Origin of the sequence: Algoriphagus jejuensis, from assembly GCF_039523455.1 — a bacterium.
In the GTDB taxonomy this organism is placed as follows: Bacteria; Bacteroidota; Bacteroidia; order Cytophagales; family Cyclobacteriaceae; genus Algoriphagus; species Algoriphagus jejuensis.
Genome location: NZ_BAAAFI010000047.1, coordinates 115,343 through 209,163, shown reverse-complemented (window position 1 = coordinate 209,163; position 93,821 = coordinate 115,343). Strand labels below are relative to the sequence as shown.

At 42.8% G+C, this 93,821-nt stretch carries 82 protein-coding genes (1 of these 82 cut by a window edge); 62 read left to right on the top strand and 20 right to left on the bottom strand.

All coding sequences use genetic code 11. The annotated features are described in order from the left end of the window. Window positions 1-119 precede the first annotated feature (119 nt). On the top strand, window positions 120-407 hold the full coding sequence (locus ABD031_RS20005; RefSeq protein ID WP_343854561.1) for a hypothetical protein: 288 nt from the start codon (window positions 120-122) through the stop codon (window positions 405-407). Between the two features lie 37 nt (window positions 408-444). Then, window positions 445-855, top strand: coding sequence for a hypothetical protein (locus ABD031_RS20000; protein ID WP_343854559.1), 411 nt, complete (start codon window positions 445-447; stop codon window positions 853-855). A 152-nt stretch (window positions 856-1,007) separates the two neighbouring features. Here the strand turns inward: ABD031_RS20000 and ABD031_RS19995 are convergent, their stop codons facing one another. The 11 genes from ABD031_RS19995 to ABD031_RS19950 all read right to left on the bottom strand — a co-directional run bounded on the left by ABD031_RS19995 (window position 1,008) and on the right by ABD031_RS19950 (window position 10,051). Further along, window positions 1,008-1,268 carry an acyl-CoA-binding protein gene (locus ABD031_RS19995; protein WP_343854558.1) on the bottom strand — a complete coding sequence of 87 codons (261 nt, stop codon included), beginning with the start codon at window positions 1,266-1,268 and terminating at the stop codon, window positions 1,008-1,010. Window positions 1,269-1,387: 119 nt separating this feature from the next. Next, complete coding sequence (locus ABD031_RS19990; protein ID WP_343854556.1) at window positions 1,388-2,674, bottom strand: citrate synthase; 1,287 nt, start codon at window positions 2,672-2,674, stop codon at window positions 1,388-1,390. Window positions 2,675-2,922: 248 nt separating this feature from the next. Next, on the bottom strand, window positions 2,923-3,345 hold the full coding sequence (locus tag ABD031_RS19985; RefSeq protein ID WP_343854554.1) for a BrxA/BrxB family bacilliredoxin: 423 nt from the start codon (window positions 3,343-3,345) through the stop codon (window positions 2,923-2,925). 27 nt (window positions 3,346-3,372) lie between these two features. Then, window positions 3,373-3,711: an iron-sulfur cluster assembly protein gene (locus ABD031_RS19980; protein ID WP_343854553.1), complete on the bottom strand. Its 339-nt coding sequence runs from the start codon at window positions 3,709-3,711 to the stop codon at window positions 3,373-3,375. Between the two features lie 2 nt (window positions 3,712-3,713). After that, on the bottom strand, window positions 3,714-4,145 hold the full coding sequence (locus ABD031_RS19975) for a SufE family protein (RefSeq protein ID WP_343854551.1): 432 nt from the start codon (window positions 4,143-4,145) through the stop codon (window positions 3,714-3,716). Beyond that, the gene (locus ABD031_RS19970) at window positions 4,142-5,365 is read right to left on the bottom strand and encodes a SufS family cysteine desulfurase (RefSeq protein WP_343854548.1); all 1,224 of its coding nucleotides are present in this window, start codon (window positions 5,363-5,365) and stop codon (window positions 4,142-4,144) included. Before ABD031_RS19970 ends, ABD031_RS19975 begins: the two co-directional genes overlap by 4 nt. 7 nt (window positions 5,366-5,372) lie before the next feature. Next, on the bottom strand, window positions 5,373-6,641 hold the full coding sequence (gene sufD, locus ABD031_RS19965; RefSeq protein WP_343854547.1) for a Fe-S cluster assembly protein SufD: 1,269 nt from the start codon (window positions 6,639-6,641) through the stop codon (window positions 5,373-5,375). Between the two features lie 16 nt (window positions 6,642-6,657). Further along, window positions 6,658-7,422 carry a Fe-S cluster assembly ATPase SufC gene (gene sufC, locus ABD031_RS19960; RefSeq protein ID WP_343854546.1) on the bottom strand — a complete coding sequence of 255 codons (765 nt, stop codon included), beginning with the start codon at window positions 7,420-7,422 and terminating at the stop codon, window positions 6,658-6,660. A 48-nt stretch (window positions 7,423-7,470) separates the two neighbouring features. Beyond that, window positions 7,471-7,776: a four helix bundle protein gene (locus tag ABD031_RS22420; RefSeq protein WP_425542807.1), complete on the bottom strand. Its 306-nt coding sequence runs from the start codon at window positions 7,774-7,776 to the stop codon at window positions 7,471-7,473. Between the two features lie 114 nt (window positions 7,777-7,890). After that, entirely contained in the window at window positions 7,891-9,336 is a 1,446-nt protein-coding gene (gene sufB / locus ABD031_RS19955) for a Fe-S cluster assembly protein SufB (protein WP_343854544.1), read from the bottom strand. 241 nt (window positions 9,337-9,577) lie between these two features. Next, window positions 9,578-10,051 carry an Lrp/AsnC ligand binding domain-containing protein gene (locus tag ABD031_RS19950; protein ID WP_343854543.1) on the bottom strand — a complete coding sequence of 158 codons (474 nt, stop codon included), beginning with the start codon at window positions 10,049-10,051 and terminating at the stop codon, window positions 9,578-9,580. A 375-nt stretch (window positions 10,052-10,426) separates the two neighbouring features. Between ABD031_RS19950 and ABD031_RS19945 the strand changes: the two genes are divergently transcribed. Both ABD031_RS19945 and ABD031_RS19940 read left to right on the top strand, forming a co-directional pair. Beyond that, window positions 10,427-12,346, top strand: a complete 1,920-nt coding sequence (locus ABD031_RS19945; protein WP_343854541.1) for a M14 family metallopeptidase — start codon at window positions 10,427-10,429, stop codon at window positions 12,344-12,346. Window positions 12,347-12,355: 9 nt separating this feature from the next. Continuing rightward, entirely contained in the window at window positions 12,356-15,166 is a 2,811-nt protein-coding gene (locus ABD031_RS19940) for an alpha/beta hydrolase family protein (protein ID WP_343854539.1), read from the top strand. A 58-nt stretch (window positions 15,167-15,224) separates the two neighbouring features. On the opposite strand, the gene ABD031_RS19935 is transcribed toward ABD031_RS19940, so the two are convergent. From ABD031_RS19935 to ABD031_RS19925, 3 genes are all read right to left on the bottom strand, one after another. Continuing rightward, entirely contained in the window at window positions 15,225-15,950 is a 726-nt protein-coding gene (locus ABD031_RS19935) for a PKD domain-containing protein (protein ID WP_343854538.1), read from the bottom strand. A 97-nt stretch (window positions 15,951-16,047) separates the two neighbouring features. Beyond that, entirely contained in the window at window positions 16,048-16,842 is a 795-nt protein-coding gene (locus ABD031_RS19930; RefSeq protein ID WP_343854536.1) for a thymidylate synthase, read from the bottom strand. A gap of 102 nt (window positions 16,843-16,944) precedes the next feature. Continuing rightward, on the bottom strand, window positions 16,945-17,988 hold the full coding sequence (locus tag ABD031_RS19925) for an endonuclease/exonuclease/phosphatase family protein (RefSeq protein WP_343854534.1): 1,044 nt from the start codon (window positions 17,986-17,988) through the stop codon (window positions 16,945-16,947). Window positions 17,989-18,230: 242 nt separating this feature from the next. Here ABD031_RS19925 and ABD031_RS19920 point away from each other — a divergent pair, with 242 nt between their 5' ends. The 32 genes from ABD031_RS19920 to ABD031_RS19765 all read left to right on the top strand — a co-directional run bounded on the left by ABD031_RS19920 (window position 18,231) and on the right by ABD031_RS19765 (window position 57,230). After that, window positions 18,231-18,806 (top strand): DUF2911 domain-containing protein, encoded by a 576-nt coding sequence (locus tag ABD031_RS19920; protein WP_343854532.1) that lies wholly within the window; start codon window positions 18,231-18,233, stop codon window positions 18,804-18,806. A 131-nt stretch (window positions 18,807-18,937) separates the two neighbouring features. After that, window positions 18,938-21,352: a penicillin acylase family protein gene (locus ABD031_RS19915; protein ID WP_343854530.1), complete on the top strand. Its 2,415-nt coding sequence runs from the start codon at window positions 18,938-18,940 to the stop codon at window positions 21,350-21,352. A gap of 7 nt (window positions 21,353-21,359) precedes the next feature. Next, entirely contained in the window at window positions 21,360-21,731 is a 372-nt protein-coding gene (locus ABD031_RS19910) for a hypothetical protein (protein WP_343854528.1), read from the top strand. 106 nt (window positions 21,732-21,837) lie between these two features. Next, window positions 21,838-22,356: a DeoR family transcriptional regulator gene (locus ABD031_RS19905; protein ID WP_343854526.1), complete on the top strand. Its 519-nt coding sequence runs from the start codon at window positions 21,838-21,840 to the stop codon at window positions 22,354-22,356. A gap of 198 nt (window positions 22,357-22,554) precedes the next feature. Beyond that, window positions 22,555-25,137, top strand: a complete 2,583-nt coding sequence (locus ABD031_RS19900; protein WP_425542806.1) for an SLBB domain-containing protein — start codon at window positions 22,555-22,557, stop codon at window positions 25,135-25,137. Between the two features lie 6 nt (window positions 25,138-25,143). After that, a complete protein-coding gene (locus tag ABD031_RS19895) occupies window positions 25,144-26,463 on the top strand; it encodes a UDP-glucose dehydrogenase family protein (RefSeq protein ID WP_343854523.1) in 1,320 nt (439 codons plus the stop codon). A 607-nt stretch (window positions 26,464-27,070) separates the two neighbouring features. Beyond that, window positions 27,071-28,201: a DegT/DnrJ/EryC1/StrS family aminotransferase gene (locus tag ABD031_RS19890; protein ID WP_343854521.1), complete on the top strand. Its 1,131-nt coding sequence runs from the start codon at window positions 27,071-27,073 to the stop codon at window positions 28,199-28,201. Then, window positions 28,198-28,776 carry an acyltransferase gene (locus tag ABD031_RS19885; RefSeq protein ID WP_343854519.1) on the top strand — a complete coding sequence of 193 codons (579 nt, stop codon included), beginning with the start codon at window positions 28,198-28,200 and terminating at the stop codon, window positions 28,774-28,776. The genes ABD031_RS19890 and ABD031_RS19885 overlap by 4 nt, the downstream gene beginning before the upstream one ends. A 39-nt stretch (window positions 28,777-28,815) precedes the next feature. Beyond that, window positions 28,816-29,781, top strand: coding sequence for a Gfo/Idh/MocA family oxidoreductase (locus ABD031_RS19880; protein WP_343854517.1), 966 nt, complete (start codon window positions 28,816-28,818; stop codon window positions 29,779-29,781). 241 nt (window positions 29,782-30,022) lie between these two features. Then, on the top strand, window positions 30,023-31,150 hold the full coding sequence (locus tag ABD031_RS19875) for a GumC domain-containing protein (RefSeq protein WP_343854516.1): 1,128 nt from the start codon (window positions 30,023-30,025) through the stop codon (window positions 31,148-31,150). 239 nt (window positions 31,151-31,389) lie between these two features. After that, on the top strand, window positions 31,390-32,358 hold the full coding sequence (locus tag ABD031_RS19870) for a Gfo/Idh/MocA family protein (protein WP_343854514.1): 969 nt from the start codon (window positions 31,390-31,392) through the stop codon (window positions 32,356-32,358). Next, window positions 32,355-33,488: a DegT/DnrJ/EryC1/StrS family aminotransferase gene (locus tag ABD031_RS19865; protein ID WP_343854512.1), complete on the top strand. Its 1,134-nt coding sequence runs from the start codon at window positions 32,355-32,357 to the stop codon at window positions 33,486-33,488. Before ABD031_RS19870 ends, ABD031_RS19865 begins: the two co-directional genes overlap by 4 nt. Then, window positions 33,475-34,437 carry an NAD-dependent epimerase/dehydratase family protein gene (locus ABD031_RS19860; RefSeq protein WP_343854511.1) on the top strand — a complete coding sequence of 321 codons (963 nt, stop codon included), beginning with the start codon at window positions 33,475-33,477 and terminating at the stop codon, window positions 34,435-34,437. Before ABD031_RS19865 ends, ABD031_RS19860 begins: the two co-directional genes overlap by 14 nt. Beyond that, window positions 34,434-35,015 carry an acyltransferase gene (locus ABD031_RS19855; RefSeq protein ID WP_343854509.1) on the top strand — a complete coding sequence of 194 codons (582 nt, stop codon included), beginning with the start codon at window positions 34,434-34,436 and terminating at the stop codon, window positions 35,013-35,015. The genes ABD031_RS19860 and ABD031_RS19855 overlap by 4 nt, the downstream gene beginning before the upstream one ends. A gap of 3 nt (window positions 35,016-35,018) precedes the next feature. Beyond that, window positions 35,019-36,170 (top strand): N-acetyl sugar amidotransferase, encoded by a 1,152-nt coding sequence (locus tag ABD031_RS19850; protein WP_343854507.1) that lies wholly within the window; start codon window positions 35,019-35,021, stop codon window positions 36,168-36,170. Beyond that, window positions 36,154-36,765 carry an imidazole glycerol phosphate synthase subunit HisH gene (gene hisH, locus ABD031_RS19845; protein WP_343854505.1) on the top strand — a complete coding sequence of 204 codons (612 nt, stop codon included), beginning with the start codon at window positions 36,154-36,156 and terminating at the stop codon, window positions 36,763-36,765. The genes ABD031_RS19850 and hisH overlap by 17 nt, the downstream gene beginning before the upstream one ends. A gap of 3 nt (window positions 36,766-36,768) precedes the next feature. Then, window positions 36,769-37,530 carry an AglZ/HisF2 family acetamidino modification protein gene (locus ABD031_RS19840; RefSeq protein WP_343854503.1) on the top strand — a complete coding sequence of 254 codons (762 nt, stop codon included), beginning with the start codon at window positions 36,769-36,771 and terminating at the stop codon, window positions 37,528-37,530. After that, window positions 37,530-38,867 (top strand): glycosyltransferase family protein, encoded by a 1,338-nt coding sequence (locus ABD031_RS19835; protein ID WP_343854502.1) that lies wholly within the window; start codon window positions 37,530-37,532, stop codon window positions 38,865-38,867. The genes ABD031_RS19840 and ABD031_RS19835 overlap by 1 nt, the downstream gene beginning before the upstream one ends. Beyond that, the gene (locus ABD031_RS19830; RefSeq protein WP_343854500.1) at window positions 38,860-40,299 is read left to right on the top strand and encodes an oligosaccharide flippase family protein; all 1,440 of its coding nucleotides are present in this window, start codon (window positions 38,860-38,862) and stop codon (window positions 40,297-40,299) included. Before ABD031_RS19835 ends, ABD031_RS19830 begins: the two co-directional genes overlap by 8 nt. Further along, a complete protein-coding gene (locus ABD031_RS19825; protein WP_343854499.1) occupies window positions 40,289-41,479 on the top strand; it encodes a glycosyltransferase in 1,191 nt (396 codons plus the stop codon). Before ABD031_RS19830 ends, ABD031_RS19825 begins: the two co-directional genes overlap by 11 nt. Next, complete coding sequence (locus ABD031_RS19820) at window positions 41,476-42,171, top strand: acyltransferase (RefSeq protein ID WP_343854497.1); 696 nt, start codon at window positions 41,476-41,478, stop codon at window positions 42,169-42,171. Before ABD031_RS19825 ends, ABD031_RS19820 begins: the two co-directional genes overlap by 4 nt. Next, the gene (locus ABD031_RS19815) at window positions 42,168-43,388 is read left to right on the top strand and encodes a hypothetical protein (RefSeq protein ID WP_343854495.1); all 1,221 of its coding nucleotides are present in this window, start codon (window positions 42,168-42,170) and stop codon (window positions 43,386-43,388) included. The genes ABD031_RS19820 and ABD031_RS19815 overlap by 4 nt, the downstream gene beginning before the upstream one ends. Next, complete coding sequence (locus ABD031_RS19810) at window positions 43,354-44,445, top strand: glycosyltransferase family 4 protein (RefSeq protein ID WP_343854494.1); 1,092 nt, start codon at window positions 43,354-43,356, stop codon at window positions 44,443-44,445. The genes ABD031_RS19815 and ABD031_RS19810 overlap by 35 nt, the downstream gene beginning before the upstream one ends. A gap of 12 nt (window positions 44,446-44,457) precedes the next feature. After that, on the top strand, window positions 44,458-45,543 hold the full coding sequence (locus tag ABD031_RS19805; protein ID WP_343854493.1) for a DUF1972 domain-containing protein: 1,086 nt from the start codon (window positions 44,458-44,460) through the stop codon (window positions 45,541-45,543). Next, on the top strand, window positions 45,543-47,258 hold the full coding sequence (locus ABD031_RS19800; protein WP_343854490.1) for a capsule assembly Wzi family protein: 1,716 nt from the start codon (window positions 45,543-45,545) through the stop codon (window positions 47,256-47,258). Before ABD031_RS19805 ends, ABD031_RS19800 begins: the two co-directional genes overlap by 1 nt. An 814-nt stretch (window positions 47,259-48,072) precedes the next feature. After that, window positions 48,073-48,543, top strand: coding sequence for a nucleoid-structuring protein H-NS (locus ABD031_RS19795; protein ID WP_343854487.1), 471 nt, complete (start codon window positions 48,073-48,075; stop codon window positions 48,541-48,543). A gap of 25 nt (window positions 48,544-48,568) precedes the next feature. Then, window positions 48,569-49,144, top strand: coding sequence for a hypothetical protein (locus ABD031_RS19790; protein ID WP_343854486.1), 576 nt, complete (start codon window positions 48,569-48,571; stop codon window positions 49,142-49,144). After that, window positions 49,141-49,980, top strand: coding sequence for a hypothetical protein (locus ABD031_RS19785; protein WP_343854485.1), 840 nt, complete (start codon window positions 49,141-49,143; stop codon window positions 49,978-49,980). Before ABD031_RS19790 ends, ABD031_RS19785 begins: the two co-directional genes overlap by 4 nt. Continuing rightward, complete coding sequence (locus ABD031_RS19780; RefSeq protein ID WP_343854483.1) at window positions 49,967-52,417, top strand: leucine-rich repeat domain-containing protein; 2,451 nt, start codon at window positions 49,967-49,969, stop codon at window positions 52,415-52,417. Before ABD031_RS19785 ends, ABD031_RS19780 begins: the two co-directional genes overlap by 14 nt. A gap of 645 nt (window positions 52,418-53,062) precedes the next feature. Then, window positions 53,063-54,568 (top strand): hypothetical protein, encoded by a 1,506-nt coding sequence (locus ABD031_RS19775; RefSeq protein WP_343854481.1) that lies wholly within the window; start codon window positions 53,063-53,065, stop codon window positions 54,566-54,568. After that, a complete protein-coding gene (locus tag ABD031_RS19770) occupies window positions 54,559-56,058 on the top strand; it encodes a hypothetical protein (protein WP_343854479.1) in 1,500 nt (499 codons plus the stop codon). The genes ABD031_RS19775 and ABD031_RS19770 overlap by 10 nt, the downstream gene beginning before the upstream one ends. Continuing rightward, window positions 56,058-57,230 carry a hypothetical protein gene (locus ABD031_RS19765; RefSeq protein ID WP_343854478.1) on the top strand — a complete coding sequence of 391 codons (1,173 nt, stop codon included), beginning with the start codon at window positions 56,058-56,060 and terminating at the stop codon, window positions 57,228-57,230. The genes ABD031_RS19770 and ABD031_RS19765 overlap by 1 nt, the downstream gene beginning before the upstream one ends. Here the strand turns inward: ABD031_RS19765 and ABD031_RS19760 are convergent. After that, window positions 57,191-58,564, bottom strand: a complete 1,374-nt coding sequence (locus ABD031_RS19760; RefSeq protein WP_343854477.1) for a hypothetical protein — start codon at window positions 58,562-58,564, stop codon at window positions 57,191-57,193. The genes ABD031_RS19765 and ABD031_RS19760 overlap by 40 nt on opposite strands. 364 nt (window positions 58,565-58,928) lie before the next feature. Here ABD031_RS19760 and ABD031_RS19755 point away from each other — a divergent pair, with 364 nt between their 5' ends. From ABD031_RS19755 to ABD031_RS19650, 22 genes are all read left to right on the top strand, one after another. Then, window positions 58,929-59,282, top strand: a complete 354-nt coding sequence (locus tag ABD031_RS19755; RefSeq protein ID WP_343854476.1) for a four helix bundle protein — start codon at window positions 58,929-58,931, stop codon at window positions 59,280-59,282. A gap of 88 nt (window positions 59,283-59,370) precedes the next feature. Beyond that, the gene (locus ABD031_RS19750; RefSeq protein WP_343854475.1) at window positions 59,371-59,877 is read left to right on the top strand and encodes a winged helix-turn-helix domain-containing protein; all 507 of its coding nucleotides are present in this window, start codon (window positions 59,371-59,373) and stop codon (window positions 59,875-59,877) included. Window positions 59,878-60,328: 451 nt separating this feature from the next. After that, window positions 60,329-61,162: an ABC transporter permease gene (locus ABD031_RS19745; protein WP_343854473.1), complete on the top strand. Its 834-nt coding sequence runs from the start codon at window positions 60,329-60,331 to the stop codon at window positions 61,160-61,162. 212 nt (window positions 61,163-61,374) lie between these two features. Next, on the top strand, window positions 61,375-62,304 hold the full coding sequence (locus ABD031_RS19740; protein WP_343854472.1) for a glycosyltransferase family 2 protein: 930 nt from the start codon (window positions 61,375-61,377) through the stop codon (window positions 62,302-62,304). Window positions 62,305-62,435: 131 nt separating this feature from the next. After that, window positions 62,436-63,131, top strand: coding sequence for a GNAT family N-acetyltransferase (locus ABD031_RS19735; protein WP_343854471.1), 696 nt, complete (start codon window positions 62,436-62,438; stop codon window positions 63,129-63,131). A 364-nt stretch (window positions 63,132-63,495) separates the two neighbouring features. Then, complete coding sequence (rffA, locus tag ABD031_RS19730) at window positions 63,496-64,662, top strand: dTDP-4-amino-4,6-dideoxygalactose transaminase (protein WP_343854469.1); 1,167 nt, start codon at window positions 63,496-63,498, stop codon at window positions 64,660-64,662. A gap of 421 nt (window positions 64,663-65,083) precedes the next feature. Further along, window positions 65,084-65,704, top strand: a complete 621-nt coding sequence (locus ABD031_RS19725; RefSeq protein WP_343854468.1) for an acetyltransferase — start codon at window positions 65,084-65,086, stop codon at window positions 65,702-65,704. A gap of 389 nt (window positions 65,705-66,093) precedes the next feature. Then, entirely contained in the window at window positions 66,094-67,041 is a 948-nt protein-coding gene (locus ABD031_RS19720; RefSeq protein WP_343854467.1) for a UDP-glucuronic acid decarboxylase family protein, read from the top strand. 24 nt (window positions 67,042-67,065) lie between these two features. Beyond that, window positions 67,066-68,655, top strand: coding sequence for an MBOAT family O-acyltransferase (locus tag ABD031_RS19715; RefSeq protein ID WP_343854465.1), 1,590 nt, complete (start codon window positions 67,066-67,068; stop codon window positions 68,653-68,655). Next, window positions 68,655-69,602 (top strand): hypothetical protein, encoded by a 948-nt coding sequence (locus tag ABD031_RS19710; RefSeq protein ID WP_343854464.1) that lies wholly within the window; start codon window positions 68,655-68,657, stop codon window positions 69,600-69,602. The genes ABD031_RS19715 and ABD031_RS19710 overlap by 1 nt, the downstream gene beginning before the upstream one ends. Before the next feature lie 90 nt (window positions 69,603-69,692). Further along, on the top strand, window positions 69,693-70,490 hold the full coding sequence (locus ABD031_RS19705; protein WP_343854463.1) for a polysaccharide pyruvyl transferase family protein: 798 nt from the start codon (window positions 69,693-69,695) through the stop codon (window positions 70,488-70,490). Continuing rightward, window positions 70,487-71,713 (top strand): ABC transporter ATP-binding protein, encoded by a 1,227-nt coding sequence (locus ABD031_RS19700; RefSeq protein WP_343854461.1) that lies wholly within the window; start codon window positions 70,487-70,489, stop codon window positions 71,711-71,713. The genes ABD031_RS19705 and ABD031_RS19700 overlap by 4 nt, the downstream gene beginning before the upstream one ends. Continuing rightward, window positions 71,710-72,393, top strand: a complete 684-nt coding sequence (locus ABD031_RS19695; RefSeq protein ID WP_343854460.1) for an FkbM family methyltransferase — start codon at window positions 71,710-71,712, stop codon at window positions 72,391-72,393. Before ABD031_RS19700 ends, ABD031_RS19695 begins: the two co-directional genes overlap by 4 nt. Further along, window positions 72,365-73,129: a glycosyltransferase family 2 protein gene (locus ABD031_RS19690; protein ID WP_343854459.1), complete on the top strand. Its 765-nt coding sequence runs from the start codon at window positions 72,365-72,367 to the stop codon at window positions 73,127-73,129. The genes ABD031_RS19695 and ABD031_RS19690 overlap by 29 nt, the downstream gene beginning before the upstream one ends. 3 nt (window positions 73,130-73,132) lie before the next feature. Next, a complete protein-coding gene (locus tag ABD031_RS19685; protein ID WP_343854457.1) occupies window positions 73,133-74,098 on the top strand; it encodes a glycosyl transferase in 966 nt (321 codons plus the stop codon). Next, window positions 74,099-75,082, top strand: coding sequence for a glycosyltransferase family 2 protein (locus tag ABD031_RS19680; RefSeq protein ID WP_343854456.1), 984 nt, complete (start codon window positions 74,099-74,101; stop codon window positions 75,080-75,082). Next, window positions 75,075-75,932 (top strand): glycosyltransferase family 2 protein, encoded by an 858-nt coding sequence (locus ABD031_RS19675; RefSeq protein WP_343854455.1) that lies wholly within the window; start codon window positions 75,075-75,077, stop codon window positions 75,930-75,932. The genes ABD031_RS19680 and ABD031_RS19675 overlap by 8 nt, the downstream gene beginning before the upstream one ends. Before the next feature lie 14 nt (window positions 75,933-75,946). Further along, window positions 75,947-76,828, top strand: a complete 882-nt coding sequence (locus ABD031_RS19670; RefSeq protein WP_343854453.1) for a glycosyltransferase — start codon at window positions 75,947-75,949, stop codon at window positions 76,826-76,828. Continuing rightward, a complete protein-coding gene (locus ABD031_RS19665; RefSeq protein ID WP_343854452.1) occupies window positions 76,818-77,708 on the top strand; it encodes a glycosyltransferase family protein in 891 nt (296 codons plus the stop codon). Before ABD031_RS19670 ends, ABD031_RS19665 begins: the two co-directional genes overlap by 11 nt. Further along, window positions 77,705-78,418 (top strand): FkbM family methyltransferase, encoded by a 714-nt coding sequence (locus tag ABD031_RS19660; RefSeq protein ID WP_343854451.1) that lies wholly within the window; start codon window positions 77,705-77,707, stop codon window positions 78,416-78,418. The genes ABD031_RS19665 and ABD031_RS19660 overlap by 4 nt, the downstream gene beginning before the upstream one ends. Window positions 78,419-78,421: 3 nt before the next feature. Then, window positions 78,422-79,522, top strand: a complete 1,101-nt coding sequence (locus tag ABD031_RS19655; protein WP_343854449.1) for a glycosyltransferase — start codon at window positions 78,422-78,424, stop codon at window positions 79,520-79,522. After that, window positions 79,519-80,625 carry a glycosyltransferase family 4 protein gene (locus tag ABD031_RS19650; protein ID WP_343854448.1) on the top strand — a complete coding sequence of 369 codons (1,107 nt, stop codon included), beginning with the start codon at window positions 79,519-79,521 and terminating at the stop codon, window positions 80,623-80,625. Before ABD031_RS19655 ends, ABD031_RS19650 begins: the two co-directional genes overlap by 4 nt. A 273-nt stretch (window positions 80,626-80,898) precedes the next feature. Here the strand turns inward: ABD031_RS19650 and ABD031_RS19645 are convergent, their stop codons facing one another. The 4 genes from ABD031_RS19645 to ABD031_RS19630 all read right to left on the bottom strand — a co-directional run bounded on the left by ABD031_RS19645 (window position 80,899) and on the right by ABD031_RS19630 (window position 86,322). Further along, window positions 80,899-82,059, bottom strand: coding sequence for a hypothetical protein (locus ABD031_RS19645; RefSeq protein ID WP_343854447.1), 1,161 nt, complete (start codon window positions 82,057-82,059; stop codon window positions 80,899-80,901). A gap of 251 nt (window positions 82,060-82,310) precedes the next feature. Then, window positions 82,311-83,651: a glycosyltransferase gene (locus ABD031_RS19640; RefSeq protein ID WP_343854445.1), complete on the bottom strand. Its 1,341-nt coding sequence runs from the start codon at window positions 83,649-83,651 to the stop codon at window positions 82,311-82,313. A gap of 561 nt (window positions 83,652-84,212) precedes the next feature. Beyond that, window positions 84,213-85,226 (bottom strand): polysaccharide deacetylase family protein, encoded by a 1,014-nt coding sequence (locus ABD031_RS19635; RefSeq protein WP_343854444.1) that lies wholly within the window; start codon window positions 85,224-85,226, stop codon window positions 84,213-84,215. 160 nt (window positions 85,227-85,386) lie between these two features. Then, entirely contained in the window at window positions 85,387-86,322 is a 936-nt protein-coding gene (locus tag ABD031_RS19630) for a GNAT family N-acetyltransferase (RefSeq protein ID WP_343854443.1), read from the bottom strand. Between the two features lie 197 nt (window positions 86,323-86,519). Here ABD031_RS19630 and ABD031_RS19625 point away from each other — a divergent pair, with 197 nt between their 5' ends. Together ABD031_RS19625 and ABD031_RS19620 are read left to right on the top strand one after the other, a co-directional pair. Then, a complete protein-coding gene (locus ABD031_RS19625) occupies window positions 86,520-87,344 on the top strand; it encodes a polysaccharide biosynthesis/export family protein (protein ID WP_343854441.1) in 825 nt (274 codons plus the stop codon). Between the two features lie 3 nt (window positions 87,345-87,347). Then, a complete protein-coding gene (locus tag ABD031_RS19620; protein ID WP_343854440.1) occupies window positions 87,348-89,813 on the top strand; it encodes an exopolysaccharide transport family protein in 2,466 nt (821 codons plus the stop codon). 50 nt (window positions 89,814-89,863) lie between these two features. Here the strand turns inward: ABD031_RS19620 and ABD031_RS19615 are convergent, their stop codons facing one another. After that, window positions 89,864-90,739 carry an aldose 1-epimerase family protein gene (locus ABD031_RS19615; protein ID WP_343854439.1) on the bottom strand — a complete coding sequence of 292 codons (876 nt, stop codon included), beginning with the start codon at window positions 90,737-90,739 and terminating at the stop codon, window positions 89,864-89,866. Between the two features lie 434 nt (window positions 90,740-91,173). Between ABD031_RS19615 and ABD031_RS19610 the strand changes: the two genes are divergently transcribed. Then, a complete protein-coding gene (locus ABD031_RS19610; protein ID WP_343854437.1) occupies window positions 91,174-92,916 on the top strand; it encodes a 3-keto-disaccharide hydrolase in 1,743 nt (580 codons plus the stop codon). Between the two features lie 168 nt (window positions 92,917-93,084). Further along, window positions 93,085-93,821, top strand: the 5' end (the start) of a protein-coding gene (locus ABD031_RS19605; protein ID WP_343854436.1) for a c-type cytochrome. 1,135 nt of this gene lie beyond the right edge of the window; only the first 737 of its 1,872 coding nucleotides appear in the window; the start codon lies at window positions 93,085-93,087; the stop codon falls past the right edge of the window.

Genomic DNA, 93,821 nt, shown 5'->3' with positions numbered 1-93,821 from the left:
GGTGTGGAAATATGGAAAACTCACGCCCTTCCTGTATACTTGGCCTTAAACCAATCCTGTCCTAACTTTTGGGGGATGCTCATGTGGCGCTGGTACTTTTTAGCGTAAGTAATAAGCTGATGGCCCAAGTTAAAAATGATATAGTCGTTCTTTCAAATGGTGAAATGAAAGAAGGAAAAGTAACCGGGGTTACAGACAGCAAGATTAAGTTTAGATATGCTGGAGAGGAGTTGGAATATGAATTTTCGAAATCGCAAATCTCCAAGATTGAATTTGGGAGTGGACGTGTGGAGACTTTTGGAGGAGATTCTGGCAGTGCACCGACACCAACAATAGTTCCCGTGCAACGATCTGCTGATCCTGCGCGCGCTCGACACACACAACAAAACGGCAGTACTTCCTTTTGATTTCGTGTCCAATGATGGCGGTATCGACCCGGAAGCGATGAGTAAATTGGTGCAGAGTAGTACGGCTAATTTCGTCAGAAATGAGTATCGAGCGATTACACTTCAAGATCCAATCACCACCAACGCTATTCTTGGCAAGAATAATATCGGCCATAGCAATATCTCGAATTTTGCTCCTGAGGAATTGGCAAAAATCTTGGGTGTTGAATTTGTGATCTATGGGATGCTGAGTATTACCAATAAAGGGGCGTCTACTTACGGAGGTGCTAGAACTTCCTATAAGGCGAAGGATTCCGGAAATAGCACCAAAGGAAACATTTTTACCTCATCAAGTTCCACAACGACCATCGACTACGACACTACGGTGGATTTTCGAATGTTTAATGATCGAGGCGTCAATCTATATGCACAATCCCGACATGTCTTTGGTACCAACATGGATGCATAGAAGGCGGGGGTAGAATATATGGCTAGAAGAACTCCATTTGGTTCGAAATATGGAAAAAAATAGTTTGGGGTGGAAAAGCGCTCCATGTCTCCCCCCAATGAAAAGGCCGGGAAAGATTTCTTTCTCGGCCTTTTCATTGGGGGATTTTCCTATCAGAGGTATTTTGAAGAAAGTTGGGCCACTAGATCGATGTAGCTATCGGCGGCTTCGGACTTGCTTTTGCCTTTGAATGCCATCCAGCTCGAGTATTTGGCAGCGGCTTTGAAATCAAATCCTCCGGGCCTTTCAGTTTCGTTGTCTCCCTCGGTCGCCTGCTTGTAAAGTCCGTATAGTTTTAACAGTTCCTCATTGCTCGGTCGAGTGGTGAATTTTTTAGTCAGTGCGACAGCGTCTTCCAGGGTCGTAGGCTTCATGGTTTATGAGTTTAGTTGTTTTTAGATTCCAAATATGCCACCAAATTCTGATTTCAAAAACATCATAAAATGAAAAAGCCATTCCGGATTGGAATGGCTTTGGTACAGTATAAGAATTGTTACCTCTTGTTTATGAAAACGTAATCACGCTCGGTAGCACCAACGTAAACCTGACGTGGTCTGCCGATTGGCTCTTTGTTTTCGCGCATCTCTTTCCATTGGGCTATCCAGCCCGGGAGACGACCCAAAGCGAACATGACGGTAAACATATCGGTTGGTATACCCAGCGCACGATAGATGATGCCGGAGTAGAAATCAACGTTTGGATAGAGTTTTCTGTCAATGAAATATTGGTCATTCAATGCGGCGTGCTCGAGTTCCTTAGCAATCTCCAACACAGGATCAGCCACTCCCAATCTGCCCAATACTTCATCAGCTGCTTGCTTGATGATCTTGGCTCTAGGATCGAAATTCTTGTACACTCGGTGTCCAAAACCCATCAGACGGAACGGATCATTTTTGTCTTTCGCTTTGTCGAGGTATTTTTTGGCATCACCGCCATCTGCTTTGATTGCTTCCAGCATCTCGATTACAGATTGGTTTGCGCCACCGTGTAGTGGTCCCCAAAGCGCATTGATACCTGCGGAAATCGCCGCGTAAATGGATGCTTGCGATGAACCGACCATTCGTACAGTAGACGTGGAGCAGTTTTGTTCGTGATCGGCGTGAAGAATCAACAGTTTGTCCAAAGCAGTAGCTACGATTGGGTCTGATTCGTATTGTTCGGCAGGTAGCGCAAACATCATCTTCAAGAAGTTGGCACAATAATCCAGATTGTTGTCAGGATAATTCACCGGATGCCCGATCTTATTTTTGAAAGCCCAAGCCGCGAAGGTGGGCATTTTGGCCAGCAATCGAACTATACTCAGATTTATCTCCTCCTCAGTCTGATTCGGATTTAATGAGTCTGGATAAAAAGCGGAAAGCGAGCAAATCAGAGAAGAAAGGACACCCATCGGGTGGGCATTGGATGGGAATCCAGCCAAAATTTTCTTGATGTCTTCGTGTACCAGCGTGTGCTGGGTGATTTCTTTGGCAAAAGCATCGTATTCTGCCTGTGTGGGCAGTTCGCCGTAGATCAACAAATAGCTGACCTCAAGGAAAGTTGATTTTTTTGAAAGCTCGTCAATTCGGTATCCGCGATACCTCAATATCCCTTCCTCGCCGTCAAGAAATGTGATTGCACTTTTGGTAGCTCCGGTATTTTTGTAGCCTGGATCTAGGGTGATCAAACCTGAGACATCTCGTAGTTTACCAATTTCAATTGCACTTTCATTTTCAGTACCTGTGATTACAGGAAATTCATATTCTTGTCCGTTGTAGGACAACTTGGCGGAATCAGACATAGATCGTTTTTGGATTACTTATTTAGAGGAAAACATCAAAACACGCCCTTAAGTTAATAAAATCGAAGGTTTTTAAGGGGATTATTATAGAGGATGATTGTATATTATTTCGAAAGCGATTTCGTAGCTGCTATTGGTTGGTTGAATTTTGCGGTATCTGCCTCATTTTGCGTTGGAATTCAAAAAGGCAGCAATGGGTTACAATTTTTTGCGGGAATAAAAAAAGCCCAAAAGGGCTTTTGAAATTCTTAGTCGCAGAAATGCGCAAATACTTCCACCAAGTGGTCGCCGATCATCTTGGCATTTCTCCCTTCGATGTGGTGACGCTCGATGAAATGGACAAGTTCGCCATCCTTGAACAAAGCCATCGCAGGAGAGGACGGAGGATAAGGCAATACTAGTTCTCTAAGTTTCTCAACAGCCTCGCGGTCGTTTCCTGCAAATACAGTAGCCAGGGTAGTTGGTTTCTTTTCGGAATTCTCTATGGCATAGCGGATCCCCGGTCTGGCAGCACCAGCGGCACAACCACAGACCGAATTGACTACCACTAGCGTGGTGCCCTTGTGATCTGGACCCAAATGCTCAGCAACTTGCTCGGAAGTTCTGAATTCCTGGAATCCAACATTTGAAAGTTCAGCTCGCATTGGAGCTATCAGTTCTTCAGGATACATATTGTTATGTTTTTAATTGTTCGTTTTTTATAGAAATCCCAATTCTAGTTTGGCCGCCTCAGACATCATGTCCTGCGAATACGGCGGGTCAAAGGTCACTTCCACTTCCACGTTGTTAATGCCTTGGATTTGCTGGATTTTATCCTTGACTTCGGATGGGATATATTCCGCAGAAGGGCAATTGGGCGAGGTCAGCGTCATCAACACATAGACGTTGTTGACAGGATACACCGTGATCTCATAGATCAGGCCCAGATCATAGACATCCACAGGGATCTCCGGATCATAGACCTGCTTGATGGCCATCACCACTTTGTCTCTCAGGTTGCTTACCTGTCCATTTTCTAACTTGCTTTCCGCTTCCATTTTCAGGCGTTTTGTTTGGCTTGAAATGCCACCGCGTACAGTTTCATTTGCTTGATCATCGAGGCCAGACCATTTGAACGCTGGCTGCCGATGATGTTTCCCATTCCGATCATTTCGATGAAATTCAGGTCTGCTTTCAAAATTTCCTCGGGGCTTCGATCGTTTAAAACCCGGATCAATAGAGAAATCAATCCTTTGGTGATATCAGTATTAGAGTCGGCTTGGTAGTGGACTTTTCCCTCGATTTCATCGGCAACCAGCCAAACTTTGGACTGGCATCCTTTGATGAGGTTTTCGTCTTTTCTTTCTGTTTCAGGAAAAGCTTCCAAGGTGCCTCCAAGTTCCATGATATAGAAAATCGTCGACTCCCGGTCCTCTCCAAGTATTTCAAACTCGGAAACTATCTCTTCCTGTATGTCTTTAATACTGCTCATTTATTCTTAAATCTAGCGATTTGGGCGATACCCTCCGCCAGTTTTTCGATTTCTGATTTGGTATTGTAAACCGAAAACGATGCTCTCACAGTTCCTTCAATCCCAAATCTTTTCATCAGTGGTTGCGTGCAATGGTGACCGGTGCGGACTGCAATCCCTTTCGCGTCCAACATTTGTCCTACGTCAAAAGGATGCATTCCGTTGATGTTGAAAGATAAAACCGAAACCTTCTCTGCGGCTGTTCCTATTGGGATAAAGCCTTTGATGTCATTCAGCAGTTCGTTGGCATGCGCCAAAAGTCCGTCTTCGTGGGCTTTGATCGCTGGCTTTCCCAGGGATTTGATGAAATCCAAGGCTGCTTTGAAAGCGATCACGTCGGCAATATTCGGTGTGCCTGCTTCGAATTTGAAAGGAATGTCGTTGTAGGTGGTCTTTTCGAAAGTCACTTCCTTGATCATTTCCCCACCTCCGAGAAATGGCGGCATCGCCTCCAGCACCTCTCTTTTTCCGTACAATACGCCCAAGCCAGTCGGGCCGTAAAGTTTATGTGCCGAGAAAGCCAGAAAGTCGCAATCCAGTTCCTGGACGTCGATTTCGAGATGAGAAGTAGATTGCGCTCCGTCCAACAGGACTTTGGCTCCAACAGCATGCGCGGCTTCGATCACCTTTTTCACCGGATTGATCGTCCCCAACGCATTGGAAGCATGGACGATACTGACCAGTTTGGTTTTGGGAGAAAGCAATTTCTCGAATTCCTCGAAAATAATTTCTCCGGCATCATTGATCGGAATGATCTTCAGGATTGCCCCGGTTTCCTCGCAGAGCATCTGCCAAGGCACGATATTGGAATGATGTTCCAGCGTGGAGATGATGATTTCTTCGCCGCTTCCGATGAACTTCCTTCCGAAAGTCTTCGCTACGAGGTTGATGCTCTCGGTGGTTCCTTTGGTGAAGATGATCTCCGCAGATTCTTTAGCTCCGATAAATTGCTGAACCGCTTCTCTGGTTTCTTCATAATATCGGGTAGCTCTGTCAGCCAAAGCATGCGCTCCACGGTGGATATTGGAGTTGTCGAGGCGATAATAGTTTGCCAACGCATCCAAGACCCCCAGAGGCTTCTGAGTGGTGGCGGCATTGTCAAAATAAATCAAGGGCTTGCCGTGTACTTCCTGATGAAGTACAGGAAACAAGCCCCTGATTTGGTTGATGTCTAAACTCATGGTGGGATTAGAATTTACTTCCCAATCGCTCCTGAACAAGCGAATCGCAATACTCGCGGAAGCTTTCCACTGCTATTTTTTCCAACACTTCTCCTGCGAAAGCGTGCAACAACAAGCCCTTAGCTTGGAGTTTGTCGATTCCTCTTGTTTGAAGATAGAACAGCGCTTCCTCATCCAGCTGACCTACGGTACATCCGTGGGAGCATTTCACGTCATCCGCCCAGATCTCCAACTGAGGTTTGGTGTTGACGGTTGCGTCTTCGGAGAGGAGGATGTTGTTGTTTTGCTGAAAGGCGTTGGTCTTCTGTGCGTCCTGACGGACAAAGATCTTTCCGTTGAAAACTCCTCTGGAATGGTCAGCCAGAATGCCTTTGTACAATTCGTTGGACTCCGCATGTGGAATGGTGTGGTCCACATTGGTATGATTGTCAACATGAGTCTTTCCATTCAGGAGGTAGATCCCGTACATATTTCCTTCGGAATTGCTCCCGATTAGATTCAAGTTCAGGTTGTTTCTGACCATGTCTCCGGAAAGGGAAATATTCACGGAATTGAATGTCGAATCTTTTTGAATGTCGGCTTCTATTGTACTTACCTCAGTGACGTTTTTACCTTCGTTTTGCAGTCTGTAATAGTGAATATGGGTGTTGATTCCACCTTTCACTTCCACCACCTCATTGACAAAGTAGCTGGAGTCTCCGAGGCTTACACTTTGGTCGATGAAAGTCACTTCTGCGAAATCTCCCACTTCGATCCAAACTCTTGGCTGGATGACTTGGCCAGTATTGGCTTGATCGAAGGAAAGCAGGAGAATTGGCTTTTCAACCTGGGTTTTCTTTGGAACCGAAATAAAAATCCCATCTTGGAAAGAAGCTTGATTCAGTGCTGCGAAGGCGTCTTTTTCAGGTTTGGCGATAGAGCCAAGTACTAGATCAGTCTTTTCAGAAATCAGGGAAATCTCGATTCCCTCGATGTTGGAAGAGAGTTCAGGGAGGAACTGTCCATTGGAAAAGACCAATAGGTCTCCCTCAAAACCTTCGTAAATCGCAGCCTTTACTTGCTCAGCGGTCACTGCTAGCGGCATGGCAGGAGAGAAGTCGGTGATTTTCTGCTCCAGCTTTTTGCTGATGTTGGTAAACTTATATTCTTCAGCTTTCACCGCCGGAATTCCCTGTGACAGGTAAGAGCCTTTGGCAAGTGTCCGGATTGACTCAAAGTTTTTGGGGGCGGATTCTAAAAGGCCGCTGAATGTATCTTGTTTAGTCAAGGTACTCATGATTGTGGTTTTAGATTCAGACAGTGGCTTGGGAATCAATTTCTTCTTTAATCCAGTCGTAGCCTTTTTCTTCCAGTTCCATAGCAAGCTCTTTGGTGCCAGACTTTACGATGCGGCCTTTGTAAAGCACGTGCACGTAGTCGGGAACGATGTAATCGAGCAAACGCTGATAGTGGGTCACCACGATCGTCGCGTTTTTGTCTGATTTTAATTGGTTGACTCCGTTGGAGACGATTCTCAAGGCATCGATGTCCAGTCCTGAATCGGTTTCGTCCAAGATAGACAAGGTCGGCTCCAGCATCGCCATTTGGAAGATCTCATTTCGTTTCTTTTCTCCTCCGGAAAAACCTTCGTTCAGCGATCTGCTCAGTAACTTTTGGTCGATCTCGACGAGCTTCATTTTCTCCTTCATCAAAGTCAAAAATTTCACAGCATCCAAAGGCTCCAAACCTCTGTATTCGCGAACTTGATTGACCGCTGTTCGGAGGAAATTGGTAGACGAAACACCAGGAATCTCTACGGGATATTGGAAAGCCAGAAAAACACCCTCTCTGGCACGATCTTCAGGAGCAAGATCAAGGAGGTTTTTCTCTTTGAAAGTAACTTCGCCTTCGGTTACTTCATATTCTTCACGGCCTGCCAACACTGAAGCCAAGGTGGACTTGCCGGAGCCGTTTGGTCCCATGATGGCATGCACTTCGCCGGCCTTTACTTCAAGATTGATTCCTCTCAGGATTTCATTTCCCTCGATCGATGCGTGTAGATTTTTTATACTTAACATAATTCGAAATTTGACTTTTGAAATTTGAGATCAAGAAGCGTTCAAATGCTATTTGAACTTATTTCCTCGATACTCGCTGTCTTTAAAATATTTCATAAAACCTGAAATTGACTTAGGAATTTCAAGGCTCGCTGAGACCATTTCTTGAAGTTTTTCTTCAGAAATATAAATTTTGCCAAAGGCTCTAAAGCACTGTGGCCTGGCTTTTCCCGCGGATCCATTGGAAATGCCCAGGGAAGGGATGAATACTATATTTCCTTCTCTTTCAAAGCCTTCGGCAATATTGTCTGAAATAGAACCAGTGAGACGTTGATTTGATTTCGGAGGAAATCTTTTTCGAAACCATCCTGCAATGTCAGTTCGGAGATTTCTTTGGACAATGCTCTGACTTGTTGCCAGATAACCAAATCTTCAAAGCGACTGATGGTTCCGATAATTTCAAACACCGAACCTTAAATTTCTAATCTTTTAACCTACCGACCCCTCAAGAGTCAGCGCCAGCAGCTTCTGTGCTTCGACAGCAAATTCCATTGGAAGTTGATTGAGGACTTCTTTTGCGTAGCCATTGACGATCAGCGCGACTGCATCTTCAGTGGCGATTCCACGTTGGTTGCAATAGAAGATCTGATCCTCGCCGATCTTGGAAGTGGTCGCTTCGTGCTCGACCTTGGCACTGGGATTATTGATGTCGATATATGGGAAGGTGTGCGCACCGCAACGATCTCCCATCAAGAGGGAGTCGCATTGGGAGAAGTTTCGGGCGTTGTCTGCACGCTTCATCACCTGCACCTGACCTCTGTAAGAGTTTTGGGATTTTCCTGCGGAAATACCTTTGGACACGATTCGTGATTTGGTGTTTTTTCCGATGTGAATCATCTTGGTACCCGTGTCTGCCTGCTGATAGTTATTGGTCACAGCGACGGAGTAGAACTCACCGATGGAATGATCACCTTTCAAGATGCAAGATGGGTACTTCCAAGTGACTGCGGACCCTGTTTCTACCTGGGTCCAAGAGATCTTGGAATGATCTCCTGCGCAGATTCCTCTTTTGGTTACGAAATTGTAGATGCCGCCTTTGCCATTCTTGTCACCTGGAAACCAGTTTTGGACGGTGGAGTATTTCACCTGCGCATGTGCGCCGGCGTAGATTTCCACGACAGCGGCATGTAGTTGGTTTTCGTCACGAGAAGGAGCCGTGCAGCCTTCCAGGTAGCTGACGTATGATTCGTCATCTGCAACGATCAGCGTCCTCTCGAACTGCCCTGTGTTGGCGGCGTTGATTCGGAAGTAAGTAGAGAGTTCCATCGGACAACGAACGCCTTTGGGGATATAGCAGAAGGATCCGTCAGAGAATACTGCGGAGTTTAGGGCTGCATAGTAGTTGTCAGTCATCGGTACGACTGATCCCAGATATTTTTGGACCAGTTCGGGATGCTCCTTTACAGCTTCGCTGAAAGAACAGAATACGATCCCGAGTTTGGAAAGTGTGCCTCTGAACGTGGTAGCAACCGAAACGGAGTCCAATACGGCGTCAACGGCGATGCCCTGCAATCTCTTTTGCTCATTCAAAGAAATGCCCAATCGCTCATAGATAGCGATCAGTTCGGGATCAACTTCATCCAGGTTTTTGGATGTTTTGATCTGTTTTGGGGCAGAATAGTAACGAAGCGCTTGGAGGTCAATTTTCGGATAGTGAACATTGGCCCATTCCGGTTCGGTCATAGTCAACCAAGTCCGGAATGCCTTCAATCGCCACTCCAATAGCCATTGAGGTTCTTCTTTTTTAGCAGAGATCCAGCGAATGATGTCTTCATTCAGGCCAATCGGAGCCTCATCGGCTTCGTAATTGACTGACCAGCCATGCTCATATTCTTTGGATGTTAGTTCTTCTAAAATTGAGTTGTCTTTGCTCATGTGCTGAGTTATTTAGACTAATTATATTTTGAATGCGAAGGTACAACATATAATTAAAATATAATGTTCGCGGCCATTCGAATTATCTATGAGCGATGTCAAAAACGAAAGAAAAAGTCTTTAAATCACGCTGATTTTCAATAAACCTGTAGAAAAAATAAAAATCCGGACTAAGCCGGAATTAAAAGTAACGGGAGAAATTTCGTCGAAAATTCTTTATTTGTTTTTAATCTAAATAGAGCTATTTCTCTTTGTCAAAAAACTGAATTGGTCGGTTGATACTTTCCTCCAGTACGATCAAAGTCTCTGTTCTATCGATTCCCTCTACTTTTTGGATCTTGTCAAGGACGAGTCTGAGATGGTTGGTATCGCGGCAGATGATTTTCGCAAATATGGAATAGTTGCCAGTAGTGTAATACGCACTGACGACCTCGGCGATTTCCTTCAAGCTCTCGATGACCGTGTCATATAATGAGCTTTTCTCGAGGTAAATTCCCAAAAAGGCCGAGATATCGTAGCCCAGTTTCGAAAAGTCAATATTGAGCGTCGCGCTTTTCACGATCCCCATATCCTCCAATTTTTTCATCCTCACGTGCACAGTTCCAGAGGATACAAAGACCTTTTTGGCAATTTCAGTGTAAGGTGTTTTTGCGTCTTCGTTGAGCAAAGAGATAATTTTTAGGTCTATGTTGTCGATATCTAAAATTTTGTCCATTTTCCTGTGTAGGATTTAGATGATTGTTAATGAAGGATGCTGTAAATTACAAATTGTTCAAAATATTGCAAAATATTTTTTTCAATTTGTAATTAATCGTAAAATCCATTTACTTTGGGGCTATCAAACAATGGCGATTGAAAATTTGGTTTTTTAGCTAATAAATTGACAGATAGCTCTGATCCAATTTAAAAAACGAAACAATCACTAATCGATTCGAAACTTTTAATCTCTAAAGTTATATTTGGGTTTATATTCTGAAAAGGGTCTCGCTAGTGGCGAGACTTTTTTGTTTTTCGACCCTCTCTTTTTTTTGAGCGGTGGGACACGCTTTGGTTTGCTTCCTTACTTTTAAGCAACCAACCTTACTTTCCCATGAAGAAAATTACGCTTATGGCAGCCGCCTGCTTTGCGTCAGGCGTCGCTGCTGCTCAGGTTAGATCCTTTGAACCTGAAAAACTTTTTCCTGAGAAAAACGAGAAATCGAAATTTTATACCGTATCGGGCGAAAGACATGGCCCTTCATTCTTTAAGAAGTTCGAATTCCCGGAAGTTGAATATCAGCCTGGCGAAAAGCTGACTTTCGACAAATATCACACAGTGGATGTGATGTATGCCTGGTATGAAAAATGGGCCGCAAGCTACCCTGAGATCGTGGATCTATATGTCATCGGGCATTCATTCGAAGGTCGGCCGATCTATCAGATGACCTTGACCAATAAGAAAACAGGGAAAGACACAGACAAACCGGCGGCCTATTTTGAAGGTGGGCGTCACTCTGGAGAGATAACATCAAGTGAGTCTATTCTTTGGCTCACCAAGCACCTGATAGAGAGTTATGGAAAAGATTCGGAGATCACCGCTTTGATCGATTCTAAAGCGATCTACCTCCGACCTCAAAACAATCCTGATGGCTCAAATCTATACCTCCGCACCGAGCAGAGAAACAGAAGTACTGTCCGGCCAAATGACAATGACCGAGATGGCCTGCTGGACGAAGATCCCGAGGAGGACATGGATGGTGATGGCATCATCTACCAGCTAAGAAAGAAAGCCGTGACTCCGGAGGAAAAGGAAAAAGCCAATTTCGTCATCGACCCCAAAGATCCCAAAGGTCGACTGATGGATCGGACTTTTCCGGGAAAAGGAGAGTATCTGATGTACACAGAAGGGTATGACAATGACGGAGATGGAAGCTACAATGAAGACGGCATCGGCGGACTGGATCTGCACCGCAATTACCCGGAAAACTGGAGGCCGAATTCCGGTGGGGACCTGACTGGCCGAGGCTACACCCAGGGAGGAGCAGGAGAGTACCCTTTAAGTGAAATAGAAACTCGCACTACGGCGTTGTGGATGCTTAGCCATCCGAATATCTCGGTAGTCAATTCCATGGATACCCGGGTGCCAATGCACCTGAGACCACCGTCCACTTCCAAAGGAACCGACCGAATGTATCCTGAGGATTTGGCGATCTATGAGGAAATGGATCAACTCGGACTGTCCTTCACAGGATACCCTTGGGCTGGCGACGTGTACGAGACCTATTCTACCAGATACAAAGTCAACTCGATGACCGGAGATCCGCTGAAGCCGGAGCCGCTTTTCGGTCACGGACCTGACTTTGGCTACTTCTACTATGGCAGTATCTGGTATGGTGATGAGCTATGGAATGGCGGCGCGATGAAGGACTACGATGGCAACGGGATCTACGATGAATACGATGGGCTGATGTGGGACGACGAAGCCAACGAAAGCAAAGGCTTCAAAGTATGGACACCAATGACTCATCCGACATTGGGTGAGGTGGAAATAGGTGGTTTTCATCCGAAGTTTTTTGCTCAAAACGGACCGCCTTGGCAGTTGGAAGACTGGGCCAAAAAGCAGGCCCTGTTCAACCTGGCCATGGCCAAAAAGCTTCCTCAGCTCACGATAGCTGATATGAAAGTGAACAAGCTTTCCGACGGGGAATTTGAAATTACCCTCGAATGGAGCAACACAGGACAATTGCCTGTCGCTTTGGAACAGGCCAAACTCGTGAAGATCGTCCAGGAAGATCGAGTCTCCTTGGACTTTGATAAGGAGCTGACCAAAGGCTACGAAGATGCCAAGGTGAAAATCACCGCTCCAACGCTGCATGACAAAACCATTTACTCAGGATATACCGGGGTAGGGGAAAAGAAGTCGGCCACCTTCAGAGTGAAGGTCGAGGGAAATGAGGCAGTCAAAGGAAAGATCAAGCTTTCTTCAACCCGCGGAGGCTATTTTGAACGGGAATTTACGCTTAACCAATAATCAATTACCATGAATAAGAGGTATCCTTTTTGGCTAGGTTTGGCATTCATGTTTGCGACGCAATTGAGTTTTGCGCAGCAAAAACGATCGCTGACACATGCCGACTATGACGGTTGGGAGAGTCTATCTTCTGACAAAATCACAAAAAACGGTCAGTACGTTGGCTATCAGATCAGTCCACAAGATGGCGATTCTAGGTTGGAAATTTTTTCTTTTTCCAGACCTACCCAAAAAACAGTGATCTCACGGGGGGTCGGATTTTCGTTTACTGCTGACGATGCGTTCGCAGTGGGGAAGATTGCTCCACAAAAAGATTCTGTGCGTGTACTGAAATTGAAAAAGAAGAAGGCGGACGATTTGCCAAAAGATAGCCTGTTCATTCTCCAGCTTTCCACAGGAAAGCTGGAAAAGCTTGCCCGGGTCAAATCGTTTGCGACACCATCGGAAAAAGGGAGCTGGATTGCGGTTCATTTCGAGAAAGACACGCCGGCAAAGAAAGACCCTGCTGACTCTATCAAGACCCAAGAAAAGCCGAAAAAGACTGATGGAACCAAGCTCTTGGTACGCTCGCTGAACGGAGAGAAGTCCTGGGAATTTGAGCGGGTGAAGAGCTACGCTTTTGCGCAAAATGGCGACTATCTCCAGTACGTGCTGGCAGAGGAAGATACCTTGGACAACAGCGCGCTTCACGTGCTCAATCTTTCAACGGGCGAGAGCAAAATGGTTTTGGAGAAAATGACGACCTATTCCGATCTCACTTTTTCTCCCCAATCCTCCAAGTTTGCCTTCGTGGCGACAGACGATACACTCAAAGCCAAAAAGCCGATCCACACCTTATATATATATGATGTGGAGAAAAGCGAAATGCAGCAGACATTGGAGAAATCCGATGTGGAGTTGGCCAACGGACGAATCAGTGGCGATGGAGCTATTCGTTTTTCGGAGGACGAGAGCCGGATGTTCTTTGGCGTAGCTCAGGACTACCAAGACTTTGACTACGAAAATGACACCACGATCCTCGACGACGAGCGGGTGAGTTTGGATATCTGGGGCTGGCAAGATGCTGAAATACAGCCGATGCAGTTGAAAAATAAGTCTCGGGAAGAAAAGAAAACCTATTGGTCAGTCTTGGATCTAGCGGCAGGAAATGTCGTCCAGCTCGCTACGGAGGAAGTGGAAAATCTGAGCTTCGAAAACAAGATTACGCATGACAAAGCCTTGGCTTATTCGGACGATGCATATCGGAGAAATTACAGCTGGGATATTCAGATAGGCCGAGACCTTTATTGGGTGGATTTTAAAACCGGGGAGAAAACGCTGATCGAAACCGATGTGCCGGGATTTGCAAGGCTTTCACCGGAAGCAAAATATGCCTATTGGTATGATAGTCGGGATAGCTCTTGGATGGCATTTGATCTGGCTGAAAAGAAAAAAATCAACCTGACCAAGACTCTTCCGGTTCCATTTTTCGAAGAACTGCACGACTCACCCTCGCTGCCAGGAAGCTATGGTTCTGTGGGTTGGCTAGAAGGTGACGCGGCGATTGTGGTCAACGACCGTTTTGATATCTGGAAGATTGACCCCAAAGATCCATCCGCAGCGATTCAGTTGACTCAAGGTGAGGGAAGAAAAAAGAACATTGTTTTCAGACGGGAAAGATTGGACTTCGAGGAAACTTCGATTGATCCAAAATCTCCGTTGATCCTTTCGGCTTTCAATGAAAGAAGCAAGGATGCAGGATTCTACAGCGGGAGTTGGGATGGGAAGTCCTCGCCAAAAGCTTTGCTGATGACTGCCAATAACTATAATGGATTGACGAAAGCCAAGGACTCGGATCAAGTTCTGATCAGAAGAAGTACTTATCGGGAAAATCCGGATTTGTACCTCACGGATTTGACGTTGAAAACGCTGACCAAAGCTTCTAATCTGAATCCACAGCAGGCAAATATCAAATGGGGAAATGTGGAGCTGATTTCGTATTTGACGTTAGAAGGAGATCAGTTGCAGGGATTGTTGTTCAAGCCAGAAGGATTTGATCCGGCAAAGAAGTACCCGATGATGGTCTACTTTTACGAAAGAAACAGCGACACTTTTCATAGCTATCGGACTCCCGCGCCCAGCCGCTCGACGATCAATATTCCCTATTTCGTGAGCAATGACTATATGGTTTTCGTGCCGGACATCAAGTATGAGTTGGGGCTGCCGGGGCAAAGTGCGCTGAATTGTATCGTGCCGGGTGTGCAGGCGGTGATCGCCAAAGGCGGTGTCGATACCGACAACATGGCTATCCAGGGCCAAAGCTGGGGCGGGTATCAGGTCGCTTACCTGATCACCCAGACCAACATGTTCAAGGCGGCTGGAGCCGGTGCGCCAGTGGTGAACATGACCTCAGCTTATGGAGGGATCCGTTGGGGCACTGGCATGAGCCGCATGTTCCAGTACGAGCAGACGCAATCCAGAATCGGTGGGACGCTTTGGGAAAAGCCGATGTATTACCTTGAAAATTCCCCACTCTTTATGATGGATCGAGTGCAGACGCCTGTGCTGATCATGCACAACGATGCCGATGGTTCCGTGCCTTGGTATCAGGGGATTGAGATGTTTATGGCTCTGAAGCGACTGAACAAACCAGCTTGGCTGCTGCAGTACAACGGTGAGGATCATAACCTTACTCAACGAAAAAACTCCAAAGATCTATCGGTTCGATTGAGCCAGTTCTTTGACCATTACCTGAAAGGAGCTCCTGCGCCGCTGTGGATGACCGAAGGTCTTCCGGCAGTCGAAAAAGGAAAAACCCTCAAATACGAATTGAGTAATTAAAGAAAAAGCCCCGAATTCTTCACGATTCGGGGCTTTTTCCGCTAGCGATTCTCACGCATTATTCCTTTCCGTGGTCGTAGTAAAATTCGATTTCAAATCCGGAAGGATTGCGAATGTTACTTTTAATGATTGATGTACCTGAATTCTCTTCTGAATTAAATTGGAAATTCCCATAGTTTACATACTCGGTGTCCACCAGAATAGCCCCGGTGGACTCTTCGACTAATCGAAAAATCGGGTATTGTTGATAGCTATTTGGCCATCCTCCAAAACCAACATTGGTGACAGGGATAGTGATTGGTTGATTCAGGTCCTCTCCCAGTTCAAATGCCACTGTTTCAAAGACGGGCTCGTACTCCGTGTTTTTCCTCTGTAGTATAATCAACCTTACTTTTCCATTCCCTTGAACCACTTCCTTGAGGGCTGCCTCCGGTTTGATCGTCAAGTTTTTGATAAAAAAGGCACCGATCTGAACTTCTTTGGTTACCGTGTTTTTGATCGCACCAAGGGAGGTCGTGGTCAGGGAAACAGAATATGTTTTCGCCTCTTCAAATACGACAACTTGGGGGAATTTTTCATCGGAAGTTTTCCCATTGCCAAAATCCCAGTGGTAACTCATGGCTCCATCTGGTAGATTGTCGAACTCAATGTGATTGAAAATTCTGGGGAATTCTGTTGCAACTTCGAAATCAGCCTCAATTACTGGGTATTCAGGTTCTTCCTGACATCCAGCCAAAAGGACGACAAGCATCAGAAGAGACAACTTTTTTATTTTTAAATACATTGTTTAATAATAGTTTGATGATTGGAAATTAGTTTTTGAAAACTAAGGCGTTTTTTTTCAAAAAGTAGACGAGAGTTTTATTTTTTGACTCCAAATTTCAAACAGCCACCGCAGCCTTGATATGCGGGTGTGGATCATATCCAACGAGTTCAAAATCCTCAAACTTAAACTCGAAAATATCCTTCACCTCAGGGTTGATCTTCATCATTGGCAATGGTCTCGGTTCTCTGCTGAGTTGCAATTCAGCCTGTTCTAGGTGGTTGGAATACAAGTGGGCGTCGCCAAAAGTATGGACGAAGTCGCCTGGCTCGAGGTCGCAAACCTGCGCAATCATCATCGTAAAGAGTGCATAGGACGCGATGTTGAATGGTACGCCCAAAAAGACATCGGCACTGCGCTGATAGAGTTGACAGGAGAGTTTGCCATCGGCCACATAGAACTGAAAGATCGTGTGGCAAGGAGGCAAGGCCATGTTGTCTACGTCCGCCACATTCCATGCGCTGACAATATGCCTTCGGCTGTCCGGCTTGGTTTTGATCTGGTGAATTAGATTTTTGATCTGGTCGATTTCTCCACCTTTGCCATCAGGCCAATGTCTCCATTGGTAGCCATAGACTGGGCCGAGATCTCCATTTTCATCTGCCCATTCGTTCCAAATGGATACGCCGTTTTCTTTGAGCCACGAGATGTTGCTTTCTCCTCTGAGAAACCACAGCAACTCGACGATGATGGAGCGGAGATGTAGTTTTTTGGTAGTCACGACAGGGAATCCTTCCGCCAAATTGAATCGCATCTGATGGCCGAATACGCTCCTTGTGCCGGTTCCGGTGCGATCGGTTTTGGTTGCTCCTTCGCTGAGGATTCTTCTCATCAAATCGTGATACTGTTTCATAGTTTTTTGGGGGATTTCTGGTCGGCAAGTTAAGCTTTTGAGGTAAAACTTATAAACTATTTTAGCGTCGGCGGGCTAGCTGCCGCGTTGGTTTTTCTGAATTTACTGCTCCATTCCGTCCCAGGTAAACGTCGCCGTCACCGGGTAATGATCCGAATAGTCTACCTCTCGGTGGGTATTGAAATAGACCGGAGTCAGTGTGGGATCAGCGAAGATGTGATCGATTCGAAGGAAGAAAAGAATTTTGTTGTACGTGAATTCAAATCCGCGGCCGGCCTTTTCAAAGGCATTATCCAGACTTTCGCTCAGCTTGAAATAGGCATAGGAATATGGGATTTCGTTCAGGTCTCCCATCAGAATCACCCGATGTGGACTATTGCTCAAGTGCTCAAAAAGTATCGAAAGCTGCTGAGCCCGCGCCAAACTCCCGCGATGAAGTTTGCCCAAAGTCTGTCGGTAAACTTCCTGAGCCCTTTCGTAGTCATTGAGTACTCCTGGCGTGATTGCCATTGATTGAAGATGCGTGTTGTAGATACGCAGCGTGTCATTTCCTACTTGGATGTCGGCGAAGATGGCTCCATTTGACTCTTTGTTGTCAAACACGATCCCGTGATTGACAATTGGATATCGGGAAAATATCGCCATGCCGTAGGAGCGCTTTTTGGGGTTCCCTTCGATCACATGATGGACATAGTCGTATTCCCCATTCTTGCTGATCAGCTGGAGGGCATTTCTGGTGGCGGAGGTGAAATCTTGGCGAAATTCCTGAAAGACCTTGATATCTGCCGGATGTTCAGCGAGCCAGGTGAAAACGTTTTGATCAAGGTCCGCTGTTGTCTCTGTTTTATAAAAGAAGTTGGCGGCATTATATGTCAAAACCTTTAGGCCCGGGTTCGCCTCGTCTTTGGGATGAATCTGAAAAGTAATGAGAATAAATTTATACCCGATGATCAAAGCGAGCAATGGAAAAAATGCCAGTCTCCTCCAAGACAATATTAAAATTGCCAAAATAAATCCATTGACAATCAGCGTGATTGGAATAAAAAATGGCAATAATCCGATGTAGCTGAATATTTCCGGAGAGATAAAAACGGTCGCATAAAGGATCAGAGATACAATAAAGACCGGTATGGCAATGAATTTCATTTAGGCTGGGTGGAGAGCAAAAGAAATAAACCCGAGTTCAAAAGTGGCAATTTTAATGTCATTTTTCTCATTAATTGATTCCTTTTGGATAAATCATCTTACCCTAAGATCAGATAAAAGGTTGCGGAAACTTGGGTTAGGGGCACGTTCAAATGTGAGAATCTATTTTCGCCGCATCTTTGGAATCAAGTGATTTAGGTTAATTTTACGTAATTACCCAACAAATTAATCATCTACCTCTCATGAAAAAGTTTTCAAAAAGCTGGTTGGCCGCCCTCGCTATTGCAACCGTTTTTGGGTGCCAGCCTAAGGCCACAGAGACTGCCGAAGGAACTTCTGCCGATGAATCCGCTGCTGCAGAAGTGACTGAAAGCGAACAAAGACCAAGTCCATTAATAGTGGAAGAGGGGCAAATTGGCGACAAAGCAATCAAAGTCCACTATGGCTCCCCGTCTGTGAAAGGGAGGGTGATCTGGGGCGATCTGGTACCCTATAACATCGTATGGCGAACCGGCGCAAACGAAGCCAGCTATGTCGAAATCCCTCAGGACATCAGCGTAGAGGGCAACGCTCTGGCGGCTGGCAAATACTCTCTCTTTACCATTCCCAAAGAGACGGGGGCTTGGACGGTGATTTTCAACTCAGATTGGAATCTGGAGCACGGTCATTTTCAATACGATGATAAAAAAGACGTGCTCAGAGTTGAGGCGATGCCGATTTGGGAACAAACCTCTACAGAGCAGCTTACCATGAAAATCGAGTCTCCGGGCTTAGTGATCCGCTGGGACAAGTTGAAGCTGCCGATTTCGATCCAATAAGCTAGGCGCTCAATGCTATCCCTGGTCCAACGGCTGGGGATTTTTTTGTTTTTGGAGGGGACTTACTTTCTTGATTGTGGTTTTGAAGACCAACTTTAGCAAAACGTTATCTAACAAAATGACCTGGTATAATGAAATACTTTTCGTTCTTTTTTGTTCTCGCTATCACTGTTGGTTTGGCGATATTGGTTTCTGTGCCGATTGAGCAGATTCCGCCGATTGCTTCCCTAATAGATCCAAATCACGGATTTTGGCAAAACACCATCAGTGAGGATCAACTTGCGACGGAGGAGATTGATCTCAAAAATCTCACGGCTCCGGTGGAGGTGGTCTACGACCAAAACCTGATCCCTCACCTCTTCGCAGAAACTGAAGCCGATCTCTATCGCGCTCAGGGCTATGTGACTGCGCAGCATCGGCTCTGGCAGATGGAGTTTCAGACTATGGCTGCGGCTGGGCGAGTCTCTGAGATCGTTGGGCCAATCGCCCTTGAGCTCGATCGGATGACCCGTCGCAAAGGTCTTGCGTATGGCGCCGAGTTGGGGATGAAATATCTACAGGAAAATGATACCGAGACGCTTGCGCTGGTGGAAGCCTATGCAGACGGCGTCAATCAATACATCGCCCAGCTGACTGACGCGAGATTACCTGTGGAATACAAAATCCTCAACTATCGTCCCGAGCCTTGGTCTGCTTTCAAATCTCTACTTCTGCTGAAATATATGTCGGATATGTTGGTAGGTGATAGAGATCTTGAGTTTTCCAATCTTCGGAAGATCCTGGGACAGTCCAAGTTAGATAAGCTTTTTCCGGAATTTTCATCGGATGGCGATCCTGTGATCGAAGCGGAGCGGTTTTGGGATTTTGAGCCGATACCGGTTATCAAGCCGGACTCGATTCCCTATCCCGAGGATATGTTTAAAGTTTCCCCGCTTCCACAGCCTGTGGAGGGCACTGGATCTAACAACTGGGCTGTGGCTGGGGAAAAGACGAAAAAAGGAAATCCGATTTTAGCCAACGATCCGCATTTGAGTCTAAATTTACCTTCGCTGTGGTATGCCATGCAGCTGAGCACGCCTACAAACTCGGTGAAAGGCGCAACGCTTCCGGGGGCCCTGGGAGTTATTTCCGGGTTCAATACCGATATCGCTTGGGGTGTTACCAATGCAACCCGAGATACGCGGGATTGGTACCGAATTACTTTTCAGGATGATAGTCGATCGTCCTACAAATACGGGGATGAGTGGAGGCAGGCAAGTACGCGAGTCGAGGAGATTAAGGTCAAAGGGCAGCAATCTTTTTTGGATACAGTGGTGTATACGCATTATGGCCCAGTGGTCTATGACCGCACTTTCCGTAGTGAGCGGCAGGATTTGAATTTTGCGTTAAAATGGACTGTTCACCAAGGTTCTAATGAGCAAAAGACATTCTTGCTCTTGAATAAAGCAAGAAATTACTCGGACTACAATGAGGCTTTAGATCATTATTCCGCTCCAGCCCAAAATTTCGTTTTTGCATCGAATACCGGTGACATCGCTATGAGGGTTCAGGGTAAATTTCCCTTGAAATGGCCCGGCCAGGGAAAATTTCTGATGGACGGAGCCGATCCGCGAACGGAATGGCAGGGCTATATTCCCAATGAGCAAAATGCCAACACGCTGAATCCGGAGCGGGGATTTGTGTCCTCGGCAAACCAATATCCCACCGACTCGACCTATCCTTACTATGTGTTTGACAATAGCTACGAGCACTATCGAAATCGCCGCCTCAACGGCAGACTGAGAGAAATGGAACAGATCACGGTGGAAGATATGATGGGGCTCCAATTTGACGATTACAACTTGCAGGCAGCAGAGGCACTTCCTGTATTGGTTCGGCTTCTGGGAACCTACAGAGCTGAGTCACCAGAGGCGGAAAAATACCTGCAGGAGCTTAAGGATTGGGATTTCTATGCAGATCCTGATCAAAAAGGACAAACGTTGTATACTGTTTGGGCTGAGGAAACCTTCGAAAGCGTATGGCGAGAGCTATTGAAAAGCGATGCACCGGTAGTTCGTCCATCTGCGTATCGAACCATAGAATTAATGGCCAAATCTGCCAATGATTCTATTTTTGATACACCGTCGCTTCAGGGAATGCAGTCTGCGGAATACCATGTCAAAGCAGGATTCGACTCCATGCTGGTAGCTATGGCACGACGGGAAGCCGAGGAGAGCGACTATGACTGGGCGAGCTACAAAAAGACTACGATTCAGCATCTGGTTCCGAACTTCAAATCCTTTTCAGTGGGAAATGTTTACACAGGTGGAGGATCAGGACTTTTGAATGCGACCGGTAGTCGGCATGGCGCGAGTTGGAGGATGATAGTGGAGTTGGGTTCAGAGGTGGAGGCATTCGGGATTTACCCGGGCGGGCAATCAGGCAATCCTGGCAGCAGATACTATGGGAATTTCATTCCTATTTGGGCTAGGGGAGAATACCTGGATTTTGGGCTGCGGTCTGTCGGAGCGAGTGAAAATGTGCTTTTTAAAACAACTTTAAAATAAGCTGCTGATGAGATTCATCTTTCTGACTATTGTTATTGCGATTCTTGTGGTGTTTTTGAATGCTGTCGCACCCTTTTGGATCGTCATGATCGGAGTGGCGACGCTTAGTGCCTTGATCTTTCCTAACGGTATCGGGGGATTTATGGCAGGAGGACTTGGCATGGGACTGACTTGGCTCGGGCAATGCATCTATTTGGGGATTATGACCGACAGCCATCTGCCAGACATGATGGGAGAATTGATGGGGATCGGCTCGGGAGTGACACTGGTTGCGGTGACCGGAGCGATAGGGTTCTTCCTCGGTGGGTTTAGCGCCTATACCGGTGTTCTATTTCGGAATATGCTGCAAAAAACACCTCAGAATGTGTACAGGGGGTGAATTAACCCTGTTTTTGGGAGCAGGCTTTTTTTCGTCAAAAAAGTGTTTTTATTTTTTCAGTTAATCGGAATGAGTACCTTTGTTACTCATTAGTCGCGGATTTTTTATGCTGGAATCAATTATCACTTCAAAGACCCGATTGCGGCTATTGATAAAGTTTTTTGTCAATTCCCAAAATCACAGTCATTTGCGGGGGCTGGCGGAGGAGTTTGGTGAATCGACCAATGCGATACGCAAAGAATTGAACAACCTCACCGATGCCGGGATTCTGATTAAGCACGCTGACAAAAATAAGATCGAATACCAAGCCAATACCCATCATCCGTTTTACATAAACATTCGTGACATTATCCGAAAGTACCTCGGACTGGACATGCTCTTGGAGCAAATACTGGAAAGAATGGGCGAGGTGGAGCAAGTAATTTTGATCGGAGATATCGCAAGAGGTAGCGATACGGGAACGATTGACGTTCTGGTAACCGGAGACAGCCTCAACGAGGACTATTTTCATCACCTCACCAAACGATTGGAGCAATTAATTGATAGGAAAGTGATCTTTAATCTATCCGATGGAAGGTTTTCCTCGGATGGCTTGATTCTTTTTGACCGGCTGACCGGAATATAGATTTAATAGAATAAAGTAAGACATGCTAGGCTCAAGAATTGTGACTGAAAGGGCGAAGCTGTGTAGAATGCAGTCGATTTCAAGAAAAGATGCCAATTTAGCAGGCCGAAAAACCGAACCTTTAAATTCGAAGGAAACCCAGTGAACTATTTCCTAACCCTTATTTTACCCAAGCGGACAGCATTGCTTATTTTCTTCATGCTGTTTATTAGCACAGTATGGGCACAAAGTCTCAGCGATCTCAAAAATCTGAAGGTAGATAACCTCTCTGACGCACAGATTGAGCAGTTGATCAAGCGTGCAGAGTCGAACGGACTGACGTCCTCCCAGATTGAAGCGATGGCCAGAGAGCAGGGGCTTTCGCCGATAGAGGCCAATAAGCTCCGAGAAAGAATTCTGGGATTGGAAAGAGACGCAGGCTTCTCCGGAGCACCAAATTCTACGGCTACTACCGGACGGAGCTGGACTGGTGGACAGGCAGTTGACCCTTTTGATTCACTCAGAACGGCTGATCCTTACTATGATTTAACCCCGTTCCAAAAGAAGATTTTCGGTTATAAATTGTTTCACAGCCGCGGTCTTGACTTTAACCCAAGTCTGAATATTCCAACGCCACCGAACTATGTAATCGGTGCTGGAGACCAGCTATTGATAGATATCTATGGAGCTTCTCAGCAATCGTTTGATTTGACTGTGTCACCTGAAGGGAGAGTTTTGTTGCCGAGCGTCGGCCCCGTGCAGCTGGGAGGGAGTACGATTGAGGCGGCTACTGCGCGCTTAAAAACTCAATTTGGAAAAATTTATTCTGGCTTGATGGGCTCTAACCCCAATACCTTTCTGCAATTGAGATTGGGCAATATTCGCTCCATTAAAGTGTCGATGGTGGGCGAACTTTCAAAGCCCGGAACGTATACTTTACCTTCCTTTGCTACCGTTTTCAATGGATTGTACGCCGCGGGCGGACCGAATGAAAATGGTGCGTTTAGAAATGTCCAAGTATATCGTGGAAGCCGACTAGTTGCCACGGTAGACATCTATGAGTTTTTAGCCAAGGGAGAACAAAGCTCAAACATTACGCTGCAAGATAATGATGTAGTGATCGTGCCCCCGGTAGTTTCGCGAGTCGAAATCTCTGGGCCGGTTAGGAGGGAGGGCTTTTTTGAAGTCAAGCCGGGAGAGAATCTTCAGGATTTATACATCTACACAGGTGGGTTTTTACCAAATGCATTCACCGGTAGACTCACCGTAAGGAGAATAGAAAATAATGCCAAAAAGGTGATTGACGTTCCTCAGGCCAATTACGGTGAGTTTCATCCGCTAGATGGAGACGAGATTCTTATCGGTGAAGCAATGGATCGCTATACTAACCGGGTGCAAATCTCCGGAGCTGTTTTTCGACCGGGTGAGTACGCCCTCGAGGAAGGTGGATTGACAGTCAAAGAACTCTTGGAAAAAGCGGATGGTCTAAAACAGGATGCTTTTTCCCAACGGGTGACCTTATACCGGACGAGTGGTGATTTGACTTTGGCAGCCGAATCGCTGGATCTAGAGGCGATTTTGAATGGAACTCAACAAGATGTTGCGTTGAAAAACGAGGACCTTTTGTTCGTGCCAAGTCGGTATGATATCCAGGAGGAGTTTTACGTGAAGATTTCCGGAGAGATCAATTTTCCGGGAAACTACCCTTTTGCCTCGCAAATGACCGTCGGCGATCTGATCCTAAGGTCTGGAGGACTATTGCAGTCTGCGACTAATTCTTCCGTCGAAATCGCCAGGAGAGTAAGAGATGCTAGCTCCGGCAAAGTAGCTGAGATCATCACCTTTGACATCTTGCCAGATCTAGAGCTTTCAGAAAAGGAAAAGAACCTTCCCTTGATGCCTTTTGACCATGTCTTTATTCGCCGAAGTCCTGGCTTTGAGAGAGAGCAATTGGTAAGTGTAGTAGGAGAGGTGATCTATCCGGGTGATTTTGCCATTTCTAGTGCTGATGAGCGGATATCTGATCTGATTAAGCGTGCTGGAGGGGTCAATCGCTTTGCCTATCCCAAAGGAGCAAATCTTGTACGTCGAACGGTCTATCATAAAAATCTTTCTGACGAAGAGCTCAAGGAAATGATTATGAAAGACGTCCGGTCGAAACTGAACCCAGAAAAGAATCGAAAGGGAAATGAGGCCGAAACTTTGCTTTTTGAACGATTGGACGAAAAGATTACAGAGATAGAAGACTTGAGATTGATGGAGGAGAGAAAGACTTCGGAAAAAAGCAGGATGGATTTCTTTGCCAGGGATTCGCTCTTTTTGGACTCGGCTGTGAATGCAGCCAGATACAAAGAGGAGGATCTGGTTGGGATAGATCTTGAGGCTATCCTGGCGAATCCAGGCGGGCCGGAGGATTTGCTCCTTCAGGAGGGAGATGTCATTCAGATTCCCAAGCAGCTCCAAACGGTTCGGATGGTTGGTGAAGTCTTGTTACCGACAACGTCCCGCTATGTCAAAAATCAGGGTCTACGATCTTATATATCCAGAGCGGGGGGATTTAGTGAGAAAGCAAGAAAGACCAAAACTTACGTGATCTATGCCAACGGGGATGCACGAAGAACCCATTCCTTTTTAGGCGTAAAATTTTTCCCCAAACTGGAGCCAGGTGCAGAGATTGTCGTCCCTGCGAAACCAGACCGCCAGAGAATAACGCCAGCCGCTTGGCTTGGCATTGCGTCAAGCTTGGCGACCATTGCTATATTAGTACAAACCATGGTGAATAACTCCAATAACGGTAACTAGTAACTTATGAAAATTGCAGTAGTAGGAACAGGCTATGTAGGGTTGGTGTCGGGTGCTTGTTTTTCCGATGTAGGAATTGAAGTGACCTGCGTGGATATCGATCAGAAAAAGATCGATAGTCTTATGAACGGCGTTATGCCAATCTATGAGCCGGGATTGGCAGAGATCGTACTAAGGAACTTTAAAAGTGGTCGACTTCGTTTCAGCACGGATTTGGGAGAAGCGATCCAAGGTGCATCGGTGGCATTTATTGCGGTAGGCACACCTCCGGGAGAAGATGGGTCCGCTGACTTGAAATATGTATTGGCTGTGGCGGACGAGATTGGACGAAAAATGACTGATCACATAGTCGTAGCTACCAAAAGTACCGTCCCGGTCACTACCGGCGAAAAGGTTAAATTAGCGATCCAAAATGCCTTGACAAAAAGAAAGTCAGACTTGACTTTTTCCGTTGCATCCAACCCTGAATTCTTAAAAGAGGGAGCAGCGGTGGAGGACTTTTTGAAGCCAGATAGAATCGTGATTGGTATCGACGACGAGCGCGCGGAGAAGATTATGCAGCGCTTGTATAAGCCATTTCAACTAAGCGGTGAGCGGATTATTTACATGGACATTCCATCTGCAGAGATGACCAAATACGCCGCTAATGCGATGTTGGCCACCAAAATTTCTTTTATGAATGACATCGCCAACCTGTGTGAGCTGGTTGGTGCTGACGCCAATATGGTGAGAAAAGGGATTGGATCAGATCCTCGTATCGGCAAGAAATTCATTTATCCCGGTGTGGGATACGGAGGTTCTTGCTTTCCGAAGGATGTCAAAGCAATCATCAAAACAGCCAAGCAATATGGCTATGACCTGAGAGTGCTCAAGTCTGTGGAAGAGGTGAACGATGACCAAAAGCATGTGTTGGCAAATAAGGTAAAAGCGCATTTCGGGGAAGATCTCAGCGGAATGACGTTTGCGATGTGGGGTTTGAGTTTTAAACCGAATACCGACGATATGCGCGAAGCTCCTGCGGCGGTCATCATCGACGAGCTAAGAGCTGCCGGTGCAAATGTGAGGGCCTATGATCCTGTAGCTATGAAAGAAGCGGAGGCGCACTATCTCTTTGACAAAGTGACCTACTGTAAAGATGCTTATGATGCTTGTTTGGATGCCGACGCGTTGCTTTTGGTGACCGAATGGTCTGAGTTTAGAATTCCAAGTTGGGATGTTGTCGGGAAGCTGCTCAAAAACAAAGTGGTATTTGATGGACGGAATATTTACGAACGAAAATACCTCGAGTCAATGGGCTTTGTCCACTATGGAGTGGGGGTTAAGTGATTTTTCGCGAAAGCCTCATCTATTGGTGAGCTTCACTGATAGAGAGATGTCAATAATGTTTAAAGTACATAGGGTCAGGGATTCAAGGTTCGTCCTGCGTTAATCCAATAAGTTAGCATACGGAAGGGTGTCAAAGGGAGAATTTGTGAAATGTCATGACTTATATCCAACTGGTGAAATTTTCAATAGAAGATAAAATATAAAGCAAGTTAGATGATCTAAGTGTGGGAAGTAGTCGTCTTCAATTGACCCTATAGATATATTCCACATAGTTAGATATGAATTTTCCATTTTCTTGAACCTAACAACTGAATTTCGTTTGTTTACCAATCCTATAAAACACACCTCATTTTCGTTGGGGTATTTCAAGCTGTGAATAATCGTGGTTAAAATGGAGTGATTTCGAATTTAGTTTATATTACTTTTAACATTGACTACTCTATACAGCAAGAGTTGTTGCACGTCGTAAATATTGGATAACACCTCAATTTTCACAGTAATAATCTAAGTTATCCTAGGCTAAAGATAAATTTTGCTCAATTTTTTGATAGAGGTTTGTATAAAATTCGTCGTGTAGCACTTGCAAAAATTTATAATAAATCAACGTATGAGTTCAATACAAATGGTGGACTTGAAGTCCCAATATGATTTAATAAAAACTGACGTAGATCAGGCGATTCAGAATGTAATCGATAAAGGGGCGTTTATTAATGGTCCTCAGGTAAAAGAATTTTCAGAAGCTCTGGCAGACTATACAGGGGCGAAATTTGTAATAACATGTGGTAATGGCACCGATGCATTGCAGATAGCAATGATGGGTTTGGGTTTTGAGCCGGGTCAGGAAGTCATCGTTCCCACCTTTACTTATGCAGCGACCGTAGAGGTGATTGCACTTTTGGGATTGAAGCCAAAGTTCGTCGATGTGCTGCCCGATACCTATGACATGGATCCTGCCGAGTTGGAAAATGCATTAGGGCAGAATGTAGTAGGAATAGTGCCTGTGCATTTGTATGGGCAATGTACCAACATGGAGTTTATTCTCGATTTAGCGAATAAGCACGGAGTTAAAGTCATTGAAGATGGTGCCCAGGCGATTGGAGCGGAATATACTTTCTCCGATGGAAGAAAAGCACAAGCGGGAACTATGGGTGATGTAGGAACAACTTCATTTTTCCCCTCAAAAAATCTGGGGTGTTATGGCGACGGAGGAGCGATGTTCACCAATAATCCTATCTTGGCAGAGAAGCTTAAGATGATCGCGAGTCATGGCCAAAAAAAGAAATATTATCACGAAACGATTGGGGTCAACTCCCGACTGGATACGCTTCAGGCTGCGATCTTGGGCGTGAAACTTGGACATTTGACAAGATACTCTGCTTCCAGAAATGAGGTAGCTGATCGCTATGATCAAGCACTAGCAGCAGTTAGCCAAATTAAAATTCCATCAAGAATACCGAATTCGACCCACGTTTTTCACCAATATACCATCCAGGTCGATGGCGGAAAGAGAGACAGTCTGAAGACTTTTCTTCAAGATCATGGAATTCCAAGCATGGTATACTATCCGATTCCCCTGCATTTGCAGCCCGCTTACGTTCAATATGGCTATAAGAAAGGGGATTTCCCAGTGGCTGAAATGCTATGCGAAACAGTCTTGTCGCTGCCTATTCATACTGAAATGGATCCAGCAGTGCAGGCATTTATTATTGAGAAAGTGAAACAATTTTTTGCAAAATGAAAGAATACTACGCACACGAAACCGCATTCATAGACGAAGGTTGTGAGATCGGAAAGGGGACAAAGATTTGGCATTTTTCCCATATCATGTCTAATTGCAGGCTTGGAAAAGAATGCAATATCGGTCAGAACGTCGTGGTGTCTCCCGAGGTGGTGTTGGGTAACAATGTCAAAGTCCAAAATAATGTGTCGATCTACACCGGAGTAACCTGCGCGGACGATGTCTTTTTGGGACCGTCAATGGTATTTACTAATGTCACCAATCCCAGAAGCGCTGTCAATCGCAGAGGCCAATACTCTAAAACCCACGTCGGAAAGGGCGTTTCCATCGGCGCAAATGCGACAATCGTCTGTGGTCATGACATCGGTGAGTTTGCCTTCATTGGGGCGGGTGCGGTCGTGACTAAGTCCATCCCAGCTTATGCGCTGGTGGTAGGCAATCCTGCGAGACAGATCGGATGGATGAGCGAGTATGGGCATAAGCTTGTGTTTGATTCCAGCGGGTTAGCAGAATGTGCCGAATCGGGCCAAAAATACCAATTGAAGCACGGCATCGTTTCAAGAGTGGTCGAATGAATGGTTGTAACGCCTATTTAAAAAACTCAAACTGTTGAAATGAAGAATTTTGCATTAATCGGTGCCGCTGGATATATCGCTCCACGACACATGAAAGCCCTTAAGGATACAGGAAATGTACTATTGGCAGCCTACGACAAGTTTGACAGCGTGGGAGTGATGGATAGTTATTATCCAGAAGCTGATTTTTTCACCGAATTTGAGCGATTTGATAGGCATGTAGAGAAGTTAAAGCGAACGGATAAGACGATAGATTTTGTAAGCATTTGCTCGCCAAATTATCTGCACGATTCTCACATTCGATTTGGATTGCGTGTTGGGGCAGATGTGATCTGTGAAAAACCACTGGTGCTCAATCCATGGAATATTGAAGCGTTAAAAGAAGTCGAATGCGAACATGGAAAAAAAGTCTTTAATATTCTTCAGCTTAGACTTCATCCCTCGATAGTTGCATTGAAGAAGCGGATTGAAGAAGGTTCAAAGGATAAAATATACGACATTGATTTAGCTTACATTACCTCCCGGGGGCATTGGTATTATGCCTCATGGAAAGGGGACGAGAGTAAGTCGGGAGGAATTGCCACAAATATTGGGGTCCATTTTTTCGATATGCTTACTTGGGTTTTTGGAGCAGTAAAGAAGAATGTGGTGCATATACATACGCATGATCGTGCTGCTGGATATTTCGAATTGGAGCAAGCCCGAGTGCGATGGTTCTTGAGTATCAATGTTGATACTTTGCCAGAATCAGTGAAGGCAAGAGGGGGTAGAACTTATCGCTCACTGACAATGGAAGGGACTGAGATTGAGTTTAGCGATGGGTTTACAGAACTCCATACTCATAGCTACCAACATATTCTAAATGGACAGGGGTTTGGATTAGATGAAGCAATGCCCAGTATTCAAATCGTTAACGATATTAGGCATATGAAAGCGAGCGGCTTGGTAGGTGATTACCATCCTATGGCAGCTGGAGAATTGGCAAAGCATCCATTTGAAAACTAATAGCAGTATTAGGAACAAGGTGTGACAATTTCTAATGAATAATAGTTTTGCAAAATCAAATAGAAATCACCATAGGACTTCTTTTTGTAAAATCCTCCCACGTTTTAGAATTCGGAAGTAAATTATTTGTGCCGATTTTGGTCCATTGTCTCGCAATGAGATTCTTGAATTTAACGGTAGTCGCTTCAATAAGAGTATTCACTTGGCTTGTTATTCTTTGAATTAAAACTTAATTAAGCAAATGGCCCAACCTCAGGATGATAATCCCCAACAAAAAGTGGCAGTTACAGAGACCAAATCCGACCGACGAGCTAGCTTGCAGGAAGATGAGATTTTAGTTAAGGACCTTTTTCTAAAAATAAGAGAATGGTGGGACTACCTATTTAACTATTGGTGGATTATTTTATTGTCGGGGATAGTAGGTGCATCTTTGGGGTTGGTGTATTCTTTAAGTAATCGGCAAATCTTTACAGCAGAGATTACTTTTGTATTAGAAGAAGGCGACGGTGTCGGTGTTGGCGGACTTTCGCAATATGCGGGAATAGCCTCTATGGCAGGAGTAGATCTGGGAGGCGGAGGCGGCGGTATTTTTCAAGGTGATAATATTCTTGAACTATACAAATCGCGCAGAATGATCCAAGAAACTTTGTTAGCTAAAGATACTTTCCAAGGTAAAGAACAATTACTAATTGATCGGTATATCGATTTTAACAATTTAAGAGAAGATTGGGACAAAATCCCGAGCCTTAAGGATATTCGGTTTGACAATTCAGAAAAATTTACACGAACCCAAGACTCCATTGTTGGGGAGTTTGTAGATCGGATCAATCAAGGAACGTTGAAGGTGACTAAACCAGATGCTAACCTGTCTATCATCTCAGTCAAAGTGAAATCGGAGGATGAATTCTTCGCGAAATCATTTGCGGATAATATTGTTGACAAAGTCAATAACTTCTATGTCAAAACCAAGACTAAAAAATCGATGGAAAATCTCTCGATTTTGCAGAACCAAGCTGATAGTGTGCGTGAAGTCCTAAATGCCAGTTTGGGAGAAGTTGCACAAGCGCTTGATGCCAGTTTTAATTTAAATCCTGCTTATCAAACCTTAAGAGTAGCTTCTCAAAAGAAGCAAATTGATGTGCAGGCAAATAGCGCCATCTACCAGGAAATAGTAAAGAACCTTGAGATGGCAAAGATTTCTTTTCGGAATGCCAAACCTCTGATTCAAGTGATAGATGTTCCTGTATTTCCTTTAAAAAAGGAGAGGTTTGGTATAGCCAAAGGAATCGTACTAGGAGGTGTATTATTTGGAATTTTTGCGGTAGTATCCTTAATCGCTAGAAGAGTTATTTCTCAGATTATAGCTTAGCATGAAAATAGCCAATCCTCCTGTAAATTGTATATTAAGCGCAATAAGCAATTTTGACACTTCGTATTTTTTCACATCAAAAACCTGAGATGTTGGATCTTTAACTAGGAGCTTATGCATTAATAGGTGCCGGTGCCGTTTTGGTGAAAAATTGGTTTTTAGCTCAAATGGGAAACCTACCGGTGAAGCAACAGGAGTTAATATAAATAGGAAAATAACCAAGTTAGAAAAGTTAATAAATGAAGAATTTTGCGCTAATAGGTGCTGCTGGATACATAGCACCTAGACATATGAAAGCAGTAAATGATACGGGAAACATTTTACTAGCTGCCTATGATAAATTTGACAGTGTTGGGGTTATGGATAGCTATTTTCCAGATGCTGATTTTTTCACTGAGTTTGAGCGGTTTGATCGGCATGTGGAGAAACTGAAGCGGACTGAGAAGAAAATTGACTATGTAAGTATCTGTTCACCTAATTACCTGCATGATTCACATATTCGTTTTGGATTGAGAGTCGGAGCAAATGTGATCTGTGAGAAGCCACTGGTCTTAAACCCTTGGAATATAGAGGCATTAAAGGAGGTAGAAAATGAACATGGAACAAGAGTATTTAATATTCTTCAACTAAGGCTTCATCCATCGATAGTTGCTTTAAAAAAGAGAATTGAAGAAGGACCGAAGGATAAAGTTTATGATGTCGACTTGGCTTACATTACTTCGAGAGGGCATTGGTACTATTCTTCATGGAAAGGCCAGGTAAGTAAATCAGGCGGAATCGCCACCAATATTGGAGTTCATTTTTATGATATGTTGACTTGGGTATTTGGATCGGTGAAGAAGAATGTGGTTCATGTTCATACCCATGATCGCGCAGCAGGCTATTTTGAGTTGGAAAATGCTCGAGTTCGATGGTTTCTGAGTATCAATGCTGACACGCTACCTGATCATGTCAAAGCCAAAGGCAGAAAGACATTTCGCTCATTGACAATGGAAGGAGAGGAAATTGAATTTAGTGATGGATTCACCGAACTCCATACGCATAGCTACCAGCACATTTTGGATGGCTATGGTTTCGGGCTTGCAGAGGCGATGCCAAGCATTCAGTTGGTACATGATATCCGTCATATGATACCAATCGGACTGCAAGGGGATTATCACCCGTTGGCAGCAAATGAATTGGCCAAGCATCCATTTACAGCAGTATGATGGAAGCTATGGCGAATACCCCAATATTTCTGTCTAGACCCTACCTTGATGAGGAAGATATCCAAGCTGTCGTTGACGTATTAAGATCAGGGAATCTGGTTCAAGGGGACAAAGTACTAAAGCTGGAACAGAACATAAACGATTTAACAGGGTCCAAATTTTCTTCTGCTGTTAGTAATGGTACTGCAAGCCTGCATTTAGCGCTATTGGCACTTGGAATTGGGCAAGGCGATGAGGTAATAGTTCCAGCATTTTCTTACATCGCTACTGGTAACGCAGTGGAGTTGACAGGTGCCAAACCAGTCTTTGTCGATGTCCATTTAGAAACATTCAATATTGATGAATCTAAACTTGAAGCAGCAATAACCTCACACACCAAGTGTATTATGCCTGTGCATGAATTTGGATTGTGCGCGAATATGGAAGTCATAATGGCAATTGCAGCCAAGCATAAATTGTTTGTGGTCGAGGATGCGGCTTGTGCAATTGGAGCATCACATTATGGTAAATTTGCAGGTACATTCGGTGACTTTGGATCTTTTTCTCTTCATCCTCGCAAGTCTGTAACTTCTGGTGAAGGAGGGATATTGACTACTCAAAATCCAGCTCTTGACAGGAAAATAAAAACACTTCGAAATCATGGGATTGCGCCTGATCGCATTCCGATGGAATTTGTCGCAGCTGGGTTTAATTACAGATTAACAGATTTTCAAGCGGCCCTAGTTTCAAGTCAAATGAGAAGATTGCAGCAAATTTTTCAGCACAAAAACGAGCTAGTTGAGCTTTACAACCAAGGTCTTAAGCAAAATGGAATTGTACTTCCATCTGTCCCAGATGGAAATGTTCACTCTTGGCAAACCTTTCATATTTTGTGTAAAGACGAATATTTCCGTAACAGCCTGATAGATCATTTGAAAAGTCATCAAATATTTACCAACTACGGCGCACAATGTATTCCGGCAATGACTTATTATAAAGAGAAATATAAATATGATGTTGCCAAGTTATTTCCAAATTCTTTCAAAGCATACACTTGTGGTTTGGCTTTACCTATGAGTGAAAGACTAACAAAGGAAGAAGTCCAAGCAGTTATAAATAGAATCAATCAATTTACAAATGATCAAAAATAAGAGAATTTTTATTACCGGTGGAGCCGGTTTCATCGCCAATACTTTAATCGGACACTATGTCGACCATAATATGATTACTGTATACGATAACTTTCACAGAGATACACTATCTAATAGCCGATATGCCAATCACCCAAACATCACTATTATCAAAGGAGATGTGCTGGATTTGGAGTTATTGACATCCAGCATGGCGGGAGCAGATATAGTGGTGCATGCAGCAGGCATTGCGGGAATTGATACTGTGATCAAGAACCCTGTGAAAACCATGCGAGTGAATATGATTGGTACTTCAAATGCCCTGGAAGCAGCCCAAATTAATGGGGTGAAGGATAGATTTATCGACTTTTCAACGTCCGAGGTTTTTGGTTCGATGGCTTTTCGATCGACTGAAGAAGATTCCACTGTATCTGGTTCGGCCGGAGAAGCCAGATGGACTTATGCTGTATCAAAACTGGCTGGAGAGCATTTGGCGCATGCCTATTACAATCAGTTTCAATTACCAGTGGTCACAGTGAGACCATTCAACGTGTACGGTCCCGGCCAAACAGGTGAAGGTGCAATTCAAATATTTATCAAGCGGGCTTTAGAGAATCAAGATATCAAAATCGACGGGGACGGCAACCAAATCCGTGCTTGGTGTTTTGTAGATGATTTTGTGGATTGCCTGATAAGATGTATCGAAGATCCAAAAGCAATTGGTAAAAGCTTTAATCTTGGTAATGCACGTGCAGTAATTACTATCCTAGGATTAGCACAGACGGTTTGCCGAGTACTGAAGTCTGATTCAAAAATCATTTTTGAGCCGCCCTTGTCTGCTGACATTGCAATTCGGATTCCTAGTGTGGAAAAATCCTTCAAAATCTTGGGATTCAAAGCAAAAGTCGATTTGGAAGAAGGTATTCTTCGAACGGCAGAATGGATGAAAACTGAACGAAATCCAGCGTGAACCGCCGAGAGTCTCTAAAAGATCCCGATGATTTAGAGTTTTTTGATCGCATACAAAAACTCCATCTATCTCTTGATCAAGAATTCTTGAATCAATTCCAGCGATCGCTTCCGCTCAATGAAGTGCTCATCGATAGGTGGGAAAGAGCTAGTCGCTTAGGTTTTGGTGATCAAACTTCCATCTATGACTCATCTCTGGTTCTGGGTAATGTTCAAGTAGGGAAAAGCTGCTGGATTGGCCCATTTACCGTCTTGGATGGAAGTGGAGGTCTTTCAATAGGTGATCATTGTACTATTTCAGCGGGTGTTCATATATACTCGCATGATAATGTAATACAGACCTTGAGTTCAGGTAGATTTCCTATTGATAGAAATCCAACTACCATAGGCCGAAATGTTTACATAGCACCCAATGTTGTCATCGCAAAGGGAGTGAATATTGGTGATTGCTGTGTAGTTGGAGTAGGATCGTTTGTTAACAAGAGTTTTGATTCAAACAAAATATTGGTAGGTCAGCCTGCTAAATGTATTGGTGAGGTAATTGTTACCGATTCTTCCATTGATTTTAAGTATTTCTAATCTATGAAAATTTGTTCTCGATGCATATATGACGATCGAACACCGTCCATTTCTTTTGATAGCGAAGGTGTCTGTAATTACTGCCGACAAGTAGAAAAACTCACAGAAACCTATAAAACAGGATTACCGGAAGGAGAAAAGATGCTTCTCGATATTTTATCCGAGGTGAAGGCAGAAGGAAAGGGGAATAAATACGATTGTGTAATAGGTGTAAGTGGTGGAACTGATTCCTCTTACTTATTAATTAAAGCGCTGGAGTGGGGCCTCAAACCCCTAGCCGTTCATTACGATAATACGTGGAACTCTTCCATAGCTTCAGAAAATATTAGGAAGGTCACCGGTAAGTTAAATATTGACTTATATACCTATGTAGTTGACAATAAGGAGGCAGATGATATCTTCAAGTCTTTTTTGTTGGCTGGCGTACCGGAGTTTGATGCATCTACTGATATTGGATTTGTCCAAGTACTTAGGGCAGCTGCGGCTAAATATGGGATCAAATATATACTAGAAGGCCATTCTTTTATTGCAGAGGGGGTTTCTCCACAGGGCAAAAACTACTTCGATGGAAAGTATATTGCAGATATCCATAAGAAATATGGTAAGAGAAAGTTAAAAACTTACCCAAATATGACTTTTTATCAATTTATGAAATGGGCGGTGGTTTACAGGCAAAAATTCATCAGACCCCTTTGGTATATTGATTATTCAAAACCTTTGGCAAGAAAAATCTTAGAGGATACTACGGGATGGACTTATTATGGAGGTCATCATCTGGAAAACCGATCTACGAGCTTCCTTCATACAATATATAATCCTGTCAAATTTGGAATTGATAATAGAAATTGGAGTTTATCCGCTGAGGCTCGAACAGGTGTGATTTCTCGGGACGAAGCTTTGAAAATCTATAATACACCAATAGCGCAAGATCCTGAACTAATTGAATATGTGAAAAAAAGATTGGAGCTAAGCGACAAAGATTACGAAGAGGTTATGAATGGTCCGAAACGATCATTCAGGGATTTTGAAACCTACAAAAAACGGTTTGAGAAGTTAAGGCCGATGTTTTTTGCCTTAGCAAAGGCAAATTTGGTTCCAATGAGTTTTTATTTGAAATATTGTTTTCCGATCAAATCTGATGATAACAATAGTTGATTACGGACTGGGAAATCTTGGATCTATTGGCAATATGTTTAAGAGAATTGGTGTGAAATCTCAAATCAGCAATTCGATCTCAGAAATTTCTGGTGCGGATAAAATCCTCTTGCCAGGGGTAGGTTCATTTGATCATGCCATAAATGAAATAAATCAAAGAGGATTGGCAGAGGTTTTAAATCAAAAAGCTTTGATTGACAAAGTGCCTTTTCTGGGGATTTGTTTAGGTATGCAATTATTGACTAAATCCAGTGAGGAGGGAAATCTCTCTGGGCTTGGATATGTAGATGCAAAGACCCTTAAATTTAGGTTTCCAGATAAAAAATTGAAAATACCCCACATGGGTTGGAATGTTACCAAGTTGAAAACTCCTAGTCAGCTTACTTTTGACATGGACCAGGAGGAGCAGCGTTTTTATTTCGTGCACTCCTATTATGTGAAATGTGAGAGTCCTAAAAATAGCATCGCGGAGACTATCCACGGCCTTGAGTTCAGCAGTATGATCCAAAACGAAAATATTTATGGAGCCCAGTTTCACCCTGAGAAAAGTCATCGTTTTGGTATGAAATTGTTTGCTAACTTTTCTAAAATTTAATTAATGCTTCGTACTAGAGTAATTCCAGTACTGTTACTGAAAGATTCAGTCTTAGTAAAAACGATCAACTTTAAGAAACCAAAATACATTGGAGATCCTATTAATACTTGTAGGATTTTTAATGAATTGGAGGTGGACGAACTTTCATTTCTAGATATAACAGCAAGCTTAGAAAATAGGAAACCAAATTTTGAAATGCTTGAGCGAATCAGTACGGAGTGCTTCATGCCCTTGAGCTATGGAGGTGGAATTTCTACTGTTCAGGAAGTTGAGAAAATTTTAAAAATTGGGTTTGAAAAGGTTATCATCAATACCAGCTCATTAGTAAAGCCTGAATTGATTACGCAAATAGCTAAAGTGTTTGGAAGCCAAGCAATAGTAGTTGCGGTTGACGTAAAGAAAAATTTTTTCGGAAAATATCAAGTATTCGGTACCCATGGTAAGATTAGATTTAATTATGATCCAATAGCATGGGCTAGAACTATCGAGGATTTGGGTGCTGGAGAAATTCTATTGACAAATATTGAACACGAAGGAACCTGGAAAGGTCTGGACGTAGATTTGATTAAAAAGGTGAGTGACGAATGTTCAATTCCAATCATTGCGCACGGGGGTGCTGGTTCGATTGGGGATATCACCCAAGCAGTTCATAAGGGTGGCGCTTCAGCGGTCGCATTGGGAAGCATGGTTGTATATCAACAAAAAGGAATGGGGGTTTTAATTAACTTTCCGGATCGAGTGAAATTAGAATCTGCGCTAAACTAATGGGGAAACGTCAAAATTCTAAAAGGATACTAGTTGGTTTTGGCGAGGTTGCTGGATATTTCGCCAACCTTTATGATGGTTTTGTTGCCTTAAACCAAAATGTAGGTTACATTAATAATATTAATTTTACGTTTGAGTATAATTACGATCGATCTATAAATCATAATTTTCTTAATAAGTATATTGATTTTTGTAAAAAGTACAGGAATCAACCCAATTCATTTAGAAAATTCATTTATCATCTTTATAGTTCACTAATATTACTTTTTGTAAGTATAAGATATGATGTCTTTATATTAGGATGTAATTCCACGCTTTTAGGGTATTGGGATTATAGAATTCTGAGATTTTTAAATAAAAAGATTATTTACATATCCTTAGGGAGTGATTCGAGGCCTCCATTTTTAAATGGGAAGTATAAGGATGATTCCAAGAACAATAGATTTGATATTGATCAGGTGATTGCTGAGACTCGCGTAGTAAGTGAAAAAATTAAGTTTTTTGAAAAATATGTTGATATTTTTATTAACTACCCTCAACACGCACATTTCCATTCAAAATCCTTTATAAATGGGATGAATATAGGATTCCCAACTAGAAAAGTATTAATTCCTGATTCTCCAAAGAAAAATGGTAAAGCAATTAAAATTTTGCATGCTCCTTCAAGACCAAATGCCAAAGGAACTCATTTTTTTAGGAATTTGATTTCTGAATTAAGGATAGAGGGAATATCCATTGATTTCATTGAATTAGTGAACAAAACGAATCAAGAGGTTCTTTCTGAGATTAGACGTGTAGACATAGTGCTTGATGAGTTATATTCAGATCTTCCTTTAGGTGGATTAGGTACAGAGGCAGCTATGTATGGTGTTCCGGTGGTAGTTGGAGGCTACTACGCAGATTTGGTGCAGGAAGAAACAAATTCTGGCCTAATAGCACCCTCTATGTATCTGCGACCGGACTTAGTAAAAGATGGTTTGAGAAAGCTATGTTTAGATTCTGAACTCAGAAGAAAAGTAGGAAAAGATCTCCTAAGTTTTGTGTCGAATCAATGGAGAATTGATGTTGTGGCTCAAAAATATCTTGATATTATTGACGATAATTATGATCCAAATTGGCTTTTTGATCCTAAAGATTTGAAATATATCCATGGATGGGGATTGAGTACTTACGAGCTAAAATCCAATCTATCCAGTATTGTTAATCATGTGGGAGGTCTCAGTAATCTTTGTTTGACAAACAAATCCCTTATTGAAAAAATTCGATCTCTTGAAGAGCATGATTTTCTTTATTACTCATCATCTGATAGGTATGAGTCTTTGATTGAAAATGATTAAGAAGTTAATAAAGGATGGTTCCCTTTATACACTATCTGGCTTTATATCCAGAGGAATTTCTCTAATACTTTTACCATTTTACGTTAGATTCTTAACGCAGGAAGAATATGGATTGCTTGACCTCATCTTACTTTTGGTCAACTTTGTTAATATTACCTTTTCGTTAGAGTTGACCCAAGCAATTGCTAGATTTTTACCATCTTTTCGATTTTTTAAACCGAAAGTCCATCTTATTTCGACCTCTCTTTGGATTTTAGTTGGGAGCTATAGCTTTTTTTTCCTTAGTTATATGCTTTTTAAAGAGTTCATTATTTCAAATGTTTTCCAAGTCGCTTTAGACGACAGCACTTATTGCTTAATAGGGGTATATGTGGTACTAAACGGTCTATTTTTGTTTTTTCAGAATAATCTAAGGTGGGATCTTCAGAGTTTTAAATTTAGTATTAACTCTTTGATTTATACATTTTTTAATGTTGCCTTTGTTGTTTTATTTCTCTTTAATATGAATTTGGGGATAAATGGGGTTTTGGTTGCTAACATTATCGCCAGTATAGTAGCAGTGACTGCTTCTTTTATATCTCATAGAAAATACTATACTTTTTTTATTTCTAGGAAATATGCCCGGAAGTTGATTTACTTTTCTTTTCCATTGATTTTTTCCAGTGTTTCAGTTTATTTATCACTTTATATAGATAGGATTATTATAAACCAATATCTCGGACTTTCGGAACTCGCAATTTTTGGAGTTTCGTATAGGTTCGCTTCATTGGTTGGATTAATTACACTTGGTTTTTCAAGTGCACTTACACCCTTAATCTACAATTCACCATATGCTTTTAATACTAAAAATACTTTGGCGAAGCTTTTTTATTTTTTTCTGTTAGGATCATTCCTATTTCTTTTTTTTATAACCCTTTTTGCTACTGACATCCTCTTAATCTTTACTACAGTGGAATATGTTTCAGCGAAGTATATTATGCCCGTTGTTACTGCATCAGTTATATTCTCCTCTCTTTATATTTTTTTTCCTGGGCTGACTTTAGAAGGAAGGACAAAGATATTAGCTGTAATCAATACAGTTGCTGCAGCATTAAATTTGATTCTTTGTTTAATTCTCGTAAAAAAATATGGGGTATTTGGAGTTGCAATTTCTACGTTAATAACTGCAATTTTTTCTTTTATGATAAATGTGTTTTATAGTAATAAGTTTTATGAGCAAAAAATATCTAAGCCTATTATCTTTAAAATAATAGGCTTATCCTTACTTTCATTTATCATATCATATTTTATTTCTATTAAAAACCAAAGTATTTCAGCATTTAACGAATTTTTTCTTTTAAAGATTGTTTTGTTTTTTATTATTTCCGGTGCTACCTATTGGATTTTATTTGATAAAATTAAAAATTATCAGATTTCATTAGATGATAAATAATAGTAAAAAAACAATTCATCTTATACTTTTTTCTGCTTTACATTCTTTTGATGGGGGTAGAGAAACGTGGCTGAATAATTTCATTAAAGAATCAAAAAGAAAAACATCAGACTTTGATCTAGTGGTGTATTATTTTTCAGATTCGCGTTCACAATCGGAAAGTTTGATTGATTCGGTTTATCTGTATCCAGATATTTTTAAGAAAATTGATTTGCCCAGTCATGGGAATATTTTTAAAAGTTTTTTAAGAGTACTTAAATTTCAGATTTCAGCTTTCTCTAATTTAAAAATATCTATTCAATCGGGGGATATTATCTTAGGGATTGGAAATATTCATGAAGCGTTCATTCCATTTATTTTTAATATTTTAAAATTTAAAAATAAAACGCTAAAATCAGGTGTATGGCTCAGGTCGATTTTTATTAAGCAACAGGCGGCATTAGCTGGTCCGCTTAGGCTTAAAATAATGACTGCGGTAGAAATTCAACTATTGAAATCTCTTTCTTTTATTTTGTCAAACGGTTGGGATACTTCATTATTTTATAAAAATAATTATAATATTGATAGTTATGTTATCCCAAATTCATTGGTACTGAGTAACTATAGAGATATCAAGAATGTAGATTATAAAAGTAAGGTGTTGGTGATCTCTTTTATTGGTAGGCTAAGTAAGGAAAAGGGGTTTTTTGAGTTTATGAAATCAATTGAATTATTTAATGAGCTTTACTCTGATTATAAGTCCTTAATTGAATTTCAAGTAGTTGGTAATGGTCCATTAAGACATCTTATTGAGGATGAATTGATTAATAATTTAAAATATATAGGTGTTTTAGATAATTATTTAATTCCAAATTACCTAGGTAATATCGATTGTGGGGTCGCTTTAACCTCAGCAAAGACTATTGGAGGAGGAGGTTTGTCGCATGGTTATTTAGAGTTGCTTGCATCGGGTAGAATTGCCATTGTTTGGGACAATGAAATTTATCGTCAAATTGATTGCGAAGACTCTGTGGTACTTATCGAGGAAGGTAATATTTCAGGTTTAGCGAATTCATATTTTTCGATTTTACAAAAAAAAGAGGCATACCAGTATAAAACTCAAAACGCAATTAAGCTGGCAGAATCATTTTCAATAGAAAATCATTTCAACTTATTTTGCGAGTTTATTGAGAAACTATGATTAACTCTTTATTTAGATTTCTAGCAAAAAAATTTAAAGGAGATAATTTCTCAATAGATCCGAACTTTTCAGCTTCCTATTTAATAAGTAAGCTGAACCAATTGCTTTGGAAGCAATTCCGTGGTTTTTATAATTTTCCAACTAATTATAAAAGAAAGGTTTTAGTAGGACGAGGGGTTGTGTTTGTTTCAAAATCAAAACTGAAGCTGAATGGATATGGGTACAATTTTGATAACGATTCACACATTGATGCGACATCTATCAATGGAATTAGTATGGGAAGCAATGTTTCCATTCAAAAACGTGTTATGATTGAATGCTCTGGTTCTTTATCAAAATTAGGTGTAGGTTTAGTTTTGGGGGATTGTGTAGGAATAGGATCACATAGTTTTCTAGGTTGCGCAGGTGGGATTTCTATTGGGAGTGATACAATCTTAGGGAATTTCGTGTCAATGCATAGTGAGAACCATAATTACAAGGATTTAACTCTTCCGATTAGACTTCAAGGTGTAAACAGCAAGGGGATTAGGATTGGGAGTAATTGTTGGATAGGTGCTAAAGCCACTATTCTGGATGGTGTGAACTTGGGTAATGGTTGTATTGTGGCGGCTGGGGCTGTTGTTATTGAGGGGGACTATCCTGAGAATTCTATTTTAGGCGGAATTCCTGCCAGAATACTGAAGACTAGATGATCATTAATTTTAGGAATATATTTATTTCTATATTTTTCTTTGTTTCACCTTTCGTTGATGGACTCACCGGATTTATGTTGTCCAACGGAATGTTGTCAGAGGGAAGTCTTTTCTCGCCCAGCCAGCTATTCAGATTGTTTTTGACAATTTTCTCTTTTTATTTTTTAAAGAGTTCAGAAGCGCTATTGGTGTTGACTATAACTGTTTTACTTCTAATTTTGGAATTGTCTAGTTTTTGGTTACATCAAAATTTTACGGGTTTTTTGCTTTCTATGGTATATGCGTACAAGCTGATATTTGTACTATTGGTTTTTATTATTTTACGTAAGTCGGTATCCGACAATATGATCCTGTTAAGATATTTTGTGATTGGATCATTTTTATACGCATTAATACTGGTTGTGACAGTTGTTTTGGGAGTCGGAGAATCCACTTATGCTCAGGGAGCTGGAGGTTCTAAGGGCTTTTTTGCCTCTGGGAATGGTCTTTCGGTTTTTTTGGGCGTTTCTTCTATCCTTGCCTACTATTATTATATTCAGAATAAAAGTAGAACTAAGTTGGTATATTATCTCGTAATTCTAGTTGGAACCGGTTTAGTGGGTACAAAGGCCTCTATTTTTTTTATTCTACTTAATTTCGGCGTATTTTTGTATTACAATAGAAGAGGATTATATTTTTTGGGTATAGCCATTGTTTTGCTTTTTTTTGTTTTTTTTGATCAACTAGTTTCTGTGTTTAATGTTTTATTTGAAGTTATTGTTTTTAGATATAGCGCGAGCTCTTCATTAGCTTCTTTTCTTGCAAGTGGGAGGGATGTGTACATTAGAAACGCTTTTGAAGTGTTTAACAGTTCTGGACTACATTCAATAAGATCTATCATCGGTTCAGGAATTTTTCTTTCGTTTCGTGATTATCATGATCTTAGCCTTCCTTATGATACGTTAGAGTCTGATCTGTTTGATGTTTTCTTTAGTTACGGCGCAATCGGAGTTCTATCTTACTTGCTCGTGATATTGGTTGGTATGTATGTTTCACTTAGAAAATCTCAATATTTGCTTTTCGTTGTCTGGTGTTCCCTTTGCTCTTATTCTCTTATAGCGGGACATATGTTGTTTAATTCCATGTCAAATATTGCGTTTCTGATCTTATTTATATTGATATTGCAAAGTCCAAGATTCTCAAATGAAAAGAAATATAATCGTCTTTCATCTACTTAATAATTACACGGGTAGTCCCATGATTCTTCGAAATGTTCTTCAAGAATTGGTGAGAAAGGATTATAGTGTTGAGTTGTATACCAGTGACAGCGAGGGGTTTTTATCTGGAATTGAGGATGTAAAGAGACATGGTAATTTCTATTTCAGATCTAAACTTCGCGTCATTACTTTTTTTAGTTTTTTTATAAGTCAGTTTTTTCTTTTTTTTGTAATCCTGTTTAAAAAGTATGACAGAAACTCTGTGGTCTACGTAAATACTATTTTACCTTTTTCTGGTATTTTGCTTGCGAAGGTTCGAAGATTTCCGGTCATCGTCCATGTTCATGAAGATAAGGTCAGTCCCCGTCTATTAAACTCTTTTTTATTTTTCGTCGTCAACAGACTTGCAGATCATATTGTCCTAGTCTCAAATTATTTAAGAAAAAACCATCAAAATACAGGGTCCGAAGTCAGTGTGATTTATAATTCGGTTTCTCAAGAGTTTGCATCTTACCCACGAGAAATCAAAAGCACTTGCAACAGTGTTTTCAACGTATTGATGCTTGCGTCCTTAAGACCATATAAAGGTGTAAATGAGTTTTTGTCATTGGCGAAGTCACTGAGTAATCTTACTTTTTGCCTGGTGTTGAGTGAATCTGTTAAAGACGTTTCGGATTTTGTTTCTAAGGTAGTTATTCCAAATAATATGAAAATTTTTCCTACCCAGAAAAACGTACATGTGCATTATCAACATGCGGATTTAGTTGTTAATCTCTCTGACAAAAATTCATGGATCGAAACCTTTGGGATGACCATCCTTGAAGCTATGAATTATGGCTTGCCTGTAATTGTGCCGACTGTCGGCGGTATTACAGAGTTGGTTCAAGATGGGGAAAACGGATTTTTAATTGATTCAAGCGATCTAAAAGGTTTGATCGGAAAAATCAGACTCCTCGCTTCTGAACCTGCCATTTGGAAGAAAATGAGTATTAAAAGTGTTGAAAATGCGGGCCTTTTCACGAACGAAAAATTTAAATCAGGAATTGCGGAATTGGTGGACAAATTTTTCGAAGATTAGAAAAGAGATATCATGAGTAGAAAATTAGCAATCCTTGGCATTGTGGGCGTTCCGGCAAATTATGGCGGATTTGAAACGCTCGTCGAAAATTTACTGGACCTCTTGCCTAAGTTTTACGACGTCACCGTTTTTTGTGAAAGCAAATCCTATCCCGAAAAAATAGGGATGTATAAGGGTGCGAAGCTGGTATATTTAAACCAGAAGGCCAATGGGGTTAGCAGCATAGTCTATGATGCGGTTTCTTTGCTAAGAACCTACAAAAATCAGGATTATATCTTGCTCTTGGGAGTTTCGGGTGCATTCATGATCCCGTTATTAAGACCTTTTTGTAAGGCCAAGATTATTACTCACATAGATGGATTGGAATGGAGAAGGGATAAGTGGGGTTTTTTTGCAAAGAAATTTTTGAAATTTTCCGAGCGACTTGCGGTACGCTTTTCCCACGGCGTCGTGGCAGACAACAAGCATATTCAAAACTACATTGCGCAAGAATATAGAAAATCGTCCTTCTTGATTGCCTATGGCGCTAATCATGTTAGTAAGGTAGAGCCACATCATTTTCTGAAAAAGTTTTCATTTCTCAATTCAGGATATGTGTTCACCGTGTGTAGAATTGAACCCGAAAATAACATAGAAATGCAACTTCGTGCATTCAAGGAGTGTGAAATCGGAATGCCCTATGTAGTGGTTGGCAATTGGAGTTCAAACGAGTACGGAATGAAGCTCTACCAAGAATACTCGAAGGTGCAAAACATTATTCTATACAATCCCATTTATGAGAACGAGGAATTGAACGTCCTTCGTTCCAACTGCTTCTTTTATCTGCACGGCCATAGCGCAGGCGGAACGAATCCTTCACTTGTTGAAGCGATGTATTTAGGCTTGCCTGTGATTGCCTATGGAGTCAACTACAATAGGGAAACGACCTTTGGCAAAGCGTTATATTTCGGCAGCTTTGAAGAGTTGAAAGGTATTTTGTTTCAGATTAGAGATCTGGATAGTGATCAGATGAAGCTTGATCTTGCCAAACTGGCGAAGAAAAATTATTCTTGGCGGGCCATTACCAAAAAGTATGTCGCCATGTTGGAATCTCTCTGATGCTGAGCAAGGAGAAACTTTTGTTTGTCTTTTTGTTTTGGCTGCTACCATGGCAAATACATGGACAAATTATCCCCGCCGGATATCCAGTGTTGGAAGAGGTAGCTCGAAGACAAAATTTGATTGACGAAGGATTTAAAAACTATTCCTTTGCCCTGCGACCAGTCAGAGTGAGCGAAGGCAACCTTTTTTTTGAAGAGACAGCTGTCGAGACTGATTCAATCGAGAAAAAGGTCTACAACCCGAAAAAGTGGAAGACTGCTGACTTTAAGATTCTTCCAGTTATGAATACCTCGGTGTATAATTCCAATCGTCCTTTTGGCTGGGGAAATTCTGCAATGTTGAATGGCGCAGGTTGGCAAAACCTGCTCTCCTTCGGAATCTTCGCCAGATTGTCAGTTTTGCAAATTCAAATCAGTCCAGAATTTGTAAATAGCCAGAATAGCCGTTTTCAGGGATACGGGGGTAGTTTTTTTTATAGCGTGAATTTTGAGCGTTTCAGATATTGGAATTATGGAGACAACCCAGAGTACTTTGGTGATTCCTATGCCAATTTTGTGACACCAGGCCAGTCTTTCATCTCTTTAAATCTTGGAAAGGTGGAAGCTGGAGTGGGCACACAAAACATTTGGTGGGGTCCGGGGCAATTTACCAGCTTGATATTTTCAAACAATGCGAGGGGAATGCCCCACGCATTTTTGAGAACTTCTGCCCCTGTCAATATAGGAATCGGTCATCTGGAGGGCGAGATCATCGCCGGTAGAGCTGAAGATTCAGGACTCAAGCCTTCGCAAAACAGCGAATTGAACAACTCATATTTTCGTGATTTTTCAGGAGATTGGCGTTATGTAAGTGGGATTTCAATCACCTATCAGCCTAGCTTCTTAAAGGGCTTTTTTTTAGGGTTTAACAGGACCTTTCAACAGTACAACGAGAATGTAGAAAGCACACTACAAGGCAGATTTCCAATTTTTGAATCATTTCAAAAAGAGAAGTTTTTTGAGGACGGACACTCGGTGGCTTACGACGGACTCGCCCAAGATCAGCAGGTTTCTGTTTTTTTTAAATTTAAAATTCCCAAGGGGAAGTTTGAATTTTATTCTGAATTTGGAAAACGTGACCATAGTTACAATTGGCGGGAATTCATTCTGAATCCAGAACATGCCAGAGCATATTTGTTTGGTTTTACAAAATTGATTACCCTATCTAAATCTAAATCAAACGAATTTCTTCAGATAAGAGGCGAGGTAATACATCAGTCTGAGTCAATCAATAGATATATAAGGTATGAGGTGGTAGGCAGCTATAATGCCACTTGGCACACCCACCACCAAGTGAGAGGATTTACAAACTACGGAGAAGCTATGGGGGTGGGGATAGGAGTGGGTGCCAACGCCCAGATTTTGGAAATCGCAAAAGTAAATAACTTAAACAAGTTGGGATTGCTATTTCAGCGGATAGAGAATCACCAGGATTTTTACTATGGTGCATTTGGAGACAATCCTGAGAGACAGCCTTGGATCGATTTTAGTTTGGGTTTACTGTGGGATCAGCAATGGAACCGATTTATCGTAAGTAGCAAGGTACAGTTTATTAAAGGCCGAAATTACCAATGGCAGACAGATTCAAGCACCAGCGTTGATTTTCCCAGTGGAGAAAATTTGAATTCGTTCTCAGCTCAAGTCAGCTTGATCTATTCACTTTATAAAAGGTAGAGGTTGTGAGTGTTTTTAGTCCGGAGCCTATTCAATTTTTCTTTTGACGGAAAACACTCCGGTGTTTCCGCGGCGTCAAATTTCTCCTTCGCAAATCTCCATACGGGGGGTAAGCCGTAGGGAGCGGGAGTTTTAAAAGGATGACTTTACTGATCCCTTCGCAGACTTTTCCACTTGGAAAAAATTTGTAGTCTGTTCACGGAAATTCTTAATCGGACTGTTTATAAGTCCAAAAAAAATGGCCTCCGGATTCCGGAGGCCTTTTATTTTAGGCTTGCGCCCGATTTAAGACTTAACACTGTTCAAATTTCGGAGAAAAACACTGAGCAAAAAATACCCTATACAGGGTATTTTTTGCTCTTTTTTAGGAATCCTCTTTGCCATTTAGCAAATTTTTCTTAAAAAAATTATTCAATCTAAGGCACTTCTTTGAAATTTTTAAATAACTTGATTGATGGTTCACGTTTGCAAAAGTGCCTTTAATTTGCCGGAAAGCAACTGTACTATTTGTCTGATTCTCCTGGTTCGGATCTTTTATGCGGATGTCAACAAAATATTCAATTAATATTGGCCTCGAGAAGGCACCCCTTCATCCAGTAAATTTGGCGATACCGCTAATTGACAGCTTTTTTTTTAAGTGTTCTTCAAGACACTGTTTTCTTTTTGGAAATATTGATGGGAAAAAAAAATTATCGGCTCCGTTTAGGAATAGCGTTTGCTTTAAAGTGGGTAGTTTTTATTTACTTTGCACGCAAATCAGTCGCCCCCTTAGGCAAATAATTCTTACATTCTTAAAATCCTAATTTATCAAAAGATGAAACAATCCTTGTTCGCCTTTTCTCTGAGAAAAACCCTGTTTCTGGCACTGTTTGCCATGTTGGCTATGGGTGCTTGTAAAAGTAAAAAGAAGGCCGTACAGCCTACCCCACCTCCTGCACCTACCGAAGAGGTAGTTAAGCCGACTCCTCCGCCAGCTCCAGTGCGATCTGCGGAAGAGGTAGCTGTCGAAAAGCTTGAGAATTATTTCAATGCAGTAGCAGGCGCAGGCAGTGTTAATGCTGCCAACCAGACTATTCAGGAAACGCTTGCCATGTTTTCCAATCAGGAAACTCCAGTATTGATCGTGATTCACGAAGAGAACGGCATCAAAGATTACGATGAGCCGACCACTATCAAGAAGTATCTTGATTATCTGAAGGACACCAAGAAAAATCTCAACTACATCTCGGATATCAGAATGGATGCTAGCGGTAAAGTGTCTGAGCTGGAATTGAGAAGAAAATAAGTACTACCTGAAAATCTGAATTAACATGAAAAATAAATTTATTCTCTTCCTGGCTTTGTTTCTTTCGGCTTCCGTCGCTGTGATGGCTCAGGACAACATCAGCCCTGCCCGCAAGCAGGCAATTGATTCCCTTGCTTTGGAAAAAGTAAAAGATCTCTCCAAATACATCTCTATCATCGGCAGCAAGGAGACACAATTCTCCGAAGCTAACCGCGTTATGGATAGAGCTGAGGAGCTTTTCTCTCCAGGTGCGGAGATGGGTGTTTCCTCCATCAATACCCAAGAAATCGCATACTATAAGGTGAGAAGATATTTTGAGCGCTTGATGGCTCTCAACTATGACCGAGTAAATATCTCTTGGTATGACATCCAGTACATCTCTGATTTGGAGAGACAGCCTGATGGCCGCTATGTAGGGGTAATCACTGTCTATCAGAGATTTGAAGGTACTTCAATCGAAACAGGCATGAACTACAAAGACACTACCAAAAAGGATATTACTATCTACGTAGAGAAAAAGCAAACTCAAATTGCTGGTCGTACGATTGAATTTTGGGACGTCATGTTAGGTGACGTGAGAGTGACTGAAACCTCCGCATGAGAAAAATCTTTCTGATCATTGCATTCTTTACTGCAATTATCTCTAATGTTCCGGGGCAAGGCTTAGGCAGCCCCGGAACTATTAAAGATGACGGCAGACTTTCCGCTTCCACAAAGCAACTCAATCAATTTTTTAGAAGATTCAACGGGGAAGAGTCCGTTGACGGAACCGTCCGCTTTTACCCAGAAGACTCACTTTACAGGAATACTCCACTTAGAAAGGGCTTTTTGAATGTCCTTTTCGACAATCAGACCTCCTCTGTTTCCCCAGATCTGAAAGATCAGTTTATTCAAACTGTGCTTTCCGAAGTATATCCGCATTACCTGAATTTTCACAGGGAAGGGTGGTATGCCGAGGTGGAGACCCAATTTATCTTCAAAGGCAAACGTGAAAAAGTAACCCTGATCATGAAACTCCAGGCAGAAAGGCTGGGATATGAATGGGTGATCGACAAGGTTGTCTTTGCGCCCTTTAAAGAACTTTTTAATAAGCCTGTCGGAGAACAAAAGGATTTTCTGCACCCACTTAGCCATGAACTGGGCTTTATGAATCTCCGTAGGGCATTTCAGGACTCTAATTTGCCAGAGTCTTTTACTGCCAATTCCTATGAGCCAGACTATCTGGCAATCTTCTTGTATGAGATGAAGCAAAACAATCTTCGATTTGAAACCGTCACGGGCCTGAAGTTTCATTTCTTCCAGGTTCAGGGCTGGTACTTCGAAGTCAACCAATTTAACCGTCCCGGATTTAATACAGGCTGGCTGGTTTCCAATCTGGTCAGACTGGGCCCGGGGGACAAAGAGACCATTCTCAAGTACATCTATGACCAGGAATAAATATTGCCTTCTTTCCGGCTTCCTCTTTTTGCTTCATTTCTCGCTCGGTGCTCAGACGATCAAAGGGTATACCAAGGAGGAGGTGCAAGAGTATTCTGCAAAAGTGGAAGACCAAGTGAGATTTTTGGAATATCTGCTCAATACCGTGGGTAATGCGGAGACTTCTCCTAGGGACAAAGACATCATCATCCGCGAGAGTTACCTGAAAATTTTCCGAGATGCAAAAGTCCAGGTCGAGGACGATCTGCTGCTCGATCGTAAAGTAGTGACCAATAAGGACGTCACCGCTTACTTGAAGGATATTGAGTTTTTCTACAAAAATGTCGAATTCAAATTCAAAATCAGGGAAGTTAAACCTGCTCAGAAAGAAAATGGGGAGGTGTTTTTTCTTGCTTCTCTGGATCGAACGATCACAGCTACCGCACTTTCGGGAGACAAAGTAACGAACACCAAACCACGATTTGTGGAGGTGAATCTACTGGACAAGTCTCAGGAACTGAAGATCGTCAGCGTGTATACGACCAAAGTCAGCCGGGATGAGGAGTTGACGGCTTGGTGGTCGGCGCTTGATTCGGCTTGGCAAACCTACTTTAAAGGCAGATTCAATATGGCGCTGCCGGATTCTGTTGAACTCGAGTCGCTTTATCGTTTTGTTGGGGTGGATTCTCTGAATATTTCGGGAAACACTTCGATCGTCGACTTGAAAGCGCTATCGGAGCTTCGAGAACTGAAGGTGATGGACATTTCCAATACGGCCATTACGGATCTGAGTCCGATATCCAATGTCACTTTCCTGGAAAGTCTCAACCTGACCAATACGCAGACTTCCGATATTCAGTTTATCAAGTATTCAGATCGGCTGAAGCACTTGGATATTTCCAATACGGGAATTGACGATATTTCTCAGTTGCTCAACCTAAAAAGCCTGATTTCACTCAAAGCAGAAAACACCTCAATCATGAGTTTTGCGGTGTTGAATGAGTTCAAAAACCTGACAAATCTCAACCTTGCGGGTTCTGGATTTAACAATTTGGAAAACATCAAAGATCTCGACAAGCTGGAGAGCCTGAATCTCAGTGGGAATTACATGATCAATTTCTCGGCGCTGTCAGGCCTGTCTTCCTTGAGGAGCTTGGATCTATCCCTATCCAACCTGCAGGATCTTAGTGCTTTGAAGGAATTGAAAAATTTGGAGCAGTTGGATATTTCGGGCAGTCAGGTCGCAGATATTTCACCTTTGGAATCTCTACCGAATCTGAAGAAAATATCGGCAGATGAAACCAAACTTACTGTGGCTGCTGCTGATAACTATGTCCGCAAAAAACCAGACGTACTGCTAATCCACCACGTCAAAGATCTGGAAAGCTGGTGGGCGGGACTTTCTTCGGAATGGAAGGAAGCGCTTAAAAGGAATAATCCGCGGATTTCCAGCGATTCACCGGGCATCGAGACGCTGACTCAGACGGTTACCTTGGCGGTGTTGAACCTCGACAGTGCCGAAGTTGCTGATCTGATACCGATTACCAGATTTGTGAATCTTGCCGAGCTCGATTTTTCTAACAACCCGGTGACTGATCTTTTGCCGCTGAGCGAAGTCAAAACTTTGGTCAAACTGGTAGGAAAAAATACCAGGGTGGCTGACCTGAGGATTCTTCGTGACAACGAACTATTGGAGCATATCAATTTGGAAAATAGCCCAGTCACCAGCATAAAAGTCACAACCTATTTGCCGGAATTGACTTATCTCAATGTAAATGGATCTGAGATAGCTGTGGAGGAAGTGCCAGAAGTGCTGATCCAGAAACCGGAACTGATCTTGGTGTACCGTACAGACGCACTCAAATCTTGGTGGAACGAATTGGATTCTTCTTGGAAAAAAGTCTTCAAGGATAAATTCTCTGTGGGCGAAGATCCTACTACGGAACAACTCCATCAGATGACCAGCCAGCCGGATTTGAAGTTGGAGCGGGTGAATGTTCCAGATTTGACGCCTCTTGCGATCTTTGACAATCTGCGAGGACTCGAGGTTTTTGATGCTCCGATCTCTTCGGTGGCCCCTCTCAGTGGAATGAGTTTACTTGTCAGGCTCAAGCTTTCTCAAGTTCCTGTGACGGACTTTCTGCCGATTTCCGGTCTAACCTCGCTCGAGGAGTTGGATCTCTCTAACACTGGGATTGAGGAGCTGGATCCTGTCAGTAGTCTGCGAGCTTTGAAAAAGCTCAATATATCTGGTACGAATTTGAAAACCCTCAAAGGTTTGGAAAACCTGACATCCTTGGAAGAATTGGATGTAGCAAGTACCAATCTGAGATCGCTAAAACCCTTGGACGGCATTTCCAGCCTGAAGAAGCTCAGTTGCTTCAACACCAGACTGAACAGCCGGGCAGTGGATTCCTTTAAGTCCGCTCATCCAGAATGCGAAGTAAGATTTTATTAAGGCCTACGCTAAATCTGTTGAATTGATTGACGACCTGTCCGGTTTCAGAAACCCGACAGGTTTTTTTTTGAACGAAGGAGCGAAGTGGTCTGGCAGTGTGGAGACAAAAAAAAGTGTTATCCGGTCATGAAGGATAACACTTTCCGTACTAACCGAACCGAGGTTCGATACACACTTGCAGCACATCTTAAAAAATGTCGGGAAGCTTCCCGACTGGCTTCAAAAATTTACCCGCATACGGCGGTAACTTTAATTCAAAGGGAAAAAAAGTGTTTAAAAAAGTCCCTTTGATAATTTCTAGAAAAAATATTGAGAAAAGTTGCTTAATCACCCTGATCAAATGTACATATAGGAAGGTTCAGAAAAATACCCTGTACTGGGTATTTTTTGGGATAATGGATTAAAAGTTTTCCACATTTTAACATTATTTCGAGATCGATTTTAATCTATCCAATAATTCGGTTTCAGACTCCATAACGTTTACAGTCGGATGATTTAGTAGCGTTTAAATCAAAGAAAGAAACGGAATTTGGTTATCTATATCCAAAGCGGAAGCCGAAACTATCTCTTCTTTTGAACCATTGTGGAGGTTCCTTTTTCGTGGATGATTTCCTTACCATCCACACTTAGTTCTTATTTTCGAGAATGGTTAAACTCTTGGCGAGTGCATCTGTGGTGTGTATTCTTATAGTATTGGCGGGAGTCAACCGTGGATTCGATATTTCGGATGAAGGCTTGTATGTGTTGCTAGCTGATCCACTCCAGAACAATATTGCCGGGATTTTCAATTACGACTTATTTTTCAAACTCTTTTTCCAAATTACCGGGCACTCCTTTTCATTGGCTGAGCTCCGGATTATCCGCTTGATCAGCTATTTTGTCGGCGCGCTGGCATTGGCTGGTTTTTGGAAAAATATTCAAGAAGAATCCCGATTGAGCGCGGAGATCTTCTGTATCGCTTTTTTGGGACTCTTAGTGGGCTATGCTTTTCTACCACCAAGTCTTTCCTACAATTCGTTGACGGTGGTGCTGGTTTGTTGCTGGTTGAAGCTGATCTCTCAAAAGCAACTGTCGCTGAAATCATTACTTCTGCTCGGGCTTGTTTTGGGTTTTCTGGTTTATATCAAGGTTTCCCTGGCTTTGATTCTTTTCCCGCTGACTATTGGTATTTTATTTCTGGGAAAAAAAGGGAAGCCAATCCTGTTTGTCGCAATGCTTATTCCCTTTCTTCTTCTGGAATTGGTATTCTTGATGGTTTTAAATGAAAATGTGGTCGATAGGTTGCAGGAAGGAATCCCCCTAAATTCTCTCAGACCCGGATACCAATTGAAGACGATGCTTCTGAGTATCGGAGTAGGAGGGTTTTGGATCCTGATTTCGGGCTTGCTTGGTTTTGCTTTGGGCTATTTCAACAAGAAGAAAAGCTCATTTTTGCCGGCCGTTAAGATCATCGGCGTCTATGGCTTTGCGGTAATTTGCTATGTGACTCACATTACCGACGAATGGAATCATTTAATTCTATTGGTTTCATCGGTGCTTTTCGGGTTTTTTGTAGGTGAGGGGGACTTTAAGCTCATTCGGGTAAATCTTTGGGTTTTACTTCTGCTGGCGTTGCCTTTTTTGCTTCACTTCGGAAGCAATGTTTATTGGTTGCGAATCGGAGTCCACTATTGGGTTTTTTGGATCCTGGCACTCAGATGGATGTTGAAATTCCCTTATTGGGAGATGAATTTTGGACTGTCTGCTTTGGCAATCTTGTTGGTGTTCAACGGAATCTGGTGGCATCCCTTTGGTCAGAACAGCTCGCTTTGGAAGAAGACAACAGTCTGGAACAGAAACGAGCGGGAGACCCTGTATTTGGATCCCGAGTTGGTGGCAGTGTTGAACGGGATTAAAAAGTCAACGATCAACGACCATTCCAAGCCACTTTTGGCGGCATATCGTATTCCGGGACTAATTTGGCTTTCCGGACTTCAAACTCCTTATTCTCCAGGAATCTGGGATAAAAGCCAGCTTACCGATTTTTTTGAATTTGAACCCGGAAAAATGATCTATAACGGGCTGGATAGCTTGCCTGAAAACTGGCATTTTACTCACCGTCAAAACTTAGGAGTTTATCAGGCAGATTCACTGTTATTGCTATGGGATTGACGAGTAGGGAACGGTTTGTTTTAGTTTGGACTTTGTTGGGTGCGGTCGGAGTGATTGTCATCTGGTTTCTTCCGTGGCGATTTCAAGTAAATGACGACGAGATCATGATGTGGCTGGTTTCTGGAGCGTATACCGGCACGCCTGAAACTTACGCGGTATTTATTCACCCCGCGTTGAGTTGGTGCTTTGCCAAACTCTATACCCTAGCGCCTGAGATGAAATGGTATCCAGCTTGTTGGTTTTTGGTGATGTATTTGAGTTATCTGGGATACTTGCGTTTGATTTGGGCGAAGGTCCAGGACCACCTGTCTGCACAGGTTTGGTCTTTGTTTTCGCTGTGTTTGCTTGTTCATTTCCTGTTTTTTCTACAATTCTCTATCGTTTCTGCCTTTGCCATTTCAGCGGGTTTCGCCAATAGATTTGGGAGGGAGTCGGCGGAGAATTCTCTTTATTTTGGATTATACGTTACCGATCTTTTATTACTCATCGGCTTTCTGATCAGACCCGAAGTACTCTTTCTTTTTTTGGCGGCTTACCTGGTATTGAATCTCTTAACCGTTCGAAACCTTCACCTGCTCAAGCGCCTTGCACTTCCAGCATTGATTCTTGTATTGGGGTATGGCCTTTCCCAATGGTGGATCGAAGCCTCCGGCCTGGGAGAATTTCAGCGAACTAATACGCTGCGATCCCAGGTTTTTGACCATCCGATGTTACAATTGTACAAGGATGAATATAGAGTGACTGATCCTGACTTGTACCATTTCGCCAATGGCTTGATGGATTTTGGCAGGGACAATGAACTAGATGGAAATTTGGAATCCTGGAAAAGCAAACTTGACGAGCAAAGGGGCGTCAAGTTTGGAGTAGGTTTTCTCGCAAGTAATCTGACAACCTATATCAACCATGAGCGCTTTTTTATCGGGTTGATGGGTTTGTTTGTTGCATTTTCACTTTTCCTCCACTGGAAACTGGCAATGAGATTTTTTTTGGTTTTGGGGATGATTGTGTTGCTCTTGTCACCTTTTTTTCTGCTTAAAATCCAAATTTACGCCCTTGTTTTCCTGGCGTATTTCTCATCTAGTCTAAGCCAGACCCGTAGTGAGAGATTTTCAAGAGTCCCAATGGTGGGAATAATGTTTACGCTACTTCTGGCGATGGCCAACCATTTATATTCTTATACAAAAAGTAGTCAAAACCGTCGCCCTGACAAGAATCTCAACGTTCAGATTACTTCGATTCAAGAGCAAGGACATAGGGAAGTCTATTTGATCGGGGCCGGAAATCTATACACGGATCTCCTTTTTCAAAAGCCGCTACCTTTCAAAACATTCGGTTGGCCGACTTTGCTAGAAAAGTACAGGGGCGTGAACGTTAGTTCAGAGAGAGTCTATTTGGTTGACTCCGCCACCTTTGCGAGCAATTCAGCTTACTTCGATTCCGAAATCCAAATACCCAGTACTTCCGACCAAGTCCTTTTGGTGTACAAATGATGAAGTGGTTTTTAAGACAGATATTTCTCCGAAGGTTTGATCTCTTTGTTCTGGGATTTTACTTCTCCACCCTGGTTTTTTTGATTACCAGCTTGCCATACTACGTGGATGTCAAATCTCACAATCTTCTTCTCGTAGAATATCTTGAGGCAGGTTTTTTTCCATTGCCTCCCGGCTACTATGCACTGATTTATTTGGTGGATTTGCTCATTCGAATCAAATATCCCTTTGTTGCCAGCTCTGCGATTGTATTGACATTTTTCTTTTGGTGGAAATATAGACTGATCTATTCCTGGTTTAGGGCGTCGCTGCCGGAATTCAGAGACACTCTGGTTTTTTCACTTGTCTTTTCATTTCTCGTGGTCAGTCCTATTTACATTCCCGCTATCGATGGCACGCTGTGGTATTTGGGGAAATTCACGCAGACCATCTGGCATAATTCCACCTTGATCTGTGTATTTCCGTTCTGCATTATCTTGGTCAAAAAGACCTTCAACTGGCTCGAATCGAAAGATGTTAAGGACGTCTTCCCCATCTTGGCATTTGGTCTGGTGATACTCTTGATCAAACCCAGTTTTCTTTTCGCGTATGTTCCAACCCTTCCCTTTTACCTTTTCCTTCGTGAAAGAAAAATTTCCATGTCCTTGATCCTGTCTTTTGGAATCGGGATTGTTTTTTTTCTTTTGATTTTGTTGGAAAAGCACCTGATCTTCAATTGGGATCCGATGTTAGCAGAGCTGTACACCGAAGAGGAAAAATCCCAGGTCGTGCTAAGCCCTTTGAAAGTTTGGCGCCATTTTTCGTACGAGCCGGTTTTTGATTTTATTTCCAGTTTTCCACTCCTTATCCTGTATTTGGCTTTTTGGCAAAAGCGGGCATTTGACTCGCAATTGTTTTGCTTCTCCCTGATCTTATTGTTTTTCGCTTTGGCTATTTTTCTGCTGTTCGCTGAGACAGGCTATAGAGAATTCCATGGGAATTTCTATTGGCAGATCCCAATTGCGCTCTTATTATGTCATTTGAGTATTGTACTTACCGTCTCCAGAGAATTCTTGGACAGTGGAAGAAAGTATAGCGGCAAGGTTGTAGTCTTGTTTTTGATTTACCTGATTCAAGTCGTTTGGGGAGTGGGTTATTGGCTGAGAATCTTCTCGGACTTTATCGTGAGCTGAGCCTTGTCCAACTTGAAAATATGGATTGGAGCTGCCATTGGGATAGAATAGTAGGGTAGAATATACCGGATTTGCTGTTTTTTGGAAGTCAAAACCGGTACCTCGGTGATCTGGTATTCGTTGAGAATTGTGGTGTCAACATACACCAAGGGCGCATCCAGATTTTCGATTTCTTGGAGGATGGTATCTGGAATTGAGAGGACGTTCGGATGCGTCCGAAAATTCATCAGCGTCTGCTGAAGCGGTAGAATTAGGATAAAGGATAAAAGGCTTAGCGAGGTTAGCCCGATCGCAGGATGGCGGTTTCGAGAATCTGAAACCATCCCCAAATTCAAAAAAAATGTCAGGGGGGCGTACATCCTTAATTCTGTCCAGGCATAATTCTTATAGAGTATCACGTTGAACGCAATCATACTGAGAAGAACGATCACTCCAAATCCGATCAGCTTGCTTTTTCTAAATAGCAATGCGGAAACGATCAGAGATCCTGCGATCCACAGCTTCTGAACCGTGTAAAAAAGTCCTTCCGTGTAGGTAAAGGCAAAATAGATGTTACGCTTTAAATTGAAAAAGACAGCATCCAGTCCGGCAAAGAGCCCTTGTTTTGCAATCATTTCTCCCAAACCGGAAAACGTGTTTGGCACCTGCTCATGGAGGAAGTGCTGGTATAAAAACGGCAGGATCAATCCCAATATGAAATAGAAAATTTTAGCAAGGCCCTTGATCGGGCCGGATAATAGGATCAGTCCGAAAAACGCGAAAAACCAGGTGCTTCGGATAGATCCAAGGATAAGAACGTAAGTAGATAAGACAAGGAAGTCAGTCAGACTTTTCGTCGAAAGATAGCGCTGCAGGATGAGGTACAAGCCAATCGCGCCGGCAATCTGGATCAGTTCCGGGAGGTAGGTGATCGCGTAGAATAGGGTGATAGGACTTCCAAGAATCAATAGGCAATGAAGTGGTTTTGTCTCCAGGCTGGCTTCTTTGCTCCACAGCAGCATCAGAATTGCCAAAATCAAAATGCTTCCATTGACGATAGGGATAGTCAATCCATTCCATCCGATGAGTTTTGCGATTGCTCCGTAGAGGAGTGGGTAGGCGGGGCCATGCGCGTCTGCACCGAGAAGTCTAGCACCATTTCCGCTATAGGTGAAGGAGGCTTTCAGGCTATGGGTTAGGTAGTAGCTCTCTGAGTTTTTGAAATAAAAAAATTCGTCCCCGTAGTAGGGGGAGTAGCTAGTTCCCAAAAAGGAGAAAAAATAAACATAGACTGCCAATATCCCCCCCAACAGAATCAGCGGACCATATACCTTTCCCAATTTCCCAATAGTCATTTAAAAACAGCTTATTCCGCCGGCAAATCCGGGAATTACCGGCAGCAAAATTGAAATTAATTGACTGACTTCCAATTTTTCGTTTTTCAGGCGTTTTTGCAAACTCTTGCAAATTTCCCCAGACCGACTAATTTTGCCCAGACCGAGTAATTTTTTTACTCAATCAATAAGCCTGCATCGGGACTGACCGGGCGAAGCTTTCAGGAATTTAAAATGGGAAATGATTAATTTAAAATTGAGTATTCCGTATGGTTGATCCTAAAATCCTTTGAAAAGGCATCGGTTGGCATCTTCTTTTTAATTCTAAATTTCTTTTACCCTTCATTTTGAATGCTAAATTCTTTTCCATTTTAAATTTTATCCTATGGCAAATGTTATTGTTGACAAGACTTTTCGATTCGCTCAGGAGATAATAGGAGCTTATCTGTTTTTAAGAGAACATGGCCATTTCAAATTGGCTGACCAGCTGGTAAAAGCAGGAACATCAATTGGTGCAAACGTGGAGGAGGCACAAGCTGCCCATTCTAAGCTTGATTTCGTGGCTAAACTTACTATTTCAAACAAAGAAGCAAGAGAAACCAGATACTGGATAAGAGTTCTCGACAGGAAAGAGTTGCTTGGTGAGAATCAATCCATGCCCTATTTGAAAAATGAGATTGAGGAGATAATTCTTCTACTTAATTCCATCATTAAGAAATCTCGGGAGAATTTACAGTAAAGTACCGTTTTCCTATGTTTAATTATATCCCGCAGTCGGGCTCATTTTACATTTTAAATTTTTTTTTCCTTCAATTTTAAATTCATTAGTGCTCGACTCCCTCGTCACATCCAAAACCCGCATCAAGCTTCTGTTGAAGTTTTTTGCACATGCCAATTCAGGCTACCTGCGCTCTCTTGCCAAGGAGTTTGACGAGTCTACCAATTCCGTCCGGGTTGAACTTAATCGACTGACCGAGGCCGGATTGCTTTTGGCCGAAGATGAAGGCAAAACCAAGGTGTATCGGGCAAACCATTCCCATCCTTTTTTCTCTGAAATCACCGGTATGGTGTCTAAATTCCTGGGTTTGGAGGACCTGATGGAGCGGATCGTGCGAAGAATGGGAGAGGTGGAGAAAGCGTATATCGTCGGAGATTATGCGCACGGACTGGACTCAGGGACGATTGAATTGATTTTGGTTGGTAAAAATCTAGACAAGGCGTATCTGGATTTTATCGTGGACAAGACCTACGAGAAGATCCAGCGGAAGGTACAAGTGACTCTTTTGGATGAAGATCCGGGAAATATTCAGGGGATTATGGTCTTTGGAAAGTAGGCGGCTTCTTCGACTCGCCGTCACCTCGATGATCGGAGAGGTCTCACGGTTTGGATCCGTCACCTCGACTATAGGAGAGGTCTCAATGGTGTTACTATTTCACATAAATAGATTTCTCCCTACGGTCGAAATGACTGGTAGGTTCGACGTCAGGGGTTCTTTCAACGCTTGCACCAGTCACCTCGACGATAGGAGAGGTCTCAATGGTGTTACTACTCCACACTATAAGATTTCTCCCCACGGTCGAAATGACTGGTAGGTTCGACGTCAGGGGTTCTTTCAACGCTTGCACCAGTCACCTCGACGATAGTACAGGTCTCAATGTTGTTACTACTCCACATAATTAGATTTCTCACTGCGGTCGAAATGACGGGTCCGAATGATAAGATTTTCCCCTGCGGTCAAAATTACTAATCGGTCAAATGACCACGCTACCAACAACACTTAATCCATGACTCCCCCCAACTCCAAAACAGTAAAAATCATAGAACCCAGCTCCGGTTGGAAGATGGTGGATTTTGATGAACTCTGGAGATACAAGGATCTTCTTTACTTTCTCACACTGAGGGGGATCAAAGCGCGCTATGCGCAGTCGGTGTTGGGCGTAGCTTGGGCGATCATACAGCCCTTGTTTACCACGGTCGTATTTACGTTGGTCTTTGGAGGATTGGCCAAAGTGGACTCTGACGGGATGCCCTATATCCTGTTTTCTTACTTGGCACTTTGGCCTTGGAACTACTTCTCCGGTACCCTCACCGAGTCCGCCAATTCTCTGATTCAAAATGCCAACATGATTACCAAAGTCTACTTCCCGAGGATGGTTTTGCCGCTTTCGGCCATCCTTTCCAAGCTCTTGGATTTTATCATTGCCTTTGTCGTGGTGGTGGGGATGTTGATCTACTTTCGACAGATGCCGGGTTGGGGAATCGCTTTTCTTCCTATTTTGATCATTCAGCTCTTGATGTGTTCACTGGGCATTGGCATGTTTCTTTCGGCTTTGGCTGTTAAATATCGGGATGTGAAGCACGCGCTGACCTTTGTGGTGCAACTGCTGCTCTATGCTGCGCCGGTCGTTTACAGTACGACTGCGGTGCCGGAACAATACCAGAGTTTGTACGTCCTCAACCCGATGGTCGGAGTGATCGAAGGCTTTCGCGCAGCTTTCCTCAATCGTCCAATGCCTTGGGAATGGATCTGGCCGGGAAGTATCGTCGCGGTGGTGTTCTTCATCTTTGGGATGATGTATTTTCGCAGGATGGAACGGATTTTTGCTGATGTAGCGTAGCTACCTCGACGGCAGGAGAGGTCTCAATGGTGTTACTACTTCACACTATAAGATTTCTCCCTCTGGTCGAAATGACCCGTCCGGATGATAGGATTTCTCCCGCTGGTCGAAATGACGGGTTAGACCGTAGCTTCGAAATGACTTTGTCAACACGCCGATACTGATCACTGCCACTGGCCACTTTACCTTCTAAACTCTTCACTTTAGACCCCTTGTTCCTTACCATCGTTTCCCCTGTCTACCGCGCCGAGCAACTGCTTTCTGAATTGGTCAGCAGGATTGAAGCGGCTGTGGGCGGGATAACACAAGAGTTTGAAATTATCCTTGTGGATGATGCGAGCCCCGACGGGTCTTGGAGCGTCATCGAAGGTCTTGCTGCGCAAAATTCCCGCGTCAGAGGTATTAAGCTTTCCCGCAACTTCGGACAGCACTACGCGATCACCGCGGGTTTGGATGCGGCCAAGGGAGACTGGGTTGTGGTGATGGACTGCGACCTCCAGGATAGACCCGAGGAGATTTTGGCATTGTTTGCCAAAGCCCAAGAAGGCTTCGATGTGGTGCTCGCCCGAAGAGCCAACCGCCAAGACGGGTTTTTCAAGCGTATCTCTTCCAAACTTTTCTATCGAACACTCGCCTGGCTTACCGGTTCACATCAAGACGAGACCATTGCCAACTTTGGGATTTACGCCAGAAAAGTTGTTGGTGAAATAGTCGGTATGCGAGAGTCCATCCGCTATTTCCCTACCATGGTTCGGTGGGTTGGTTTTCGACAGACTACCGTCGACGTCGTCCATGCGGCAAACGATGAACGGGAGAGTAGCTACAATTTCAAAAGGCTGTTCGATCTTGGCCTGGACATCATGCTCGCCTATAGCGACAAACCTATCCGGTTAACCGTCAAACTGGGCTTGCTCGTAGCCTTGACAGGTTTTTTGTTTGCGCTTTATACCCTGTATCGGTACTTGCATGGAGACATTGTCGTAGCGGGATATGCTTCGCTGATTATTTCTATTTGGATGCTCACCGGTTTTATCTTGGCGACTTTGGGCATGGTCGGCTTGTATGTGGGTAAAACCTTTGAAGGCGTCAAAAACCGTCCGATTTATATCGTGGAGAAAAGAGTAGGACAAGCGATTGAGTAAAATGATGAGAGCAGTCTATTCAATTTAAAATTTTTGAATTTAAAGTTTAAAATTGTCCGACGCTATTAAGCATTTTCTAAACCAAGTTCCATTTTAAATTACCCATTTTTTCATTTTAAATTAGGTCGCTCTTGATCACCCCACTTCCTTTTGATTCCGCTCTTTTTGGCTATCCTGTCGGAAAATGTCTGGTTACGGACAATTGGAATGAAGAGACTTTCCTAAAGGAAGCTCATCCCTTTCAGTTGGTTTACCTCTACTCTGAAAAGGAACTCAGCTGCAAATCCAGTTCAATTGCGCTGGTTGATGTTAAACTGACTTATTTGGAACACCTGAACCAAGAGGTATCCCTGCCAAAAGACATTCAAAGATGGGAAGGTGAGCTGCAGGAAAGTCTGACTCATCTCGCCTTGGAGAGCGGCGTTTATTCCCGATTTAAGACAGACTTACGTCTGAAAAACGGTGAATTTGAAAAGCTTTACCGCCTTTGGATTCGCAAGGTCTGGGAAAAAGGTGAGATCTTTTGTGCAACAAATCAAGAAGGACTAGTGACGGTTTCGGTTGAGGGACAGCTTGCGAAGATCGGACTGCTTGCCGTGGACTCTGCCTATAGAAAGCAGGGTTGGGGTAGAAAACTAGTGATTGCCGCCGAAGCTTTTGCAATCCAAATGGGCGCTGAGCGGATGCTGATCCCAACTCAACAAAAAAACCTTCCTGCCTGCAAGCTCTATCGATCTCTGGGGTATGAGTTGACAATAACGGAGTGGGTGTATCATTGGCACCAGTCACCTCAGCCTGTCATCTCGACGCTAGGAGAGATCTCATAGCTAGGATTACTGCTTATAATTGAATGATTTCTCCCTGCGGTCGAAATGACTGGTGCTCTCGACGGTAGAAGTGCTTTTAACATTAACACCAGTCACCTCGACGCTAGGAGAGATCTCATAGTTAGGATTACTGCTTATAATTGTAAGATTTCTCCTTTCAGTCGAAATGACTGGTGCTCTCGACGGTAGAAGTGCTTTTAACATTAACACCAGTCACCTCGACGATAGGAGAGGTCTTTTGGTTATTGTTACTTCAAATAAAAAGATTTCTCCCTGCGGTCGAAATGACTGGTCCGTATAGTGAGATTTCTCCTTTCAGTCGAAATGACTGAACACTGCGACTGCAAACTGAACACTGCTTCCTGTGACCATCCCCTTTAACAAACCTTTCCTTAGCGGCAACGAGCTGGACTACATTCGGGATGCTATCCAAAGAGGTAAAATCTCGGGAAATGGCCACTATACCCAAAAGTGTCAGGCGTTTTTTGAACAGCGATATGGCTTTCAAAAGTGCCTTCTGACTTCCTCCTGCACCGATGCCTTGGAGATGGCGGCGATCCTCTTGGACATTCAGCCCGGCGACGAGGTGATCTTGCCCAGTTTTACATTTGTCTCGACGGCCAATGCCTTTGTCCTCAGGGGTGCCAAGATCGTCTTCGTAGACAGTAAAGCCGAGCATCCCAATCTGGACGAAAGCCTGCTTGAGGAGCTGATCACCGACAAAACCAGGGCGATTGTCGTCGTCCACTATGGAGGAATCGCCTGCGAGATGGACTCCATCATGGCCCTTGCTGCCAAGCACCATCTCGTTGTGATAGAGGATGCTGCCCAGGCCATCGACCAAGATTACCGGGGAAAACCGCTCGGAAGTATCGGTCACCTCGGTGCATTTAGCTTTCACGAAACCAAAAACATCCAATGCGGAGAAGGGGGAATGCTGGCAATCAACGATCCAGGCCTGATTCATCGAGCTGAGATCATCTGGGAAAAAGGCACCGATCGCGCAGCCTTTTTCCGGGGTGAGGTTGACAAATACAGTTGGGTGGATATAGGAAGTTCATTTTTACCCTCCGAACTCAATGCCGCATATCTCTGGGCTCAGCTCGAAAACCTGGGCCGGATTCAGGCAAGGAGAAAAGCGATTTGGCTGGACTACTACACTTATTTTAGCTCTGGGGAGCAAAAGCCCTCGCTGTTGAATTCACGGTATCTAGGATACTTTGCAGAGGCGAAGCAGGGCTTGGAAAGAGCGGCGTTTAGCTTCTCTCAGGCCTCAGATCTGGGCAATGCCCATCTGTTCTACCTTCTTTTCGCCGACCATAGTAGGCGGACGGACTTCGCGGCGCGTCTGAAGCAATCGGGGATCTTGGCGGTTTTCCACTATCAAAGCCTTCACCGGTCGGCGATGGCTAAGAAATACTTTCCGGAACAATATCTCCGAAACTTGCCGCATGCGGATCGCTTCAGCGATTGCCTGCTGAGACTTCCGATGTTTTATGAATTACCTGACATCACTGCAACACTAGGGTAACCTCAACATTTGGAAAGATCCTATCTCATACTTTAAGATTTCTCCTGTGGTCGAAATGACTTATTGCTTTTTCCAATTGACTGAGTAATTTTATTACTCAGTCAATTGGAGGTCTTGAACGGGACTGAAGGAGCGAAGCTGTGAGAAAGACATCTCTACTACAGCACTAGTCACCTCGACGATAGGAGAAGTCTCATAATTGGGTAACGTCACCTCGACGCAGGAGAGGTCTCACAGTTTAGTGCCACTCCACACCATAAGATTTCTCCCTGCCGTCGAAATGACGGGTCGGAATGATAGGATTTCTCCCTGCCGTCGAAATGACGGGTCGGAACGATAAGATTTCTCCCTGCCGATAGCCATCGCAGAGGTCGAAATGGTGGGTTCGAATGATCGAAATGACAACTGCTCAACTTAATAGATGCTCATAGCCGGTGCCGGAGGGCATGCACTCGAAGTGTTGGATATCCTGCTCGCAAGCGGTACGGCCGAGAAACTTTGCGTTTTTGATCAGGACAAATCGATCTTGGACTTACAGGCGAGCTACCCGGTTATCCATTCGGAGGAAGCTATTCGGGAACTGTTTCGGCAGGAGCAGGAATTTGTTTTGGGAGTTGGCAGTCCAAAATTCAGACAGCATCTATACCAACAGTTGACCGGCTGGGGAGGGATGCTCACTGCGCTGAGAGGACAAGGGGCATTGATCAGCGGATATGCGGAATGCGAAGCGGCAGATATCTTTCATCGCTGCTTTATCGGACCCAATACCCGTATCGGAAAAGGCAGTCTGATCAACACCGGAGCCCAGATCCACCACGAAACCCGCATTGGGGAATTTACCGAAGTAGGTCCCGGCGCGATGGTCTTGGGTCGGGTGCAGATCGGAGACCTATGCTCCATCGGTGCCAATGCTACGATCCTGCCTAAATTGAGGATAGGGCGGGAGGTACGGATTGGTGCAGGTGCTGTAGTGACCCGAGACGTACCCGACGGCCTGACCGTTGTCGGAGTGCCGGGAAGGGTAGTTAAAGGCAGGTCGTAAGTATCAGAAAGTAGTATCTAGTATCCAGTAGTTAGTATCAAGTACAAGGTCTCGGTCACGTGTCACCTTAACATCAGGGAACGTCACCTCGACGAAGGAGAGTTCTCACAATTGGGTAACGTCACCTCGACGAAAGGAGAGTTCTCACAATTGGTAACGTCACCTCGACGATAGGAGAGGTCTAACATTTTAGTACCACCCCACCCCATAAGATTTCTCCCCGCGTTCGAAATGACGGGGCCGAATAATAAGATTACTACCAGTGGTCGAAATAGCTGGTAGGAGCGACGAAGGAGAGTAGCAATCTTCAAACACCAATGCGATCTCACCGTCATGAAGCATTCAGTAGTAGGTCAGCAATTTTTAATGAACCATCACAATTAAGTAAAATGAAGAGGATTTTAGTAACCGGAGGAGCCGGATTTTTGGGGTCTCACTTATGCAGAAAGCTTTTGAAAGAAGGTAACGAGGTGCTGTGTGTTGATAATTTCTTTACGGGACGAAGACAAAATATCCATGAGTTGTTGGACTATAAAAACTTCGAGCTACTTCGGCACGACATTACGTTGCCGTTGTTTGTGGAGGTGGATGAAATTTACAATTTAGCCTGTCCCGCCAGCCCCGTACATTATCAGTTTGATCCGGTGCAGACCACCAAGACATCGGTGATTGGGGCAGTCAATATGCTTGGATTGGCAAGGAGGCTTAAAATCAAAATCCTTCAAGCTAGTACATCCGAAGTGTACGGAGATCCGGCTATTCATCCTCAGCTGGAAGAATACTGGGGGAATGTTAACCCTATAGGACCAAGGGCCTGTTATGATGAAGGCAAGAGATGTGCTGAGACGCTTTTCTTCGACTATCACCGCCAGCATCGGCTAGAAATCAAAGTTGCTCGAATCTTCAATACGTATGGACCAAATATGCAGCCGAATGACGGGAGGGTTGTCAGCAACTTTATTCTCCAGGCTTTGGAAAATAGACCTATTACTATCTATGGTGATGGGTCACAAACTCGGAGTTTCTGCTATGTAGATGACTTGATTGATGGCCTCTACAAATTGATGCAGTCGGATAAAGATATCACCGGACCTATTAACATTGGCAATCCTGTAGAGACTACTATGATAGAGTTGGCACAATTGATCATACAACAAACTGGGAGCAAAAGCGAGCTGATATACAAAACTTTGCCTCAGGATGATCCAAAAAAAAGGCAGCCGGATATCAGGAAAGCCATTGAAATATTGGATTGGAAACCCAAAGTAGAGCTGTTAAAGGGGCTTACTGATACGATCCATTATTTTCAGAATCCAACGTTGAAAATTCAGTCTTAAAACCACCAACGTTCTAGCTGCCCGTTGCTTTTCAACTCCTTCACCTTCCTGATCTTCCTACCGATAGTATTCCTATTATATTGGTTTGTATTTCAGAAGAATTTGAAGATGCAAAATGCCTTTCTTCTTCTTTCTAGCTATGTGTTTTATGGATGGTGGGATTGGAGGTTTTTGGGCTTGATCATCGCAAGTTCGGCGGTGGATTACTGGTGTGGGATCAAGATGGGAACCGTCACGCCATCTGGACCAGTCACCTCGACGATAGGAACCAGTCACCTCGACGATAGGAGAGGTCTCATCCATCATGGCACTCCTCTCGATAAGATTTCTCCCGATGGTCGAAATGAATTGCCAATCACTTCGACGACAGGAGAAGTCTCACCATCCGGACAAGTCTCACCATCCAACCGCAAACTCTATCTCAGCATCTCTCTTGTCTTCAATCTCGGCCTGCTAGCCTTCTTTAAATACTTTAATTTCTTTATCGATTCAGCCGCTGACTTGATCGAAACCTTGGGGTTTCAAGCCCATATCAGTACGCTAAACTTAATCCTGCCTGTAGGAATCAGTTTCTACACCTTTCAGACCCTGAGTTATTCTATCGACGTCTATCGCGGAAATCTGAAGCCTACCCAAGACCCGATTGCCTTCTTCACCTTTGTGGCCTTCTTTCCTCAGCTCGTTGCAGGTCCCATCGAGCGGGCTTCCAATCTGCTGCCCCAGTTCTTCAGGAAGCGGGAATTTCAATACCAGCAAGGTTCCGATGGGATGAAGCTGATCCTCTGGGGACTCTTCAAGAAGATGGTCATCGCCGACAACTGTGCCCTGGTTGTCAACCCGATCTTCGCGAACTATCAAACTGCCTCAGGTTTAGAACTGATCATGGGTGCGATCCTCTTTGCTTTTCAGATCTATGGAGACTTCTCCGGCTATTCGGATATTGCAATCGGGGTAGCCAAACTCTTTGGCTTCGAGCTGATGACAAACTTCCGAACTCCCTATTTCAGTCGAGACATCGCGGAGTTCTGGCGGAGATGGCATATATCTCTCTCTACCTGGTTTCGGGATTATGTCTATATCCCGCTGGGAGGAAGCAGAGTGTCAAAGGCCAAAGCCATTCGCAACATCTTCATCGTATTTCTGGTGTCTGGCTTCTGGCATGGAGCTAACTGGACCTTTGTGTTCTGGGGGGCGATCCATGCAGCACTGTTTATTCCAATCTTTTTGGTGGGGAAGAATAGGGCTCATTTGCATGAGGGTGAGCAATTGATTCCTTCGCTTAAAGAAGTCTTTCAAATAATCTTGACCTTTTCTCTGGTCTGTGTGGCCTGGGTGTTTTTCAGATCTGATACGGTAGGAGAGGCCTGGGGGTATTTGAATGGGATGGTTTCAAACTCACTTCTTCCTGAAAACTACCTATGGTTTGGGTACGACCTTCGCATCGCACTGATCCTGTTTCTGATACTTGAATGGATTGGGAGATACGAATCCAATTGGATGGTACGGCTCCAACATAAATGGTTTAGGTATCCAGCATATGTCTTTACTGCCTTTTTGATCGTATTTTGGGGAGTGTTCACTGAGGCCAAGGAGTTTATTTACTTTCAGTTCTGATGAACGAATTCCTGGTTAAGCTTTTTATCTTCTCAACAATATTTATAGGTCTTTGCTATGGGGTAGATTATTTGATCGAGAAAGGAATCAAAACTTCGTCTTACCGGGAAATCAGTAAATGGAGTGAAGTGATCGAGGGTGGGATTGATGCTGATATCCTAATAGTTGGATCGTCTAGGGCTTTGGTGCATTTTGATCCTAGAATCATTGAAAACAACACTGGATTTACTTGTTACAACTTAGGGCTAGACGGAAGTAAATATGAGTCTCAAAAAAAGGTTTTAAATCTTTATTTAGAGCACAATAAGGAACCAAAAATAGTAATTTGGTCGCTCGATCTTGGTTCATTTCAGTCAATAGAAGGTGTTTATAGATATGAGCAATTTCTCCCATTTTGGGATGAAAAAATGGTTAAATCTATTCTGAAACTAAACAAGAATCAAGATCAGGATTATTTGAATATTCCGATAGCAAAATATTCTAATAATCCTTATTTAAAATATCGTGGACTTTTGAAAAAAGTTGGTGTTAATTTTTCGGAACCAAATCTATATAAAGGTTATAGAGAATCTAATTTTCGTTGGGATAATAATTTTGAAAAATTTTCTCAAGAAAATGCAGAAGGTATTTCAGAAATAGTCAGTGAACCTCTTTTTGGAGATTTTCAAGATTTATGTTTAATTCTAAAAGCTAGGGATATAGATATTCACTGGGTAGTAGCGCCTTACTATCAGGAAGCTTTAAAATTGATAGTCAATTCAGATGAAATTATTCAGAAATATAGAGACGTTTCAAACAGAATAGATGTTGAATTTCAAGATTATACTTCAAACCCATTGTCCTACGAGACTGGGAATTTTTATAATGGTAGTCACTTGAATTCGAGAGGTGTTAAAAAGTTTATGGAAGTTTATTTTAACCATTCATTTAAAATTTGTGTTTTTTAATTAATAATCTATAGTTTGAAATTTAGAAACAAGATCTATTCTGTATGTAGGAAGTTGTCACCTTGTAATCTTAAAGGAACCTATGAATTATTGACGTCCTCTGTTCCATTGATTTATTATTATGATTATGAGGTGAATTGGGGTGATTCCATAAATAAGTTTATTTTTGAGTCAATTCTTGAGAGGCGGATTCTTAGTGCTAATAAAACTTTTAATATATACAATCGAGAATGCATATCAGGAATAGGAAGTGTTTTAGGCAGTAGACTGAAAAATTATTCTATATGGGGTTCTGGGTTTTTATCAGAGAGCGATTCTTTAGTTTATAAACCAGTGTCTCTTTTAGCTATACGTGGAAAGCTGTCCTTAGCCAAATTGGAAAGTAAATTTGGTATTTCTACTGATATTATGGGTGATCCGGCTCTTCTTTTTAAGGAATTTTATCATCCGAATCCCAATAAATGTTATCAATTAGGAATTATACCGCATTTCAAAGAATTGGACGAGAAGGTAATCGTTAATATAAAAAATTACTATGGAAGTGATATTAATATTATTAGTCCAAAACTAGATGTTTTTGAATTTGCAGATGAGGTGTTGAAATGTGAGCGGATTCTAAGCAGTTCTCTTCATGGATTAGTGCTAGCAGAATCTTATGGCATCCCTACAGCTAGAATAGATATTTCAAAAAATGTGTTAGGCGGAGATTTTAAATACATTGATTATTATTCTGGAGTTGGGATTGACTATCATAGGGTGAATTCACATAGTCTTTTAGATTTGTTAGAAACTAAAAGCGTAATGTCAGCTAGCTGTGATCTGAAAGAACTTTCATATTCTAAAAATGAACTAATTAATTCCCTTAAAGCAAAATTTGAATCTTTTTGAAAACAGTAATTAAAGTCCAAAATCTTTCCAAGCGTTACAGGTTAGGGTTGCGGAAAAAACATGCTGAAACCTTAACTGGTCGGCTTGCTAATTTGATCAAATCGCCTTGGCAAAATCTTCGAATACTTCGGGATATGAACCATTTTGGGAAAGAAGACGAGTCCGTTTTCTGGGCCCTAAAGGACATTAATTTTGAGGTGAAAGAAGGTGAGGTTTTAGGGGTTATTGGTAAAAATGGTGCCGGTAAATCAACTCTACTAAAGATTCTTTCTCAGATTACAGACCCCACCGCTGGGAAAATAGCAATTGAAGGACGGGTAGCATCCCTATTGGAAGTAGGGACTGGATTCCATCCAGAACTCTCTGGACGAGAGAATATCTACATGAATGGCACTATCCTAGGAATGACTCATCGAGAAATAGACTCTAAGCTAGATGAGATCATAGACTTTTCGGGAGTTGAGAAGTTTATTGATACTGCGGTTAAGTTTTACTCCTCCGGGATGAAGGTAAGGCTAGGCTTTTCTGTTGCTGCGCATCTAGAACCTGAAATCTTGATTGTTGATGAAGTCTTATCTGTGGGAGACTATGAATTCCAAAGGAAATGCTTGGGTAAAATGGAGGATGTAAGTAAAAACCAAGGTAGAACAGTGTTGTTTGTTAGTCACAATTTGGGAGCGGTGAATTCATTATGCTCTGAATCATTGGTTCTTAGCCAAGGGGAAATCGTATTTAAGGGAGATACAAAAAAATCAATAAGTAAGTATTTAAGTCAGAAAGAGACCAGGAGGAGTGATTTGGATTTTACAAATCAACTCATTTGTGTGGATCAATTTTTCCTTTTTCAAAAAAATGGAACTTCTAGTATTAATTTTGGGCATGATGAAGGTTTTAGAATTTCTTGTTTATTTAAATCTTCTAAAAAGTACTCCAACGTTATCCTATCATTAGTTCTTTATAATCATGGATCAGAGAGAATTAGCACAATTCATATAAAGCCCTATAATATAGAAATCGGAGACAATGAATTTAATTTGATGGTGGAAGGCAGTGTACTTGTTCCCGATTCATACTACTTTAATTTCCAAATTCACGACGAATATGAATCTTTTTTTATTTTAGATAGAATAGCGTTTTTTGATATTTATGACAATGGAAGTGCTTTTTATAAGTGGAGTGGTCAAGATATTGGTAGATGTTTTCTCAAAACGGAATTATTATGAATCTCAGGAGTATTTTTAGAAGGAAAAACATCTATTCAAAAATTTCTTATTCGCAATGCGGAGAGGATTTGATAATTCTATATTTGTTCAGATTAATTGGAATTAAAAAGCCTTCATATTTAGATATTGGAGCGCATCATCCTGAATTTTTGAGCAACACAGCGTTGTTTTATAATAAAGGATGTAGAGGTTTGAATATTGAACCTAATCCAATTCTATTTAATGAGTTTTTAATTAAGAGAAAGAAAGATATAAACTTAAATATTGGAATTGGTCCAAAAGAGGAGATTTTGGATTTTTATTGTATGAAAGATTCTACTTTGAGTACTTTTTCAAAAAAGGAATACGATTTATTAATTAGTTCAAAAAAGGAATTGGATTATTTGTCCAAAATTAAAGTAGTACCAATTTCAGATGTTTTAGAAAAATATTTTGATTCTAAATTTCCTGATCTTCTTTCTATTGATGTAGAGGGACTCGATCTTGAAATTTTAAAGACGATTGATTTTAGTTTATTTTCTCCAAAAGTTATATGTGTTGAAACCAGTGGGTATTCTCCAGATGGTAGAGGACTGAAAAATATAGAGATGATTAATTTTTTAGAAGATCAAGGCTATTTTGAGTATAGTAATACTTATTTAAATTCTATATTTGTACTTAAAAGTATTTGGTTTGCATAATCCTTTTTTCTCTATTGTTATACCGACTTTAAATTCATTTAAGTCTCTTGAAAGATGCCTATTATCGTTGTGTAATCAATATCTGTCTGATTATGAAGTATTGATTTTGGATGGTGGATCGGATGATAATACATTCCAAATAGTTAAAGATTTGCAAAATTCGGGATTCAAGCAGATTAAATGGTTTCAGAATTCTGATTTAGGCGTTTACGATGCTATGAATAGAGGTTTGCGTGAAGCAAAAGGAAAATGGATCTATTTTTTGGGGTCCGATGATTGGTTATATGAAAACCATACATTGGAGTCAGTTTCAGTTGCCCTTTCCAATACCCATTTTAATGTTGCCTATGGAGATGTTTTAATTCATGGTGACTCTGATTGGGCGAAGGATCAGGAAATTTATGCCGGAGAGTTTGATGTGTTCAGGATGTTGAAAAAGAATATATGCCATCAATCAATTTTTTATAAAAGAGAGTTTTTGAATTTTCATCATATACAATTTGATTTGTCGTATCCCATTAATTCAGATTGGGATTTTAATTTAAAGTGTTGTGCTAAAACTAAATTCATCTACTTAAACAAGATTATTGCTAATTTCTCATCAGGTGGTTTGAGCACAAATTCTAAGTTTAAGGATAGTTTTTTTGAAGAGATTCCTATAAAATATAAGCAGTTATTTCCATCGAAATTTAGAGTGTTTGCCTGGAATTTGAAAAATAAGATACTTAATATATAAGATTTGTTAGTTTTTACCATTTGTTCCAATAATTACCTCGCTCAAGCTTATACTCTGGCGGAATCCGTAAGGATTGTAAATCCTGAAATCCATTTTGTGGTAGGATTGGTTGATCTAATCAATCCTAAAATCGATTATCAGAAATATCCCTCTGTAGAAGTAATCCCGTGTTTTGATTTAGGATATCCTGAATTTGAGGGTATGCTTGCCCGCTATAACGTGATTGAATTCAATACGGCAGTTAAGCCTTACTACTTTGATTTTTTCTTTAACAGAGAACCAAATTTGGATCGAATCTATTACGTCGATCCTGATATTTTTTTTTATAGAGGATTTGAACAATTGGAGATAATTCTGGATAAAAATAACATAGTACTCACCCCGATGATTACCGATCCGGGACAAACAAGCCAGTTTGACGAGTTGGTTTCGCTTCGGCATGGCATGTTTAATTTGGGGTTTATCGGTATCAAGCGGTCCGCAGAGTCTCAACGGTTTTTAGATTGGTGGATGACTCGTCTCAGGGATTATTGTTTGATCGATAAACCACGAGGCATTTTCGTAGATCAAAAATGGATTGATTTGGCGCCGCTTTTTTTTGAAGGCATACATGTATTGAAGCATAAGGGATACAATATGGCTTGGTGGAATTTTAATGATCGGAAACTAGTCGAAGTTGATGGGGATTATTATGTCAATTCTGAATCATATCCTTTGATTTTCTTTCATTTTAGCGGATTTAAGCCTGGATCCAGCTCGATTACCGGTAGGTCTGCCAATAATCGTTTTTCGTATGATTCATTGCCGGAGCTTCGAGTGCTAGGTCAAAAATATGCGGCTGAGTTGCTGAAGAATGACTATGATTTTTTATCCGCTATTGAACCATCCTTGGTTTTTTATACTCCTAAGGTCACTTTTAAGATTAACTTGAAACGAAATTTAAAACGTGTTTTTAGGTTTTTGAAATAGATGAGTTCGGTAGGAGTTTCAATTGTGATTTGTACTTATAATGGTGTCGTCCGGTTGGAAGAGACCCTAAGCCATTTACTGAAATTAGATTCCCAATTTCCTTGGGAGCTAGTTCTAGTAGATAATGCATCTACCGACGGAACTGCTCAGTGGGTATCCACGTGGCTGAAATCCCAAGCAATCAAAGTAAGTTTTCAAATTGTAGTTGAGAATCGGCCAGGTCTCAATAACGCCAGAGTTGCAGGGTTTCAGCGTTGTTCCTTTGATTATATTTTATTCTGTGATGATGATAATTGGCTATTCCCTGATTTTGTTGAACTGGGCGCAACAATTTTATCAAACAATTCAAGAATTGGGGTTTTGGGGTCTTTGGGTCATCCTGTTTTTGAAGATGGAGAACCAGAATGGTTTAGCCAGTTTTCACATAGTTATGCTGTCGGGTCTTTGGGGAAAAATTCAGGAAAGCAAGATTTCGGTTCTTATCATTATGGCGCAGCTTGCTTTTTTAGAAGAGCAGCTTTGAAAGAATTACTAACTAGAGGATTTCGGAGTTTATTAGCTGATCGTACTGGGAAAAGTCTAAGTTCTGGTGGAGATGTGGAGCTTGGTTTAGCTGTTCAATTGCTTGGATACGAACTTCATTACGACGAAAGGTTGAAGTTTGATCACTTCATCGAAACTCATCGCCTTAATTGGGATTACTATTTGAGATTGAAGAGGGGGATATCAAAATCTTTCCCATTATTGGAAAGCTATAAATGTCATGAATTTCAAGAAGTGACTGCTTTTAGATCTCATCTGGTGTCTTTATTTTTCATTTCCATCAAAGGACTTGTTAAGTCCTTTGTGTGGAGGCTGTGTTTGTCATCAAAATCAAATGAAGTGGCATTCGCCACGACACAAACGAAGTGTGTTTCCTTTTTGAGGAACTACAGAAAAACATTAGCGGCGTTTGTAACCAACAAGCAATTATTTGATGCCTAGTTTTTCGATAATCATTCCCACTTTCAATCGTGCAAACGTGGTGTTGAGAGCAATACAATCAATTTTTAATCAGACTGTAGATGATTGGGAACTTATTTTAGTAGATGATGGGAGTACGGATAATACATTCCAGCTAGTCTCTCCTTTTTTGAAGGAAATACGATTTGAATATTTTTTTCAAGAAAATGCTGGCGTAAGTAAGGCTAGAAATTTAGGTGCAGAAAGAGCTACAGGAGATTGGTTGATTTTTTTGGATTCAGATGATGAATTGACTTCAGACGCTTTAATGCATTTTAAGAATTGTATTAATTCTCATTCTGATAGCCAACTAATTGTTGCAGGAAATGAACAGATTTCACCTTCGACAAGTGTTGTATACCTCCCTAGTCAAGGTGAATACCGATCGTTTTTATCAGGTTCATTTTGCGTAAGTAGATCTGTATTTATTGATGCAGGTGGCTACGATTCAAAATTGTTGTTTTCAGAAAACACGGAATTGTTCCATAGAATTAGGTTGCAAAATGTGAAAATTTCTACTTTACAAGTGGTAACACTCACTTATTATATCAGTAAAAATGGGGGTAGTAGAAATCTTCAGAATATGAGTGATTCAATATTGTTGATTTTAGATAAGCATCGAGATACATTGTCTATTCATGTCAAATACTTATACCATCAGATCTTGGGAGTGAATCAGATGCGATTTCAAAATTTTGAAGAAGCCCGAAAACAGCTGTTTCATGCCTGGACTTTAAAGCCTTACAAAATTTCTACGCTGGGGAGGCTGTTGATAGCTATGTTTCCCCGCTTAGCCCGAAAACTCTACCCAACGGAAATAGGACTAAAGTGAGACTGGGCGGTTTTGTGATTACTTATAATAGGCCGGCGGTTTTGCTGGAAACGCTGAAGGTAATTTTTGCACAGTCGGTAGCTCCCGAATTGATCTGGGTGATAGACAATTCGGAAGGTATGGAAACTGATCACGCGATCGCTTCAATTTTAGATCCAAGAATTAAGTATCATAGAATGGGGTATAATTCCGGACCGGCAGGAGCTTCAAAAAAGGGCTTGGAGCTATGTGCAGAGGAGAATCTGGATTGGATCTATTGGGGAGATGATAACGATCCTCCAGAATTTGAGGATACTTTTGAAAGACTACTTTCGGTTAAAGATGACAATCCGTATTGCGGGATCATAGGCGCGGTTGGCCATTTTTTTGATTATAAAAAAGGAGAAATCAAACGCGTACAAACTCGATTGCTGAAGAAAAAGCGGAGTATAGAAGTGGAAACTATCGCCGGTGGCATGAACATGTTGGTTCATCGGGATGTGGTGAAAGCGGGGGTGCTTCCTGATTCGGACTTGTTTTTTGGTTTTGAGGAACTTGACTTTTGTCTGAAAGCCAAAAGAAAAGGATTTGCTTTGGTAGTTAACTGTGAACTGTTTATCCGATTGAGGGAAAAACACAACCGGACGGATTTCAAGCGCGAATTTTATAAGAAAAAAGCCAATCCTGGGCGGGAGTACTACAGCCTTAGAAACTTGCTTTATATATCTAATTCGCTAACAAGCAAAGCGATGAAGAAGCGACTGATCGTAAAATGGATCGGTAAGGCCTTCTATGGGTTTCGATATGGACTGAACTACGGCGCTAGAAATTTCAAGACGATATTGCTGGCATTTTACCACTATTGGAGAGGAATAAAAGGCAAAACCATTGATCTTATTCCGGCAAATGAAAGTTGACTTTTCTGATGTATATGGTGTCGTAGTCACTTATCAGCGTTATCCTGAGCTGAAAAAGACACTTCAAGCCTTGAACTCGGAAGGAATCGGGTGGAGTAAATTGATTATCATCGATAACAATCCCAGCAGTTCCCGAGACTTTGCTTTGATTGCCGAGTATATGCAATGTAAATGGATATTTCCTGCCGAAAATATCGCCTCTGCGGGAGGGTTTGCCTTGGGAATGGAGGAGGGGATTCGGCTAGGTGCAGATTGGGTTTGGCTTTTTAATGATGATTCTAGACCAATATCGGGAGCTTTAGATTCCTTGAAAAATGCAATCAGTCAGTCTATGGATAAAAAAATAGGAATGGTGAAAATTGCCAATTTCAATGATAAAGGTGAAGCAATTCTTTTAGATTGGAAAGGAGTTAGAAAGCCTAGGTATGTCAAACCTTCGAGTGATCCCTTCCAAACAGATTTGGTGACTTTTGATGGATGTCTGATTTCAGCAGAATTGATAAAGCAGATAGGCTATTGTGACCCTGCATACTTTATGGGAACCTATGAATTTGACTATTGTCTTCGTGCTCGAGACGCGGAATTTGCAATTTTTACAATTCCAAATGGTCTGATTGAAGATGGAAAATTAGGATCTGTTGGTGGTACACCGCCTTGGAGGCAATATTATAATACGAGAAACCATCTTTGGTTAGGGATTGATAGAGGAGATCCTCAGACAAAAATGGCTTGGCTGGTCAGAGAGATAAAGTTTATTTATGCCATCCTACGATGGGAAGATCAGAAGATATTGAGACTAAAAATGAAATTTTTTGCAACTGTTCATGCATTGATGGGGAAAAGGGGGAAAGTTTATTCAGGTGAAAAAAGGAATTTATGAATTTTCTAACTAAGGTTACTACAAGTTTAGCGTATCGGTTTAAGCTTTTATACACCTTTTTGAAGAGTTCAGAAATACTAAGGCGATACGGAAAAATGGATATAAGATACTTCGATTCTGATTTGAGAGTATTTTATCAAATTTTTATTGAGGAGAATTATTATTTTTTCCCTGAGGGATTTGCTCCTAAAATAATTATAGATGCCGGCGCAAACGTAGGATACTCGGCAATATGGTTTTCTGAAAGGTTTGTGTCCTCTAAAATAATAGCACTTGAGCCTGAAATCAATAATTTTAAAATCTTAAAAAGTAATACTGAAAATTGGAAGGACATAGTGTGTGTTGATCAAGCACTTTGGTTTGAGGACTCTGAATTGTTTTTCAAAAACCCAAAAGGCTTAAGTTGGAGTTTTGAAATTACATCTAAGCCAAACAGTTCTTCACCAAAAGTAAGAGCGATTTCTATACCTTCTCTTATGCATGATCATAAGATAGAAAAAATAGATCTTTTGAAAATAGATATTGAGGGAGCAGAATATGAGCTTTTTAATAATTCACCAGATCTATGGCTTCCTTTTGTAGAATCCATATTTATTGAAACCCATGACAAGAAGATTCCAGGCACATCTGATTTGGTAGATGCTGTATTAAAGAAGGCTGGCTTCACTAAATTTAAGACTAGAGATCTTAGTTGTTATTTTAGATTGTAAATATTGAAACTCCTTTTTACCCAAGATGCGCTAGCTAGCGGAGGAGCTGAGCGAAGTCATCTGGAAATTTTGTCCAGGTTTTCCGAAACGGTGGAAGTTGTGTTCGTGTATTTTTATCCCAAGCACGACCTCAAGGAAGAATATTTAAAAGCCGGTATCCGGCTTATTTTTTTGGATATCCCCGAGACCTATCACTTTCCAACCGCAATTGCCCGATTGGTCAAACTGATCAAATCGGAGCAACCTGATTTGTTGATTTCCAGTCTCTGGAGGGCAGATCAAATTACCCGAATTGCGTCTTTGCTAACCCGAGTGCCTACAGTGGGAACCCTTGTGAATGATAGTTATGCTCCCGCTGCGTGGAATGATAAGGTGGGTTTTAGGCACAAGGTGGTGTATTACTTAGATCGGGCAACGGCTCGTATCCCTGTCCACTGGATTGCAAATGCTCAAGCAATAGCATATTCCCATGTTCAAAACTTAGGTTTGGATTTTAGTAAGATCTCGGTTGTTTATAGAGGAAGGGAAGTGTCAAATTTAGCTTGGAAGCCGAATGGAGGGATAAGACATTTTCTTAGTTACGGCAGGCTTTTAGAGAGAAAAGGTTTTCAAGATCTTATCAGGGCGTTTGCGAGACTAGACTATTTGTTGCCACAGGGGTGGAGTCTGACCATTTTCGGTGATGGGCCATATCGGATGGAATTGGAGACATTAGTTCGATCGTCAGGACTTGATGGGAAGGTGATATTTCCTGGATCGATTGAAAAAGCATCCGAATTATTGCCAAGGTATGACTGCTTTTTATTTCCATCATGGTATGAGGGTTTTTCTGGTGCTTTAGTAGAAGCTATGATGGCAGGGATTCCTATTATTGCGTCTAATATTCCAATGAATCGGGAGGCTTTAGGGGAGGATTCTGGACTCTTATTTCCTCCACTTGATGTGGATCAAATTGTCGAGCAGGTTGTTTATGCGACGACTCATTTGCCTGAAATGACGATGTTGGGCCGGAATGCGCGTAACAGAGCGATAGAATTTTTCTCGATTGACCGTATTTCAGCTACTTATGAAGAGAAACTCCATCAGATAAAAAACAATCTTTGAGAATAGTTCAGGTTATCCAAAAGCCTCAAAGGCGTGGGGCGGAGATTTTCACCGTACAACTTTCGGGACAAATGTCTAAGCAAGGGCATGAAGTTCTGTTGGTTAGTGTTTTCACCGGGCCAGGGGGAATTTCCTACTCCGGAGAGTGGGTGAAAATGGAAAGGCGACTTTCGCAGCGTTTTTACGATTTTAAGGCTTGGAGCCTGCTTTCGAAACTGATTGAGAGTTGGAAGCCCGATTTGATTCAAGCTAATGCTGCTGATACCCTAAAGTTCACTGTGTTTTCGAAGATTTTTTTTCGTTGGAAAATCCCGATTATTTACAGAAATGCGAATCAGATGGGAGATTTTATTAAAAATGGTTTTCATCGGAGGTTTAACCAGTTTCTTATTAACCAAGTGTCTGCGGTAGCGTCTGTGTCAAAAGCCTCCAAAGAGGATATTCATTGCTCTTTTTCATTCCCCATCAATCGATCAAGGGTGCTTCCTATAGGGATAGAAACTAACTCGGTAAATCACCTTGCAAATGGAGATATTTCTATTCAGCTACCTGAAAGTTTTTTGCTTCAGATTGGAGGCTTGGTAGAAGAGAAAGCTCCCCTAGCTATGCTTTCGATTTTTGTAAAACTTCAAAAAAAGTACACTTGGTTGAAGTTGCTTTATGTTGGTTCAGGTTCCTTGGAAAGTGTTTTGAGGAAAGAAATAGCTGTGCAGGGCCTTGACGAGTCAGTGTCTATACTCCCAAGTCAGTCAAATATTTTTCCAATACTCTCTAAAGCATTTGCGTTGGTCATGCCGTCTAAGATAGAGGGATTACCAGGTGTTATTTTGGAAGCCATGTATTGTAGGGTTCCAGTTATTGCCTTTGGTGTTGGTGGAATCCCGGAGGTATTGAAGAATGGGGAGACCGGGTGGTGTATTGCTCCAGGACAGGCGGATGATTTTTTAGCGGCTATCGAAGATGTTATTTCCGCTGACTCCAAATTGAAAAGCCAAATCTTTGATAAAGCCCACCAACTCGTGAACAATTCTTTCAATATTGAAAAAATTACCAGGCAGTTTGAGGGATTTTATAACGAAATTCTTTTTCAAAATTCAGTATGAATTTAAATAGAGGAAAAAAAATTTATACATCAAGATTTTAATTGCGGCTCAGCAGTACTTGGATTTTTTTTATCAGCTGATAGATTAGGTTTCTTTTCCGATATAGCAGACCTCTCCTATCGTCGAGGTGACGTGCCCCGAGGGTGGGACTTCTCCTAGCGTCGAGGTGACATGTCCCGAGGGTGAGACTTCTCCTATCGTCGAGGTGACAGGTCTCGAGGGTGAGACTTCTCCCAGCGTCGAAGTGACGGGACGGTCGAGGTGACCGGTACTTTATACTCCCTCTACTTCGGCCAGTCTTTTCCTTTCCTCTTCCACAATCCGATTGTAGATCTCGCCCCGTTTTCGAATTCGATTCTGTTTCTGCCAATCCATAAATGCGACAATTACAAACAGCATAAAGTACATAATCTGGGATTTTTGCCGGATGATGATGCCCAGATTTGACATCACAAAGGTCATGGAGATCGAGATCGAAATGAATACCACGCCCGACATCTTCACCATCGCCGGGGCTTCCTTGATATATTTGATAAACTCTTTGTTCAAGATCCTGCTAAACATGTAGATATAGAGCGCGTTCTCGAGAGAAACGACGATTCCCAGCGCATTTGGAGAGTCAATAAAAAGCGGTCTAAACCAAAACGTAAACAACTTCATGGGAAGGCTGTAGGAACTCATATCCACCCCAGAACCGGCGGATTGAAGACGCTGTGCATTTAGCCCCGATTCCTCTTCAAAGCTGTCGACGACGTTGTTTGGATCATATCCCAAAAAAGTTAGGAGATCTTCGTACACGTAGATGCTCATAACAATAGCGCCGAGTGCCACCAAGTACTTTTGGTAAGTGGGGACTTTTTCCTTGCCCAATACAAATCCTACTCCCATCCCTACCAATACCGCAAACAGGATATGGGGGCGGATCATGTAACATATAAAACCTCCGAGAAGGATATGTGGAATTCGTCTGCCCGGCCAAGAGAGTCCATAGGTGAGAATACCGAGTCCAGCAAAAATATAGGCTCCTTTGCCTAAGGACGCGGTCCAAAAGTGCATATTGGGAAGGAACATGAAGATGGTGATCGCATCCCACCCTTTGAATTTGGCATTGAAGCGCAAATTTTCTTTAAAAAAACAATAGAAATAGACAAAGCCCCAGAACCCCACCCAGGTACTGAAGAACATCATCATGTCATAGTTGAAGCCCAGCCACTTGGCGAAGGGGTAATTGACCCACTCGATAAAAAGAGTGCCGGGCTTAAATGCATCAGCCCAGTTTTTATAGTTTACGTAGCTGTTGAAATAATTGACTGAGTCAGAGCGGTTTAATTGGGAGTAAGTCCAGTAAACCAGCCCAAAAAACATATGATACCAGTACATCTGGTTCAGCAGGCCAGCCTTGAGCCATTTGTGTTCTTTTTGGAGATTTCCCAAGATTGGCTGTGAAGCAAAGAACAGGAAAAGAATAAGAAATACTGCTCCTAACAAGGGGTGGATTTTTTGCTAAAGATATTCAAAAGTACCAAAAAGTGAGAATCAAGAGCCAAGAGGCAAGAATCTATCAATTCCCAACAATGAGATTTCTCCCTCCGGTCGAAATGACGTAACGAACCCGTCACCTCGACGATAGGGGGGTTCTCCCTCCCGATCGTCATCGCGGAGGTCGAAATGACTGCTCCGACTCGTCATCTCGACGTAGGAGAGATCCCCCTGCAGTCGAACTGACTGCTGGTCACCTCGTAGTAGGTTTCCTCCAGCTCTCGCACCATCCTGGTCATACTGAAGCCTTCGCTGACCCGTTCTCTGGCAGCTTTGGCCATTTTTTGTTGTAGCTCCGGATTTTTAATCAAGTCGATGCAATGACCAGCCAAATCCGGCCATCGGTCAATCTCGGTCAAATAGCCCTGATATCCGTGCTGGACTACCTCAGCGATGCCACCGGCAGTAGTAGCGACTACAGCTACCTCGCAAGACATCGCCTCCAGCATCGCGATGGGCAATCCCTCAAACTCTGAAGTGCTCAGGTAGATATCCATGAGGGATAGGTAGGGGATGACCTTCTTCTGCACACCCACCAGGTGAAAGTTGCCAGTCTTTCCAGATGCCTCAATTTGTTGCACGATTCGATCTCTCCATTCTCCATCTCCTACGAGCAGAAAATGCGTTTCTGGATATTCTTTCAGTATCTCCAAGGCGACTTCCACCCAGAGCCATAATCGCTTTTGAGACCGAAAAACCGCAACTTTGCCGATCACCGGCGCCCCCTCCGGAATCCCAAGCTTCTTTCTTAAAAAAACATCCCCTAGTTCTGTCTCTTTATTTTGCCCACTGTCCAGCGCCGATTTTAGACTGATCTCTGATCCCTGATCACTAGTTTCTTTCGTCTCCGATCTTCCGTCTTCCATCTCCCGTCTTCCGTCTTGAGCCGTACTTGCTACTTGATACTTGCTACTTGCTACTCTCTTAAACACCTCCGTGTTAACCCCGTTTTGGATCACCTTCACTTTCATCCTTCCGCCCCGCTGGTAGGGATCCCAGATCGAATTGAGCCGCATAGACAGTGCTACCTCGTTGGATACTGCGATGGCGATATCCTGTTTTTTGAAACTCAGTCGATTGCCCCAGTAAGTAATCAAATTGTACCGTTCCCAAGTATTGTGCTCGGTGTAGACGATTGGGATCGGCAGATTTTTGCCAACTGCACGGGCTAATATGCCAGCCCAGGGAAGGTGTGCGTGGATAATGTCAATACCATTGGATCGGATAAACTCGCGGACTTTGGAGACCTGTAGGTAGAGCCCCAGATTGGTAGAGGGGATGAGATGAACTTTGATGCCGGTGTTTTCCAATTCCTCCACGATGTTGTTTTCTTGGTGGTAAAAGTACAGGCAGTAAAACTCGAACCGACTTTGATCATGTACCAGGGCTGTTTCTGGGATCAATTTCTCAGCTCCCCCGCGACCGAGGCTCTTGATGAGGTGTAAAACTCGTATTTTATGGGGTAATTTACTCTCTTGGTTTTCCATCCTGTTAGTGTCACATCTTAATTGATTCTTCTCCAAATTTTTAATGATTAGAAGATAGATTGCTTTATTTATTCTTTGCTACCAAAGATTGAATGTGATATGTTTCGAAAATACTTCAATTTATAAATTTAGTTCCCAATTGTCACCAAATGCGTTTATACTTTAGGTGATTAATGGACGCTCTTAAGTGATTTTGGATCACACTTCTTCTTCGTCCTTTTGGCTTAGCCCAAAAGAACAAAAAGGCCAAGATTTGCCAAAGCTCCAACCGCACGAGGCCGAACGCTGGCTCGCTGGCAAATCCTCCCACCGCGCCTATCCCTATTGTATTGGGTGCTAAGAAGGCAAAACTCCGACGTAATTTCTAGCTTTGATGGTTTGAAGTGGCCAAAATCCTGTCATTTCATTTTTGTTTATTCTTGAATTATTAAGACTCAGGCTGACAAACCTATCGAATCTAAAACCGTCATCTTCTTTTTATAAATTCTCGAATTTTCAAGACACGTGATTTTGGTGAATCAGCGTTCTATCGATCAACTGAACCTTGCCGCCGAACACTGATCACTGCCCACTGAAGACTGAACGCTGCTCACTGAAACTGAAAAATTTCTTTCCGGCTAATTCAGCCAAGTCTTCCATATTGAGGCTGAGCATTCCAAACTTTTCTCTGAGTTGCTGAAAGTGCAGCATCAACTCCCTCAACTCTGCCATAGCGGCTGCGGGGTTGGTTGCAAAATTGTGGGGATGCCACCAAAGATGATAAGAGGCTTGGGCTTTTGCAGCTGCGCTCATTTCATTTTTGATTCGTTTGAGCCTTACGGTATTGAACAGGGTATTGGATTTGGAGATAGGGCGTAGTATCCTTGATGCGGGGATCAGGAGTGGCTCCTTTGGCAAAGGATTGAGGTCATCCAACTTAAATAGGGTGTGCTGTCCGACCGGGAAAAAACAGTCTGCAGAACGAAACCATTTTTTGCTCAAATCTTCGTATTGCGTTTCCTGCCAATACCAATTTCTCGGGTTACTCCGCACCTGTGTATAGCCTTCTTCCAGACAAATGGGCAGATAAAGCTCATTGAGATGGTTTCTTGGAAAAACAAGTGACTTCAAGGTAACACCAAACTTCTCCTGTGAAATCCGCTGTGATGCCTGTAAATCATGCCGAAACTGCTCCGGACTTTGGCCCCGCACCAGGGTATAGAAGTGTGCAAAGGTATGGGATCCCAATTCCTGTCCGGGGGTGTCCAATATTTTTTTAATGAGTTCGGGGGCGAAGAGTACTGCCGGGTCCAGTCCGTTTTTTTTTACAAACTCGTAGGCCGAGAGCTTGGACGTCCGATAGGAGGGCTTGTGGACTGGGGAATAGTGCCGCCATTCGGCTTCGTTCTCCGCGAAAAGCATTCCGACGGTCGCCCAAGTAGCCTTGATTTCGTTTTTCTCAAACACCTCCAGAATTTCCGGTATCAGCTTCCGAGTATTGGCAAAGTAGTGTGGATCGTAGGTATTCCCCACTTTGTCAAAAATTCCCCAAAGGAGCTCAAAATCAAGGGAAATGGTAAAAGTGGAACTGGGCATGGGCGGAATTTAGGGATTTGAGGCCTTATTTGAGACATTAAAATTGGAAGATTTTTTCGCAATTTCTTCAGGGGGCAGGTTTTGATCGGCGATCGAAAAGCGCGTGAGTCGAGCTGGTGAGCGGGTCGAGGTATGTCTTTCAACACCTCCATCGAGTAACTCAGAACACTTCCAAATCTCCTAAGCTCCAGTTCCATACCTGATCCATGGGAGAGAAGTGTTCGGATACCTTCCGAAGTGTAACCAAAGGCCCAACCCTCAGGATCGGAAGTAATCCCATGTCAAGTACGTTTTGCTTTGAATAGGCTAAACCGGAAAAAGACGAGAATCTGGCGCCGGAGATTTTGATTTGCTGGTTGAGCGCAATTCCCAATTCCTTGATGGCGTTCTTGGAAAGTTCTGTTTTGGTGAACAAGTCGCAAATCCTAAACTCTCTGCCCATCTTCCCTTCCTTGATCCGGTAGACCAACAAATAATGTTCTCCGTCACTGATGAACTGATAGTGATAGAGGGGATTGTCTCGATATCTCCAATTGAGGTATCCCTTGACCAATCTGGTTTGCCCTTCGGAGAAAGTTGGGTCTCCTGTTTCGATTGTTTGAACGAGCTTTTGGACTTGCGCCCAATCTGAGTTTACTAGGACAGTTTTTCTGGAATTCGCCAGGTGAAAGTTGAGCTTAAGCGGCAATTTCCCCCAGGATTCCCAGCCCATTTTGAGATAGCCGGGTGCACTTTTGCTATTGGGAGTGTTGTAGATCAAATCAATTCCATCGGCTGTCACCTCCTCCAATAACCTACCTGTGAGCTGATTGAAAATCCCTCTTCCCTGATACGTGGGGTGCGTGGCGGTATCGACAGCCCGACAAGCTTTGATTGTCTTGCCCTTGTTCGAAAATTCCCATTGCAAAAATGCCCTTATGCCTACTACCTGACCATTGTCTTCCGCTAAAAGAACCGGAGATTTGCCGAAGGGATTGTCTACATGCTTCCATTGCCAGAGTTTTTCGGACTTTGGAATGAGGCTTTCACCCAAAGAAACTCGAAGTAGCTCTATAATGGGGGTATTGTCGTTGTGTGTTGCCGTACGGATATCCATCAGCCAAATTTAACTTTTAGACTAAAACAAGCTATTGTTCTTTAAGTCATTTCGACGATAGGAGTGATCTCATCCTAGTTGTCACTCCAAATTATGGGATTTCTCCCTGCGGTCGAAATAACTGGTCTTACAGGATTCCCTATACTCAGCTAGTCATAAATCTTTATCTTTGATTCCTTGAGATCAAATCACCCTTAATGAAGCATTTCATCTATTTTGCTGGCTTGGTTCTGCTGGCATCTTCCTGTATCAGCAATAAGCGTATTACTTATTTACAAAATCTCTCGGACAGTACAGCGATCGCTTTGGATGAGTTTATCCCATTTGCCGAGGTGGATCACAAGTATATTTTGCAACCCTTTGATATTGTGCAGATTGATTTCGCGAGCGCAGATCCGGAGTTGGTGGAAGGATTTACTTTTTTAAACGCACCTCAAAACTTGGGCATCAGATCAAGTGCGGGCGGGGGAGCCAGCGGTGGTAGCGATCCACTCTATATGACTGGTTTCTCGATCGATCAGGACGGCATGGTGGAGATTCCGAAGCTTGGAAAGATAGAAATCGCCGGATTGACTGAAGCAGACGCAAAATCACGAGTTCAAGCGGCGATCAACGAGTATTTCAAAGAAGAGGTATTCGTACGGCTCCGGATTGCCGGAATCAGATACACCACCTTGGGAGAGTTCAATACCGTTGGGGTACAGATCATCTATAAAAATCGCGCAACGATCTTTGATGCCTTGGCCAATTCAGGCGAAACTTCTCTCCTGGCAAAAAAGAACAAATTGTTTCTGATCAGACAATACGACGGCGGTACCAAAATTCATATGATCAACCTAAATGACCGCGCGCTGCTCGGTAGCCCTTGGTATTTCATTCAACCGAACGATATCTTGTATCTTGAGCCCATGAAAATCAGACAGATTGGTACTGCGGACAACCTGACCGCTTCCCTTGCCCTGATTGCCGGCCTACTGGCATCCCTGCTTTTGATAGTCAATCTGGTAAGTGGCGATTTATAAACTATGGAGAAGCTCGATCTCAGTCAGCTGGACAACGAAGAAAAAGCACTGGAACTACAGTATGTAATTGCCAAATATGTCCGCTATTGGCCTTGGTATCTGTTGTTTACCCTTCTTTTCCTGACCGGTACATTTCTTTTTCACCGCTATACGGTGGACGAATTTGAAGTTACCGGGTCCATCGTGATCAAAAACAGCAGCTCACCGGAATCCAGAATAATGGACCGTTCCAATATTTTCAGTTCCGGGATAAATCTGGAAAATGACATCCTTCGCCTCCGGTCAAAAAACATGGCCAGAGAATCCTTGAAAAAACTCCATTTTGATGTGGAGTACTATGCCAAAACCAATATCAAAGACATCGAACTCTACGACCGCTCTCCGGTAAGAATCAACGTAGACTGGGATCATATCCAAATGACAGAAACGGCTGTGGAGCTGGAAATCCTGTCTGAGGACAATTTCATAATGCGTCAATCGGAGACAGGGCTGATGGATTTCAATTCGGCACAGGCTTCCTCGGATGAATCAATCTACAACAAGACCTATACGTTTGGCGAACCGATTGAAACTACCCGTTCCAAATTCACAGTTTTTTTGGTCAACCCTTCCCGGACCGGCGATAAGATCATTTTCAGGTTTATAAACCCAACCGTACTAGAAGAGAGCCTAGCCAAATCAGTGCTCATATCGATGGAAAGTGAGTACTCCTCGGTCCTGAAGCTGACTACCAATACCAAAGTCGTAGAGAAGGGGAGGGATTATATCAATGCCCTAATGCATTCCTACATCGAATATGACTTGAATGAAAAAAATAAGATACAGGAAAACACGATTAACTTCATCGAGGAGCAGTTGGGCTTTTTGGAAGATTCTCTGAAAGAAAAAGAACGTGAGCTGCAGCGCTTCAAAGTGGACAATAAAATGCTGGACGTCTCCGCCGAGTTTTCGAATATCTTGGGAAAAATGAACACGCTCGACGAGCGGAATGCCGAATTGGATTTTCAGCTTGAATATTTCGAGGAGATCAAGCAGTATATGGAACGAAAAAGCCGGGACTTTTCTGATGTCATTGCTCCTTCTATCATCGGCGTGCCGGATCCCTTGTTGAATGGATTGATTCAGACCTTGGTTACGCTATCTCAGGATCGCAGAAAGCTGCTGGCCACTGTAAATGAAAACCATCCCGAGATTACCAAGATAGATGTTCAGATGGAGAAAGTTCAGGATGCTTTATTTGAAAATGTGGTCAACCTGATCGACAATACGAAAAAGCAAAAACAGATGATCCTGGGTAATATCAGGGAGTTTGATGCCGAGTTTTCTACACTCCCCGAATCCGAGTCCAAGTATACCAGTATATTTCGTGAGTTTAAGCTCCGCGAGTCGCTGTACACGTACCTGTTGGAAAAGCGCGCGGAAGCCGGTATTGCGCGTGCAGCAAACGTCTCGGACAACGCCATCCTGGATCTTGCCAAGAAAGGCACTTTGGTCTTTCCAAAAAAGACCCAAAATTATGGATTGGCTTTGGCCTTGGGGCTATTGCTCCCTTTTGGATTTTTCGTCCTCAGAGATGTTTTTGACGAAACCATCAAGGACCAAAGAGACTTGAAAAAACACTTTATGATTCCCCAGTTGGGAATCGTTGGCTTTAGCACCAAAGAAACGAATAAGGTGGTATTGGATTTCCCCAAATCAGCGGTGGCAGAATCCTTCCGCTCGCTGAGATCTGCGATTACTTACCTTGCTTCCGGCAAAAACACCAAGAAAATCCTAGTCACATCATCGGTCTCCGGAGAAGGAAAAACTTTTACCTCTCTCAATTTGGCTTGTGTCATGGCCTTGGGATCCAAAAAAACCGTGGTTGTGGGGGGAGACCTAAGAAGACCGAAGCTTTCAAGCTATTTCGGACACCCGGAGAAAGTCGGCTTGTCCACCTACCTGATCGGAAAAGCGTCCGCTGAGTCGATTATTATACCTACGGAACAGGAAAACCTCTTTTTTGTACCTTCAGGAGTGATCCCTCCCAATCCGGCGGAATTGCTCCAAACCCCCAAACTGATTGAGCTCCTCGCTTATTTGGAAGCGAATTTTGATGTGATTGTGTTTGATACGCCACCTATGGGGCTCGTTTCAGAGACGATCGATTTGATGCGGCTTTTTGATATCAACCTCTACGTCGTACGTCAGGGCTATACGAACAAAGACCACTTGGTGATGATCAATGACTTGTTTAACAATAAGCAGGTGAACAACGTCTATGGGGTTTTCAATGGAATTCTTAACTCCGGGTACCATTATGAAGGGTACAATTATGGATATGGAAACACCTATCTGTACTCCCAAAATAATAAGTACATGTACAATTATTATGGGGAAGATCTGGAAATCAAAAAGAAAAAGATCAAAAGCATGACTACTTTTGATCCGATAAAAGTATTAAAAAGGGCCTTTAGGAATAAAGGGTGATTGGTTTACACCACTCTGGTTAGCTCTAAAATACACCGATAGTAGTTGGGTTAATATACCCTAATACTATACTTTTTTCTTTCCGATTCTCCCGGTTCGATCCTACGAATGCCTTCTTTTTCGTTGAGCTGTCCGGAATGATCCGAAGCGTCCGCGATCCCCAACCAAGGCTCAAGACAGACAAATGGGGCTCCTGGTTTGGCCCAAATTCCCAGATAGTCAAAATCGTCAAAGTCCATTTTCACGATCGGGCCTCGATCGCAGTGAGTCAGGGAAACTTCTCTGGATTTCAGCGCTTTGAAAATCAAGGCATCCTGATCGAAAATTTGGGCATGCAGATGAATCTCGTTGGAGGAATCCAGGATCATTTCGCCTTTTTCTCCAATCAACCCTTCCGGAGTGATCATCCAGGTACTGTCGTGCTCCACTTGGGGGAATTCGATTCGGTACTCTTCCAAGCTCTCCCCGGCTAAGAGCGGACAGTTGAAGGCAGGATGGCCTCCTAAGGAGTAGTATAAAGGTTTACGGTCGAGGTTATAGACCTCATGGGAAATCTCCAGGCTGTTGCCGGAAACGCGGAAACTAACCTCCAACGCAAATGCGAACGGATAGACCTCCAGCGTCTCGGGTGTGGAATCCAAACGAAATACCAAGGTGTCGGACAGCTGCTTGATCAGTTTGGCTTGGTCTGAATTTCGGACAAAGCCATGCTTGGGCAGGATATAAGTTTTTCCTTCGTAGCTGGTTTTGCCGTCTTTCAGGGCTCCGATTATGGGGAAAAGAATTGGTGCCTGTCCCGTCCAAAACTGAGGGTCTCCCTGCCAAAGGTATTCCTGTCCGGTAATCTTGGATTTAAGGGAGCTGAGTTCCATTCCCCTCTGGTTTACGGTGACAAGGAGAGTCTCGGATTGTATGGTGTAGTGCATGGGTTGATTGGGATTGGTGACGAAGATAAGGGTTGATTGAGAAATTTTCCGCTGCTCCGAATTACTAATCTGATTCTTCAGCATCAGGCATTCGAAGCGCCGAGCGCCTTGCTGTCAGATTTCTAATCTGACTTAACTGACCAAGAGGTGGCGTCACCGGCACATTAAAACGACAATGAGAAAATCCAGCTTCCGGAGAAGCAGGACAACGGTAGATGGGTTGACTTCTAGGCTGTTCAATCACTATTCGCTTCATAGCACTCGAAAGGCTGTTTTTTCGCCACTCACAACTTAGCGCTTACAAACTCCACATTCTTCCTTCCAGCTGCCCATCAAATTTCCTTTGCTGCTCTGGGGTTTCGGAGTTATTTTTCGCTCCAATTAATTATTCTCGAAATTTTATGTTCTCAAACCAAAAAACCACTTGGATGGGAATGGCTCTGTTTTTTTCGGCCATATCTGTTCAGGCACAAACCAAGCTTCCGCTGGCTTCCTTCGAAAACAACAAGGGGAGTTGGTCTGAAGTCGCCAAGGTTTGGGCTGATCCTCTGCAGCCCGGCCACGAGCTCCAATCCGAAGGGAAAGGAAGCATCCTTCTCAACGCCCCAACCAAAAAGAAACCCGGAACCGATATCATAACTACCGAGAAGTTTGGGGATGCGGAAGTCACGTTGGTCTATATGATGGCTCCCGGGTCCAACTCGGGCCTTTATCTACAAGGACAGTACGAAATCCAACTGCTGGATAGCTGGGCTAAGACTGAGGTGAAAGCAGGAGACAATGGCGGGATCTATGAGCGCTGGGATGAGTCTAAGCCCGATGGGCAAAAAGGCTATCAAGGTTACGCTCCGCGAATCAATGCCAGTAAAGCTCCGGGAGTTTGGCAGACCTTGAATGTGAAGTTCAAAGCTCCGAGATTTTCCGCCTCCGGCGAAAAGATCGAAAACGCGAGAGTGATGTCTGCAACCTTGAATGGCGTAACCATTCATGAAGACGTGGAGCTTTTTGGTCCCACGAGAGGAGCATTGGACGGCGGCGAAGTGGCAGCAGGCCCGATCCGCATCCAGGGTGATCACGGTGCGATTGCGATCCAGTCTTTGGAAGTGAAACCCTACGATACGCCCGCTCCTGTGTTTGGTGAGATTTCCTACCAGGTTTTCCCCGGTTCCTACAGAGAGCTTCCGGTGGAAAGCACACTTGTCCCTTCCTCGTCGGGGAAAATTGCGAATTTTGATGAGTTTGTCGCTGGACTCACCTCGGTTTCCCTGAGCAAGTTTGAAGGGAAGATCTCGGTGAAAAAAGCTGGAAACTACACCTTCAGAATGAGCGTGCCCAATGGTATGGGTGCAATTCAAATCGGAAACGCGACAGAAGCCGTGCAGCTCAGAGATGGAATGATCACCGCTGAGAAAACCCTGGCCGCCGGAGAAACCTCCTACGTCATCTGGGTTTCAAAACCTGCAGATTGGACGGCACAAGGTTTTCAACTCGCCGCTTCATCGGATGGAATGTGGGACGAAACCTACAGCACACCGGCCGGAGCAGGATTCCGGGCTAGTGATCCAATCCTGGTCGATCCCACCCAAACACCGATCCTGAGATCATTTATCGAACTTCCTGACGGCAAAAAGATCTCTCACGGGATTTCAGTTGCGTCAAATGCCGGTGCTAATTTCTCCTATGATATCAATTCCAGCCAAGTGCTTCGGGTATGGAGAGGAGGGTTTCTGAATGCAACTCCCATGTGGAACAGCCGGGGAAACGGTATGTCCGTGCCAATTGGTATCGTGAGCGAACTGAGCGACGGATCGTCGTTGCTTCGAAATGCAGACGGGAGCGCCACAACCAAAGAATGGCAAACCCAAGGCTACCAGGTTTTGGGCAACGGCGGAGTGAGATTTTCAACTAAATCCAAGGACGGCTTGGAGCTGAAAGATCAGATACAAGGCAAAGCAGACGGGAAAGGCATCGATCGTTCCTTGGAACTTTCCGGCAATTCTACTCCACTGATGATCCGTGTAGCTCCGGGAAAAGTATTGAACGAAGTATCGGACAACTTGTATTGGATCGAGGATGCGGGGATTTTTCTGCAAGTCGCCGGCCAAAAACCTCAAGTAGGCGCGGACGGGATTCTCTTGCCGATCACGACCACCTTGAGTTATAGTATCCTGTTTTAATCCTGATAGAAATCGGGCATGAAGAAATCATCTTACAAGAAGATGGTCATTAACCATGCGAGATTCCATTTGGCATTAAAAAACAATTTTTCAACAGATGAAAGAAAATATATGTTTCGATTGACTATTAATTTGAAATCATTGACTTTGAGTGCAATCGCACTGGGAATGAGCCTTTCTTTATTTGCTCAGGAGTCACCGAAAGAAGAGGATTTCTTCAAGATCCTCAAAGTACCCGCGCCGGAAGGCACGCTGTTGGAAGTCGGTGGATTGGCGATGATGCCAAACGGTAACTTGGCAGTTTCTACCCGTCGGGGAGATGTTTTTATCGTAGAAAACCCCACTTCCCAGCGACCTTATTTCACCAAATTTGCCTCGGGTCTGCATGAGATTCTAGGTCTAGCCTACCATGAAGGGGCTCTGTATATGGTACAGCGGGGTGAGTTGACAAAGCTGACCGACTTAAATTCGGACGGTAAGGCGGACTGGTATCAGACCATCGCCAGCTGGAAGATGGCGTCACATTACCACGAGTATAGCTTTGGTCCGAAGATCACCTCAGACGGCTCCTTTATTGTCACTACCAACGTCGCCTTTGGCAATCAGGAATGGTGGAGAGGCGTGAGTAATGAACCCTATAGAGGCTGGACGCTGAAGATCCATCCTGATGGAAAGATCGAGCCTTTCGCAGCCGGAATGAGATCTCCCGCTGGCCCCGGTTACTTGGACGGTGAGGTTTTTTACACTGAGAATCAAGGAGACTACATGGCTTCCGGAGGGCTTTGGCACTTGGAAAAAGGAGACTTTGCAGGTCACCCAGCCAGCCTTCGTTGGTCAGATATGCCTGACTCTCCGATCAAATTGACGGTTGCGGAGTTTGATGCAGTCGTCGATCCTATGAAGGT

What these genes read in the sequence shown, in the direction of transcription:
- ABD031_RS19925 (WP_343854534.1), bottom strand. Translation starts at nt 17,988, where the DNA reads ATGAAATTCATTGCCATACCGGTCTTTATTGTATCTCTGATCCTTTAT.
- ABD031_RS19890 (WP_343854521.1), top strand. Translation starts at nt 27,071, where the DNA reads ATGAGTTCAATACAAATGGTGGACTTGAAGTCCCAATATGATTTAATA.
- ABD031_RS19630 (WP_343854443.1), bottom strand. Translation starts at nt 86,322, where the DNA reads ATGGATATCCGTACGGCAACACACAACGACAATACCCCCATTATAGAG.
- sufB (WP_343854544.1), bottom strand. Translation starts at nt 9,336, where the DNA reads ATGAGCAAAGACAACTCAATTTTAGAAGAACTAACATCCAAAGAATAT.
- ABD031_RS19830 (WP_343854500.1), top strand. Translation starts at nt 38,860, where the DNA reads ATGATTAAGAAGTTAATAAAGGATGGTTCCCTTTATACACTATCTGGC.
- ABD031_RS19975 (WP_343854551.1), bottom strand. Translation starts at nt 4,145, where the DNA reads ATGAGCAGTATTAAAGACATACAGGAAGAGATAGTTTCCGAGTTTGAA.
- ABD031_RS19900 (WP_425542806.1), top strand. Translation starts at nt 22,555, where the DNA reads ATGCTGTTTATTAGCACAGTATGGGCACAAAGTCTCAGCGATCTCAAA.
- ABD031_RS19780 (WP_343854483.1), top strand. Translation starts at nt 49,967, where the DNA reads ATGACCAGGAATAAATATTGCCTTCTTTCCGGCTTCCTCTTTTTGCTT.
- ABD031_RS19815 (WP_343854495.1), top strand. Translation starts at nt 42,168, where the DNA reads ATGATCATTAATTTTAGGAATATATTTATTTCTATATTTTTCTTTGTT.
- ABD031_RS19940 (WP_343854539.1), top strand. Translation starts at nt 12,356, where the DNA reads ATGAATAAGAGGTATCCTTTTTGGCTAGGTTTGGCATTCATGTTTGCG.
- ABD031_RS19770 (WP_343854479.1), top strand. Translation starts at nt 54,559, where the DNA reads ATGGGATTGACGAGTAGGGAACGGTTTGTTTTAGTTTGGACTTTGTTG.
- ABD031_RS19660 (WP_343854451.1), top strand. Translation starts at nt 77,705, where the DNA reads ATGAATTTTCTAACTAAGGTTACTACAAGTTTAGCGTATCGGTTTAAG.
- ABD031_RS19985 (WP_343854554.1), bottom strand. Translation starts at nt 3,345, where the DNA reads ATGTATCCTGAAGAACTGATAGCTCCAATGCGAGCTGAACTTTCAAAT.
- ABD031_RS19665 (WP_343854452.1), top strand. Translation starts at nt 76,818, where the DNA reads ATGAAAGTTGACTTTTCTGATGTATATGGTGTCGTAGTCACTTATCAG.
- ABD031_RS19915 (WP_343854530.1), top strand. Translation starts at nt 18,938, where the DNA reads ATGAAATACTTTTCGTTCTTTTTTGTTCTCGCTATCACTGTTGGTTTG.
- ABD031_RS19840 (WP_343854503.1), top strand. Translation starts at nt 36,769, where the DNA reads ATGCTTCGTACTAGAGTAATTCCAGTACTGTTACTGAAAGATTCAGTC.
- ABD031_RS19775 (WP_343854481.1), top strand. Translation starts at nt 53,063, where the DNA reads ATGGTTAAACTCTTGGCGAGTGCATCTGTGGTGTGTATTCTTATAGTA.
- ABD031_RS19995 (WP_343854558.1), bottom strand. Translation starts at nt 1,268, where the DNA reads ATGAAGCCTACGACCCTGGAAGACGCTGTCGCACTGACTAAAAAATTC.
- ABD031_RS19785 (WP_343854485.1), top strand. Translation starts at nt 49,141, where the DNA reads ATGAGAAAAATCTTTCTGATCATTGCATTCTTTACTGCAATTATCTCT.
- ABD031_RS19980 (WP_343854553.1), bottom strand. Translation starts at nt 3,711, where the DNA reads ATGGAAGCGGAAAGCAAGTTAGAAAATGGACAGGTAAGCAACCTGAGA.
- ABD031_RS19765 (WP_343854478.1), top strand. Translation starts at nt 56,058, where the DNA reads ATGAAGTGGTTTTTAAGACAGATATTTCTCCGAAGGTTTGATCTCTTT.
- sufD (WP_343854547.1), bottom strand. Translation starts at nt 6,641, where the DNA reads ATGAGTACCTTGACTAAACAAGATACATTCAGCGGCCTTTTAGAATCC.
- ABD031_RS19805 (WP_343854493.1), top strand. Translation starts at nt 44,458, where the DNA reads ATGAGTAGAAAATTAGCAATCCTTGGCATTGTGGGCGTTCCGGCAAAT.
- ABD031_RS19885 (WP_343854519.1), top strand. Translation starts at nt 28,198, where the DNA reads ATGAAAGAATACTACGCACACGAAACCGCATTCATAGACGAAGGTTGT.
- ABD031_RS19880 (WP_343854517.1), top strand. Translation starts at nt 28,816, where the DNA reads ATGAAGAATTTTGCATTAATCGGTGCCGCTGGATATATCGCTCCACGA.
- ABD031_RS20000 (WP_343854559.1), top strand. Translation starts at nt 445, where the DNA reads ATGAGTAAATTGGTGCAGAGTAGTACGGCTAATTTCGTCAGAAATGAG.
- ABD031_RS19850 (WP_343854507.1), top strand. Translation starts at nt 35,019, where the DNA reads ATGAAAATTTGTTCTCGATGCATATATGACGATCGAACACCGTCCATT.
- sufC (WP_343854546.1), bottom strand. Translation starts at nt 7,422, where the DNA reads ATGTTAAGTATAAAAAATCTACACGCATCGATCGAGGGAAATGAAATC.
- ABD031_RS19725 (WP_343854468.1), top strand. Translation starts at nt 65,084, where the DNA reads ATGCTCATAGCCGGTGCCGGAGGGCATGCACTCGAAGTGTTGGATATC.
- ABD031_RS19790 (WP_343854486.1), top strand. Translation starts at nt 48,569, where the DNA reads ATGAAAAATAAATTTATTCTCTTCCTGGCTTTGTTTCTTTCGGCTTCC.
- ABD031_RS19760 (WP_343854477.1), bottom strand. Translation starts at nt 58,564, where the DNA reads ATGACTATTGGGAAATTGGGAAAGGTATATGGTCCGCTGATTCTGTTG.
- ABD031_RS19990 (WP_343854556.1), bottom strand. Translation starts at nt 2,674, where the DNA reads ATGTCTGATTCCGCCAAGTTGTCCTACAACGGACAAGAATATGAATTT.
- ABD031_RS19945 (WP_343854541.1), top strand. Translation starts at nt 10,427, where the DNA reads ATGAAGAAAATTACGCTTATGGCAGCCGCCTGCTTTGCGTCAGGCGTC.
- ABD031_RS19910 (WP_343854528.1), top strand. Translation starts at nt 21,360, where the DNA reads ATGAGATTCATCTTTCTGACTATTGTTATTGCGATTCTTGTGGTGTTT.
- hisH (WP_343854505.1), top strand. Translation starts at nt 36,154, where the DNA reads ATGATAACAATAGTTGATTACGGACTGGGAAATCTTGGATCTATTGGC.
- ABD031_RS19895 (WP_343854523.1), top strand. Translation starts at nt 25,144, where the DNA reads ATGAAAATTGCAGTAGTAGGAACAGGCTATGTAGGGTTGGTGTCGGGT.
- ABD031_RS19810 (WP_343854494.1), top strand. Translation starts at nt 43,354, where the DNA reads ATGAAAAGAAATATAATCGTCTTTCATCTACTTAATAATTACACGGGT.
- ABD031_RS19825 (WP_343854499.1), top strand. Translation starts at nt 40,289, where the DNA reads ATGATAAATAATAGTAAAAAAACAATTCATCTTATACTTTTTTCTGCT.
- ABD031_RS19875 (WP_343854516.1), top strand. Translation starts at nt 30,023, where the DNA reads ATGGCCCAACCTCAGGATGATAATCCCCAACAAAAAGTGGCAGTTACA.
- ABD031_RS19800 (WP_343854490.1), top strand. Translation starts at nt 45,543, where the DNA reads ATGCTGAGCAAGGAGAAACTTTTGTTTGTCTTTTTGTTTTGGCTGCTA.
- ABD031_RS19820 (WP_343854497.1), top strand. Translation starts at nt 41,476, where the DNA reads ATGATTAACTCTTTATTTAGATTTCTAGCAAAAAAATTTAAAGGAGAT.
- ABD031_RS19950 (WP_343854543.1), bottom strand. Translation starts at nt 10,051, where the DNA reads ATGGACAAAATTTTAGATATCGACAACATAGACCTAAAAATTATCTCT.
- ABD031_RS19835 (WP_343854502.1), top strand. Translation starts at nt 37,530, where the DNA reads ATGGGGAAACGTCAAAATTCTAAAAGGATACTAGTTGGTTTTGGCGAG.
- ABD031_RS19970 (WP_343854548.1), bottom strand. Translation starts at nt 5,365, where the DNA reads ATGAGTTTAGACATCAACCAAATCAGGGGCTTGTTTCCTGTACTTCAT.
- ABD031_RS19625 (WP_343854441.1), top strand. Translation starts at nt 86,520, where the DNA reads ATGAAGCATTTCATCTATTTTGCTGGCTTGGTTCTGCTGGCATCTTCC.
- ABD031_RS19695 (WP_343854460.1), top strand. Translation starts at nt 71,710, where the DNA reads ATGAATCTCAGGAGTATTTTTAGAAGGAAAAACATCTATTCAAAAATT.
- ABD031_RS19905 (WP_343854526.1), top strand. Translation starts at nt 21,838, where the DNA reads ATGCTGGAATCAATTATCACTTCAAAGACCCGATTGCGGCTATTGATA.
- ABD031_RS19640 (WP_343854445.1), bottom strand. Translation starts at nt 83,651, where the DNA reads ATGGAAAACCAAGAGAGTAAATTACCCCATAAAATACGAGTTTTACAC.
- ABD031_RS19610 (WP_343854437.1), top strand. Translation starts at nt 91,174, where the DNA reads ATGGCTCTGTTTTTTTCGGCCATATCTGTTCAGGCACAAACCAAGCTT.
- ABD031_RS19930 (WP_343854536.1), bottom strand. Translation starts at nt 16,842, where the DNA reads ATGAAACAGTATCACGATTTGATGAGAAGAATCCTCAGCGAAGGAGCA.
- ABD031_RS19865 (WP_343854512.1), top strand. Translation starts at nt 32,355, where the DNA reads ATGATGGAAGCTATGGCGAATACCCCAATATTTCTGTCTAGACCCTAC.
- ABD031_RS19860 (WP_343854511.1), top strand. Translation starts at nt 33,475, where the DNA reads ATGATCAAAAATAAGAGAATTTTTATTACCGGTGGAGCCGGTTTCATC.
- ABD031_RS19635 (WP_343854444.1), bottom strand. Translation starts at nt 85,226, where the DNA reads ATGCCCAGTTCCACTTTTACCATTTCCCTTGATTTTGAGCTCCTTTGG.
- ABD031_RS19710 (WP_343854464.1), top strand. Translation starts at nt 68,655, where the DNA reads ATGAACGAATTCCTGGTTAAGCTTTTTATCTTCTCAACAATATTTATA.
- ABD031_RS20005 (WP_343854561.1), top strand. Translation starts at nt 120, where the DNA reads ATGGCCCAAGTTAAAAATGATATAGTCGTTCTTTCAAATGGTGAAATG.
- ABD031_RS19935 (WP_343854538.1), bottom strand. Translation starts at nt 15,950, where the DNA reads ATGTATTTAAAAATAAAAAAGTTGTCTCTTCTGATGCTTGTCGTCCTT.
- ABD031_RS19720 (WP_343854467.1), top strand. Translation starts at nt 66,094, where the DNA reads ATGAAGAGGATTTTAGTAACCGGAGGAGCCGGATTTTTGGGGTCTCAC.
- ABD031_RS19870 (WP_343854514.1), top strand. Translation starts at nt 31,390, where the DNA reads ATGAAGAATTTTGCGCTAATAGGTGCTGCTGGATACATAGCACCTAGA.
- ABD031_RS19745 (WP_343854473.1), top strand. Translation starts at nt 60,329, where the DNA reads ATGACTCCCCCCAACTCCAAAACAGTAAAAATCATAGAACCCAGCTCC.
- ABD031_RS19615 (WP_343854439.1), bottom strand. Translation starts at nt 90,739, where the DNA reads ATGCACTACACCATACAATCCGAGACTCTCCTTGTCACCGTAAACCAG.
- ABD031_RS19680 (WP_343854456.1), top strand. Translation starts at nt 74,099, where the DNA reads ATGAGTTCGGTAGGAGTTTCAATTGTGATTTGTACTTATAATGGTGTC.
- ABD031_RS19920 (WP_343854532.1), top strand. Translation starts at nt 18,231, where the DNA reads ATGAAAAAGTTTTCAAAAAGCTGGTTGGCCGCCCTCGCTATTGCAACC.
- ABD031_RS19795 (WP_343854487.1), top strand. Translation starts at nt 48,073, where the DNA reads ATGAAACAATCCTTGTTCGCCTTTTCTCTGAGAAAAACCCTGTTTCTG.
- ABD031_RS19675 (WP_343854455.1), top strand. Translation starts at nt 75,075, where the DNA reads ATGCCTAGTTTTTCGATAATCATTCCCACTTTCAATCGTGCAAACGTG.
- ABD031_RS19620 (WP_343854440.1), top strand. Translation starts at nt 87,348, where the DNA reads ATGGAGAAGCTCGATCTCAGTCAGCTGGACAACGAAGAAAAAGCACTG.
- ABD031_RS19755 (WP_343854476.1), top strand. Translation starts at nt 58,929, where the DNA reads ATGGCAAATGTTATTGTTGACAAGACTTTTCGATTCGCTCAGGAGATA.